The organism is Actinomadura sp. K4S16 (assembly GCF_008327685.1).
Taxonomy (GTDB): Bacteria; Actinomycetota; Actinomycetes; order Streptosporangiales; family Streptosporangiaceae; genus Spirillospora.
Window position 1 is genome coordinate 56,419 of the sequence record NZ_BDDE01000015.1, and the last position, 115,343, is coordinate 171,761.

The following is a 115,343-nucleotide window of genomic DNA, read 5'->3' on the forward strand; positions in this document are numbered from 1 at the left end:
GGCGCAGGATTCTGTCCGCCCGCAGGTCCCACAGTTAGGTTCCCGGTGTCGTTCTCCCCTTCGGCCGTTCGCCGCAACTGGCTGCTCTGCGCGGTGCTGCTCGCGGGCGTCGTGCTGCGCGTGCTCGCCATGGTGGGTTTCCGGGGCGTGCTGTGGTTCAACGACAGCTACGACTATGTCCGGATCGCGGACGACCCGTTCCCGCATCCGCTCAGGCCGTCCGGCTACGGGCTCTTCCTCTGGGCGCTGAAGCCGTTCCACAGCCTGGCGCTGGTGACGGCGTTGCAGCACGCGGCGGTGCTCGGGCTGGCGGTGCTCGGGTACCGGATGCTCGTCCGCGACTTCGACGTGCGGCGGACGTGGGCGGCGCTGGCCGTCACGCCGGTCCTGCTCGACTCCTACCAGCTCACGCTTGAGCACCTCCTGCTGTCCGACACCCTGTTCACCGTTCTGGTGTTCGGGGCGATGCTGCTGCTGGCGAAGCCGGGGGCCGCCGGATGGCGGCGGGCCGCGCTGGTGGGCGCGCTGCTCGGCGTGGCGGCCGTCACGCGGACCGTGGGGGTGCCGCTGTTCCTGATCGCCCTCCTCTACCTGCTGGTCAGGCGGACGCGGTGGCCGGTGTACGTGGCGCTCGCCGTGACGTTCGCGCTGCCCGTCGGGGCGTACGCGACGTGGTTCCAGCGGGAGCACGGCCGGTTCCAGATGACCGGTGTGGACGGCATCTTCCTGTGGGGACGGACCGCCGCGTTCGCCGACTGCGACGCGTTCGCCCCGCCCCCGGATCTGGCGAGCCTGTGCCCGTACGGCGCGAAGGGCGACCGGTCCGCCTCGTCCCACCAGATCTGGGAGGACAACTCGCCGACCGGCTGGTCCAACGGGAAGGCGTTCGACGCGGAGACGAACGCGCGGGCGCAGCGGTTCGCGCTGTGGGCGATCAAGAACCAGCCGCTCGACTACCTGCGCGTCGCCTCCTACGACTTCTTCGTCCGGACGTTCTCGTGGCACCGGTCGCGGTACCCGACCGTCGGGACCGAGGCCAGGTACCACTTCCCCACGCGCCCCACGGCGCGCAAGCCCGGGCTGCCCGTCTACGGCGGCGGTGACCGGCGGTCGGTCGTGTACGAGTACTCCCACGGAACGGGCCGCACGCACGTCGTCGAGCCGTACGCCGGAGTGCTGCGCGGCTACCAGAAGCATGTGAGCGTGCCGGGGACGGTGCTCGGCGCGATCCTGCTCGCGGGCGCGGCGGGGATCGTGTGGCGGCGGTCGCGCGCCCGGACGGCCCTGTTCTGGACGTCCGGTGTCGCCCTCCTGGCGATCCCCCCGATCACGGTCGACTTCGACTACCGCTACATGCTGCCCGCCCTGCCGTTCGCGTGTTTCGCCGCCGCGCTGGCATGGGGCCGCCGCCGTCCCGCCCCGGCCGCGCCGGAGCCCGAGCCGATCGAGGCGCCCCCCGAGGTCCAGCCCGCAGACGCCTGACCTCGGGGCCCGGACGTCGCGGCAGGAATAAGTACGAGAGCGGATGCCGGCGGGGCGCGGCGGTCGGGAGGATCGGGGGCATGCGCCGCTTTGTGATTCCGCTGGTCGTCCTGCTCGCCGCCGGGTGCGGGCAGCTGGGGAGCAGTCCCGAGGACGTGGCCGCCGACGCCGCGCGGAAGGCCGCCGAGCGGGCCGGGGACAGGATCTACGACGCCCGGGTGCGGCCCGCGCAGGACATGGCGCACCGCGCCGCGGACCTCGACGGCGTGGAGGTCATGCGGGTGACCGGCGCCTCGACCGCGGGAGACGGCGTGCGGCTCGTGCTCCGCACGTCCGGGACGGCCCCGGACGGCGGCTGGTTCCCGACCTCGACGGTCACCGTGCAGCGGTGCTTCGAGCTGCGGTTCTCCACCACCACCGAATGGCAGCACTACGGAACCCGCGATGTGGCGTGCCCGGCCAACGGCCCGCTGACGTTCAAACCGTGGCCGAAGACACCGCAGATCCCGTCCGAGCGGCTGCGGAAGGCGCTGCCCCGCGTCCCGGAAGGGGGCAGGGCGGACGAGGCGAAGGTCCGCGCGGCGGTCGCGTCGCTGCGGCTCGACCCGGCGGTCCGGCGCGAGTTCCGGACCGAGGGCGACGTGGTCGGCGTGGCCCTCGTCGCGAAGCCCTACGGGTCGGACCTGTTCGACTGCGTCCTGGCCCGCGTCGCGCCGGGCCGCAACAGCGTGTGGACGCCGCCCCGCATGCAGCGGATGGCCGGCGAGGGCGGCTGCGGAGCGGGCAACGCCGTCCACCCGATGCCGCCGCCCCACTGACCGGCGCGCGGGTCAGCGGATGAAGGGCCGCGGAGGAGGAGGCGGCGGCGGTGGAGGCGGGGGCGGCGGGGGCCCGGGGCGGTTCACCTCGATCTCGGCGCTCATCAGCGGGCGCTCCTTCGCCATCCGCATGCCGGGCACGCCCAGGAGGAGGCCCGGGACGGACAGCGCCGCGCACACGAACAGCCCCCTGAAGATGATCTTCTCCCCCTCCGCGGGGTCGCCGGCGTCCAGCGCGGACACCACGAAGCGGGTGAAGACCACCATCGCGGCGCCGACGATGAGGTACCCGACGATGATCAGAAGTCGGCCGATCCGGTCGCGGGCGCCGCGGCGGCGGGCGCCCCGCCACAGGTAGCGGCCGATCGTCAGCACGATGGTCCCGACGAGGGCGACGGTGACGCCGTTGACCGACGGTTCCAGCTCCCGGCCGGCGTCGCCCGGCCCGAAGGAACCGAGTTCGGAGCGCAGGTCGGGGCCGGCGCCGAGCAGCGCCTGGACCGCGTAGAGGAACCCGAGGACCATCGCCGCGACGCCGACGACGATCAGGATCAGGCCGAACAGTAAAAATAGGACGTTGGGGCGGTGGGCCGCCGGGCGGTAGGGCTGGGTCATGTGATGGTTCCCCCGGTGCGGTCGGGACTCCGGTGCGGCGGTGGCAGCGCGGCTCGGACCCCGGCCCCCGTGGCGCGGGCCCCGCCGGCGCGGTGCCGCCGCCGTCACGGTCGCCGAGTCCGTTTCCGGACGCCATAGCAACGTGTCACTGAGTGACCCGCCAGTGGCTTTCAGTCCGACCGGGTACGACCATGGAAGGCATGGAGGGCGAGGAGAACAGGGACGACCGCACGGTGACCGGGCGCGTCGTCGCCGTGCTCGACGCGGTCGCCGCTCGCGGCGAGCCGGTGGGGCTGGCCGACCTGACGCGCGAGGTCGGCATCCCCAAGCCCACCGTGCGCCGCATCGCCGCGGACCTGGTGGCGCGGCGGATGCTGGAGCGGGGTCCCGACGGGCGCTACCGGCTCGGGCCGCATCTGCTGGACCTCGGGAGCCGCGCGGCCCTCCAGCAGGGCCTGCTCACCGCCGCCACCCCGCACGTGCAGGACCTGTTCGCCCGCACCGGGGAGATCGCGTGGGTCTGCCGGATCAGCGACGGCTCGATCTCGTTCATGGCCATGGCCTTCGGCGCCAACCGGGCTCCCGACGTCCGGCGGGGTGAATGGCCGAACGATCCCCGCAGCCCCGCGCTGCAGGGGTCCGCGCTGGGACGCGTGCTGCTCGCCGAGCGGCCCGACCTGCTGGACGGCCTGCACGGCCGGCCGCCGGCGCCGCAGACCCCGCGCGGCACCACGTCCTGGCCGCGGTTCCTGGACGAGCTCAAGGAGGTGCGCGACACCGCGGTCGCGGTCGAGCACGAGCAGATCCATCTCGGCTTCAGCTGCGTCGCCACGGGGGTGCGCGACCCCGGCGGCGCGCTGATCGGCTGTCTCGGCGTGACCGGGCGCACCGGCAGGCTGTCCACCCGGAGCATGGCGCGGCTCCTGCGGGTCGCGGCGGAGGACATCACCCGCGGCGCCGAGACGCTGCTCGAACCGCCCCGGCCGCCGGAGGGGCGTCAGCCGTCCTGAAGGCCGAGACGGGCGGCGGCGACCTTCTTCGGGACGACCATCCGCCACGCGTCGATGACCAGTTCCTCCATCTCGGCCTCGTCGAGCGCGGCCGTCCACGCGTGGACCCAGTTGAAACGCATGTCGGACTCGCTCGGAAGGTGAAACTTGTCCGGCTCGGATTCGACGAGCGCGAGCCGCTCCTCCTTGGGGAACGCGAAGCCCATGACGGTCTCGTCCCGCGAGAAGGCGATATAGACGATGGAGCCGACCCGGAACTTCACCCGGTCCCTGATCAGGTGCTCGGACGTGCGGGGCAGCGTCATCGCCAGCGCCCGCACCTGCTCGACGGTGATCATCCTGTCCTCCTGTGGCCGCGGCGCTCGGGGCGCGGTCCTCCCAGCAAAGCACCCCACAAGGCATGATCTTGTTAGATTTGCCGGGTGAACGAACTGGTGCGCTGGCAGACCGAGAACGGGACCATCGTCGTGGAGACCGACGACCGGGAGCCGGGGTTCCAGTCGGTGTCCCGCACCGGCGACCTGATCCACGACGCGGCGGGCAAGTTCGAGGACGCGTTCCAGCACGTCCGCGAGGCGGCGCAGGCGGCGCTCGCGTCGCTGCGCGGAGGCGACCTGAACCCCGACGGGGTCGAGCTGGAGTTCGGCGTCAAGCTCAACGCGGCGGCCGGGGCCGTCATCGCGAAGACGACCGTCGAGGGCCACCTGAAGGTCAAGATGACGTGGGGGCAGCAGCCGCGCGCCGCGGAGGAGGCGTAGCCGCATCGTGGACGACTGGCAGTGGCGCGCCTGGGTCGGCCCCCCGTCCGGCGGCAAGCTGGGCGCGGCGTTCCTCGTCACCTCGACCCGGCTGCTGACCTGCGCCCACACCGTCCACGGCCTGGAGGAGGCCCGCGTCGGATTCCCCGGCCTGCTGGAGGACCTGCCCGCCGAGGTCGTGCGGCGCGGCGACTGGCGCCGGGCGGGCGACCCCGGCGACGTCGCCGTCCTCGAACTGCGCGAGCCCGTCGCGCTGACCCCGGCGACGCTGGCCGCCCCGGACGCCCTGCACGACACGGGCCTCGGCGGCCGGACGTTCGGGGTGTGCGGCTTCCCGCGCCGCCGCGACCAGAACGAGCGCCACGCGTCCGTGACCACGTTCCCGCATCGCGGGATGCGGCGCGAGTGGTGGGAGCTGAAGACCGGGCCGGGCGACTGGCTGGAGGAGGGCTACAGCGGGTCCGCCGTGTACGACCCCGTGTCGGGCGAGGTCATCGGCATGGTGACGAACGCCGAACTGCGGGACGGCGACCGGGCCGACCTCGGCTGGATGCTGCCCGTCTCGCACATCCGTACCTACTGGGAAGAGCTGGACGACCTGCTGCCGCTGCGGTGGCTCACCCCCGACGCCCGCCGCGAGCTGCGGGAACTCCTGGACGGCGTGCGCTACACCGACCCGCTCGCCGCCGACCTCGAAAGGATCACCGGTCGGCGGGCGCTCGGCGGCTTCCGGTCGGCGTGGGGCTCGGTGCGCTACGTGGCCGAGGGCTGGGCGGAGGACCGGCTCGTCCGGTACGTCGCGTCGCTCGGACCGCACCTGCCCGAGTCCGCCCGGCAGCGGCTCGCCGCGTGGTCCGCGCGGCACCTGCCCGGCGCCGCGCCCGCCGCGCCCCGCTCGGGCCCCGCGTCGGTGATCGTCCGGCTGGAGCGGGCCACCTTCGACAACGCCTTCGACGTGACCGTGCACACCTGGATCGACGGCGCCGAGGGGCCGGGACGGCCGACCGAGCGCGTGCCGGAGAAGCGGGTGCGGCCGGTGGTGGAGGCGGGGGTGGCAGCGCTCGCGCCCGCGCTGTTCGGCCGCGAGTGGATGATCGAGTTCGCGGTGCCGGAGGGCTGGCTCGGCAAGCCGTTCGAGCAGTGGTACGTCGACCCGCGCAACAGGATCCCCATGCGGGTGTACCCGGTGGTGGTGCGGGACGTGGAGCGGCTCCAGCCCGGGTCGTTCCGCCGCGACCAGGCGCACCACCGCTGGCGGCTGCTGAACCAGCGCGGCCGCAGCGATCCGCGCCCGATCGCGTGCGACGCGCCGCGCAAGGGCAGCGACTTCCAGAACTGGCTGGAGGCGAACATCGACTTCTGCGTCCTCGTGTACGGGTCGCGCCCGGTGAAGGGCTGGCTGACGGCCGCGCTGAACAACGGCATCCCCGTCATGCTGTGGACGCGCACCCGGTGCGACGCGCCGACCCATGAGGACTGCCCGGGCCACCGCGTCCTCGACGAACTGACCACGGCGGTCGGCGAGAAGCATCCGGGCGACCTGCCGCAACTGGCCCTCGCGCTGCGCAAGGCCGCGCTCGTCGCCCCCAAGGGCATCCCGCACTGCGGGCGCGACCTGACACTGCTGTGGGACGATCCGTCCCGGCTTCCCGACCCCCCGCTCGCGATGGAGGTATAGGTGCCCGACTGGCTGCTCTAACCGGGAGCCGACGCACGCACGACGGCATCGACCGGCTGCCTCCGCCGCCGCCGTGGCGCGCGTTCGACGGAGCGCCCGTCCTGGAGCCCCCTCCCGGCGGGTCCGGGAACGAGCACCACGCGACGACGTACCGTCCGTCCGGTGATGCCGTGCAGCAGGTCAACGCCGCCCTGTACCTGCGCCGCCCGCTGCTGGTGACCGGGCCGCCCGGCACCGGAAAGTCGACGCTGGCCTACGCCGTCGCCCACGAACTGGGGCTCGGGCCCGTCCTGCACTGGCCCATCACCAGCCGGACCACCCTCCGCGACGGCCTCTACCAGTACGACCCCCTCACCCGCCTGTACGCGGCGGGACGGCAGGGCGAGGGCGGACGGCACGGCGCGCCGGACGAGGAGGACATCGGCCGCTTCATCCGCCTCGGCCCGCTGGGCACCGCGCTGCTCCCCTACCGGCGGCCCCGCGTCCTGCTGGTCGACGAGATCGACAAGAGCGACATCGACCTGCCCAACGACCTGCTCACCATCTTCGAGAAGGGCGAGTACGAGCTGCCCGAGCTGACCCGCCGGGCCGAGCCGGACGCCGAGGTCATGACCGCCGACGGGCCGGGCGCCCGGGTCACCGTCACCGCCGGGACCGTCCGCTGCCGCGCGTTCCCGCTGGTCGTGATGACCAGCAACGGCGAGCGCGAGTTCCCGCCCGCCTTCCTGCGGCGCTGCGTGACCGTGAAGCTGCGGCAGCCGGCGGACAAGGGCGAGCTGGCGGCGATCGTCCAGGAGCACCTCGGGTCGCTCGCCGCCGAGAGCGACGACCTCGTCCGCCGCTTCTTCCAGCGCTCGGCGTCGGGCACGCTGGCGACCGACCAGCTCCTCAACGCCGTCTACCTGTGCCGCCACGCCGACGCCGAGGACCGCCTCGCCCTGGCCGACCGCATCATGCCCTACCTGACCGGGCCCGGCGATGACGACGAGTAGCCGGGACCGGTAGCCGATGACGATCAACCGGCTCCGCGACGTCCTGTCGGCGATCGGGCCGCCGCCGGACGCCCGCGAACTGAGCGAGATGCTGTGGCTCGCCTGCCACATCTCCCCCACCGAGGAGCAAGGCCCTGCCGTCTCTCCGGCCACCCCGCCGGTCGCGGACGGGCCCGTGGACGCCCCCTCTCCGCCCAAGCCGCCCGAGCCCGCGCCGCCTCGCCCGTCCGAGCCGCTGACCGGGCTCCACCCGCGCCCCGCCGCCGAAGCGGAACCGGTGGGGCGGGCGTCGGAGGTGCTCGTCCCGACCGCGCCGATGCTGGCCGATCCGCTCGGCGTCCAGCGGGCGCTGCGCCCGTTGAAGCGGCGCGTCCCGTCCCGGCACCGCGTCGAACTGGACGAGGAGGCGACCGCCGCGCGCGTCGCCGACACCCGCCTGTGGACGCCCGTCCTCGTCCCGTCGCCCGAGCGCTGGCTCGGCCTCGACCTCGTCATCGACACCGGTCCCACCATGCGGCTCTGGCGCCCCCTCGCCCGCGAGCTGGCCGAGACCCTGCTCCGCCAGGGCGCGTTCCAGGACGTCCACCTCAGCCACCTCGACGGGACGGGCCGCGTCTCCTCCACCCCCGAGGCGCCGCCGCAGGACCCGAGGACGCTCCTGGACGCCTCCGGACGGCGCGCCGTGCTCGTCCTCAGCGACTGCTCGGGCCCGCACTGGTGGAACGGACGCGCCGTCCAGGCCGTGCGGCGCTGGGCGCAGGCCGGGCCGACCGCGATCGTCCAGCCGCTCGCCGAACGCCTCTGGCGCCGCACCGCCGCCCCGCCCTCCCCCGGCCTGGCGGCCCTCCCCCGTCCCGGCGCCCCGAACACCGACCTGCGCTTCACCCCCTACGACGGCGCCGCCGGGGCGGGCGTCCCGGTCCCCGTCCTGGAGATCGCGCCCCGCTGGTTCGGCGCGTGGGCCCGGCTGGTCTCCGGCGCCGACCCGCAGCCGGCCGCCGTCGCGATGCTGCCGGCCCGGCCGTCCGGCACGGCCCCGGTGCGGCGCGAGCAGGAACTGCCGATCGCCGAGCGCGTCCGCCGCTTCCTCGCCACCGCCTCACCGGACGCCGCCGAACTGGCCGCCCACGTCGCCGTCTCCGTCCCGTCCCTGCCGGTGATGCGCCTGATCCAGCACCGGATCCTCGGCGGCTCGGGCCCCGGCCGGCTCGCCGAGGTGCTGCTGAGCGGCCTGCTCCGCCCGGCCGGCGGGGTGCGCTACGAGTTCGTCCCCGGCGCCCGCGAGGCCCTCCTCGACACCCTCCCGCGCCCGGAGGCCCTGCACACGCGGCACGTCCTCGAAGCCGTCTCCGCCGAGATCGAGCGCCGCGCCGGAACGTCCGCCGAGACGTTCCGCGCCCTCCTGCCGGACGACGGCGGACCTGTCGTCCTCACCGCCGACACCGACCACTTCGCCCTCGTGACCCCGGAGGCCCGCTCCCACCTCACCCCTGGGCCGCCCCCACCCGAGATGCCCCGGGCCCTGGACCTGCTGGACCTCTTCGACACCCCGGCCGAGGAGCTTCTCGACGAGTGGGGCGAGGCCCCCCGCGAGATACCCATCGGGGAGGACAGCGGCGGCCCGGTGACGCTGGACGTCCTCCGCACCAATCCGGAACTCCCGCACGGCTTGATCATCGCCCCGCCGCACGACCGCGCCGAGCTGGTGCGGACGACCCTGTTCAGCCTGGCCCTCACCCACTCCCCGGACATCGTCAACCTCGTCTTCGTGGGCTTCCACGGAAGCGGGGGCTTCACCGGTCTGGCCGGCCTTCCTCACGTCGCCTACTACGCCTTCGCCCGTACCCACGATTCCCCGCTGATCAGCATGCAGGTGCCCGCACTCGAAGACGAAAGGATCCGCCGCACCCGGGCACTGGAGAACGCCGGATTCTCCACGTGGGACGAGTACCAGACGGCGATCGTCGAGGGCGCCGACCATGCGCCCCTCCCCGCCCTGGTCATCGTCATCGACGACACCGGCCCGTTGCTGGATGCGCGCCCGGACCTGATCGAGCCGCTCGCCTGGCTCTGTGAGACGGGAGCACCGCTGGGGATGAGGTTCGTCTTCTGCACATCGAAAGACGCGCCCCTGCCGAGCCCCCTCCGCGACCACCTCGGCTGGAACATCGGGATCCCCGGCGAAGGAGTCGCCTTCCTCCACGTCTTCGCGGACCGGGCCCACCCAGCGTTCCAGCCCGCGCACATCTACAGCGACGCCGCCCACCGGCTCATAGAGAAGATGAATCGCCAAGGACGACGCGCCCGCGAACTCCCCTGGCCGGAGGATCCACGGCCGGAGCAACTGGAACTGGACCTGGGGGAACCGGAGCCGTCGTCCGATGGGGACGTCTTCCTGCCCGAAGTGCCCCCTGATGCCGTTCCCCCTGGGATGCTTTCCCGCGAGTTCGACGTGCTGAGCCTCAACGGCGGCGGATCGGACGGGATTCTGCGGGAGACATGGGCGATGTCCGCCGACACGCCCCGCAGCCCGGCGATCGGCTACCGGCCGGGCGGCCATCTCCTCAGCCTCTATCCGCTCGACCGTTCGTCGGGCATCCCGCACGGCCTGATCGTCGGCAGTCCCGCGGCCCGCCAGAGGATCGTCCGCGCCATCACCCTCGCCCTCGCCTCAGGACACTCTCCGGCGGACCTGCAGTTCGTCTTCGCAGGGCTGGGTGAGCATCCGCTCGGCGAGCCCATCGGCCTACCGCACGTCCGCTACTCCGAGGAAGAGCTGCTGGGCTCTCCGAACAGACTCCGGCGGTTCTTCGACTTCCTGTCCGGCGAACTCGAAGCGCGGTCCGCGCCACCGCCGCAGAACGTGCCGCGGGACTCGATTCGCGCCACCGACCCGTGGTCGGTGGACGAACTGTACGAGCGGTTCCGCCAGGACCCTCATTCGGTCGACCGGGTCTGGTGGAACTTCTTCGAGGACTACCAGCCGGGCGAGCGGCCCGCCGTCCCGCCGCCCGAGGCGCCGCCCGAAGCACGGCCGCGCCTGGTGGTGGTCGCCGACGTGTCGCTCACGTTCCCGCTCAGCAGGCCCGAGATCGGTGAGACGCTCCTCTCGCTGGCGCAACGCGGCAGAGCGCTCGACGTCCAGCTGCTGCTCACCTCGTCCACCGTCGAGAACACCACGATCTGGGGCCGCTTCCTGCCCCTCCTCGGCTGGCGCATCGCCGCGAACCGCCTGCCGCCCGACCAGCTCCAGTACGTCCTCGGGCAGGCGAGCCTGGAGTTCCCGGCCGACGAGCCGACGGCCTACCTCCTCGCCGGCGGCGGCGCACCGCAGCGCTTCACCCTGGCCCCGGAGCCTCCACGGGAGACCGTCGACGACTTCGTCCGCCGAACCCGCAAAGCCCTGAAGACCCCGGGAGCGGACAATGCCGCTTCGGTAGAACTCGATGACCTGCTCGCCAACATGGCACCCCTTCACGTTGATGAGATCGTGGACGGGACGCTCCGGGCACTTATCACGCGAGACGCCGATGCCCTGAGGGCTCGCCGCATGCCACGGCAGCTGATCCTCACCGATGCCCACGGACCGACCGCCCGGATGCTCGCGGAGCGGTACGGACAGATCCTCACCGACCTCGGGGTCCTCTCGGACGGCGGGCTGAACGTGATCGACTGGCGCACGGTCGCCCCTAGGCTGGGTAACGCGGTCGAATCGGTCCCTGAGCTGTTCCGGGAGTTCCGCGGCAGAGTATTGTTCATCGAGGATACGCACATGCCGGGCACCACGCCCGACCTCCTCAGCCGGGGCCTCGTCCAAGCACTGATCGCGGTGATGGACGAACAGCCCGACGACCCTCTGGTCATCCTGTCCTGCGACGCCGGACGGGCACCTGACCTCCCTTCGGACCTGCCCGACTTCACGGAACGTTTCACGGTCCTCGACGCGTTGGGCGCTGCACCCGAATACCTTGTGTCCACGCTGTCTGTCATGGACCTACCCGTTATGCCCCAGGGGTGCGCACCAATCGGTCTTCATCCCCGCACGCGCAGACCCGTGTTCGTGGACTTCGCCAGGGATCGCCACCTACTCGTCACCGGACCGGACGCCCCTGAACGGGCGAACCTTCTCCGCGTCCTCATAAAAGTGCTCGTGGACCACGGTGAAGCACGTCCCGCAAATGTCTATGTCCTCGACACCCACGAGATCCTGCGAACGCCCACGGCACGCTTTGACCGCACGAACCCGGTCCCCCGTGGCGTCACCTACATCAACTCATCCGAGAAGTTCGCTCAGCTCATGGCCAAGACCCTCGAAACACCGTCGATCGGCGAGGTGTACTCGGTCGTGATCGATCGTGACCTCAACGACCGCCCCCAGCGGGCGCTCCTGCAGATGCTGCTCGGGAAGCCCCACATCCACCTTGTCCTGGCACGCGAAGCGACCTCCCCCGGTTCTCCGAGTGACCCGCTGGTAATCGACCTGCGCGAGCTCCGTGCTCCGGCAGTGCTGCTGGGGGCCGGCGAGAGCTGGGAGGCGGAGGTGTACGCAGCCGAGCCCCCCGTCGGCCCTCTTCCGTTCGGCAGAGGCGTGTTCGTCCGACGGGATTACCAATGGGACGTTCAGATCGCTGAACTCCACTAGTAGGCATTGGACACCTGAGGCGGTGGCCTCGCGGAACACAGTCCTGGCCCCGGGCGCTCCAGGGCCGTCCTCGCGGCTGGCAGCGTCCGATGATATTGGATCGAGCTGTCCATAACGTGTTACGGTGGCGCTATGGCGCGGCCGAGGAAGTTCGATGAGGGGCGGGCCGTGGAGTCGGCCATGCGGGCCTTCTGGGCGGCCGGGTACGAGGCGACGTCGACGCAGGAGCTGTGCGCGGCGACCGGGCTCGGGCGCAGCAGCATCTACAACACGTTCGCCAGCAAGCGCGACCTGTTCGTCAAGGCCCTGACCCACTACATGGAGGTGCGCACCACCCGGCTCGTCGAGCATCTGCGGGACGGCGAGGGGACGGTGCGCGAGCGCCTCCGGACCGTCCTGGACTGGGCCGCCCTCCCGGACGACGACGACCCGTCCGGATGCCTGGTGGTGAACGCGACGGTGGAACTCGGCCCGCACGATCCCGACATCGCCGGGCGGCTCGAACGGGACCGGCGGCTGCGGTTCGCCACCCTGAAGGCGGCGATCGAGGAGGGCATGCGCACCGGCGAGATCGACGCCGCCAAGGACGCGGGCGCGCTCGCGCACTTCATGATCTCCACCATCAGCGGCATCCAGGTGGCGGCGCGCGGCGGCGCCGACCGCGCAACCCTGAAGTCGATCGCGGACACCGCGATGCTCTCCCTCTGACCCGGGCGGCCGGTGCGCCGCCCTTTTTCACGCCCTTGTTTTGTACTGATCTATCCAATACAGGAGGACACCGATGCCACTGGCCGTCTACGTGCTGGGGCTGGCGATCTTCGCGCAGGGGACCTCAGAGCTCATGCTCGCGGGCCTGCTGCCCGGCATGGCGCACGACCTCGGCGTGTCCGTGCCGGCCGCCGGGCTGCTGATCTCGGCGTTCGCGATCGGGATGCTGGCGGGTGCGCCGGTGCTCGCCCTCCTGACGCTGCGCTGGCCGCGCCGCCGGGCGATGCTGGCGTTCCTCGCGGTGTTCGCGCTGACGCACGCGGTCAGCGCGCTCACGCCCGGCTACTGGACGCTGTTCGCGATGCGGCTCGTCGGCGCGTTCGTCTACGCGGGGTTCTGGGCGGTGGCGGCGGCGACCGCCGTGGACCTCGTGCCGCGGGACGCGCGCGGGAAGGCGATGGGCGTCGTCGCCGGCGGCCTCACGGTCGCGGCGATCGTGGGACTGCCCGCCGGGACGGTGGTCGGGCAGCATCTCGGCTGGCGGGCGGCGTTCTGGGCGGTCGCGGCGATGTCGGCGGCCGCGATGGCGGGGGTGGCCGCGACGATCCCCGCCGCGCGGGCGGACGCCGCACCGCCGCGGGTGCGGGACGAGGTGCGCGCGATGGCCGTGCCCCGCCTCTGGCTGCTGTACGGGACGACGGCCCTGGCCACGAGCGGGCTCCTCGCCACCTTCGGCTACCTCGGCGCGTTCCTGACGGAGACGACGGGGATCGCGGAGGCGTGGGTGCCGGGCGTGCTCGCGCTCTACGGCGTCGGCGCGCTCATCGGGATCACGGTCGGCGGGCGGACGGCCGACAGGTGGGGCGTCCAGACGCTGTACGCGGGATTCGCCGGGCTGACCGTCGTGTCCGTGCTGCTCGCCCTCGCGGCGCGGTCGCCCCTGCCCGTGGTGTTCCTGGTGTTCCTCCTGGGCTTCGTCGGGTTCGGGACGAACCCGACGCTCAACTCCCGGGCGTTCGGGCTGGTGGACGGGGCGTCGACGCTGGTCGCGGCGGGGAACGTCATCGCGTTCAACATCGGCATCACGGCGGGCCCCTGGCTCGGCGGGCTCGCGATCGACGCGGGGAAGGGCTACACGTCCACGGCCTGGATCGGGGCGGCGCTGGGCGCAGCGGCGATCGGCTCCGTGGCGCTCGGCTCATTGATCAACGCGGTGGGCGGCGCACGGGCCCTCGGGCGGAAGCCCCCAGCGGAAGCCGAACCGGCCGAGGCGCGGGTCGGCGCGTGAGAAGTGGGGCGGTGCGAACACTCCCGCCCCGCCCCCTCCCGCACCGCGGTCAGGAGCAGGCGGCCGCGTGGAAGGCCCACAGGGCGCGGCGGCCCGGGTGCTCGGCGAGCGTGAAGACGCGGTGGCGGCCCCGGTAGCAGGACAGGTCCTCCGGGCCCGGGGAGATCGTCCGGGCCCGGACCGGGGCCCAGCCCCCGTCGGTGTAGCGGGTCGAGAAGAGCCGGCCCGGCTTCTCGCCGTGGCTCTGGGTGAACCACCACTGCCCGTGCGCCCTGACCGCGCCCTGGACGCGGTCGACCGGAAGGCTCGCGCCGCCCTCGGGGCGCACGGTCCCCCTGCCGGCCAGCGCCCCCAGCGGCCAGGTCACCACCCGTCCCTGCGCCCAGGCGGGACGGCAGTACTCGCCGGCGATGAGGACGTGCGGCCAGGTGGTGCGGTCGACCGCGGCCCACGACATGCGCAGCGGGCCGGACCCCCTGCACGTGCCGCCGACCTTGCCGCGGGCGAACTCCCAGCTGCCCGTCTGCGCCATCACGTACCGGAACCCGTGGGCGTAGTACTTGCCGCCGTACAGCCCGATCCGGTCGGCATGGTCGGTCGACCCCGCGCCGTTCCCGGCCAGGTCGAAGATCTGCCGCATGTCGAACACGCGCAGCCCGTGCCGGGTGTCGGCGACGTACAGGTTGTCGCCGTACCAGGCGATGCCGCCCGCGTGGATGCCGACGTCGGTGTAGGTGGGCCGCCCTTCCTCCATCACGGGCTCGACGAGCAGGGCGTGCCGGTACGCGCGCCGTTCGGGGTCCACGAACGTGACCCTGACCCGGCCGCCGTTGTGCCAGGACACCAGGATCGGCCTGACGCCGCCCGCCCACCGCTCGCCCGCCGTCGCGTCAGAGACGGACGTGACGCCCTGCGGGACCCAACTGCGCGTGTTGCTGTCCGCCTTGTCGAAGCAGTAGACGAGGGATCCGGCCGGGACCCCGGCCGCCTCGCCGCAGCCGCTTCCCAGCCTGTCGTGGCCGGACGAGCGGAGCAGCGCGCTGACGCCGGCCCTGCGGAGCCTGCCGCCGAGCGCCCGGACCGGCCCGCTCAGGTCGTCGCCGGAACGCAGGTCGAAGTCGCGCGGATTCATGGGGGCGGCCAGGGCCCTGGCGTCCGCCGCGTGCGCGACGCCCGGACCGGCCGCCGGCGCACCGGCCGCGAGGACGCCCGCCACGAGGGCCGCCGCCCCGGGCCGTCGGACCGCTGTCACAATACGTCGCGAGATCATCACAGTCGGTCGCCTACCCCGGCCGGCGCGGCGGACGACCCATAGACGATCTAGGGAAGGGCAAGTCTGGTTACGCGGTCCGTTACTCCGGCCGCTTCACCCCGGGCATCCCGGACATCCGGGACGGGACGGCCTCCACCTCGGGAGACCGTCCCGTCCGGGTTCGGGTCAGTGCAGGGCGCACGTCCCCGAGTCGGACTTCGACGGGTCGCTCTCCGAGGTCCCCGTCAGCCGGAGCAGCGCGTGGCGGTCGGCGCCCGGCTCGGGCTTCGCCCAGACCTCCACCTTCGTGCGGCCCTGCGCCGGGGCGGTGGCGAGCGCGTTCGGCAGCGCCGTCGTCCAGCCGTCACCGGACACGGCGGCCTTCAGGCGGAACACGTCGGAGCCGTGGCGCCCGTCGCCGCCCCGGCCCGTGTTGGTGAGGGTCATCGTGCACTTCGTCCAGCCCGCGGCGGTCCGCTGACCGGGGCCGGAGTCGACCCGCACGCCGCGCCGCTGCGGCCCGGCGCCGTCCAGCGAACTGACCGCGACCGTGTAGGACAGGACGCCCCTGCGGTCGCGCCTGAGGTTCAGGACGTAGAAGTGCAGCCGGTTCGCCTGGTCGACGTACTCGTACTCGCTGCCCGAGTCCGTCCCCGCGTGGTAGAGCGCGTCGGAGAGCTGCCGGTAGTCGCCGATCGTCATCTTCTTCGGCGTGCCGTCCGGCAGGACGAAGTCCACCTTGTCGATGTCCTGCGGGTTGGCGTCCTCGACCCAGATGAAGGGGGCGCGGTCCTGGTCCTTCGTCTTCGCCAGCAGGACGCCGGAGTCGGGCGTGAAGGAGTCCGTGCCCATCCGGTCGACGACTTCGAGGGTGTAGTTGTCGTAACCGCCGCCGTCGCACAGCGGGTCGGTCCCGGTGTCGCACTTCGGGCTCTTGTCGCCGCCCGCGCCGAGCTTGACGTTGATGCCGGTGAGGCCGCCCTTGCCCGGGTCGACCGTCCGAGCGGTCACATTGGCCACGACCATGCCGGACGCGGCGAGCTCGTCCCGGCCGAGCTGGAGCACGTTGTCGGAGTTCACCATGCCGAGCTTCAGCTTGTTGCGGAGCATGTGCTGCGCGCCCATGGACCCGCCGCCCGTCGCGGGGATCGTCCACCGGCTGTGCGGGCCGCCCGGCCCGTTGAACGTGCCGCGGCTGAGCATGTCCCACGGGCCGCTGTAGGAGCGGCGCGGCGGCTCGCCGTAGGGGTTGTTGTAGTTGTCGCCGATGCCGAGGATGTGGCTGAACTCGTGCGCGTACACCGACATGCCGGAGCTCTCGGCCTGCGTCGAGGAGACGCCCGGGATGGCGTTCGGCCAGATCGTCGAGCCGGCCTGCCAGGACGTCCAGGGGATGTACCGGGTCTTCACCCAGTTCGGCAGGCTCGGGTCGCCCGGCCCCCACTCGTTCGGCACCTGCTCCTTGGTGCCGAACTTCATCTCGCCGAACTCCTGCCACGTGGACGACTCGTCCTGCCCGGCGCTGAGGAAGAAGACGAAGTCGAACTTGTTCGCCGCCTCCTCGCCGATGTCGGCGACCCACGCGTCCCGCGCGTCCTTGCGCAGGTCGCGTCCGCAGGTGTCGCCGGTCGGACATCCCGTCCCGCCCTGCATGCCGTCCACGCCGTACTCGTGGTCCTTGGCGGGCATCTTGTAGGCGCCGAAGCCGGTGAGGTTCACCCCGAACCGGCCGCCGGAGTCCTCCATCCAGTACTCGTGGAGGGTGTGGCCGTGGTTCAGATCCTGCGGCTTGTTGAGGAAGTCCTGGTAGAACTTCGCGACCTGCTCGCGCGGGACGTCGCCGACCTTCACCGGGTTGCCGAACACCGACGAGTTCTTCGGCTGGGTGACCTCGAACGGCTGGTTCGGGTAGTCGGTGAGGACGATCGCGACGTTGAAGTTCTTCACCGACCCCTTGCGGGCCGGGTCCGACCACGACGTGCCGGGGATCGAGGTGTAGTCGTCCCAGGTCATCGTGTCGGGAAGCTCGTAGTTCTGGGGGTCGATCGGGCGCGGGGCGCCCGCCGCGAACGTCCGGGCGGACGGCTCGGCCCGCTGCCACGGCTGCGTCTGCGGCCAGTGCCGCATCTGCCAGGGGTTCGCGGTCGGTTTCGGGATCGAGGGTCCCGGCTGCGCGGCGGCCGGCACGGCCGCGAGTCCCACGACGAGCCCCATCGCCGCCACGGGCACCAGCAGTGTCTTCTTGGCGCGCATGTCTCCCCTACCTCGGGTGGGTTGCGGAGAGACGGTAAGGACGGACGCCCGCGCCGGGCTAGGGCCGACTTGCACGATCTTGCGCCGAAACCCTGGCAGCTCACGCCATGCCGCCAGGTCGCATGAGGGGTTCGGGCTTCTCGGAGCGCGGGTCGGGGCCTCTCGGGGCGCGGGCCGGGACTCCTCAGAACGGGAGTTCGCGCTCCGCGACGACGATGCCGTCCTCGTCGCTGTAGAGCCAGTCGCCCGGACGGAACTCGACGCCGCCGAACGTCACCGGGACCTCCGTCTCGCCCGCGCCGTCCTTGGCGCTCTTGCGCGGGTTCGACCCGAGGGCCTTCGCGCCGAGGTCCAGCTCGCGCAGCGCCGCCACGTCCCGCACCGCGCCGTTGATCACGACCCCGGCCCAGCCGTTGGCCACCGCCGCCGCGGCGATCATGTCCCCCATCAGCGCGGACGCCAGCGAGCCCGCGCCGTCCACGACCAGGACCCGGCCCTCGCCCGGCGTGTTGAGCAGCCTCTTCACCAGGCCGTTGTCGCGATGGCAGCGCACGGTCGCGACCGGGCCGGCGAACGCCCTCCGCTTGCCGTACTGCCGGAACTGCGTCTCGCAGCTGCGCAGCTCTTCCCCGAAGTCGTCGATGAGGTCAGCGGTCGCGAAGTCCATGGCGGCAGCCTACTGGCTGGTAACAGCCTCCGGCCGCGACGGCCCGGCGGTGACGGCGGTGACGGCTCAGGCGGTGACGGCTCAGGCCGAAGGCGCGTCGGTCGGGCGGCCGATCAGCCGGGACAGCACGATCGACGTCTTGGTCGCGGTGATGTTGTCCTCCCGGCGCAGCCGCTCGAGGGCCTGCTCCAGGTGCTGGATGTCGCGGGCCCGCACGTGCACGAGCGCGCTGGCGTCGCCGCTGATCGTGTACGCCGCGACGACCTCCGGGTGGCCGCGGACGCTGGAGTAGATCTCCTCGGGGGACGTCGCCCCGGTGCAGAAGATCTCGATGAACGCCTCGGTCGTCCAGCCGAGCGCGGCCGGGTCGACCACCGCGGCGAAGCCGTTGATCACTCCGTCCGCGCGGAGCCGGTCGACGCGGCGCTTCACCGCGGGCGCCGACAACCCGACCCTGTCGCCGATCTGCGCGTACGAGGCCCGCCCGTCCTCCAGCAACCGCGCAACGATTCGCCGGTCCAGCTCGTCAAGACGCAACAAATAACACCCCCTAAGTCGGTTTTCGTCATTGGTCGGAATTCATTTCCGAACATACGCTGGGTACGGACCGGCGGCCACCTGATCCGCCCGGCCTCCTCCCCCTCGGCACCGGCATCGTGCCCGGTGTCCCAGCCATGCCCCGGCCCGACCGGCCGGGCCGAGCCGCGAAGGAGCGTCGTGACGCCGACCGACCAGCTGCGAGCGATGTCCGAGGACCACAGCGCGCACAACTACCACCCCCTTCCCATCGTGGTCTCCGAGGCCGACGGCGTCTGGCTGACCGACGTCGAGGGCCGCCGCTACCTCGACATGCTCGCCGCCTACTCGGCCGTCAACTTCGGGCACCGCAACCCGCGGCTGACCGAGGCCGCGCGGCGGCAGCTCGACCGCGTCACGCTGGTGAGCCGCGCGTTCGACCACGACCAGTTCGGCCCGTTCGCCGCCGAGCTCGCCGAGCTGTGCGGCAAGGACATGGTCCTGCCGATGAACAGCGGCGCCGAGGCCGTCGAGACCGCGCTGAAGACGGCCCGCAAGTGGGGCTACGAGGTCAAGGGCGTCCCGGCCGGGCAGGCGAACATCATCGCCTTCGAGGGCAACTTCCACGGCCGCACGACCACGATCATCAGCTTCTCGACCGACCCCGACGCCCACGACTCCTACGGCCCCTACACGCCGGGCTTCCGGACCGTGCCGTACGGGGACGTCGAGGCGCTCAAGGCCGCGATGGACGGCGACACGGTCGGCGTGCTGATCGAGCCGATCCAGGGCGAGGCCGGCGTGAACGTCCCGCCGAGCGGGTTCCTGCGCGCGGTGCGCGAGCTGTGCACGGCGAACGGCACGCTGATGATCGCCGACGAGATCCAGTCGGGCCTCGGCCGCACCGGCGCCACGTTCGCGGTCGAGCACGAGGACGTCGTGCCCGACGTCTACATCCTCGGCAAGGCCCTCGGCGGCGGCATCATGCCGGTGTCGGCGGTCGTCGCCGACCGGGACGTCCTCGGCGTGTTCAAGCCGGGCCAGCACGGCTCGACGTTCGGCGGCAACCCGCTCGCCTGCGCGATCGGCCGCGAGGTCATCGCGATGCTGAGGACCGGCGAGTACCAGGAGCGCTCGCGGACGCTGGGCGCCCACATGCACGACCGGCTCGGGCGGCTGCCCGGCGACCTCGTCCGCGAGGTGCGGGGCCGCGGCCTGTGGGCGGGCGTGGAGCTGAACGGCAGGGCCCGCCCGGTCAGCGAGCGGCTGATGGAGCTCGGCGTCCTGGCCAAGGAGACCCACGAGACCACGCTGCGCCTCGCCCCGCCGCTGGTCATCGAGCGCGACGAGCTCGACTGGGCGCTCGACCAGCTGGAGATCGCCCTCAAGGGCTGACGGAACGGCCGGCGCGCAGCCGGCGACAGGTCTGGAACGCCGCCGGTCAACGGCGCCCGGCGGCGTTCCTTGCTCACTTCCGGCGACTTTTCGTCAACGCAAACCCGGGTCTCCGCCAAGGCTCGGGCAGCGCCCGCCCGGCGCGACCGCCTCCGCCGCGTTCCGCGGCGAGGGTGGGGGGATGCTGCGGAACAGGAGTCGACGCCGGGTGATCATGGGGTGCGGGGGGCTGGCGGCGGGCCTCCTGCTGCTGCTCGCGGGCGGCCTGTACTTCCTGCAGCGCTTCTACGACGGCGAGATCAAGCGGGTCTCGGGCGCGCTGCCGACCGCCGGGGGCCGCCCGTCCCCGTCCGGGCGCGGCGAGAACTGGCTGCTGATCGGGTCCGACCGGCGCGCGGACATCCCCTCGATGGGCGCCCGCGCCGACACGATCATGCTGGTGCACCTGTCCGGGCGCGGCGACCGGGTGTCGCTGATCTCGATCCCCCGGGACGCCTGGGTGCCCGTCCCCGGGCACGGCCTCACCAAGATCAACGCGGCGTTCGCCCACGGCGGGCCCTCGCTGCTGATCCGGACGGTGGAGCAGCTCACCCGGGTCCGCGTCGACCACTACGCCGCGCTGGACTTCGGCGGGTTCGTGAAGATGACCGACGCCCTCGGCGGCGTGGACGTCACCGTCACCAAGACGACCCACGACCCCATGCACGACCGGACCTGGCAGGCGGGGCGGCACCACCTGAACGGCGCCGAGGCGCTCGACTTCGTCCGGCAGCGGTGGAACCTGCCCGCCGGCGACCTCGACCGGATCAAGCGGCAGCAGGCGTTCCTGCACGCGCTCGCCTCCAGGGCGCTGGACACCCGCAACCCGATCAGGATCGACCGGTTCGTGCGGGCCGCGACCCGCTCGGTGACCGTGGACGACTCCGTCACCTCCGGCACGCTGCGCGGGCTGGCGCACCGGCTGCTGAAGACCTCGCTCGTGGAGTATCTGACGGCCCCGGTCGCGCAGATGGCCGAGCGGGACCGGCAGAGTGTCGTACTGCTGGACGAGGATGGCGTCGGCAAGCTGTTCACCGCCGTCCGGGAGGACCGGGTCGGCGACTACGTGTCCCGCAACGGCGTCGCCAACACCGTGGACGCCGTGCGCTGACCTGGCCGGATATGCCGGATTCAAAAGGAAGATGACGAAAGTCGTCTGACTGGATTAGTCTATGTGGACTAATCGAGATCGACCATAAGGCTGCCGGCATGTCACGACCCCTCACGCCGCTCGCGCTCACCGTGCTGCGCATGCTGTGCGACGGGCCCATGCACCCGTACGAGATGCAGCAGCGCATCCGCGACCACGCCTACGACCAGGCCGTCAAGATCACGCACGGGTCGCTCTACCACTCGGTGGAGCGGCTCGCGGCGGCCGGGCTGATCGAGCCGCTGGAGACCAGCCGGGAGGGCCGCCGCCCCGAGCGCACCGTCTACGCGGTGACCAGCGCGGGGCGGGACGCCGCGCAGTTCCGGCTGGCCGAGCTGCTCGTCCGTCCGGCCGAGGAGTTCCCGCTCTTCGGCACCGCGCTGGCGTTCATCAACCTGCTGCCCGAGGGCGAGGTCGCCCGGCTCCTGGGCAAGCGGACCGTCCTCCTGGAGGCGGCGCTGGCGGGGCACCAGGCCGCGCACGAGTCGCTCCTCAAGCGGGGCATCGAGCGCTACAAGCTGATCGACCAGGAATGGCAGATCGCGCGCGTGCGCTGCGAGCTCGACTACGTGCGCGGGCTCGTCGACGACCTGGAGACCGGACGGCTCACCTTCGACGACACCGAGCCGCGGGCCATCTGCCACCCGCGGCCCCGACCACGACGCGCCGACGAACCAAGGCGCACCGACGAAATGGGGGCCTGATGAAGAGATGGAGCGGCAATCCCTGGGCGATCCTGCTCACGCTCTCCCTCGGATTCTTCATGACACTGCTCGACCTGACGATCGTGAACATCGCGATCCCGAGCATGATCGACAAGCTCGACGCCTCGCTGGACCAGGTGCTGTGGGTGGTCAACGCCTACATCCTGGTGCTGGCGGTGCTGCTCATCACCGCCGGCCGCCTCGGCGACCTGTGGGGCAAGAAGAACCTGTTCATCGCCGGTGTCGCGCTGTTCACGCTGTCCAGCCTGGCGTGCGGGATCTCCCAGGACCCGGCGCAGCTGATCGCGGCCCGCGCCGTGCAGGGGCTCGGCGCCGCGCTGCTGATGCCGCAGACCATGTCCATCATCATCAGCGTGTTCCCGCCGGAGCGGCGCGGCGCCGCGCTCGGCGTCTGGGGCGCGGTGGCGGGCGTGTCCACCATCGCCGGGCCGACGGTCGGCGGGCTGCTGGTCACCAGCCTCGACTGGCGGTGGATCTTCTTCGTGAACCTGCCGATCGGCGTCCTCGTGCTGGCCATGGCCGTCCCGATCCTGCCCGGCCACACCCGAACCGTCCGGCACCGGTTCGACGTCGCGGGCGTGCTGCTGGCGTCCGCCGCCCTGTTCTGCGTCACGTTCGCGCTGACCGAGGGCCAGAAGTACGAGTGGAACGAGGGCATCTGGGGGCTGATCGCCGCCGGGCTCGCGCTCTTCGTGATCTTCGTGGTGCACCAGCGGGGCCGCCAGGACCGCGAGCCGCTCGTGCCGTTCTCGCTGTTCAAGGACCGCAACTTCACGATCCTGAACCTCGTCGGCGCGGCCGTCTCGGTCGGCATGATCGGCATGTTCCTGCCGATGACGATCTACCTGCAGTCGGTGCTCGGCTTCAGCGCCCTCAAGGCGGGCCTCGTCATGGCGCCGTCGTCGCTGGTGTCGATGCTCCTCGCCCCGGTCGCGGGCCGGATGTCCGACCGCATCGGCGGCAAGTTCATCCTGATGGCCGGGCTGACCCTCTACGGCGTCGGCATGGCGTGGATCCTGGTCGTCGCCGAGGTCGGCACGCACTGGACCGCGTTCATCGCCCCGCTCGTGGTGTCAGGGCTCGGCATCGGCGGCGTGTTCGCGCCGATGGCGACCGAGGCGACGCGGAACGTCCCGCCGCGCCTCGCCGGCGCCGCGTCCGGCGTCAACAACATGATCCGGCAGGTCGGGTCGGTGCTCGGCAGCGCCGCGGTCGGCGCCGTCCTGCAGAACCAGCTCGCGTCCTCACTGCGGGACGAGGCGGCCACCCGTTCGGCGGCCCTCCCGCCGGACGTGCGCGGCGGCTTCGTGCAGGGCTTCGCGAACGCCGCCAAGGGCGGCCTGGAGGTCGGCGCGGGGCAGAGCGGGGCGCGGCAGCAGCTGCCGCCCGGCGTCTCTCCGGGCGTCGCGCACCGCATCCAGGAGCTGGCCGGGCAGGTGTTCTCGCACGGCTTCGTCCACGCCATGAAGCCGACGATGTGGCTGCCGATCGCCGTCATCCTGCTCAGCGCCGCCGCCTGCCTCACCCTCAAGGGCCACCAGGCCGGCACGTCGCTGCAGAAGGATCCCGAACCCGCCCCCATGGCTAGCTGAGACGAGGGTCCGCTCCCCTGGGGCGGGCCCTCATTTCCTACCCGCGCTACCGCTGGGTACGGCCCGCCTTGCCGAGCAGCCAGTCGCCCGGCGGGCGGGCCGGCGGGACGAGCATGATCCCGATCACGGCGGCGACCATGCCGCCGATGATGAACACGTACCCGGCCGTCGTCGCCGGGACGACGAGGTCGCCCTCGGGGCGGCGCATCGACAGGACGAACACCACGACGCCCCAGACGATCGCGGGGACCGTCGCGCCGAGGCGCCCGCCCATGCCCTTCCCCGACAGCCACGCCATCGCGAAGACCAGCGCGACCAGGACGAGCGCCGCGAGCGGGACGGGGCCGACGGTCCAGTCCTGCACGAACGAGCCGACCACGCCGAACACGCCGCCGAGGACGCCGAGCGCGGCGTAGGCGGCGCCGGACACGAACGCGTCGCCGGGGCCCTCGCCGCCGTCCGGTTCCAGGGCGGTCGCGCCGGCGTCCGGGCTCCCGTCGCCGGGAGCCTCGGGGGCGCCGGGGGCGTCGGGGGCGCCTGTCTCGGCGACGTCGGCCGGGGCCTCGGCGTCCTTCGCGCCCTCGTCCGCCCGGGGGGCGTTCTTGGCGAGCCGCACCCGGGCCTCGTCGTCCTTGTCCACGGACGCCAGCGTACCGGGGCCGGTCAGTCCGCCGTGCTCGTCAGACCGGCGAACAGGTCCCGCTCGCGGCGGCCGGGGCCGACCGGGCCGAGCTCACCCGCCTGGAGGATGAAGTACTCGGTGCCGAACGCCTGCTGCCCCAGGTTGTTCGAGAGCGCGAAGAACGGCCCGACCTGCTCGGGCGCGACCGTGATCTGGGTGTGGTGGGCGCGCAGCGCGGCCAGCTTGGCGGGCAGGTGGGCGCGGGCGTCCACGACCGTGGTGACCTCCCCGTCCGGGACGCCGGAACCGAGCTCCTCCAGCCCCGCGACGCGGGCGAAGGGCAGCCGGGCCTCGCGCATCACCGCGATCGCGCGGGCGAGGACCGTCCGCGGGGTGGCGTAGGCGTAGACCTTGGCCGCCCGCCACGGCTCGGCGCCGTCCTCGTGGGACGGGTCGGCGGCCAGCTCGAACGCCCGCCACGTGACGCGGTGCGCCTGGATGTGGTCGGGATGGCCGTAGTTGCCGCGCTCGTCATAGGTGACGATCACCTGCGGGCGGACCTCCCGGATGACGCTCACGAGGTCCAGCGCGGCGGTCGTGACGTCCGCCTGCCAGAAGCAGCGCGGGTCGTCGTTCGTGGGTGCGCCCATCATGCCGGAGTCGCGCCAGCGACCGGGACCGCCGAGGAAGCGGTGGTCGCGGACGCCGAGCGCCTGGCAGGCCGCGGCGAGCTCGCCGATCCGGTACTCGCCGAGGGCGTCCTCCTTGTCGGAGGCCAGGTGGCGAAGCTCCTCGGGGATGACTTCGCCCTCCTCGCCCAGCGTGCAGGTGACGAGGCAGACGTGGGCGCCCTCGGCGGCGTATTTGGCCATGCTCGCCCCGGTTCCGATGGACTCGTCGTCCGGATGGGCGTGGACGAACAGGATCCGCGGCTCCTTCATAGTCCCCGAGCCTACTCAGGGCCCGGCACGGCGGCGATGACCGCCCTGCCCCGCACATCCCGGAGGGTCGCCGCGGGGCCGGGTCAGCCGCCTCCGCCGGTGCCGCCGCCGGTGCCGCCCGCTCCCGTGCCGGTGCCGTCACCGCCGCCTCCGCCGGCGCCGCCACCGCCTCCACCGGTGCCCCCGGTGGGGGAGGTGGGCGTGGTGGTCGGCGTGTCGCTGGTCGGCGTCTCGGTGGGGGTCTCGCTGGTCGGCGTCTCCGACGGCGGCTCGGACGTCCGCGGCGGCGGCGTGTTCTCACGCGTCTTGGTACGGGTCGGCGTGGGCGCCTCGGGCTCCTCGGACGTCGGCGACTCCGAGACCGACCCGGAGTCGGTGACGGCCGGGGTGGGCGTGCCGCCGCTGTCGTCCTTGTTGCCCTGGGTCGCCATGAACAGCCCCACGACCAGGGCCAGCACGGCGATCGCCGCGATCGCTCCGAAGATCGGCCACTTGGACTTGCGCTCGGGCTCCCAGTCGTTGTAGCCGCCGCGGGGCGCCCCGGTCGGGGGGCCGCCCGCAGGCGGGAGGGTGCCGGTGTAGTCGCGCGGCGCGACGCCGGGCGCCCCGCGGCCCGGGTGGGTGGCGCCGCCCGCCATCATCCCCGCGCCGGCGAGGCCGCCCGCGGCGAGCGTCGACCCCTCCGCGAGCATCGTGGTGGCCTGGGCCGGGTCGTCCATACGGGTCTGCCCGGCGCCCGGGATGACGCCGGGGCCGCCTCCCGGGCCGCTGCCGATCAGCGCCATCATGATCTGCTGGGCGGTCGGCCGCCGCTCGGGCTCCTTGGCCAGGCAGGCGGCGATCAGCTGGTGCAGGTCGGCGGGCACGCCGTCCAGCGACGGCGGCTCGTGCATCACCCGGTTGATCACCGCGACCACGGTGTCGTCGCCGAACGGCGGGTGCCCGGTCGCGGCGAACACCATCGTGGTGGCCCAGGCCCACACGTCCACGGCCTCGGTGAGCGTCGCGCCCGCCACCTGCTCGGGCGCCATGTAGGACGGGGTGCCGATCGCCTTGGTCGCGTTGGTCTGCCCGGTGTCGAGGGCCCGCGCGATGCCGAAGTCGATGACGCGGGGCCCGTCCGGGGCCATGATCACGTTGTGCGGCTTGAAGTCGCGGTGCACGATCCCGGCCTGGTGGATCGCCACCAGCGCGGTCGCGGTGCCGATCGCCAGCCGGTCCAGCGGCGCCCCGCTGATCGGGCCGGTCTCGGTGACCTGCTTGTACAGCGACGGCCCCGGCACGTACTCGCTCGCGATGTAGGGCTGGTCGCCCGCGACGTCGGCCTCCAGGACCTGCGCGGTGCAGAACCGGGCGACCTGCTTGGCCGCCTGCGCCTCCCGGACGAACCGGTTGCGGGCCATGGTGTCGCCGGCCAGGTCGGCCCGCAGGAGCTTGATCGCAGCGCGGTTCCCGGAGGCGTCGACCCCGCCGTAGACGACGCCCTGGCCGCCCTCACCGAGCCTTTCGACGATCTCGTAGGAACCGAGCCGCCGGGGGTCTCCCGGCTGCAGCTCAGGCATTGACCACTCCTCAGCCCGCGACGATGAAAGTGCTTGGGGAAGCTTTGAGCTTACGCGAGGGCGGACACGGGCACGGGACATTCCCGTCCGCTACGCGACGACCCGTGATCATAGGGGGCAGGAGGCCGCCGTGCGCCGTACTTCCGCACCGCCCTGGCAGACTCGGATGCCATGAGCATCAGCTATCCGCGGCAGAGCACCCGCACGCGACGGTTCAGCCTCGGCGTCCCGCGCGCCTTCCAGATCGCGCCGGACGGGTCGCGCGTCGTCTTCCTGCGCACCCGGGCGGGCGACGACCCGGTGACCTGCCTGTGGACGCTGGACACCGCCACCGGCGAGGAGGAGTGCGTCGCCGACCCGGCCGCGCTGGACGTCCCCGGCGAGGAGAACCTGCCCGCCGAGGAGCGGGCCCGGCGCGAGCGCGCCCGCGAGCAGGCGGGCGGCATCGTCGGGTACGCGACCGACCGCGCCGTGGAGCAGGCCGTCTTCACCCTGGGCGGCCGCCTCTACGCCGTCGACCTCGACACCGCGCTCGTCCGGGAGCTGCCCGCCCGGGCGCCCGTCTTCGACCCGCGCCCCGACCCGGCGGGCCGCCGCGTCGCGTACGTGTCGGGCCGCACGCCGCGGATCATCGAGATGGACGGCGGCGACGACCGCGCGCTCGTCGAGCCCGAGTCCGACCAGGTCTCCTACGGTCTCGCCGAGTTCGTCGCGGCGGAGGAGATGGGCCGGATGCGCGGCCACTGGTGGTCCCCCGACGGGGGGACCCTGCTGGTCGCGCGGGTGGACGAGACGCCCGTGCAGCGCTGGCACATCGCCGACCCCGCCAACCCGGACCGGCCGCCGTCCGAGATCGCCTACCCGGCGGCGGGCACGCCGAACGCCATGGTGTCCCTGGTGCTGCTGAAGGTGGACGGCGGGCGGCTCGCGGTCGCCTGGGACCGCGGCATGTTCCCCTACCTCGTGACCGCCGTGTGGGACCGGCACGGCCTGCTGATCGTCGTGCAGCCGCGCGACCAGCGCTCCCAGCGGGTGCTGAAGGTCGATCCGACCAACGGCGAGACGTCGCTGCTGCACACCGAGCACGACCCCGTCTGGACGGAGATCATCCCCGGTCTGCCCGTCCGGACGCACGGCGGCGCCCTCGTCTGGGCCACCGAGGACGCCGGGACCGACACCCGCCGCATCACCGTCGCCGGCGAGCCCGTCACGCCCGCCGGCCTTCAGCTGCGCTCCGTCCTCGGCGTGGACGGCGAGTCGATCCTGTTCACCGCCTCGGAGGAGCCCACCGAGGTGCACCTCTACTCCTACGAGGGCGGCGAGGTGACCCGGCTGACCGAGGGGCAGGGCGTCTTCTCCGGCACCCGCTCGGGCGGCGTCACCGTGGTCACGGGCGCGCGGCTCGACCGCCCCGGCTCGGAGGCCGAGGTGCGCACCGCGTCCGCGGTCCACCCCGTCGTCTCGTTCGCCGAGACCCCGATGATCACGCCGCGGGTGGAGCTGCTGCGCGCCGGGGACCGCGAGCTGCGCACCGCCGTGCTGCTGCCCACCGGGTGGGAGCCGGACCACGGCCGCCTGCCCGTCCTGATGGACCCCTACGGCGGGCCGCACGCCCAGCGCGTCCTCGCCGTCCAGCGCATGTACTGCGAGGCGCAGTGGCTCGCCGACCAGGGCTTCGCCGTCGTGATCGCGGACGGGCGCGGCACCCCGGCCCGCGGCCCCGCCTGGGAGCGCGCGGTGCGCGGCGACTTCGTCGAGCCCGTCATGGAGGACCAGATCAGCGCGCTGATCGAGGCCGCCCGCAAGCACCCCGCCGCGCTCGACCTCGACCGCGTCGGCATCCGCGGCTGGTCGTTCGGCGGCTGGCTCGCGGCCCTCGCGGTCCTGTACCGCCCGGACGTCTTCCACGCCGGCGTCGCCGGCGCCCCGGTCACCGACTGGCGCCTGTACGACACCCACTACACCGAGCGGTACCTGGGCCACCCCGACGAGGAGCCGGAGAACTACTCCGCCAACTCCCTGCTCGACCGGGCCCCGGACCTGAAGCGCCCGCTGATGATCATCCACGGCCTGGCGGACGACAACGTGGTGGCCGCGCACACCCTGCGCCTGTCGTCGGCGCTACTGGCGGCCGGACGCCCCCACACCGTCCTCCCCCTCTCGGGCGTCACCCACATGACCCCGCAAGAGGTGGTCGCCGAGAACCTCCTCCACATCCAGGTCTCCTTCCTAAAGGAGTCCCTGGCGGGCCAATGACCGGCGAGCGCCGACCTCAGCCCCCACAGCAACCAGGCAACAACCTGAATGGTTGCGATCGCGTCCGAAGGCAGGTTCGAGCGAAGCGAGAACCTGATCGCGCAGCGAGCCGCAAGGCGAGACGGAGCGATGCCAGCGATCGCCCGCCTTTCTCGACGATGGAGGGCCGCCAGGCCCGAAGGAGGAGAGAAAGGCTAGCTCCGCCAGGAGCTCCAAAGCGCAGCGTAGGAGCCCTGGGCGGCCAGGAGGGCGTCGTGGGTGCCCAGTTCGGTGATGCGGCCGTCCTCCACCACGGCCACGCGGTCGGCGTCGTGGGCGGTGTGGAGGCGGTGCGCGATGGCGACGACGGTGCGGCCGTCCAGGACGGCGGCGAGCGAGCGTTCCAGGCGGCGGGCGGCGCGCGGGTCGAGCAGCGACGTCGCCTCGTCCAGGACGAGCGTGTGCGGGTCGGCGAGGACGAGCCGGGCCAGGGCGAGCTGCTGCGCCTGGGCGGGCGACAGGGTCTCGCCGCCCGAGCCGACGGCGGTGTCGAGGGCGGGGCCGTCCCAATCGACGGCTTCGAGGACCTCGCGGATGTCGTCGTCGGTGGCGTCCGGGCGGGCCATCACGAGGTTCTCGCGGAGGGTGCCGCGGAACACGTGGTGCTCCTGGGTGACCAGCGCGACATGGCCGCGCAGGTCGTCCAGGGGCAGCTCGACCAGGGGGACGCCGCCGTCCGCGCCGACGGTGACGGCGCCCGCGCGCGGGCCGTCGACGCCGGCGAGCAGGCGGCCGAGCGTCGACTTGCCCGCGCCGCTGGGCCCGACCATCGCGAGCCGTTCGCCCGGCCGCAGGTCGAGGTCCACGCCGTGCAGGACGTCGTGGCCGGGCCGGTAGGAGTAGTGGACGTCGCGCGCCGTGATCCGCTCGCCGGCGGGCCGCCTGTCGCCGGGCGCGCGGTCGGGCGGGACGGTGCCCACGCCGAGCAGCCGGGCCAGGGAGGCGCCGCCGAGCTGCAACTCGTCCAGCCAGGACATGAGCGCGTCGACCGGTTCGATGAGCTGCTGGGCGTACAGGGTCGCGGTGGTCACCTGCGCGAGCGTCGCCATGCCGTTCATGTAGAGCAGGCCGCCGACGAGCAGCGTCGACACGACGGGCAGGACGAAGCTCATCTCCATCACCGGGAACAGCACCGTGCGCAGGCGCAGCGTGTACCGCTCCACCTTGTAGGACGCCGCGATGTCGGCGTCGCCGCGCTCGTGCCGCCGCTCGGCGAGGCCGAGGGCCTCCACGGTCCGGGCGCCCTGGACGGTCTCGGCCAGCCCGTCGCCGATGCGCGCCCAGGCCGCGTTCTCGCGCAGGTAGCCCTCGTGGGCGCGGGGCAGGTACCAGCGCATCACCGCGACCAGCAGCGGCACGGCGACCAGCGCGGGCAGCGCGACCAGCGGGCCGTTCAGCATCAGCGCGGCGACGGTGAGCCCGCCCACGACGACGGCGACGAGCGTCTCCGGCATCGCGTACCGGACGGAGGTGCTCAGCGTGTCCACGTCGCGGGACGCGCGGGTGACCAGGTCGCCGGTCCCCGCGCGCTCGACCGTGGACAGCGGCAGCGCCAAGACGCGGTCGACGAACTCCTCCCGCAGCTCGGCCAGCACCCGCTCGCCCAGCTTCGCCGACGCCAGGTAGGCGTACCGGATCAGCACGCCCTGGAGGATCACGAACCCGGCGATGGCGAGGCCGGTGGTGTCGATGTCGGCGCGGCCGTCGCGGACGTCCTCGACCAGCGCGCCGAGCAGCCGCGGCGTGACGAGCCCGGTGGCGGCGGCCAGCGCGTGCAGGCCCAGCACCGCGGCGAGGTCGCGGGGATGCCGGAGCACGAGGCGCCGGGCATAGGCCCGCACCTGCGCGGGTGTCGCGACCGGCAGGATCTGGTTGCTCACGTCGTCGCCCTCTCCGCCGCCTCGCCTCTGGTGACGGTCGCCGCGTAGCGCGGCTCGGCGTCCAGCAGTTCCCGGTGTGTTCCCTCCGCGACGACCACGCCGTCCCGGACGAAGGCGACGTGGTCGGCGCGGTCCAGCATCAGCGGGCTCGTCGTGCACACCACGGTGGTGCGGCCCGCGCGCGCTTCGCCGAGCCTTTCGGCGATGCGCGCCTCGGTGTGCGCGTCCACCGCACTGGTCGGCTCCACCAGGACGAGGACGTCGGGGTCGGCGGCGAGCGCCCGCGCAAGGCGGAGGCGCTGCTGCTGGCCGCCGGAGAACTCCCGCCCTGCCTCGGCCACGTGCGCGTCGAGCCCGACAGCGTCGACGACGTCCTCGGCGCAGGCCGCGCGGACCGCGGCCTGAAGCGCGGGCCCGTCGGCGTCCGGCGCGAGGGACTCCGCCAGCGGGCCGGAGAACAGCCGGTCCTCGTTGACCGCGACCAGGATCCGCTTCCGGACGTCCGCGACCGCGCGCAGCGGGACGCCGCCGAAGTCGACCTCGCCGTCGGCGTACCGGCCGAGGCGGTCGGCGATCGCCTGCGCGTCGCGCGGGCCGGCCGCCGCGACCGCGGTGACCCGGCCCGGCCGCACGACCAGCCCGGACGCGATGTCGACCAGCTCGGCGCCGGCCGGCGGCCGGGCCGTCCCGGCGGCGGGCAGCTCGGGGTCGAGCCGCAGCAGCGCGGTGACCCGGCCCGCCGCCACCAGGCCCTTGGTGATCTTGCTGGCGGCCTCGCCGAGGGTCTTCAGCGGGACGATCAGGAACACCGCGTACCCGTAGAAGGCGACCAGCTCCCCGACGCCGATCGCCCCCCGCACGGCGAACCGGGCGCCGGCCCAGGTGACCAGCGCGACCAGGAGGCCGGGCAGGAGCACCTCGGCGCCGTTCATCCGCGTCTCGGCCCGCGCGACCGCCACCCCGGCCGCGCGCACCCGCTGCGACTCGGCGCGGTAGCGGCCGGAGAACAGCGTCTCGCCGCCGATCCCGCGCAGCACCCGCAGGCCCGCGACCAGGTCGGTGGCGTGCGTGGTCAGCTCGCCGACCAGCTCGCGGTGCGCCTGCTCCCGCTCGCGGTAGGGGCGCAGCAGCGGCGCCGCGGCCACCAGGATCAGCGGGACGCCGACCAGCACGATCAGGCCGAGCGGCGGCGACGTCGTCAGCAGGAGGCCGGCCACGACGACGATCGAGACCACGGCGCCCGACCCGCGCGCGATGATGTCGAGGGCCTCCCCGATGTGCGCCACGTCGGACATGCCGACGCTCACCACCTCGCCCGCGGTCAGCCGCTTCGGCAGCGTCGAACCGAGGCGGGTGGTCTGCCGGGTGACGAGCTGGACGGTCCGGTACGCGGCGGCCAGCCAGTTGAACACGGCGAACCGGTGCCGGAGCACGCCCGTCACGGCCTGCGCGACGCCGAGGCCGAGCAGGACGGCCGCCCACGCCACGAGGGCGCGCTCGTCCCGCGCCGCGACGCCGTCGCCGATGGCGCGGCCGAGCGCGGCGGGCATCAGCGCCTGGCTGAGCATCCAGGCCACCCCGAGGAGGGCGCCCGCGGTCACGCTGCGCCACTGGGCGCGCAGCAGCGCGAGCAGGTAGCGCGCCGGGGCACGGCGGTCGGCGCGTGAGGCACTCCAGGGATCGAGGGGGTTCGCTCCCCCTCGGGTGACGTGGTCAGGGCCGCCAGGATTCTTTTCTGGCAACGGCTTCACGCGACGAAGGCTATGCAGCGCGACCCTTGTCGCACGACTGGTTTTTCAGCAGGACGAACAGGTTTCGGACGGTCCGGAAACCCTCGCGAAGCCGGGCTCGGGGGATGCGCCCGGCCGCGGTGACACGCTAAAGTCGTCACCGTACGGAGCGATGCTTCCTCCGCTCCATGAGCCGGGACCCTGGCGGCTAGGCCCATGCCGCTGCCCCGGCGCGGCCCGTACCGCTCCTGCGGCCGCAGGAACAGGCGGGACGACCCGGCCGTTGCCAGTGCCGTCGCCAGCCCGACAGTCCGGAATGACCTGTGAGCACCATCAGTCACCAGACGCATCCCCTCACGCCAGGTACCGAGGACAGGATCGACCTGCTCCTCATCGACGACGACCCCACCGACGTGCTCATGGTGGAGAAGATGCTCGCCGACAGCGGTCTGGACACGGAGATCACCGTGGCGAGCGACCTCGACTCCGCGCGGCGCATGCTGACGCGCCGCACCCAGTGCATCATCGTCGACCTCTCCACGCCCGGCATCGACCGGCTGGAGGGGCTGCACCAGGTGCTCGCGTTCTCCGGCCCGGCCGCCGTCGTCGTGCTGACCGGCCTGGACGACGGCCGGCTCGGCGTCCGGGCGGTCGCCGCGGGCGCCGAGGACTATCTGGTCAAGCAGGAGGTCGACGGGCCGCTGCTGGCCCGCGCGATCCGCTACGCCATCGAGCGCAAGCGCTCGGAGGAGACCGAGCGGCGGCTCGTCGAGGCCCGCATCCTCGGCCGCGAGAACGCCCGGCTGGAGCGCGGCCTGCTGCCGGTCCCGCTGATCGAGGACCCGTCCCTGCGGCACCACACCCGCTACCGGCCGGGCCGGCGGCGGGCGCTGCTCGGCGGCGACTTCTACGACACCGTGCAGACCGAGGGCGGCGCCGTCCACCTGATGATCGGGGACGTCTGCGGGCACGGCCCCGACGAGGCGGCCCTCGGCGTCCAGCTCCGGATGGCGTGGCGGACCCTCGTCCTCGCCGGGCACACCGGCGAGCAGCTCCTCGGCACCCTCGACACCGTCCTCGGCCACGAGCGGCGCAGCGAGGAGATCTTCACCACCCTCTGCATGATCACTATCGCGCCGTCCCGGCGGACCGCCCGGATGCACCTGGCCGGCCATCCCGCGCCGCTGCTGTTCCGCGGGGCGCCGGGCGACGGCGGCGAGGTCGCGGCGCTCCCCGACTACGCGCACGGCCCGGCGCTCGGCCTCGTGCCCGGCGCGGAGTGGCCGACCACCGAGATCGACCTCGGCGAGTCCTGGGGCCTGATGCTCTACACCGACGGCCTGATCGAGGGACGGGTCGGCGACGGCTCCGACCGGCTCGGCACCGAGGGCCTGGTCGACCTCGCCCGCGCCGCGCGCACCCGCGGCGCGGCCGGACGGTCGCTGATCGACGCGCTGGTGGGCGAGGTCGAGCGGCTCAACGGCGACGCCCTCACCGACGACCTCGCCGTCCTCCTGCTGTCGCGGCAGGCCGGCCACGACGGGTCCGGGCGCTGATCGGGAACGCTGATCACAAGCTCCTGACCTCAGTCAATGTCTTCTAGGTCACTCCCCGATGAGGTTCCCGCACCCGCTGTGAAGTCCCTCACCCGGACGATTGTCACGGAACGGCCACAAGGGCCTCGCCGCATGTGTTCATAGCCTGCGGCTATCGCCACAAGTGCGTTCATGACTTGGAACGAATCGCCGAACCGGACATAGCGTGCAGGTCGTGGCTATAGCGATACCTGCGATCTACCGGTCGACCGTCGGCAAGAAGGCCGTCATGGCCGTCACCGGCGGCATCCTCGTGCTGTACCTGGTCCTGCACATGATCGGGAACCTGAAGATCTTCCTCGGCGCGGAGGACTTCAACCACTACGCGCACTGGCTGCGCACGATGGGCGAGCCCGCGGTCCCGTACCGGACCGTACTGACGGTCATCGAGCTCGTGCTCGGCGTGTCGGTCGTCCTGCACATGTGGTCGGCGGTGTCGCTCGCGCGCCGCGCCTCGGCAGCCCGCCCCGTGAAGTACCAGTCGCGCAAGAAGTCCCACGCGCAGGGCTATGCCGCCCGGACGATGCGGTACGGCGGCGTCATCATCGCCGTCTACGTCGTCTGGCACCTGCTGGACCTCACGTTCTTCGCCCTGAACCCCAAGGGCGCCGACGCCACCCCCTACGAGCGGATGGTCGCCGACTTCGACCCGTCCCGCTGGTACATCACCGTCTGGTACGTCGTCGCGGTCCTGCTCGTCGGCCTCCACCTCAACCACGGCATCTGGAGCGCGTTCCAGACGCTCGGAATGCGCGGCCCGCGCAGCCACAACGCCCTGCGGGGCCTCTCCGCGACCGTCGCCGCGCTGGTCACGCTCGGTTTCGTCGCCGTCCCCGTCTCCATCACCTTCGGATGGGTGAGCTGATCACATGGCAGCTGAGGACATGACAAACGGCTTCTACAAGTCCGGCGAGCCGATCGCCGACGCCAAGGCGCCCAAGGGCCCCATCGAGGAGCGCTGGACGACCCGCAAGTTCGAGGCCAAGCAGGTCAACCCCGCCAACAAGCGCAAGAAGAAGATCATCATCATCGGCACGGGGCTGGCCGGCGGCTCGGCCGGCGCCACCCTCGGCGAGGCCGGCTACCACGTCCAGCAGTTCTGCTTCCAGGACTCCCCGCGCCGCGCCCACTCGATCGCCGCGCAGGGCGGCATCAACGCCGCCAAGAACTACCGCAACGACGGCGACAGCGTGTACCGGCTGTTCTACGAAACGGTCAAGGGCGGCGACTTCCGCTCCCGCGAGTCGAACGTCTACCGGCTCGCAGACATCTCCCGGCAGATCATCGACCAGTGCGTCGCGCAGGGCGTCCCGTTCGCCCGCGAGTACGGCGGCCTGCTCGACAACCGCTCCTTCGGCGGCACGCAGGTGTCCCGCACCTTCTACGCGCGCGGCCAGACGGGCCAGCAACTGCTCCTCGGCGCCTACCAGGCGCTGATGCGGCAGGTGGACGCCGGGAACGTGGAGCTGTACCCGCGGCACGAGATGCTCGACCTGATCATGGAGGACGGGCGGGCGCGCGGCGTCGTCGTCCGGAACCTGATCAACGGCGAGGTCAAGCACTACACGGCAGACGCGGTGGTGCTCGCGTCCGGCGGCTACGGCAACGTGTACTTCCTGTCCACCAACGCGATGGGCTCGAACGTCACCGCGTCCTGGCGCGCCCACCGGCACGGCGCCCTGTTCGCCAACCCGTGCTACACCCAGATCCACCCGACGTGCATCCCGGTCAGCGGCGACCACCAGTCGAAGCTGACGCTGATGTCGGAGTCGCTGCGCAACGACGGCCGCGTGTGGGTGCCCAAGAAGGCCGGCGACACGCGCAAGCCGTACGACATCCCCGAGGACGAGCGCGACTACTACCTGGAGCGCATCTACCCCTCGTTCGGCAACCTCGTCCCGCGCGACATCGCGTCCCGCGCGGCGAAGAACGTCTGCGACGAGGGACGCGGCGTCGGCCCCGGCGGGCTCGGCGTCTACCTCGACTTCGCCGACGCGATCGCCCGCCTCGGCCGGGACAAGGTCGAGGCCAAGTACGGCAACCTCTTCGAGATGTACGAGCGCATCACCGGCGAGAACCCCTACGACACGCCGATGCGCATCTACCCCGCCGTCCACTACACGATGGGCGGCCTGTGGGTGGACTACGACCTGGAGTCCACGATCCCGGGCCTGTTCGTCATCGGCGAGGCGAACTTCTCCGACCACGGCGCGAACCGGCTCGGCGCCTCCGCGCTCATGCAGGGCCTCGCGGACGGCTACTTCGTCCTGCCGAACACGATCAACGACTACATCGCCCGCAACGAGCTCCCCCCGGTCGCCGAGACCGCGGTCGGCGAGGCCGAGGAGCGGGTGCGGACGCGGATCGAGCGGCTGCTGTCGATCGACGGGGACCGGTCCGTCGACTCCTTCCACCGCGAGCTCGGCCACATCATGTGGGAGTACTGCGGCATGGAGCGCACGGAGGAGGGGCTGCGCAAGGCGCTGACCCTCATCCCGGCGCTGCGCGAGGAGTTCTGGACGCGCGTCAAGGTCACCGGCAAGGGCGAGGAGCTGAACCAGCAGCTGGAGAAGGCCGGCCGGGTCGCCGACTTCTTCGAGCTGGCCGAGCTGATGGTCGTCGACGCGCTGCACCGCACCGAGTCCTGCGGCGGCCACTTCCGGGCCGAGAGCCAGGACGAGGAGGGCGAGGCCAAGCGCGACGACGACAACTTCGGCTACGTCGCCGCCTGGGAATGGGCCGGGGAGGGCGAGCAGCCCGTCCTCCACAAGGAGGCCCTCAACTTCGAGTACGTCAAGCCGACGCAGAGGTCGTACAAGTAATCATGAAGCTCACACTGCGCGTCTGGCGCCAGGGCGGCCCGCAGGACAAGGGCCGGATGGTCGAGTACAAGCTCGACGACGTCTCCCCGGACGCCTCGTTCCTGGAGATGCTGGACGTCCTCAACGAGAAGCTCATCGCCTCCGGCGAGGAGCCGATCGCGTTCGACCACGACTGCCGCGAGGGCATCTGCGGCATGTGCTCGCTGGTCATCAACGGCACCCCGCACGGCCCGGAGCGCGCCACCACCACGTGCCAGCTCCACATGCGGAAGTTCAAGGACGGCGAGGTCATCGACGTCGAGCCGTGGCGGGCCAAGGCGTTCCCGGTCGTCAAGGACCTGGTCGTCGACCGGTCGGCGTTCGACCGGATGATCCAGGCGGGCGGCTACATCACCGCCCCGACCGGCACCGCGCCGGAGGCGCACTCGACGCCCGTCCCGAAGCCGGACGCCGACCGCGCGTTCGAGGCCGCCGAGTGCATCGGCTGCGGCGCCTGCGTCGCGGCCTGCCCGAACGGCTCGGCCGCCCTGTTCCTCGGCGCCAAGGTCACCCACCTCGGTCTGATGCCGCAGGGCCAGCCCGAGCGCTGGGACCGCGTCGTGTCCATGCTGGAGACCCACGACGAGGAGGGCTTCGGCGGCTGCACCAACACCGGCGAGTGCACCGCCGCCTGCCCGAAGGGCATCCCGCTGGACGTCATCGGCCGGCTGAACCACGACTACCTGAAGGCGACCGCCGGCGGGAAGAAGCGGTAACCGCGCCCCCTGTTCTCGGTCCCGCCCGGAGTACCGGGCGGGACCGTTCTAATGTGGCCGCATGACGATCACTTTGCTGCCCTACCACCAGGACGAACGGCTCCCCGACGCCTCCTTCCCCCTCCCCGGTCACGACGTCGTCGCGGTGGAGCCCGAACTCCCCGACGGCGACGTCTGGCAGCGCGTCGCGGCCCTGTTCGAACCGGTCGCGGCCGAGGTCGCCGGGCAGATCGGCAGGGGCTCGATGCCGCGTGTGGTCTGCCTGACCGCCGAGGCCGTCCTCGCGGGCGTGCAGAAGGCCGGGGTGGACGCCGCCATCGTCTGGTTCGACGCGCACGGCGACGTCCACACCACGGAGAGCTCGACGTCCGGCTACATCGGCGGGATGCCGCTCCGGCAGATCCTCGGCGCCGACACCGCCCTGCTCGCCGACCGGCTCGGCCTGCGCACGCTGGCGGAGGACCGGGCCGTCCTGGTGGACGCCCGCGACCTCGACCCGGCCGAGGCGGAGTTCCTCGCGTCCTCGCAGGTGAGGCGCTGCACGGTCGACGACGTGACGCTGCCTCCCGGGCCGCTGGTGCTGCACATCGACGTGGACGTCATCGACGCCGCCGACCTGCCCGGGCTGAAGTTCCCCGTGGGCGGCGGGCCGTCCTACGACGCGGTCGTCGCGTCCGTCCGGCGGATCATGGCGACCGGCCGCGTGGCCGCGCTGGACATCGCCTGCCCCTGGCATCCGCCTCAGGACGGGGACGGCGACGTCCGCGCCCGATTGCTGAAGGATCTCCTGACCGCCTGACGACGAGCGCGCGCCGGGTCCCCGAACCGCTTCGACATGCGGTGATCTTGCCGTAGCATGCTCACGCACATGCATGAGGGGGTGCATATGCATGGGCTGATGCACTGTGCAAGCGGAGCGGGTCCGGCGGTGCACCGGACGATCCTCTGCCTTGACGTCGAGGGCTACGGGCGCCGCACCAACGGGGACCAGCTCGCCGTCCGGGCGGGCTTATACGGCGCCCTGCGAAGGGCCCTCGCCGACTCCGGCGTGCCCGCGTCCTCCTGCTACTGCGAGGACCGGGGCGACGGAGCCATGATCCTCATCAGGCCGGACGTGCCGAAGGAGCGGGTGGCCGGCCCGTTCCCGGCGCGGCTGGCCGCCCTGATCGAACGGCACAACGGCGGCGCCCCGCCGGGCGCCCGCATCCGGGTGCGCGTCGCCGTGCACGCCGGCGAGGTCCACCACGACGACCACGGCGTGGCCGGCACCGCGATCAACAAGGCGTTCCGGCTGCTGTCGGCGCCCCCGCTCAAGGACGCGCTGCGCACCTCCCCCGGCGTCCTGGCGCTGATCACCTCCGGCTGGTTCTTCGAGGAGGTCGTGCGGCAGAACCCCGCGTGCCTCGCGGCCGCCTTCCGGCCCGCGCACGTCGCCGTCAAGGAGCTCCGCGAGCGGGCCTGGATGCGGCTGCCGGAGACCTGGCCGCATGCGGACACCGACCGGGACCGCCGACTCCTCGCCCTCCACCCCGGCGCGGAGATCTCCGTCCCGGCCGCGGCGGCCCTCCTCGACGTCCCGGACGCCGAGGCGCGCGTCCTGCTCGACGGCCTCGGCCTGGTGGAGCACGCCGAGGGCCGGTACGGCGTGCCCGTCCCCGACGGCGGGCCCGGCCTCGCGCCTGGCGAGCGCTCCGCCGCCGTCCGCCGCGTCCTCGGCTGGTACCTGGGCACCGCCGACAACGCGCGCCGCCTGCTGTGCCCGGACCGCGTCACCGCGGCGCTGGCGCTGCCGGGCGAACCGGGCCGCGCCCTCTCCTTCGCCTCCGCGGACGAGGCCCGGCACTGGTGCGAGACCGAGCGGCACAACCTGGTCGCCGCCGCACGCGCCGCCGCCGACGAGGGCCACCACGACATCGCCTGGCGGCTCCCGCTCGCCCTGTGGACGTTCTTCTTCCTCCGCACCGCCTGGACCGACTGGTACGAGGCGCTCCGCACCGGCCTCGCGTCCGCCCGCGTCCTCGGCGACGACCGCGGCATCGCCTACGCGCTCGGCGGCCTCGGCTACGCCTGCCAGAGCCGCTGGCGGTTCGAGGAGTCCGCGGAGCTGTTCACCGCGGCGTGCAAGGTGTTCTCCCGGCTCGGCGACGTCCGGGGCGAGGCGTGGGCCCTGCACGGGCTCGGCTATGCCTGCCGCCGCCTCCAGCGATACCGCGAGGCCGTCGCCCACCACCGCCGCTCCATGCTGCTGGCCGGCCTGCTGGGCGACCGCCGCAACATGGGGCGCGCGCTGACCGGCCTCGGCTACGCCTATGCCGGGCTCGCCGACTTCGGCTCGTCGCTGGACCACTTCGAGCAGGCCCACGACCTCGCGCTCGACGCCGACGGGCGCACTCTCGGCTGGGCCCTGCACGGGCTCGGCTACGCCCACCACGGCCTGCGCCGCCTGCACACCGCCATCGTCCACTACGAGAAGGCGCTGGAGGTCTTCCGCGAGTTCGGCGACCGACCGGGCCAGGGCGAGACCCTCTACAACCTCGGCCGCGCCCACATGCAGATGTCCCGCCCGGACGCCGCCCGCGACTGCTGGATGCGCGCCCTCGCCATCTTCGAGGACCTCCAGACCCCGCAGACCCGATCAGAGATCATGACGGGATGACCCTCCAGCAGCACATGCGCCGGGCCGCCGAAGACTCCCTGCTCTCGTTCCCCGAGGCCCTCCGCCCCGACATCTACGTCATCTCGCTCCGGATCTCGCACGGCGAGTTCTCGACCGTCCACGGGCTGCCCGACTACCCCTACGACCCGTACATGGCGATCGGCTACAACACCGAGAGCAACGTCCGGCGCAACCTCGAAGGCTCCGCCGACCCGCTGGAGGTGCGCTGGAGCTACGCCTACATGCTGCTGGAGGAGGCGGGCCCGGCCGGCCACCACCCCGCCGACCCGGAGGGCACCGCCCTCTACCTGGACGAGGTGAAGCGCCTCGGCCTCTGGTACGAGCCCGGCGAGGACGCGGAGGACGAGCGGGACGAACGGCTCTGCGCCCACTTCGACGACCTCTGCGTCGGCGCCGCGCGGCACCTGCACTCCAGCGGCCTCGTCCAGAAGGTGCTGGGCCGCGAGGTGCCGATCGTCCTGTTCGACATGTTCCGCATCATCGAACCCGACGCCACCCAGGCCGCCAACCCGCCCCACCTCGTCCCCGCCGACTACCTGACCCTCCAGCAGGGCTGAACCGGAGGGCATGGCGGACGGTTGGCATGGTGGCCGACCGGCTCTGGCTAGGCGCTGACGAGGGTCTCCACGCCGGCGGGGAGGGTGCCGGCGAGGCCGGCTTCCACGAGGAACGTCTGGAGGGTCTCCTGGAACGCGCGGGCGGCGTGGGTGAGTTCGACGTCCTTGCGGTGGGCCAGGGCGATGGTGCGGAGCAGGCCGGGGCCGTGGCGGCCGCGGCGCGCCTCCTCGTCGGCCAGGACGAGCGGGGTCCCGCGCAGACCGGGGCGTCCGGCCAGCACCATGCTGGGGACGACCGCGATGCCGAGCCCGACCTCCACGAAGCGCAGGACGGCGTCCATCTCGCCGCCCTCGACCGCGAACCTCGGCTCGAACCCCGCCGCGCGGCAGGCGCTGATGGTCGCCTCGCGCAGGTCGTACCCGGGACGGAACATCACCAGCGGGCGGTTCTGCAGGTCCTCGATGCGCAGGTACGAGCGGCGCGGGAGCTGCGCGGCCTTCGGGGAGCGCTCCGCCGCGCCCGGCTCGGGGCACGCCGGAGAGGCCACCACCAGGTGCTCGCGCAGGATCGGGATCGTGTCCAGCGGCGGGTCGCCGTGCAGCGGGAGGATGACCAGGGCCATGTCCAGCGAGCCGCGCGTCAGCTCCCGGACGAGGTCGCGTGAGCCGCCCTCCTCGACGATGAGCTGGATCCCCGGATACGCGTCGTGGAAGCGGCGCAGGACGTCCGCCAGCAGGCCCGCGCACAGGGACGGCGTCGCGCCGAGCCGCACCCGCCCGCGTTTGAGGCCCACCAGCTCCTGCACTTCGAGGCGGGCCGTGTCGACGTCGGCCAGTATGCGCTTCGCCAGCGGCAGCAGCGCCTCACCGGCCGGCGTGAGGGTGATGTTCCCCCGGGCGCGGCTGAACAGCGAGACGTTCAGCTCGTTCTCCAGCGCGCGGATCTGCTTGGACAGCGACGGCTGCGCGACGCGCAGCAGCTCGGCGGCCTGTGTGAAGTGGCGTACCTCGGCGACCGCGACGAAATAGGAGAGCTGCTGCAACTGCATCCTGCACAGCGTACGGGTCGCCTCGCGATCCGACCGGCACCGGGGCGCCGCCCGGTGGCCTCAGCGCGCGTGGCGGCGTAAGGCCTGGAGGTCGTGGACGATGAGGCGGCGGCGGCCCGTCTCGATCCAGCCGTGCCGGCGCAGCGTGCGCAGCGCCTTGCTGACCGCCTCGCGGGACGCGCCCACCCAGCCCGCCAGCTCCTCCTGCGACAGGTTCAGCGTGATCCGGACGCTCTCGCCGCCCGCCCCCGCCGCCGCCTGCGTGCCCGTCCGGCGGTCGTAGGGGACCCCGAACCGCTCCGCCAGTTCGACGAGGCGCTGCGCCACCCGTCCCGTCGCGTCGAACATGCCGAACTCGACGCGCTTGCGGTCGGCGTCGCGCCAGCGCTGGCACAGCATCCGCATGATGAGGATGGAGACGCGTCCGTGGGCCTGCAGGAACGCCATGAACTCGTCGGCCGTGACCGCGAGCGCCCGCACCGGTTCGAGCGCCGTGACCGTCGCCGACCGGGGCAGCCCGTCGATCGCGGCGACCTCGCCGAGCAGCGCCCCCGGGCCGCGCACCGCGAGCAGCGTCTCGCCGCCCAGCTCGCGGTAGGAGCACGCCTTGACCCGGCCCTGCAGCAGCACCGCCACCCAGCCGGGCTCCTCCCCCTCGATGAAGAGCGTCTCCCCCCGGTCGAAGTCGCGGACGCGGCCGCGTGCCGCCAGCTCCTCGCGTTCCGCCGGGGTGAGCTCGGCGAGGAACGAGCCCGGTTCGAGGGCGCTCATGCCCACCACGCTAAAGGGCCTGGAGCGTTCCCGCCTCCCGGGAAAGAATCACGGTTCAATCACGCGTTGTGTGCACTTATCCCTACTCGAACGTTCGAGGGTGCGCCAGTGTTGGACACGGCGTGTTCGGCCGGGCGGTCGTCCAGGCGTTCACGGCGTTCACGGGGAACGGCGGAACGGCGGGCGGCGGGCCGGGGGCACGCCGCCCGCCGGGCCACGGGAGCGCCGCACGCCAGAGCGTCGCCCCCGTGACGGGAAGCGGCGGAAAACGCGAACGCCCCCCGTCGCGCGGGGCGGCGGGGGACGTTCGCGAAACTCCCTGCGGACGGCTCTGCGCGATCAGGCGGACGGGGTGTCCTCGCCCTTGCGCACGATGCCGAGCTTGCTGCCGAGCCACACCAGCGGGTCGTACTTGCGGCCGACGACGCGCTCCTTCATCGGGATCAGCGCATTGTCGGTGATCTTGATGTGCTCGGGGCAGACCTCGGTGCAGCACTTGGTGATGTTGCAGAAGCCGAGCCCGTGGTCGTCCTGCGCGATGTTGCGCCGGTCGGCCTGGTCGGCCGGGTGCATCTCCAGCTCCCCGATCCGCATCAGGAAGCGCGGTCCCGCGAACTCGGGCTTGTTCTCCTCGTGGTCACGGATGACGTGGCAGACGTTCTGGCACAGGAAGCACTCGATGCACTTGCGGAACTCCTGCGAGCGCTCGACGTCCACCTGCTGCATGCGCAGCTCGCCCGGCTTGGCGTCGCCCGGGTCGAACGAGGGGATCTCCCGCGCCTTCTCGTAGTTGAACGAGACGTCCGTGACCAGGTCGCGGATCACGGGGAAGGTGCGGACCGGGGTGACCGTGATGGTCTCGTCCGGGTCGAAGGTCGACATCCGGGTCATGCACAGCAGCCGCGGCATGCCGTTGACCTCCGCGGAGCACGAGCCGCACTTGCCGGCCTTGCAGTTCCACCGGACGGCGAGGTCGGGCGCCTGCGTGGCCTGCAGCCGGTGGATGATGTCGAGGACGACCTCGCCCTCGTTCACCTCGACCGTGTAGTCGGTGAGCTCGCCCGCGCCGTCGTCGCCGCGCCAGACCTTGAACTTCGCCTCGTAGCTCATCGGTCGTCCTCCTCGGTCTCCGCGGCGTCGGCGGCGGCGGGAGCCTGCTCGGCGAGGCGCGCCGGCAGCTCCTCGTCGGTCAGGTACTTCTTCAGCTCGTCGTTCTCGAACAGTTCGAGCAGGTCGGGGCGCATCGGCGTGAGCGGCTGGCGCTTCAGCTCGACGTGCGGGGCGGACGGGTCGCCGGCCAGCGAGCAGACCAGGTTGATCTTCCGCCACTCCGGCGACATCACCGGATAGTCGTCGCGGGTGTGGCCGCCGCGGCTCTCCTGGCGCTCCAGCGCCGCCTTCGCGACCGCCTCGGACACCAGCAGCATGTTGCGCAGGTCGAGCGCGAGGTGCCAGCCCGGGTGGTAGCCGCGCCCGTCGCCGACCGCGACGGGGTCGACGCTGACGCTCGCGACCCGCTCGCGGAGCTTGCCGAGCGACTCGATGGCCTGCTCCAGCTCCCCCTCCTTGCGGATGATGCCGACCAGCTCGTTCATCGTCTGCTGCAGCTCGGCGTGGACGGCGTAGGGGTTCTCGCCGCCCTCCCGCTCGAACGGCGCCAGCGCCTCGGACGTCGCCGCCTCGATCTCGTCGTCCGGGACGGCCGGGCGCGCGGGCAGGGCGTCCACGTACTCCGACGCGCCGAGCCCGGCCCGGCGGCCGAACACCAGCAGGTCGGACAGCGAGTTGCCGCCGAGCCGGTTCGAGCCGTGCATGCCGCCGGAGACCTCACCGGCCGCGAACAGCCCGGGGACCTTCGCCGCGCCGGTGTCGGGGTCGACCTCGACCCCGCCCATCACGTAGTGGCAGGTCGGGCCGACCTCCATCGGCTCCTTGGTGATGTCGACGTCCGCCAGCTCCTTGAACTGGTGGTACATCGACGGCAGCCGCTTGACGATCTCGGCGGCGCCGCCCGGCATCCGGTCGACGACGGTGAGGAAGACCCCGCCGTGCGGCGATCCGCGCCCCGCCTTGACCTCGGAGTTGATCGCGCGCGCCACCTCGTCGCGCGGGAGCAGCTCGGGCGGGCGCTTGTTGTTGTCGGGGTCGTCGTACCAGCGGTCGCCCTCCTCCTCGGTGGTGGCGTACTGGTTCTTGAAGACCTCGGGGATGTAGTCGAACATGAACCGCTTGCCCTCGGAGTTGCGCAGGACGCCGCGGTCGCCGCGCACCGACTCCGTCACGAGGATGCCCTTGACGGACGGCGGCCAGACCATCCCGGTGGGGTGGAACTGCACGAACTCCATGTTCAGCAGCGTCCCGCCGGCGAGCAGGGCCAGCGCGTGCCCGTCCCCGGTGTACTCCCAGGAGTTTGACGTGACCTTGAAGGCCTTGCCGATGCCGCCGGTCGCCAGCACCACCGCGGGCGCCTCGAACACGACGAACCTGCCCGTCTCGCGGACGTAGCCGAACGCGCCGCAGATCCTGCCGTCGGCGTCCTTCAGCAGCCGGGTGACCGTGGTCTCGGCCCAGACCTTCAGGTTGGCCTCGTAGTCGCCGTGCTCGGCGTGGTCCTCCTGCTGGAGGGCGACGATCTTCTGCTGGGCGGTGCGGATCAGCTCCAGGCCCGTCCGGTCGCCGACGTGCGCCAGCCGCGGGTACTCGTGCCCGCCGAAGTTGCGCTGGCTGATCTTGCCGTCCTTGGTGCGGTCGAACAGCGCGCCCCACAGCTCCAGCTCCCAGATGCGCTCCGGGGCCTCCTTGGCGTGCAGCTCCGCCATCCGCCAGCTGTTCATGAACTTGCCGCCGCGCATGGTGTCGCGGAAGTGGACCATCCAGTTGTCGTTGGCGTTGACGTTGCCCATCGCGGCGGCGGCGCCGCCCTCGGCCATCACCGTGTGGGCCTTGCCGAACAGCGACTTCGAGATGATCGCGGTCTTCTTGCCCTGGAGGCGCGCCTCGATCGCCGCGCGCAGACCGGCGCCGCCGGCGCCGATCACCACGACGTCGTACGAGTGCCTCTCGATCTCAGTCATGATTCCTTGGCCTCAGTTGAAGATACGCAGGTCGGAGATGGTGCCGCTGGCCACCAGCGCGACGTACAGGTCGGCCACCACCAGCGAGCCCAGGGTGATCAGGGCGTAGTTCCCGTGCTGCTGGTTGATCTTGGACACCCAGCCCCACATCCGGTACCGGAACGGGTGCTTGGAGAAGTTCTTCAGGCGCCCGCCGACGATGTGCCGGCACGAGTGGCACGACAGCGTGTACAGCCAGAGCAGCACCACGTTCGCGACCAGGATGAGCGTGCCGAGCCCGATGCCGAACCCGCCGTCCTTGCCGTGGAAGGCGCGGGCCGCGTCCCAGGTGTTGATGAGGGAGATCAGCACGGCGGCGATCCAGAAGTACCGGTGCAGGTTCTGGCCGATCAGGGGGAAGCGGCGCTCACCGGTGTACTTCGCGTGCGGCTCGCGGACCGCGCACGCGGACGGCGCGGCCCAGAACGAGCGGTAGTAGGCCTTGCGGTAGTAGTAGCACGTCAGCCGGAACAGCAGCAGGAACGGCAGCGAGATCGCCGCGAAGGGGATCCAGCCGCGGGTGCTCGCGGGCAGGAAGGTGCCGAACTCCGCCGCGTCGCCCGTGTGGCCGTCCGCCGTGACGTTGTTGCAGATCTCGTTCAGGCACGGGGAGTAGAACGGCGTCAGGTAGTGGAACTCCGGCACGTAGAACGCGGAGCCCCAGAAGGCCCGGACGGTGGCGTACACCACCCAGGCCGTGAAGATCACGAAGGTCGTGACCGGATACAGGCGCCAGTTGTCCTTGCGGAGGGTGCGTTCCTTGATCTGGGCGCGCGACTTGGCCGGCGCCTCCACAGTGGTCATCGATCGCTCTCCTGAGCTCGGGTCGTCGTGTCCCCGTACCACGGTCCGCGCGCACCATGCGGCCGTCCGCGCCCCGGTCGCCGGTCGGGCGCCCCCGGCCGGGGCCGCGGGCGCGCGGTCGGCGCCGGTGCCGCATGCGGGCGGTGACGCCTTGTGTGCGCTTCCAGCGAAGCGACCCTACGCCACCCGCCGGGATCTGTGACATACATAACAAGCAGACCCGGATGTGAGCCTGACCACAGACTTTAGCCCGCTCAGGACCCTTTCGCGGCCCCCGGGACCCATAACCAGTCGTTATGATCAAACAGAATCGAGACGAGACCGCTCCGGCATGACCGTCCGGTCGTCCGATGTCTCCTTCAGTACCGTTCGGGCGAAGTGCGCCTCGGCCTCGCGCGTGCGGCCGGTCCCGTACACCCGCAGCACCTCGGCGAGGTCGGGAAAGCGGTCGGCGATGAGCGCGGCGGCGGCCTCGATCTCGGCGGCGGACGCCACCTCGCGCAGCAGGGCCTGGACGAGCCGGGCCGGTTCCGCGGCGCCTCGCCCGCCCGCACGCCCCGCCGGTTCCTCGGGACGCGCCGGCCCGGGCCCCGCCGGAACGCGCCCGGAGGCCGCGCCGCGCATCCCCGACGTGGTGGCCGGGGACTCCGCCCTGATCTCCTCCAGCCGTGCCTGGACCTCGGCCGCGGGCAGCGCGTCGAAGGCGGGCCCGGCCACGAGCTCCTCGACCGCCATCAGCCGGTGCAGGACCGCCGGGTTGCTGATCTTGGCGCGCTGGCCCGACATGAGCTGGGAGAGCATCGGCGCGGACAGCCCGAGCACGCCGGCGAGCCCGGACTGCGACATCCCGAGGCGGCCGAGCAGCGGCCGGACGCGGTCGCCGAGCGGCTCGCCGTACCACTCGGTCTGCAGCGCGCGGTTCCGGGCGACCGTGTCCTCGGCGACGCTCACCGCACCCCACCCCCCCCTTGACGATTCGCAAATGCAAACGATAGATTCACGGTCGCACATGACGATGCCGTTCCGGATGCCATGTTGCCACGGGAAACGCGATTTGCATATGTGATGGATCAGGAGGACCGACGATGGGGCCGACACATCGCCTGGCTGCCGCCGCCGCGGCGGCCCTGCTCGCCGTGGGCGGCCTGGCCGGCTGCTCGCTGCCCGGGACGGGGTCGTCCTCGTCCGGCGACGGGAGCGGGGGCGCAGAGGGCTCGGTGGGCAAGGCGAGCTTCGACAACCCAACCAAGCCGGTGGTGCAGGGGACCGTCGACAGCCCCATCGCGCAAGGGGCCAAGGTCGACATCGCCGTCATGGGTCTCAAGGTGAAGGGGAAGCTCGCCAACCTCACCGTGCGGTTCACGCCGCGCGTCCCGGGCAACCCGGGCCGTCTCGACGCCTACGACCTGAACGGCAAGAACGGCCTCGGCACCTCGCTGATCGACCCGGTCAACCTCAAGCGGTACGTCGTGGTGAGGGACTCCGGCGACAAGGAGCTCCAGACCCACGAGATCTTCACGCCGATGCCGAACAACCAGCCCACCCTCTTCTTCTTCTCTTTCGCCGCCCCGCCCGAGAACGTGAAGGCCGTCGACGTGCAGATCGGCTCGTGGCCCGCGTTCCGCGACATCCCGGTCCAGCGGTGAGCCGCGCGCGCCGTCCGGCCGTCCTCGCGGGCGCCCTGGCCCTCGTCCTCGCCGTCCCGTCCGTCGCCGGAGCCGACCCCAGCGTGCCCGACGAGAACCTGGCCCGGAGCGTCCTGTCCCTCAACGCCGGCGCCACCGTGTACGGGATCGACCTGCAGGAAGCGGTGGTCCCCCTGGAGGAGGAAGACGCCGCCGGGAACCAGGTCACCGTCCGCATCTCGGCGGACGTCCTGTTCGATTTCGGCAAGGCGACGCTCACCGACGCCGCCCGCCGCCGCATAGCCGGGCTCGCCCCCCGCCTCCGCGACGCCCGGGGCGCCGTCCAGGTGTCCGGGCATTCCGACTCCGTCGGCGAACCCGCCTACAACCTGGCGCTGTCCGAGCGGCGCGCCGAAGCCGTCAAGGCCGAGCTGGCGAACGCCCTGAAGGGGACGAGCCCGCGGATCGAGGCCAAGGGCTACGGCGAGACCAGGCCCGTCGCCCCGAACGAGCAGGGCGGCAAGGACGACCCCGCCGGGCGCGCCAAGAACCGCCGCGTCGAGATCACCTACCAGAAGGGATGAGCGCCGTGCGAGGCGACGACCGTGCGCATAGGGCCAAACCCGTACGCGGGGCCGAGCTCGCGCGAAGGGCCGACCCCGCGCGAAGGGCCGACCCCGCGCGAAGGGCTGCCTCCACGCAAAGGGCCCTCTCCCCGCAAAGGGCCCGCTCCACGCAGAGGACCGGCTCCGCGCAGAGGGCCCGCTCCGCGCAGAGGGTCGGCCTTGTGCGGCGCGTGTCGCCGGGGCTCGCCGTCTTCCTGGCGGCAGGGCTGTTACTGGCCGGGTGCGGCGGCGGGGAGCCGAAGAAGGCCGGCCCCGGCCGGGCGGCCGGAAGGACGGCGACGCCGACCTCGGCCGCTCCCACCCCGGAGCCGACGAGCTGCCCCCGCGGCGGCGAGCTGATCAAGGCGGTCGAGATCCCGGCCGTGCACAGCGATCCGGTGCGGATCCCGGAGACCGCGGTCGGCGGCCAGAGGATCCCGGCCGTGACGATCCCGGGTGTGGACATCCCCGCGCAGCGCGTCCCGGCCCAGTGCGTCGAGCACAAGCCCGCCCCGGGCGGCTGCCTCGGAGCGATCAGCATTCCGGGGACCTCGATCCCCGGCGTGACGATCCCCGCCGCGCGGATCCCCGGCGTGAAGGCCCCCGGGATCGACGCCCCGGCGGTCGAGCAGGAGGCCGTGTCGAGCGAGGCGGTCACGCAGCCGGCCGTCACGCAGGACGAGGTCTGCCAGAGCAAGCCCTCGGAGGAGGGCGAATACGTCAGCTCCGTGTACCGGGCGTCGCTCTACCGCGCGTCCCTCTACCGTGCTTCGGCGTACCGCGCTTCGCTGTACCGCCCGAGCGCCTGCAACGACAAGAACGAGTGCATACCGTCGGTCACCGTCCCGGGAGTGTCGGTGCCGGGCGTCAGCATCCCGGGCGTCAGCGTCCCCGGGGCGACCCTCAAGTCCTACGTGGCCGGGCCGAGCCAGGTCATCAAGGGCGACGACAGCATCGCCTTCAACATCGAGGCGGACGTCCTCTTCGACTTCGGCAAGGCCGACATCAAGCCCGCCGCGGCGGCCGAGCTGAAGAAGATCGTGGAGTCGCTGGGCAAGGAGGTCCCGGCCGACGCGCCCGTCCAGGTCGACGGCCACACCGACGCCAAGGGCGACACGGCGTCCAACCAGGCCCTCTCCGAGCGCCGCGCCAAGGCGATCGCCGACTGGCTGGCCACCGAGGGCGGCATCGACCGGTCCCGCCTGAAGGCCGCCGGCTACGGCGAGACGAAACCGGCCTTCCCCAACACCAAGCCGGACGGTTCGGACGATCCCGGGGGCCGCGCGAAGAACCGGCGCGTGGTCATCTCGGCCGCCCGGTGACGTCCCTCACCACTGCGCCCTGCCGGACCCCAAGACCCGCACCCCGCGTCCGCAGAAACCGACTCCGAAAGGCCCCCCATGCGCGCTGGAAGGACCGTCACCGCTTTACTCCTCCTGCCGATGGCACTGGCGGGATGCTCCGGCGGCGGTGAGCAGAAGCCGGCGTCGCACCGGACGGCGGCGGAGAAGCCGAAGCCGTACACCGGGCCGATGGCCAAGGACGCCTGGTCGTCGCTGGGCGGCGGGCACTCGCGGATCGAGATGAAGCAGGTGGAGCGGCGCGGCGACCGCTCGGTGCTGCGCTTCTACCTGACGAACCCGGGCAAGGAACCGGAGCACTACTCCTTCGGGACCACGATCGCCGGCTCGGCGTACGGCAACCTGCACTTCATGCTGGTCGACCCCGTAGGCCACAAGGCCTACACGCCGCTGTACGACAACAACGGCACGGGCAAGACCGTCGGGAGCGACCTGTTCATCATGTCCGCCTTCCCGGGCGCGCGTTACGAGACGATTCTGGAGTTCCCGCCGCTCCCCGCGTCGCTGGACCGCATGACCGTCGTCACCCCGACGACCGCCGGCGAGTTCACCGGCGTCCCCGTGGTCGACGGCCAGGGCCCGGTCAAGCCGGCCGCCCCCGTCCCCGACTTCTTCGACAAGCCCAAGCCGGGCAGCCAGGTGGCGTGGCCCGTGCGCGGGCTGGACGCGCCCGCGAAGGGCGGCGCCTACGAGCTCTACGGCATCACCGAGGGCGAGGTGAAGTCCACCACCAGCAGCGCCGCCGAGGAGAAGGTCGGCCTCCGCACCGACGTGCTGTTCGCCTTCGACAAGGCGACGCTCTCCGCCCGGGCCGAGTCGATCCTGGACGAGGTGGCCGCCGAGACCAAGGCGAAGGCCGACCCTTCCAAGCCCCCGATCCTCATCACCGGGCACACGGACGGCAAGGGCGGCCACGACTACAACATGTCCCTCTCCCAGCGACGCGCCGACGCCGTCCTCAAGGAGCTCCAGGCGCGCCTCGGCACCGCCTACCAGTACAAGGCCGAAGGCAAGGGCGAGACCGAGCCAATCGCCAAGGAGGGCGGCCCCGACGACGCGCAGGCCCGCCAGAAGAACCGCCGCGTGGAGATCTCCTACCAGATCAGGCAGCGGACGGCCGGGACCGGCAGCACCACGTCCGGCGGACAGCAGGCCGACCCGGGCGGCGACGCCGGCCCGCCGGCGCCGTTCCGTCCGGACGGCCCGACGGTGGCCAGCCGCTTCGCGTCCTTCGGGCAGGGCGGCGACAAGCGCCGCATCGACGTGAAGCCCTTCTACCGCGACGGCGCGTACCTGGTCGCCGTGTTCGACATCGTCAACCTCGGCCCGGACGCCGGTCCGAACGAGCTGGAGGACTACTCGACGTCCGGCGGAGGGCCCTTCGGCGACTTCAGCGTCTCCGACCCGTCCACGCGGATCGTCTACCGCGGCGTCCGCCTGGGCAAGGACGGCGGCACCTACGTCGACCCCGGCCGGGCCTCCTTCAGGCACGACCCCGGCACCGACAACCGCGGCTTCTTCTACGTGCCCGCTCCCCCTCCGAGCGTCCGGACCGTGACCTTCAACGCGGGCCCCTTCGGGCAGATCCCCAACGTGCCCGTGCGGTGACCGCCCAGGAGTGCGGCGGGTCAGCGGGGCGGCGGGCCCAGGTGGTCGAAGATCTGCAAGGGCTCGCCGTCCAGCGTGCGGACGGGGAAGCGCAGCTCCAGCCCGCACCCGGCCAGCGCCCGGCGCGCCATGTCGGCGTCGGCGGGACGCCGCGCCGGATCGGCCGCGCACAGATGGGCGACGACCGTCCACAGCACGGGCGGCACTCCGGGAGGCGGCGCGCCGATCCGCTGGCGCGGCGCCGGGTCCCCGGCCCCGGTCAGCATCCGCCAGGCGACCATGCCGGCGGCGTACAGGTCCTGGCGCGGGCCCGGCCGGTCCCAGTCGAGCACCTCGGGCGCGAGGTAACCCGGCGTCCCCACCGCGAAGCCGGTGGTGGTGAAGCGCAGGTCGTCCTCCCCCAGCGCGATCCCGAAGTCGGCCAGCCGGACGTGCGGCGCCCCGACCGGACTCGGCTCCAGCAGCAGGTTGGCGGGCTTCACGTCCCGGTGCACGACCCCGGCACCGTGGATGTGGCTGAGCGCGGCCAGCAACTGGTCCAGGACCTCGGCCGCGTACTCGGGCGGCAGCCTGCCGTAGTCCCCGAGCAGCGTCTCCAGCGAACCCCCGCGCACGAGGTCCATGGCGAGGAGCACATCGTCGTACGCCATGCACGAGGCGTAGGGCGTCAGCACATGAGGGTGCGCCAGCCGCAGCGCCCGTTCCCGGACGACGCGCAGCATCGACGTGGGGCCCTTCTGCCGGACGAGCTTGGCCGCGCAGTACCGCGCCTCGGCATGGTCGTACGCGCGCCACACACGGCTCGTCCCGCCCGCTCCGATCCGGTCGAGCATGGTGAACCGACCGCCGATCACCCACCCCGAGTCCACGGCACCGATCGTACGGAAGTCCACCCGGCCCGGGGACGCCGGATTTCCGCATCCTTGTCAACAGAACGGATGTTCTGCGCATCTAACAAAAGGAGGCACAGGCTCCCCGCGGTCGGACACCTCCTTAGACTGGCTGATCACTCTGACCACGTGCCCTCGACAGGGCCCGCCCGGAACGGGACCGATGAGCGACAAAGACCCGCGCCGCGACGACCTCGCGGGTGACGAGGCCGCCCGGAAGGCACCGGCGGCCTCCGAGCCCCGGCGAGGCGGACGGCGGCGCAGGGGACTGCGGTGGGCCGCGGTCGGCGCCGTCGCCGTGCTGCTGGCCGGAGGCGGCGGGGCGGCGTGGCTCTACCACGACCTGGTCGGCGGGATCGAGCAGAAGCGCGTCAGCGACAAACTCGGCGCGAACCGGCCGAAGAAGCTGAACAAGTCGCTCAACATCCTGCTGATCGGGTCCGACACGCGGGAGGGCGAGAACTCCGAGTACGCGGTGCCCGGAATGGCCGGGGCGCGGTCGGACACCACGATCCTGCTGCACCTGTCGCCGAACCGGGACCAGGCCGTCGGGGTCAGCTTCCCCCGGGACTCGATGGTGAAGATCCCGTCCTGCAAGAAGGAGAAGGGCGGCACAGTCCCCGCGCAGTTCGGAATGCTGAACGCGGCGTTCGCGTACGCGGGGCCGACGTGCACCTGGAAGATGCTGGAGTCGCTCACCGGCATCCACATCGACCATTTCGTGCAGGTCGACTTCGCCGGGTTCAAGCGGATGGTGGACGCCCTGGGCGGCGTCGAGATCTGCGTGGACAAGCCCGTGAACGATCCGCGCGCCGAGCTGTTCCTGAAGGCCGGCAAGCAGACCGTGAAGGGCGACGACGCGCTCGGGTACGTCCGGGCTCGCTACTCGCTCGGCGACGGGTCCGACCTGGAGCGGATCGAGCGGCAGCAGAAGTTCATGGCGGCCGTCGTCGACAAGGCCACGAGCGGATCCGTCCTCACCGACCCGGCGAAGACCTACAAGTTCCTCAAGGCCGCCACGAAGTCGATGACGACCGACGACGACCTGGACCTGGCGGGCATGCGCAAGCTGGCGGACGGGCTCAAGGGGATGAGCGCGGGCCAGGTGCGGTTCGTGACCGTCCCGGTGAAGGGGTACGCGCCGGACCCGAACCGCGTCCAGTGGAACGAGGAGCTCGCGAAGCCGCTGTTCGAGGCGATCCGGCACGACGACCGGCTGCCCGCCGAACCCGCGAAGCCCGTCCGGGCGGCGCCGCAACCGCCCGCGCCCGGCAAGGTGCACGTCACCGTCGTCGACGCGGGCGCGCGCGACCCCCTGGTGAAGCGGGTCGTGCGGCAACTGCGGCTGCGGGGCTTCAAGGTGACGGGCAAGGTCGAGAAGGCCGCCGCCGTGCCGGAGAGCCGCATCGTCTACGCCCCGTCCGGCGAGGCGCAGGCGTCGGCACTGGCACGCGACCTCCCCGACGCCCTCCTCACCGCCGACAACGCCGCCCCGGCCGACGGGATCCGCCTCGTCATCGGCAAGAACGGCCTCCGCCTCGCCCCACCCGCCATCAACAAGATCAGCGGCGGCGTCAAAGCCGACCGCAAACTCTGCGGCTGACACCCGGCTCCCGGACCCCGAACGCTCCACCGTCCGGCTCACCGCTCGCCGCGTGCGGCCGCACGCCGAACCTCACCGCAGGAGGAAACGATGGGCCATCTGATCGGAGTCGCCCTCGGGGTCGCGGTCTTCTGCGGCGGCGTCTACGAACTGGTGACGCGGCTGCGCCTGCAAGGCCGGATGGCCCGCGCGGAGGGCGTCTTCGTCGGGCGGGACGACGTGATGGGCCCCGGCGGTCCGAGCACCAGGAGCCGCGTGGGGCGGTTCCGGTTCACCACCCCGCAGGGGCGCCCCGTCGAGGCCTCCAGTTCCCTGCACTCCTTTCCGGGCCCCAAGCCGGGCAAGCCCGTGACGGTGGTCTACGACCCGGCCCGTCCCGAGGACACCGCCGAACGCCTCGGCGTCCACTACCTGCAGCTGTTCGCGATCGGACCGCTGGTCATGGCCATAGGCATCGCCGTAGCCGCAGCGAACGCGACCGGCCTGTGACACCCCGCCCTTCGGGGACGACGCCACCCGCTCTCACCGGCGAATACCTGGAGACCGCCGACCATTCGCCTCAGACCAATGCCCGCCACATCTGCACGGCGAGGAACCCTAAGCCGAGTCCTAACGCCAGCATGAAAACGGCCATCGCCAGCACGTAGGCGACGCCGAACTTCAGGTAGGCGCGCGCGGGCCTTGCGGAGTCGTAGAGGACCTCGACGACCTCGCCGACCTTCCAGGTTTGCGTCGTCTTCTGTTCGAAGGTGTACTCCCGCCCGTCCGCCGCCCGGTAGCGGACCTCGAGAACGGGATTGGACGCGCCGGTCCCGTCATGGTCCAGGACCCGGCTCACCACTCTGCCGCGGGTGCGCTCCGCCCGCCCCAGGAACCTGAGCCTTCCGACCAGGAAGACCGGGACGGAGCAGACGAGCCCCAGCGCAAGCAACGTGATCAGGCACGCGACGACGACGCCCATCCCGTCCCCTCAACCGGCCGCGGCGGCGAAGGCCAGCACCGAGACGAGGGCCCCGGCGAGCATGTAGGGGCCGAACGGGAACTCGCCCTTGCGCGAGCGCCGGACGATCATGATGCCCACGGCCACCACGCCGCCGAGCAGGTAGGTCACCAGCAGGCCGACCACCCACGCGTCCTGCCCGAACCAGCCGAGGTAGAGGCCGAGCACGCCGGACAGCTTGACGTCGCCCAGGCCGATCCCCGACGGGACCAGGAACGCCTGCACGAAGTACAGCGCGAACAGTGCGGCCATGCCGATGAGCGCGTGCTCGAACCGGTGCAGGCCGGCGTCGGTGAACGGCGCCGCCGCGGCGAGCAGCGCCGCCGCGATGCCGTAGGAGGGGAGCGTGAACCGGTCGGGCAGCCGCTTGACGGCCACGTCGATGAAGCCGAGCAGGGCGCCGACGGCCGCGAGGTACAGCAGCGCGGGGAGGACGGGCTCGAAGCCGACCCGCCACCCCAGCAGGCCGTAGAGGACCGCGGTGACCAGCCCCAGGACGACACGGCGGCGGCGCGGGACGTCCCCGACGTACGGCGCCGCCAACGGCGCCGCGAGCAGCCCGACGACCAGCCCGACGGGCACCAGCACCAACGCCGCCATCGATCCTCGCCCCGATCCACCGGATTCCTCGCCCCGGCACGTCCGACCGGACGGGTGCGCGGAACGCCCCCCGCGCCATCCAATCGGCCGCGCCCGCCGCACCACATGGGCCCCAGGGCCCAATTCGGCGAAGCGGACGTCAGGTCGCGGCCACGAACAGCATGACGAGACCGAGGACCGCGAAGACGCAGCCGGCGGCGACCATGCCGACCGATCCGGACAGGGCGCGCCCGGAGGAGGTGTCCATCCGCGCCTCGCGCGGGTTCCGCGGATCGTAGAGCACCGCCACGGGGCGCCCCTTGAGCCGGTTCAACTCGAACGACCCGCCCCTCGTCTGCCCGACGGTCTCGATCTCGGCGCCTTCCATCGTCCGGAACCGCAGCACCGGGAAGAACTCGTAGCTGTCGCTTCTCTCGACCCGGTGGATTCCGGCGACGACCCCCGGGACCCGCTGCGCCGAGGCCATGAACTCGCGGCCCGAGCGGTACCGCTGGATCCCGCCGACGACGAAGGCGACGCCGAACGCCAGGGCCAGGAGCGCGAGGAGCCAGAAGGACATCAGGACATCACCAGTACCCGCCGAGCCCGTCGTTCTTGACGCTGATGACCACGGCCAGCGCCAGCCCCGCGGCCGCGCCGGCCGCACCCTCGGCAACGTACAGCACGGCCGAGAGCGTGTCGCCGCTCCCGCCGATCGGGGCCGCGATCCCGGCGAGGGTCACCACCAGCGGCATCGGGAGGACGCTCGCGAGCCAGCGCGCCTGGTTGGAGCGGTCCCGCTGGACGGCCCCGGCCATCACGACCATCGTCATGCTGATCAGGATCCACGGCAGGTCCAGCCGCAGGATCCGGTCGACGTCGGTGAACGGCTCGCCGCCCGGGGCGCCGGACGCCAGCCGCGCGACGGCCGCGAAGCCGAGCAGCCAGACGAACAGGGACGCGCCCCAGGCACCCACCAGCCTGACCATGTCAGCTCACCTTGATCGAGTCGATGATGCCGTCCACGACGTCGTCCTTGAGCTTGCCGCGCTCCCAGAGGAGGCGCACATCATGGACATGGCCGTTCTTGCCGATCACGCCGACGTCCACTCCCTGGCCCGGAGCGCTCGTCCCGCGGAAACCGGTGAAGGTGTAGTCGATGCGAAGCGCGTCCTTCGCCCCCGCGATCTTGATCGCCTTGGAGCCGGTGCGGTGGTAGCCCTTGGCGTTCATCATCGGTCCGGCCTCGATGGTCGCCTCCAGCATCTCCGGCCGGCCGCGCTCCGCCGCATCCTTGATCACCGACAGGATCGCCGTCTGCCCCGGCGCCTGCATCGACAGGGCCAGGCCGGCCTCCGGCCCGCGCTGCCAGTCCTTCGGATAGGCGATCGACAGCACCTTCGCGTCGCCGCGGACGAAGCCGTCCGGCGTCTCCCCCGACCCGCCGGACTCGCAGCCCGCGACCGTGCCCGCGACCGCCACGGCGGCCGCCGCGGCGGCGGCGATCCTCAGCCTGTTCGCACCCATGTCGGCTCCCTCAGTTCTTCGCGCATTCCGGCCACTGCTGGAAGGTCCGCTGACCATTCTGCGGTGCGCCGAGGTACTGGGAGTCGACGATCTGCTGCTTCTCTCCCTCGTATCCGCCCTCGATGCCGAACTTGAGCTCAGCGGCGATCTCGGCGCCGACCTTGAACTCGTCCACGTCGCCGGCGTAGACGTTCCGGCTGACGAGGCCGCGCTCGTAGAGCAGCTTGTCGAGCGGGTCACCGTTCGGGCCGGGGTCCTTCGACACCACCGAGCCGTTCTCGTCGAACGTGTTGCGGATGGTCTGGAACGGCATCAGGAACGCGTTGTCGTGGATCCACTTCTCGCCGATCGCCCGGTTGGAGTCGTCGAAGTTGATCGTGGTCGCGGTGACCGACACCTGCTTGTCGGTCCCCGTTCCGCCCGCGTTCTTCTTCCCGGGGTTCTTGTACCCCTCGCTGGAGTTCGTCTCCTGCGTGGTCAGCCAGGTGATGCTCTTCAGCCTGCCGTTCTTGTCATACGTGACCCGCGTCTGCCCGATGTAGGACCTCTCCCCGCCGGGCCCGTACCCGAGCGCCTTGGCGCCACCCTTCACCGCGCCCTTCACCTGGAAGGAGTACGTGGTGAGCGGGTAGCCGTCCTTCTCCGATCCGCTCTGGTCCTTGGTGACGAGCACGGCGTCGCCGGCCTTGCCCTCGATCTCCAGGCCCGTCCCGATGTCCTTCACCGACTTCTTGCCCGACGAGTCGCTGGTCAGGTTGCCGAAACCGGCGGCGCCCTTCAGCACGCCCTCCGCGCCGACCTCCCACTGCGTGATCTCGGGGTCGCGGGTCCTGGGCTTCCAGCCGGTGACCTTGTCGAAGACCCAGAGGCCGGGGCTGACCTTCTCGCCCTCCTTGCGGGCGAGGTCCCACTTCACGTCGTCCAGCCAGTCGCCCGCGGCCTTGTCGTCGGGGAAGATCCAGGTGTCGCCGTACTTGAAGTTGACCGACCCCTCGACCTTCGCGCCGAGCTCCCCGCCGAAACTGCCCTTGCCGAACTGGAGCTTGCCGCCGATCTCGGCCTCCGCGCCGAGTTTGTAGTCGGCCGGGACGATCATGATCCGGACCTTGCCGTCCGCGTACTTGATCTTCACGAACTGGAAGTTCTGCCCGACCTTGACGGAGAAGGCGGTCACCGAGTAGCCGACCTTCTTGGAGTCGGAGCCGGTGATGCACGCCGATGCCGGCGGCTTGTAGTTGTACGGCTGCGACGAGCAGTCGGTACCGCCGAAGATCTTGCAGAGCGCGATCTTGACATGCGACCCGACCGGGTTGGGCACCATGAGCAGCAGCGCCACGATCAGCAGCGAGGCGATGACCAGCAGCACCGCATATTCGATCGTCGCGGCCCCGCCGTCGCGCCGCATGCCGGCCCGGCCGAGTCCATTTCGCATGCCGGAAGGTTATTTGCGGACTAATGCCCTCCCCAGGGCCCCCGGACCCATTCCCAGGCCCGAAAAGCCGCCCGTCCACCCGCCCGCCGTCGCGGCACGCGGGGGCCCAACGACCGGGCCCGCGGACCTAGGGATCGAGAACGTCCACGGCCCCGGCCGCGACCCTGTCCCGGACGTCCCCCACGGTCATGACCTGTCCGGAGACACCCCGCACGAGGACCGGCCAGTGCGCCGCGGCGGCCTCCACCAGCTCCGCGGCGAGCGTCTGGGACTCGGCCGTGTCGAACACTTCGAGGGCGACCGAGTTGTACGGCGGCTCTCCGAGCACCTCGCGGTGCAGGCCGATCTTCCCGGGGTCCACGGGCGCCTCCCCGGGGCCGGCCGCCCGAAGCCACACCCGCGCCGCGCCCCGCTCCAGGAGCGCGTCGGTCCGGTCGTCGGGGTCGAGCTGCCCGCCGAGAGACCGGACGAGCCGCGTGACGCCGGCCGGCTCCACCGTCCCCGGGAGGAGCAGCGTCACGTCCACCACCCGGTCGCGCCGCGCCGCCGCGGGGCTCGGGTCGTACCACGCGTCCGGCAGGAAGAAGCCGCTCGGCCGTTTCGCCAGGCGCCTCTGGAACTCCTCGATGCCGACGATCTGCTCGCCGAAGTCGTCCACCGCCACCGGCCAGCGCTCCGCCGCAGCGAGGACGTACTCGGCGGCCAGCCACTCGCTCCCGGGATCGCTGCTCACCTCGACCACGGCCCGCGACCGCGGCGGGCTGCCCAGGACCCGCCCGTAGGCGGCGAGGAGGTCGGGACCGTAGGGCAGCGTGTCGGGCTCGAAGGGGTAGACCAGCATGAGGCCCTCGTCGCGCTCCACGGTGCCGCTCGGCGTCCCGTCGGGGCCGACGTTCTTCTCACCGCCCAGCGCGCCGACGACGTCCAGGAACTCCGCGGGGGTCACCGGCGCGCTCGAGAGCACCATCACGCTGCGCGACATCGGCTCCCCTCAGCACGCACCGGTGCGCCGCAGGTCGTTGACGAGGTGGTCGAGGCTGCCGAACACCTTGACGCCATTTTCCTTGCGGAACCTGGCCCTGTCCAACTCCGAGACGTTCGGGGCCAGGACGTACACCGCGCGCTTGCCGCCGGGGTTGATCTCCGGATGGTTCTTGTACTTCGTCATCTGCTTGCTCTTGCCGTCGAAGTCCGACTTCTCGCCGTTGTAGACCTCGATGATCGCGCCCGGCGTCGCCGCGTCGATCTCGCCGGCGTCGACGCCCCCGGCCGCGGGGAACTTGTAGTTGAACTCGGTCAGGCACTTCTGCAGCCTCTGCCCGAGCTTGCCTTCGAGCTGCTTGTCGGGGTCGGTGCTCTTCAGCGCCTCGTCGAGCTTCTTGCGAACGTCCTCCGGCTTCTGGCAGCTGTTGTGGACGAGGACGTCTTCGGGGCCGGCGGCGACGTAGTAGGTGTGGAGGTCGGCGACGGTGAGGTTGTAGACGCGCTCGACGCGGGTGAAGGGGCGGACCGCGACGACGAGGGCGTCTCCGCCGCGCGCCGTGGCGAGGCGGGCGCCGGGGCGCAGGTCGCCCGCGTCGGTCCAGGTCCGCTCGTCCGGGCGCCAGAACGGGTGGCCCGAGGTGGCCGTGACGGTGGCGGTGGCCCCGCCGCGGACGCCGTCGGGGTCGATGGTGATGTGCACCAGGTGCTTCACGCCGTTCCCGCGGATCAGAGCGGTCACCCGGCGCGGCGCGCTCACCCCGTAGGCGGGGTCACCGGACCACACCGTGTCGCCGACGCGTACGTCCTCGATGGGTGTGGGCGGCCCGTCGCCCATGAGCACTCTTGTCCCCGCCACGAAACTGTTCGGGACCTTGCAGGCCAGTTTCTGGGCGGCCTTCTTCTTGGCGAGGTTCTTCTCCGCCTCTTTGAGGGCGGCGTCCGCGGCCTGCTTCTCCTTCTTGGCGGCGGCGATCGCGTCCCACAGCTTCTTCAGCCGTTTGCCCAGCTTGACGGCGGCGGGGATCTTCTTCAGGAGCTTGAACGCCTTGCCCCACGGCACGACACCGACCAGCGTCCACAGGCACGCCTTGATGTCGCCGTGGATGCATTTCAGCGCATCGTCGATCCCGATCAGCTCGGAGAGGAACTTCAGCAGCTCCTCACCCGCCTGCTTCACCTGTTCGCCGAGGTTGTCGGTGTTCTTGCCGGCCGCATCCGCACGCTTCTTCGCGGCGTCGTAGGCGGCCTGTTCCGGCGAACCGGGCAGTGCGTTGGCGTTCGGGTCGACACCGGGCTGCCCCGGCGCCGTCGTGGGCGTCCCGCCGGGCGTGTCCGACCCGGGCTTGCCCTTGTCGTCGCAGTCCTTGCGGTCGAATATCTGGCAGAGCGCGCCCCGCGTCGAGGTGGAGACCCTGTCCGGGATCGCGAAAAGCGTGACGGCCGTGACGATGGCCCCGACCAGCAAAAGGATCGCACCGTACTCGACGACCGAAGCGCCTCTGTCCCCGCGACGCCAACCCGATCCCAACACGCACCCCTAACACCCCGAATCAGAGTTGTCAGCGCATCACACGGCCTCGGGCGCGGCACAGGGCCCTGGGGCCCAATTCTTCGGGCGATCCAGTGATTAGAGTTCCGGGCATGAAGCGCGAAGTCCCCCTCGCCGTCCTCGTCGCCGCGGGCGTCCTCGCGGCCGGGTGCACGGGCGGCGGTGAGCACAGGAAGGCCGCCTCCCAGTCGCCTCGCCCGACGCCGACGCAGGCGGCGCCGGCCACGGTCGGCCCGGTGACGCTTCCGGAGGATCCGGCGGGGCTCGTGACGACCATCGGGCGGCAGATCAAGGCGGCGCGCGCCTTCCACGTTCAGATGACCTCGATGGGCGAGGACGGCAGTTCCGTCCGGGCCGACGGCGACGTGCGGACCGACACGGCGACCCCCACCGCCCAACTCACCATCAGCGACGAGGGCAGAACGCACGCCGTCCTGCTGGACGGGATCGTCTACGTGCGGAACGAGGGCGAGGAGATCGAGCCGGGCAAGCCCTGGGCCCGTCTCGCCCGGCCGGACATCGGGGCCGCGCGGCCTACCGGGACCCCAGAGCCGCAGTTCAGCAAGCAGGCCGACGACCTCCAGCGGACCCTGAAGACGCTGCTGGACGGCGTCGACGAGGCGTTCCGTGAGATCACCGCCGACACGGGGCTGGCTCTGGTCAGAAACGGCTCCTTCACCGGGAAGCCGGTGAAGGAGCAGGTGAACGGGCAGGAGGCGCAGCGCTACGACGGGAAGACGAGCACCGGCGCGCTGTCCAGCGACCCGGCGCTGAAGGCTCTCGACTCCGGTGGCGTCGACACGCTGCCGTGGTCGCTGTGGGTGGACGGCAAGGGCCTGCCGCAGAAGTTCACCGTCACGATGGCAGGCAAGGCGCGCTGGGAGGCCACCTACACCCGGTGGGGCTCCCCGGTCACCGTGCAGGCGCCGCCCGCGAACCAGGTCAGCGGGATCCAGTAGCTCACGTCTGACGGTCGCGCGGCACGGAACCGAAGTTCGGAGGCGGCCCGGGGCTGCGCTCCGGCGCGCCCTGCGGCCGCGGGGCGGGCGCCTGCGGGGCGGGCGCCTGCGGGGCGGCCGGTCGCCGGTCTGGCGGCCGCAGCTCGCGCGGCTGCTCCGGCGCCGGTGCGGGTTCCCTCAGCGGGGTGGGCACCGGTCGATGTACGGCCGGGCGTCGCGGCCCTTGCCCTTGGGGCGGCCGGAGCTCGGTCACCTCGCCCAGCGGGGCCCTCTGCGCGTCCGCCCGCATCGCCTCGGGTGTGCCCGGTACCTGCTCCGCCGGGGTGTCGGGAGGGAGCGCCTGGTCGTAGAAGCCCTCCCATCCCGGTTCGAGGTCCGGGACGTCCAGGTCCTCCTGGGTGCGGGACAGGCCGCGAGCCATCGCCAGGCCGACGGCCACGCCGAAGAGCGTCTCGATGAAGTGCAGGACGACACCGAGGACGCTCGACGTCCGGGGCACCGCGAATGCGAGCCCGGCGACCGTGGCGACCAGGGGCACCGCGAGGACGGCGAGGATCCTGGGCGGTCCGGTGAGCGCGTTCCGGGTGTATACACCGGCCGCCCAGCCCATCAGGAAGTTCGCCACGACCCACGGGAGGTGGACGCGCAGGACCTGGTCGAGGTCGTCGCCCGTGTCGGCGGGCTCCAGGACGATGAGGGCGCCGAACCCGACGGCGCACACGAGGATCGCCGACGACCACGCACCGTACAGGACTCGCATACGCACAAGGTAGGACCGAAACCGGCCCGGCCCCAGAGTCCCGAGTCCCTTTCACGGGGCCCAGTCGACCCGCCGCGGTTAGGCCCTCTCCTTGGGCCCCCGGTGGCGGCTCCGCCCGTCAGCCGTTGAAACGCATGGCGTACGAGGGCGAGCGAAGCGTGGATATCTTGACCCAGCTCCCCGTCTGTGGCGCTTCTACCATTTTATTATCACCATAATATATGGCGACATGATGGGTCGGATAAGCACCGAAGAAGATCAGGTCTCCCGGCTGGAGCGCACTGGTGGAGACCCTCTGGCCCCGGCTGTCGCTCACCTGCGATCCGGTGAAGTGGCCCAGGGCGATCTTCCCGTGGGACGCCTGGTACACGGCGTACATGGTGAGGCCGCTGCAGTCGAAGCCCAAGGTGTGGGCACCGCTGTAACCACCGGGTGAGCAGCAGATCCCGTAGCTCGGGCCGCTGTAGGTGCCGCCGCCCCACGAGTACGGCGTCCCCTGCCAGCACAGGGCCCAGGCGACCACGCGCGCGCCGAACGAAAGGCTGTCCTCCGGCTTCTTGCCGGTCTTGATGCACTCCGAGACTACGGCGGGGCCACCGCCCGCCGGGCCGCCGAGGCCGTCGGGGAGACCCGTGTACTGGACGGGGTCCTCGCGGTCGACGAGGCGCACCCGGAAGAGCCGCTCGACCTGCTCGCGGTTGCCGTTGGGAAAGGCTTGGACGCCGTTTCCGCAGATCAGCTTTCCGGTCATCGCGCCGCCGGTCGGGTCGGCGGGATTGTCCGGCGGCTGCGGATCGTACTCGTAGTGGCACTCGGGGTAGAAGACCTTGGCGATCGCGGTGGCGGTGCCGAAGCGCCCGATCCCCTTCTTGCCGCCGGTGTCGGTGCACAGGTTCCGGTGGTGCTTGAGGTCGTCCTTCTCCTTGTCCGTCAGCTCTTCCTTGCGTTTGAGCTGGCAGTCGTTGGTCCGCGTCTTGACCTTGGCCGTGTTGCCGAAGAGTCCGGTGAGATGGGCCTCGCCGATGAGTTGGGAGTTGTTCTTGTTCGCGAAGACCTTGGCGTGGTCGCTCGCGGACCCGTCGACCAGCCAGTAGCCGGCGCCGGACGGATCGATTCCCTCCAGCGCCAATCCGACGGCCTGGTCCCGCAACGGCGTGAGAGTGCCGAGCGCGGCCGCGTCCGCACCGGTCTGCGCCTTCGTGCGCAAGTCGTTCGCATGGGCCACGCGGCTGAACAGCAGAAGGCCCGCGACGAGCAGAAGCGCCATTCCCACGATGACCGTGGTCGTGGCGGCGCCCCGGTCCCCGTTCCGGCTCCGCCCGGACATGAGCCGTTGCAGCATTCCCCGTCACACCCCTACGGCGTCGATCACGACTGTCCATTGGGGACCCTAGACGCCGGGGGACTCGGGCAGCCAGGGCCCAGGGGCCCATTAGCGGTACATTCCGTCACCGCCGACGCGCGCGCTTGCGGCTCCCCGGGCCGGTGGCTACGGTCAGCGCCATGTCCTCGGTGAGCGCGGACGGCACGCGCCGTCCCGGAGAACGGCTCGGACGTTACCGTTTGCTGCGCGTCCTCGGCTCCGGCGGAATGGGCACCGTATACCTCGCCGAGGACGAAGAGCGGCGACAGGTCGCGATCAAGGAAATTCATCCGAAGTTGTCGGCACGGCCGGAATTCCGGGAACGGTTCCGGCGCGAGGTGAAGGCCGCCCGCCGGGTGCGGCCGTTCTGCACGGCGCCCGTTCTGGACGCCGACGTGGACGGCGAGCGGCTGTTCGTGGTCACCGAGTACATTCCGGGTCCGACGCTCGAAGAGACGGTGATGGAGAACGGCCCGCTGCGCGGCGCCGACCTCGAGGCGCTCGCCGTCGGGGTGGCGGCCGCGCTCTCGGCCATCCACGGCGCGGGGGTGGTGCACCGCGACCTGAAGCCGGCGAACATCCTGCTCTCCCCCTTCGGGCCGCGCGTCATCGACTTCGGCATCGCGCGGACCCTGGAGACCGACGGGCGGATGACGCAGACCGGCGAGACGATGGGCACGCCGTCCTTCATGGCGCCGGAGGGCCTCATCGGACGGCCGGTCACCACGGCCGCCGACGTGTTCACCTGGGGCTGCGTCGTGGTGTGGGCGGCGACGGGACTCCCGCCGTTCCCAGGCGACAACGTCGGCGAGATCCTGTACCGGACCGTCTACGGGGAGCCGCAACTCGAGGGCCTCGCCCCCGAGATGCGGCGGATCGTCGAGCGCGCCACCGCGAAGGACCCGTCCGAGCGTCCCGACGCCGCCGAACTGCTGCGCATGCTCACCGGCGAGCCCGATCCGGCGAACGCGGCGCGCTTCGTGACCCTGCCGCCCGCCGCGAACCGCCGGTCGGAGCCGATGCGCAGGCGGCGGGGCTGGACGCACGACGGACGAACCCTGCTGACGACGCTGCGGAACTCGGGGCTGTGGCGCACAGCCGCACGGCGGCGCGCCGCCTGGGCCGTCACGGCGCTGTGCGCGGCCGCCGCGGTCGGCGCGACCGCGCTCATGGTGCTGGACGCGGCGGGCGGTCCGCCGGCGGCCGAGCAGCACCTGTTCGACGACGACTTCTCCGACAGGTCCAAGGGCTGGAACGAGGGCGGGATCAGCGACTATTTCCACCGCTACGAGAACGGCGGCTACACGATCTCGCAGAACTCGACCGACGAGTTCGGCGCGCAGGCCGCGCCGGTGTCCGCCCTGCCCCCGCGGCTGCTGATCGGGGCGAAGGTGCGGGTCGTGTCGCAGGAGCCGCGCGACGAGGGCGGCCTGTACTGCCGCGACGACGGAACGGCCCGGTTCGAGGTCGTGCTCGCCCGCGACGGGCACATCGCCATACGCAGGACGTCCGGGCGGAACCATGCCGAGCTCGGCCGTTCGGCGGACGCGGCGGCGAGCCCGGGGGCCGCGGCGGAGATCCGGATGCTGTGCGAGACGTCAGGCGGCGGCACCCGCGTCCGGGCATGGGTCGACGGCCACGAGGTCGCCGAGGGGGCCTCCGCCGAGGGGCCCCTCACCGGCCGGGCCGGGCTCCTCGCCGGCCGTCCCGGCCGCCGCTACGCGGCCCCCGCCAGCGTCGCCTTCTTCGACGACGTGACGATCGACCGGGCCTGACCCCGGCCGCTCCGCCACGACCCCGTCCAGCGGGCGGTCCTTCGCCCTGCGGCCGCCTGCCAGGCTGCCGTGCACGAGCATGATTCCGGTGACCATGAGCACCAGCGGCGTGACGATCATCGCGGTGATCGCGGCGGTCAGCTGCATCGGCACCGCGTGGATCACCACGCCGAGGCCGGGAACGGACGCGACGGACGCCACCCCGGTCCGGCCGATCTCGATGCCGTCCAGCCGGGACGCCGGGACGAGCGCGAGCAGCGGGAACAGCATCGCCTCGTACCAGGGGAAGTAGACGGGCGTCACGACCGTCCAGGCGATCCCGACCGCGAGCGCGACCCGGACCGCGACCGCCTGAGGGTCCGCCTGGCGGCCACTGCCGAAGCCGGGCAGCAGCCCGCGCAGGAACACCGCCGCCACCAGGACGGTGAGGAGCAGCGCACCCCACGACAGCACCCACCCGGGCGGCCGCGCGCCGGTCCCGATCATGATCATCTTCCAGGTGCCGATCCAGGACGGGTCGGCGCCCCGCGCCACCAGTACCCGGATCGCCTCGGGCCCGGTCGCGGCGTAGCCGGGGATCAGCACGGCCACCGTGCCGAGTGCGCCGCCCGCGAGGGCCCGCGGCGAGCGCCGCGCCGCCCACAGCAGACCGAGCCCGAACACCGCGAACGGCGCCTTCACCGCCACCGCGGCGCCGAGCAGCACGCCCGCGGCCGCGCCGAGGCCGAAGCCGCCGAGCCGCGAGGCGGCCCGCCCCGCCCGGAGCCCCGCCCAGAGCGCGGTGACCGCGAGCCCGGCTGCCAGCCCGTCGACGTGCCCGCCCGCGACCAGGTGCCAGAGCAGCAGGGGGTTGAGCGTCCAGAGCAGGTGAGCGCGGGCCCGGCGGGCGGCGTCCGGCCCGGCCATCCGGTCGAGGGCGAGCGCGCCGAGCGCGAACGCGGCCCCGTTCCACACCTTCAGCCAGAAGATCGTCCACGCCATGGACGAGCCGCCGAGGCGGGACGCCGCCCACTCGGTGGCGGTGGCGACCGGACCGTACACCGACGGCGCGTCCTCCCACGACTTCGTCGTGAGCAGGCCGATGGGGTCGCCGAGCCGGCGCAGCTCGATCGGCGTCATCTCATAGGGGCTGTGCCCGAGCGCGCTCATCCGCCCGAACGCCGCGTAGTTGAGCAGGTCGGTGGAGCCCATCGCCGGAAGGGCGACGAACACCGCCGCGATCAGCAGGCCGACGGCCGCCAGCACGCGGGGCCGCGGCCGCCAGCCCCGCCGCAGTGCCGCGAGGCCGGCCGCGGTCCCGCAGGCACCGGCGGTCAGCGCGACCCACAGCGAGATGACGAGCCCCGACGGGGACGGCGGCGAGCCCAGCAGGCAGAGGCAGCGGTCGGTGGTGGCGACCGCGCCGGACGGCCCCCAGAGCCCGGCCGCGGTGATCACGCAGACGCACGCGGCCACCAGCGTGACGGCTAGGGCCCCGAGCCAGCGCACGGGAAATCTCCTCACATCCCCTACTTCCGTACGTAAACGGTCGCGGTCTTGTCCCGGTAGACGCGGCGCCAGTGCGGGCTCAGGTCGAGCACCCGGGTCAGCGGGTGCTCGGTGTGCCACACGATGACCGACACCCCGTGCTCATCGAGCACGGCCTCCCAGTTCGGCCGGACGTTCAGCACGTCCAGGTACTCGAACAGCAGCTTCTTCGGGTACATGTCGTAGCGGTCGTCGATGAAGACCTTCTGCCGCGACGAGTACTCCTTGAGCGTGTAGGCGCCCCACACGTCAGAGGTGAACATCCGCTGCCCCATCAGGCCCTGGTCCCGCAGGACGTGCATGGCCGCGACCGGGTAGTCGTCGAGTTCGTAGTCGGGCTTCGCGGCGAGGTTCCCGAGCCAGACCGAGCCCGCCGTGGCGATGGCCGCGAGCAGGACCCAGTTCGTCCGGCGGCCGGGGTCGGGGCGAGGCCGGGCCAGCAGCCGCGCCGTGATGGGCAGCGTGACGACCGGGACGATGGCGATGTTGCGCAGCGCCCACATCCCGAGCAGCACGAACGGGATCGTGACCAGGACGTCGCGGCGGGACGGCCGGACGGGCGCCAGCGCGAGGACGCCGAGCACCACCGCCGTCCAGGCCGCGAACAGCGCGCCCTGGGGGGCGCGGAAGTCCGGTGACCCCCATTCGGCGACGTTGCTCAGGAAGTCGCTCATCCCCATCAGGTGGAAGGGGAAGGTCACCATCTCGATGCCGTACGGGTTGGCGGCGCAGAGGACGAGGGCGATCAGGGAGCCCTGCAGCAGGCGCAGCTCGCGCCCTCGCCAGGGCGGGGCGCCTTCGAGCCACCGGCCGAGCAGGTGCAGCCCGAGGTAGCCGCCGCCCAGGACCCACGTCCCGTGCACGTTGGCCCAGAGGGCGACGATCAGCGGGATCCAGACGAGGGGCCGCCGGCCGAGACCCGACTCCGGTAGCTCGACCACCCACACGATCAGCAGGAACGCGAGGATGCCGAGGAACAGCGGCCGCTCCCCCCACAGCATCGCCGAGGCGAGCACGGCCGGGACGTTGAGGAAGGCGCCCTTGACGTGGTCGCCCGCGAGCCGCACCACCATCCGGTACGCCAGGTAGGCGACGACTCCGCCGGTGACCGCGCACAGCAGCCGGACCCCGAGGGGGCCCATCGTCCGGTCGAGCCCGGCGTAGAGGACCTCCGCCAACCACGACTGGAGGACCCAGTGAGTCCCGGGCGCGGTGTAGGAGAAGACGTCGCCCCGCGGGAATCCGTGGTCGAGAATCCACTGGCCCGTGCGCAGGTGCCAGAAGTAGGAGTTGTCGCTCAGCCTTCCGAACCCCATCGCACAGCCGAACAAGACCCATGCCGCACCGAAAACGGCGCCCATTCCCGGATGGCGGAGACGCCGACCGGACTCCGCGCTCTCTTCCCCCGCGGCCGCCGCCGCTCCGGTACCGGTCTTTGTTTCGGGGTTGATTTCTTTTTCGGTGCCGGTACCCGTTCCGGCGCCGTCGTCCCCGGACGCGACGGCGTCGTTATCGGCCGTTTCCATCACGCCCTCGTCCGGCGCGTCACCCAGGTCACTCGACCGTCGCTGTGCAAGTGGGCGCATAGTTCTCGACGTTATGCGCGGGCGTTCGCGAATGGCAGGGTCCGCGGACCCAAGCATGGACCCAGTCCCCTGGGCTCGGGGTCCTCAGACGGCCCCGCGGCGGATACCCCGCGGTGCGATCGGCGGAGCGACGCCGGGCCCGAAGGTGAGGGCCGCGGCGGTCCGCGCGCCGGACCGCCGGGCCCTCGTCCTGGGGCTCACTTGATGGTGAGGCCCTTCAGCGGGATCGTCTGCGTGAACCAGGGCAGCTCGACGTCGACGGTCGTGACGCTCGCCGGCACCTTGTAGACGTCGGTGTAGGTGACGCTCTCCTTGGGCTTGAGCTCGCCGCGGGCGCGGTTGGCGAGCTGGGTGCACAGGCAGGAGTCCTCACTGTTGCGCACCGGCCAGTACCGCATCTTCTCCGCGGGGTCGAGCAGGCGGGCGCCGTTGGTCGAGGGCCCCGAGTACTCGAGCGACTGCGGCCTGCCGAGCCCGGCGGCGACCGCCGTCACCTTGTCGGACATGTTCGTGAGCGTCCAGTTCACCGTGACGAGGCCGCCCGCGTCGCGGTGCACCGCGTTGACATCGAACTTCAGGTTGTTCGCCGCCGTGTCCAGTTCCCGCGGAGACTTGATGTTCGGCCTGACCGACGCGACGACGGGCAGCGCGCCCCCGGACGCGGGCGGTGCGCTCGGCGGCGCGGCCGGCGGCGCCGGCTCCGGCGGGCGGGCGAAGGTCACCGCGACGCGGCGGTTCTTGCGGCGGCCCTCCTCGGAGGAGTTGTCCGCCACGGGGTCGGCGGACCCGTGACCCGCCGACCTGAAGTCGACGCCCTGCCGGGTGACCAGGCCCTTCAGCTTGGCCTCGACCGCCTGGGCGCGCCGCTGCGACAGCGGGTTGTTGATGGCGTCGTTGCCCGAGTTGTCGGTGTAGCCGTCGATGGTCACCGTCGGGCCGCGGGAGGCGTCGATCTGCTTGGCCACCTTCTGAAGGGTGGCGTCGGCCTGCGGGGTGAGGTCGGCCTTGTTCAGGGCGAACAGCACGTCGGCCGAGAGCCGCACCCGGGTGTCGTTGCCGTCCTGGTCGATCGCCTCGGCGGCGCCCTCCGACGTGCCGATGAGCGGGCGGACCACCGGCCGGCCGAGCTGCGCGGACCCCGGGTCGAGGGTCTGGCCGGGCGCCGGGCCCGCCGACCCGCTCGGGATCGCGACGTCGGTGAACGGGGGCGCGAGCGGCACCCACACCATGACGTTCTTCACCGGCGGCGCGGGGAAGACGGCGTACAGCTCCTGGGCCTTGCCGGGCTGGACCTCGACGTTGTTCACGTCGCTGCACAGGCAGTGGCCGTCGCCGGCCGTCAGGGGGTGGTACATCTTGTTGCCCGCCCCGTCCACGAGGGCGAGCCCCCCGGAGCCGAGCAGGCCGGCGACCTGGTTCTGCCGCCCGGTGTCGACGAAGATCTGCGAGAGCCTGATCCGCTGGGGGCCGTCGTTGACGATCCTCGCCCGCAGCGTCACGGTGTTGTTCGCGGACGGGGTCAGTGCCAGCAGCTCGGCGTGCGCGGGACCGTCGGCGTGGGCCATGGGCTGCGACTGCAGGACCTTGGCGGACGTCCCGCCCCCGTTCCCGCCGCCCTTGGACGGAGCCGGGCTCGCCTTGCCGCCGTCGTCTCCGCCGCTGCAGCCGGCCAGGGCCAGCCCGAGTGCCGCGCCCCCGGCCACCCAGAGCCGCAGGCTCCGGCCGCGCGCACCGGCGCCGCCCGCCTGCCGCCGCTTCCTGTTTCCCACTGACTGCTCCATTGATCCGTCCGCCACTCGATCGACTGACATGACAAAAACCACAACAACGGCGAAAGGGAAACCGTCGGAAGTAACGGTTTCCCTTCGCCGTGGGCGTGCTCTGCAGGCCGGCCGGATTCCCGCGGACGGGATCCGATCAGGTCGCCGAGCCGTCGAAGATCTTGGTCAGGGCGTTGGTGACGGCCGTGTCGAGCTTGCCGACGATACCAGCCGCGTACAGCGCCGCCACAATGGCGCCGACCAGGACGAGCAGCGCCGCGTACTCGATGAGGCTGGCGCCCTTGTCGGAGTCGTTCCTGACCCGCTCGATCCGGTCGAGGACAAAAGTCTGAAGCGTCACGTACAGGGGGGCGAGGTTCATTTCTTTCCTCCTGGCTCTCTGGTCCCTCCGCGTTGATGACAACATTAGGGAGCCGAGTGCTTTTCCCCCAGGGTCCGGTGGCCCAATCCGGGGCGGAATACGGGCCCAATCCGCATTGGGCCCAGGAGCCCACCCCGTCCGGCGGGCGGCCCGCACCGGCGGCGCCGCGCCCGTCGACCGCCGTCCGGGTCACCGCCCCTCCGGGCCGGCCGTGCCGAGCCAGCGGGCGATCGCCGAGGCGCGCGAGGTCACGCCGAGCTTGGCGTAAATGCGGTTCACGTGGTTCTTCACGGTCTTCTCCGCGAGGAACAGGCGACCCGCGATCTCCCCGTTGGAGTGCCCCTGGACGATCAGGTTCATGACCTCCGCCTCCCGGGCCGACAGGCCGTAGCGGTCGGTGTCGGGAGTCTCGTAGGGGCGCGGCGCCGATCCCGCGGTATCGGACGCCGTGGAGGCCGGCGAAGCCTGGGCGGGGGGCCGCGCCGCGGCCGGGTCGTGTCCGCCGCGGCCGCCGGGCGTGCCCACGAGTGCGGACACGGCGGCCTGCGACAGCGAGTGCACCCCGCTGATCGCCCCGCGCACGGCCGCGGCGAGTTCGTCGGCGGAGAAGGTGCCGTGCACCAGGTAGCCGGTGGCGCCGTTCCCGATGGCCTCCCGGATCACCCGGTCGTCGTCGGTGTAGGTCAGCATGATGACGCGGGTGCTCTCGCTCAGCGTCTTCACCGCCGTCACGCCGTCCATCAGCGGCATCTGCACGTCGAGGAGCACCAGGTCGGGTTCGACCTCGGCCGCCAGGTCGAGCGCGGTCCGGCCGTCGCCGGCCTCGCCCACGACCTCGAAGCCCGAGGCCTCCAGCAGCGAGATCAGGCCGGACCGCACGACGAGGTTGTCGTCGACCACCATGATCCTCGGAACGCTCAACTCAACTCACCTCGGCCAGACGTTGATCAGCAGGTGTGGTGCGGGGCAGCCGCGTGGTCACCGTGGTCCCGCCGCCCGGCTCGGACAGGACCGTCACCGTCCCGCCCACCCGGGCGGCGCGCTCGTGCAGCCCGACCATCCCGTAGTGGCCGTCGCGGGCCAGCACCGGCAGCTCCTTCACCTCGAAGCCCTTGCCGTCGTCGCGGACGGTGACCACGACGTCGGCGCCCTCGGCCGCGAGCCGGACCAGCACCTGCCGGGCTTCGGCGTGCCGGGCGACATTGGTCAGCGTCTCCGACAGGATCGCGACCGCCTCGTAGCGGGCCATGGGCGGCAGGTCGGCGCGCTCGTCGAGTTCGAGGGCGACCTGGACGTCCGCATCCGCAGACCACTGCCGCACGGTCTCCTCGACCGCCTCGCGCAGCGACTGCATGATCGACTCGCTGCGCAGCTCGTCCAGCAGGTTGCGGGCCTCCCGGGAGGCGATCTCCGCCGCGGCCGCGATGCGCTCGGCCTCCGCCATCCCCCGGGCGGGCTCGTTGCGGATCCAGACCGGCAGCGTGGCCGCCGCCAGAGAGATGCCGCGCAGCGTCTTGGCCAGCGAGTCGTGCATCTCCCGGGCGAGCCGGGCCCGCTCCTCCGCGGCCGCCGCCACCACCTCGGCCTGGCGGTGCGCGTCTTCGATCCTGGCCTGCTCGTCGAACAGCCTGCGGAGCGCGGCACCGGCGAACCCGGCCAGGGGGTAGAAGACGGGCTGCCCTATGACGGACTGGAAGGTGTCCAGGACGACGGCCTCGTTCTGCAGCGAGAAGGCCAGCGTCCCGTAGTACAGGATGATCTGGATGACGCTCACGCCCACCACGCCCGGCCACCGGTACAGCAACCCGGCGACGGCGGCGGTGATGACGGTCGACAGGAAGAACGGCCCGGACGTCCCGCCGATGCCGAGGACGGCGAAGGAGACGCAGATGTCGAGGGCGAGCAGGATCGGATGCCGAAGCAGCCAGGGGACGAGCAGCCTCCAGTGATTGGCCGCGAGCCACGACAGCAGCACGATGCAGGTGACGAGGACGAATGCCTGCGGGACGAGCCCGTCCCGCGGGATCAGCAGCAGCGTGATCGCGGCCACGAGCATCCTGACCTGCATCAGCAGCTGGAAGGCCGCGCCGACCCGGTCGGACAGCGTCTCCCGCGCGCCGTCGCGGCGCTCAGTTCCCGAAGAATCCACCAAGGTTCGCTCCCGAGCCGAAGAACATCCCCCCAAGGACGAGCAGCATCACGGCGGGCAGGGTGAGCGCCGTGCTGACGGCGGTGATCTGGGGCGTGGTGCGCTGCGCCTTCCGCTTTGCCCACTGCGACGACTCGCGCCGCATGTCCTTGCTGATGTCCATGAGCGCGGTCTGCAGCGGGGCGCCGAGTTCCTCCGCCTGCAGCAGCGCGGTCACGAACGACGACAGCGCCTCCGAGTTGTTGCGGTTCCGCAGGTCCTCGAACGCCTCCCGTCGGGAGGTCCCCAGTTCCATCTGGCGGAGGGCGACCATGAACTCGTCCGCCAGGGGCCCTGGCATGCTGCCCGCGACCCGGTCGAGCGCCACGCGGAAGCTGAGGCCGGCGGACACGGTCACCGCCAGCACGTCCAGGAAGTCGGGCAGCGTCCGCTGGATGGTGTCCTGCCGGGCGTTCATCCGCCCCCGCAGGACGCCCTCGTTCTGCAGGGCGCCGAGCAGGCAGAGGAGCCCGAAGAACGGCTGGCCGATGGCGATCATCAGCAGTGCCAGCGTGGCGAACATGATGACGTAGCCCGCCGTCGTCCGCGCGTACGACTCGACGGTCATGCCGCCGGGACGCCCCGCCGCGTCGATGCGCTTGCGGATGCTCGCCCGCCACGGGGCGAGCAACTCCATCGCGAGCCCGGTGAACGGCCGCCCGATGATGTCGGCGATCACGTTGAGGATGAAGGCGTCGTTCTTCTTCGCCTTCGTCTTGACCGGCACCGCGGACGGCGCGACCCGCTCGCCCGCGCGCACGAGCGAGAAGCCCCACACCGCCAGGACGACGCAGAGCGCGCCTGCGAGACCGATTCCGAGAACCATCATCGCGACCTCAAATGTCGATCCGGGTGATACGGCGGATGATGAACAGGCTCAGCGTGAAGAAGATCGCGGCGATGCCGAGGATGATCTGCCCGATGATGTGCCCGCTCATGGCGCGCAGCGCGCCGGGCTGGATGAGATTGACCATCACGATCGAGCCGAGGCCGAGGACGCCGATGGCCCAGTTGCTGACCACCGCCTCACCCATGATCGTCTTTACCTCGCGCCGGATCTCCTTGCGCTCCTCCAACGTGGAGGCGATCGTGCGCAGCGCGGTGACCAGCGAGCCGCCCGCCCTGGACGACACCACCAGCGTGCTGACCAGCACCCCCAGCTCGCGGGACGGCAGCCGCTCGGCCAGGTCGCGCAGCGCGTCGTCCAGCGACTGGCCGAGCCGCAGCGCGTCGGCGGTGCGGCCGAGCTCGGTGTGCGCCGGCTCGTCCAGCTCGTCCGCCGCGATCTCGAGTGCGGTGCGCAGCGCCAGCCCCGCGTTGGTGGCGTTCGACAGCACCCGCGCGAGGTCGGGCAACTGCGCGACGAACGCCTCCTTGCGCCGGTCCTCGCGGCGCCGCAGGAAGGCGAAGAAGGACCAGGCGACACCGGCCGCCGCGAGCACCCCGAACAGCGGCGCCATCCACTCGCCGATCAGGAAGATCGCGCCGGCCGCGCCCGCCACCATGAGCAGCAGGAAGGTCGACACCCGGATGCGCAGCCCGGAGGCCGCGATACGGCGGGCGATGGCCTTGCCCAAGTCCGTCCGGCGCAGCGCGAGGTCCAGCCGGTCGCTCAGCCCGCCGAGCGCCTTCTCCTCGGCCAGCGCCGACCGGGCCGCGAGCCGGCGCCGTCGCTCGAAGCCGGTGGCGAGGTCACCGACCGCCCACACGACGAGCGCCAGCGTCACGGCGAGGATCAGCAGGATGGCGGGGAGCGAGAGACTCACGAGACCTCCCGGATATGGTCGGGGTCGTTCCCGACGCCGAAGGCCGGGGGGATGCTCTCCCCGGCGTGGAAGAGCCGGTTGGCGAGCTCCGGCGGGAGCGGGTGGGCCCGGAACTCGCCCCGCACGACCCGGTCCGGGCCGATCGGGGCGGACTCGAACCGCATCACGCTGCGCAGCGCGAACGCCTCCCGGTTGCGGGAGGCCACCACGGCGACCTCGGTGATGCGGCGCGTCCCGTCCGGCCCGCGGCTGAGCTGGACGATCACGTCGACCGCGCTGTTGATCTGGTCGCGGATCGCCTCGAACGGCAGCTTGACGTCGCTCATGCTCGCCAGCGTCTGCAGCCGGTAGATGGTGTCCTCGGTGGAGTTGGCGTGCACGGTCACCAGCGACCCGTCGTGACCGGTGTTCATCGCCTGCAGCATGTCCAGGGTCTCGCCGCCGCGGACCTCGCCGACGATGATGCGGTCCGGGCGCATGCGCAGCGCGTTGCGCACCAGGTCGCGGATGGTGATCTGGCCCTTGCCCTCGATGTTGGGCGGCCTGGACTCCAGCGGGATGACGTGCTCCTGCTTGAGCTGCAGCTCCGCGGAGTCCTCGATGGTGACGATGCGCTCCCAGTCGGGGACGAACGCCGACAGGGCGTTCAGCATCGTCGTCTTCCCGGTGCCGGTACCGCCCGAGATCACCACGTTGAGCCGGGCCCGGACGAACGAGGCCAGCAGCATTCCCGTCGCCGCGTCCATCGACCCCATGCCCGCCAGCTGCTCGATCGTGTAGGCGCGGGGGAAGCGCCGGATCGTCAGGATCGGGCCGATCAGCGACAGCGGCGGGATGATGACGTTGACGCGCTCACCGGTCGGCAACCGCGCGTCCACCATCGGGCTGGACTCGTCCACGCGCCGGTTGACCTGCGCGACGATCCGGTCGATGGTCTGGTAGAGCTGGTCCTCGCTGGCGAAGCCGTTCTCCAGCCGCTGGACCCGGCCGGCCCGCTCCACGAACACGTGGTCGGGACCGTTCACCATGATCTCGGTGACGCTCGGGTCGGCGAGCAGCGGCTCCAGCACGCCGAGGCCGAGCGCCTCGTCCACCACCCGGCGGATCAGGTTGGCCCGCTCTCCGGCGGCGAGCACCGGGCCCTCGCGGGTGATGAGCAGGCCGGTGACCTTCTCCAGCCGGGCCCGCCGCTGCGCCATCGTCAGCGTCGCGAGCTCGTCGAGGTTGATCTCCTCGAGCAGCCGCGCGCGCCAGTGGCCCACGGTGTTGCGGCCGGTCCGCTCCGACGACGACCTGTCCTCTTCGAGTCGATCCTTGAGCGCCATCGGTCACCCCAGCGGCATGGTCACGGTACGGGTGACGCCGAAGTCCAAGGGAATCCCCTTCCAGATCACCGGGACCTGGGCCTTCACCCGGCAGGAGACGGCGTCGCCGTCGTTCACCGTGGTCGGCCCGCCCGAGATCGAGTAGTCGTTCAGCCAGTACGGCATGGCGTCCTGCGCCCACTTCTCGCAGCTTCCGGCGTCCATGCGCTTGCTGGCCTCGCGGGCGCCGGTGCGCGCGGCGTTCTCCACGCGCTCCACCGTCGTAGAGGCCATGTACGCCTGGAACGCCAGAAAGATGATCATCAGGGCCAGCGGCAGGACCGCGGCGAACTCGACCGCGGCGGCGCCGCGGTCGACCCGCCGGGCGCCCCGGCGGCGGTCGGCGTCCCGATGCCCTCTCATGACCTCACCTCCCGTCCCCGTCCCGCTCATTGACGATCTTCGACCTGGTGGAGATGCCGAACGGCGTGCGCCAGCCGGGCAGCACCGCGGGGCAGTCGATCGTGACCTTGGCGTAGCCGTCGGCGACCTGGATGCGCAGGTGCTCGCGGTCGGCCCAGGGGCCCGAGACGCGTGCCACGGCCCGGCGGCGCACCTCCTCGCGGTTCGCGCGCGCCTCCGGCGTGCTGCCCTGGTCGTAGCCGATGACGTCGACGGCGCGGGCGGCCTCGTTGGCGGCGTGGCTGGAGTACATCGACGTGATGCCGATCAGCACGACCTGCCACACCAGCAGCAGGACGGCGCCGACCAGAGGCACGATCGCCGCGAACTCGACCACCGCGGAACCCCGGTCCCTGGCCCGCGCCGGCGCCGGCTGCTGCTGCGGGCCGAGCAGGGACAACTCCGCGGCGACCTTGCCGATCGCCTTGCGGAAGTCCCCGTTCTTGACCGCCATCGGCGACCCGGTGTTCGCCGCGTCCTCCAGCGCCCGGAAGTTCGCCGGGATCGTCGTGCGCAGCAGCGGCGACCCGGCCATCTTGCGCGCGAGGTCCGGCTGGATCTCGTTGCGCTTGTCGTGCCTGGTCAGCAGCACCCAGACGTCCTCCTCCTTGCGGATCTGCAGCCGCGACCACAGCCGGGTCATCCGCTTGCTCCCGCGCATCGAGGGGACGTCCGGCGTCGCCGTGATCACGACCGTGTCGGCGAGCTCGACCGCCATCGCGTTGGCCTCGGTGACCTGGCTGCCGGAGTCGACGATCACGATGTCGTACCGGGACCGGATCACCGTGAGGATCTGCCGGATGGCGCGGGCGGAGATCTCCTCGGCGTCCTCGCCGTGCGGCGGGGACAGCAGCAGGTGCGGGCCGGTCGGGTGCACGAACAGCGCCTCGGCGACGACCGCGCCGTCCAGGCCGTCGGTCGCGGCGGCGAGGTCGGCGACGCTGTGCCGGTGCTGCACGTCGAGGTAGACCGGGATGTCGCCGGCCTGCAGGTCGAGGTCGACCAGGCACACCCGCCGGCCGGCCGTGGACAGCGCGATCGCCAGGTGGATCGCGAGCGTCGTCGTCCCGGTGCCTCCCTTGGCCCCGCAGAGCGTCACCAGCGTGCCGAGCTGCCCGGAGACCGGGGCCGCCTCGGAGCTGCTGTCGAAGTGCCGCCGCATCGTGCGGGACCAGTCGGCGGCCTGGGACACCCTGTTCTGCAACTCCGCGAGGGTCGGCTCACTCGTGATCACGCCGCGCGCGCCGGAGCCCATCGCGGCGGCGAAGGTCTCCGCCGTCGCGTCCTCGGCGATCAGGATGACCGCGAGCTGCGGATGGCGCACGACCAGCTCGCGGATCAGGTCCAGCGCGGGCAGCGGGCCGAGGTTCTGGTGCACCAGCACGACGTCGACGTTGGGGACGGCGCCGACCGCGCTGATGACGTCGCCCGAGACGGACTCCAGCGCGACGATGTCGACGTCCTGCAGCTCGTGGAACTGGCTGCTGAGGGCGGAGGCGACCTCGCGGTCCCCGATTCCGAGCACTACCTGGATCGTCATCTGCATCACTTCGCAGGGATGGTCTGGCAGACAGGAGCCAGCCGGACGTCGTCCGGGGTGAGCCCGGATCCGCCGATCAGCGCCAGCCGGATCTTGTTGGCGAAGCTCTCCTCACGGGTGAGCTTCAGGCTGTCGGCGGCGCTGAGCGCGAACGTGACGGGGACGACCTGGTTCTTGGCCTGCGCGTTCTTGTCGTCGGTCTGCGTGGTGATCGTGCCGATCTGGATCACGCGCGCGGCCTTGACGATGCGGGCGGCGCAGGAGGTCTGCCGGTTGGTCTCCGCGGCCTGGTAGGTCGCGTAGATGTCGACGATCATCCCCTCGTGCACCTTGCCGGCGACCCCGGTCTCGGCGTCGATCATGATGGCGATCTCGCGCTGGCCCGGCTGCAGGTTGGGCGCGGTGACGAGCATCCCCTGCTGGAGGTAGGCGCCCTGCGGCAGGTCGGCGGCCGCGACCTTGCCGTTGAGCTGGGCCATGTCGGTGACCATGGTCTGCGGCGTCCACTTCCGCGGTACCTGGACCCGTTGCAGCATGGACTCGGTCACCTGGGTGTAGGCGGGCACCGGCTGTTTGAGCTGCAGGACGTCCGTCTTGACCCCGACCTCCGCCCGCACATCGCCCACGTATCCGACGATGCCGACGAAGACCACGATCGAGCCGATCGCGGCAAGGATCATCAGCAGGACTCCACGTCGCTGGCGCGGGTTCATGGGACTCCGTTTCTTCTACGACAGCGCGTCGTTACTTTCGGGAGGAGCGGAATGCGACCGTTCCCGGGCGGGAGGGCCAGTCCTCGTCGAGGTCGGTCTGCTCGGCCGCCCGGCCGTTCACCTGCGGCGCGTCGGTCTCGGCCGGCCCACCGGCGGCCGCCGGGCCACCCGGCCGCACGTCTCCGGCGGGCGGGGCGTGGTCCGCCGGAGCGGACGGTGCGGCGGCCTGGTCCTTCCCGAGCGTGATCTGCCCGATCACCCTGCCCGGGGGGACCGGCGCCGGGTGCCGGACGTTGAGCATGTGCGGTCCGGGTTGGCGGCCGTTGGGCCGGTCGCCTCCGGCGTTGCCCGGCTGGGCGCCCGGTGTCCAGCCGTCCGGCATGGGGGTGCGGCGCGTCCGCGGCGCGGATTCCAGAGCGGGCGAGGGGTCGTAGGCGGTCTCCGCGGGAGCGGGAGCGGTGTGCTCGGGAGCGGGCGGGGCGGGAGCCGGGAGCGGTCCGGGTACGGGAGCGGCGAAGACCTCCGGTGGCCTTGCCGGTTCCGGCTCGGGAGGAGGCGCCGGTGCCGCCGGGGCCGAGGGCACCTGTCCCCCGGGCGGTGGCTGGGGGCGCGTCACCGGCGGCCTGCTCTCGGGCGGCCTGGTCTCCGGCGGCCGCACCGGTCCGGGGGGCTGCGGCGATCGCTCGCCCGGCGGACCGCCGTAGGGTTCCCTGCCCGGCGGCGCGGCCGCGGGCGCCCGGGCGGTGGAGCCGTGCGGTGCGGCGACGCCCGGTGCCTCGGGCTGCGTCATCGCGCAGAAGGCGCACCGCGGCAGGGCCGTCGGCTCCCCGCACCACGCGCAGGGCACGCTGACGGTGGCGCTGAGCAGGGCGTGCAGGGCCCTCGGATGACCGCTGAACGCGACGTACTCGGCGTACTTCTTCGTGCCCCAGAACTCCGGGGCGAGCGGCTGCTCGGCGACGGCCGTGACCGACACCGCGCCGAGCGCGGGCTGGAGCCGCTGGCGCAGCCAGTCGAGGTCGCCGTTGGCATGGGTGAGGAGCAGCAGCACCGGGTCGGGCGGCCGCCGGGAGATCTCCTGGACGGGCTGGGAGGCGGTGATGCGGTGAACGCCCTCGTCCGGGGCGGCGGAGACGGAGAAGCCGCCCGGCAGGTAGGAGGCGACGTGCTTGCCGAGCCCGGTCTTGATGTGCTCCAGGTTGGCGACGCTGTTGACCCACGCACCCGCGTAGACGGCGTCCGCCAGCCGCGGCGCCAGGCCGGCGAGCAGACCGGGGCGGACGTGCGGGGACACGAAGGCGAGCTGGTCCGCGACAAGGGAGAGGGCCAGCGGCGGCAGGTCGAGCGGGATCCCGGCGATCCGGTCGGTGACGAGTCCCGCCCGGGCGAGGCGCACCAGGCGCTCACCGTGCGAGGCGCGCCACTCCGGATAGACGACGAGCACCGCGCCGCTGCGCCGCAGCGCCTCCTTCACGAGGTCGATGAAGGCGGACGCGGCGTCCGGTCCGGGCGGGAGGCCGAAGCGGTGGGCCACGCTCGTTTGCAAGATGCCTGTGCTGGGGATGTCCCCGACAAGCACGACTTCAGTCACGGCCACTCCGGGGGGTTCGCAGCCTCACCGGGCCGGTTCCTCCCCGCTTCTCCAGCGCAGGCGAAACCGCCACCACATTGTTATCGTTAAGAGTGTATTGACGATAGCCACCACAGTTGTCAGCGCTCAACCGAGTAACCCTTCCAACTGGTGAACCATGAATAAACCGTGAGTATCGTATTCTCTGACGCAGTGCGAATACCACTGGTTCGCGCTCCCGCCGGTCTTGTTCGGACGATCTCCGCGACAACGCGCTGAGCTGCGATGATGCCCCCGAAGAACGTCGCGCGCAGCAAAGAGCGCACCCTGATTCACATGATCTTCCCCCGTTCGGGGCGGGAACGCCCCAGTCGATCTTCCCAAAGGTCGACAGAGGAGAAGAGGGCCCAGGGGCACGTCCGCTTGCGGCCACAAAATAGTTCCCAGGGCCCTGGACATCCGTGCACTTCTATGCAATGGCGCCGGGAGTCGCTCGCCGCCCGATGTTGATCGGGCGGCCCGCTCAGGTCACGACTTCCAGTAAACGTGAGAATCTTTCACGTCCCTGGTCCGCCAGTGCGGCGCACTCCTGCGGCGCCCGTTCCCCACCAGGCTCCAAGAGGCGAGGCGGCCGGCGGAACGCGGAGCCGCAGGGCTTCGCCTCGACCGGCCGCTCCCCTTCCGGAACGGATCCGCACACGCTCTGTCAAGGCGCGTGCTCCAGAGCGGCAACGAAAATGATCCAACATTCAACCGGAAACTCTTCCGCCGGAATTCTTTTCGGCACGCCTTGGCCGTCACGCCAGTTCGAACGATTCCGCGATCTTCCCGGCCTGCGCCGGCAGGCCGCCCTTCGCCGCCTCGATCTGGAGGAAACAGTATCTGTCGGCGGAGATCGGGACGCGAACAGTCAGCCCGTCGACGGCGGGGCCGCCCTCCTTCGCGGAGGAGTAGGTCGCCTTGTAGGCGGGTTTGCCGCTCACCGTGACATCGGTGATGCGCGAACCGGGCTCCAGCGCCTGCTGCTTCCTCTTCAACTGCTCAAGGGAGGAGCCGGTGATCCCGCCGCTGTCGCAACCTGCGGAAAGATGGGGCGCGAGCCCGGAGGTGACCGACCCGTCGATCGCGTAGACGGTGCCCCGCTGACGTTGTATCGCGATGAGTTGCCTGGTCAGCTCGCCCCGCTCGCCGGTAAGACCGTACGAGTTCCGTACCACTTCGGAGGTGTCGGCCGTGGGGTCGATCTCTTTCCAACCATTCGGAAGTTCGAGCGCGATCCCGCTCGTCCCGCCACCGAGCCGCGACCCCTTATCGGATGCGACGGGAGCGGATGACGCCTTCTCGGTGGGCGGAGCCGAAGGGGACGATGATTTCGCATCCGCTTTGCCGGAATCACCGCCACACCCACTGAGGAAGAGACCCAACACGCAGACAGCGGCCAGTACACGACGATCCATTGGTCCATCCACATGCGATCGGATTTGGCGGGACGGTAGCAGAGCCGCCACTTCGACGCGATCAGGACGCGGGCGGTTCCAGTGGGGATCCGGGGCGCCCGGCGCAGATACTCCTTCCGAAGTGGCGACCTCATCAAGGCCGGATGCGAGGGCGTCCGTTCCGCCGTCGGGGCGGGGGCAGGCTCTAGAGTCTTCCTGTAGGCGCCCCTAACTGGAGACGACGGCGATGACGCACCCTTCGGAACCCGGTCACCCTTCGCGCCCGCAGGCGCCAGGCCCCTACGGTCCCCCACCGGGTGCGCAGCCCCCCGGCCCGGTCCCCGGTCCCCGCCAGCAAGGCCCGGCGGGCCCCGGAGGCCCCGCGACGGGGCCCCGGTACCAGCAGCAGGGCTGGGCCCCTCCCCCGCGCGACCCTGCGGGCAAGGGCGTGTTCGGGGCGCTGTATCTGCGGGTCATCAGGGACAAGAGCTAGACGGGGCCGCTGGTGGACGAGAACGGATCCGGCGGCGGCACCCCGCCGCGGGACACCCGGCGCGACGCCGGGACGACGCGGCGCGAGGCGCGGGTGCCGGAGCCGCGGGATGCGGCGGAGACGCGGCGCGAGGGTGCGGCGCTCGGCGATTCGCTGATGCGGCTGCCGGCGGTGCTCGGCGAGCGGTACGCGGTCGTGGCCGAGCTCCCCGTGCAGGGCGCCGAGTCCGACCTGATGCTCGTGCGGGACGACCGCGGCGCGGAGTTCGTCGCGAAGATCTTCCGCCGCGGGTACCGCGCCGACCGGGAGGTGTGGGCGAAGCTGCCCGCGCTCGACTCGCCGCACGTGCTGAGGATCCTGGAGACGGGGCACGCGGACGGGCGCGACTACGAGGTCGCCGAGTACGCGCCGGAGGGCAACCTGCGGGCGCTGATGGACGGGCCGCTCCCCGAGCAGACGGTCGCGGAGATCGCCGCGCAGCTCGCGGCCGGGCTGTCGGCGCTGCACCAGGCGGGGATCGTGCACCGCGACCTCAAGCCGGAGAACGTCCTGGTGCTGGAGCGCGAGCCGGTGCGGCTCGCGATCGCCGACTTCGGGCTGAGCAAGGTGCTCGACCAGAGCGTGGTGTTCGCCTCGTCGTCGCGGACGCTGGCCTACGCGGCGCCGGAGTCGCTGTCCGGCCAGGTGTCGCCGGCGCGCGACTGGTGGTCGCTCGGCATGATCGTCCGGGAGCTGGCGACGGGCCGGGCGCCGTTCCAGGGGCTGAGCGAGACCGTCGTGGTCGACCACCTCGCGACGCGGCCGGTCGGCGCGGACGACGTCCGCGAACCGGGCCTGCGGCTGCTGTGCCAGGGGCTGCTGACCCGCGATCCGCGCAAGCGGTGGGCGGGCGAGCAGGTACGGCAGTGGCTGGAGGGGGGGTCTCCGCAGGTCGCGGAGGAGAGCGTCCAGGTCGGCGGCGGGCTGCCGTTCCGGGGGCGGCGCTACTCCGACCGGCGCGAGCTGGCGCGCGCGCTCGTCGAGAACTGGGACCACGCCGCCCAGTACTTCTTCGGCCGCGGCGAGTCCGGCGAGGCGTGGCGGAGCCTGCGGGAGTGGCTCGCCGAAGTGCCGGACGACAGCCGCATCGCGCTCGTCGACGGCTACCTGGCGACGGCGCTGCCGCCGGACGTGAAGCTCCTGCACCTGGTGCTGTGGCTTGACCCGTCGATGCCGCCGCACTTCCTCGGCCGCCGCACGGCGTCCGGCGACCTGCCGGGGCTGGCGGCGCTCGCGGGCGACCAGCGCCATCCCGACCACCGCACCGCCTGCCTGATCGGGCGGGCGCTGTGGGAGCACCGCCTGCTGCACGTGCTCGCCGGGTTCGAGGGCGGCGAGGACCTGGCCCGCGTCGACGAGCAGTGGCGCGCCCACGTGGCGGCGTGGAACGACCTGGCGCGCTGGCTGCGCGAGCAGGCGGTCGCGCCGCCGGGCCTCGCGAGGCGTCTGCCCGACGCCGGGGCCGAGGAGCCGCCGACCGTCCTGCTCTCCCTGCTCGCGCTGGCGGCGCGTCCGGCGGAGACCCACCGGCTGGTGGCCGAGGGCGCGGCCCGGGCCCGCGCGTCGGTCGCCGAGCCGGTGCCGTGGTTCACCTGGATGGCGGACGGGGCGGGCGACGACCCGCTGCGGCTGCTCGCGGTGGCGCGGGCCGCGCCCGAGGCCGTCGCGGAGAGCGAGTCGCGGACGCGCGAGCGGCACGCCGCGGCGCAGCGCGAGGAGGCGCTCCGCGCGCGGTGGGCCGACCTCGAACGCCGGCGGCTCGCCGGACGCGGCGCGGCCGTGGCGAAGGCGGTCGCGCTGACGGTGCCGCTGCTGTTGTTCTGGCTCGCGGGCAGCTGGGTCGTCGGGTCGCTGTTCGGCGGGGGCGGCGACGAGGGCACGTCGTCGGTCGGCCTCCACAGCTCTTCTCCCTCCGGCATCTCGTTCGGGGTCCTGGCCGTCATATCGGTGCTGGCGTGGGCGGTGCACTGCGGCGCCGAAGTGATGGTGGCGCGCACGCAGGGCGCGGACTACCTCCCGCACGGGCCGTGGGCGATGTTCTCCGGAATCCTCGGGGCGGGCGGCCGCGGGCTGTCCCAGGCATCCCAGACGATGTCGGGCGCCGCGCGGCGCGGCGGCCGGCGCGGCTGCCAGACAGGTTGCGCGATCGCCCTGCTCGGCGCGACGGTGCCGGTGGTGCTGCTCCTCCTCGTGATCGGGGCGCTGACGTCGATCGCGAGCATGCTGTGGATCCTCGTCATGGTCGCGGTTTCCGCCGCGCACGTGATCGCCGCGGGGGTGCGGCTGCATCACTGGCGGCTGGCGCGGACGAACGGAGGCACCCTTTGAGCAGCGGGATCGACGCCGACATCGCCCTGGACGCGGCGGTCGTGCTCAGTCTCGGCATGAACCGCGTCCTCGGGCGCGGCGCCGGGCTGGCCGGACGCGCGGCCGAGGCGCTGGCGGCGCGCGCCGCCGGACGGGCGGAGGCGCGGGCGGCGGCGCTCGCCGAGGTGGAGACGCACGAGCGGGCGCTGCGCGAGGTGGTGGAGCGCAACGCCCGCATCGCCGCGCTGGCCGAGACCCGCACGAAGATCGGCGCGGACGTGGCGCTGCCCGACCCCCTCGACCCGGCCGAACTGTCCCCCGCGGAGCTGACCGCCTGGTGCTCCGCCACGGACCCCGTCCTGGACGAGGTCGAGCGGCACCTGTCCGAGCATCTCGCCGCGCAGGTCAGCACGCAGATCTTCGCCGTCCCCGCCGAGGGCCTGTCGGCCGACCTCGGGCGGGGCGCCCCGCCGCCCCCGCGGGAGGACGCCGGCGTCCGGGAGAACCTGGAGCGGATCATGGCGCGGCTGCTGCCCGACGCGGACGAGGAGGAGCGGCACGCGGTGGCGGAGGCGGCGCGGCTGCTCGCCGGCGTCGCGACGGCAGACGAGGCGGAGGGCGTCCTGCAGGAGGTGCGGCTGCGCATCCAGGACGCCAACGGCCGCGTCCGGGAGCGGCGCGAGGAGGAGCGGCGCCGCGCGGCCGAGCAGGAGGCGGCCGAGCAGGCCGAGGCCGAGCGCCGGTACGTCCTCGACTCCATCACCGCCGCCTTCGAGGACATGGGGTACGAGGTCCAGGCGGGGTTCGAGACGCTGACCGCCGAGGACGGCACGCTGACGCTGACGAAGGGCGCCTGGCCCGACCACAGCGTCCGGATGCGCGTGGAGGACGCCGCGCACGTGCGGGCGTCGATGGTGCGCGAGCGGCCCGCCGAGAGCGAGGACGACCGGCGGCTGGACGTCGAGCGCGAGCGCGAGTGGTGCGACGCGTTCGAGGCCGCGCGCGAGCGCCTCGCCGACGCGGGGATCCGCTCCGACGTGGGCTGGCGCCTGGACCCGGGCGTCCGTGAGCTGCCGGTTTCGGCGCGGAACCGGCAGACTAGGGGCCGAGTCGGCCAACGCGAACGCTCCCGTGAGCGTCACAAGTGAGATGCGGAGGCGCGGACGGAGCGGAGTGGGGAGCGCGCTAGATGAGCATTGATTCGCCGACCCTCGGGGGGCGGTTGCAGGGTTGGCCGCCGTTCATCCGCGAGTTGGACGCGACCCTCTCGGTGCACTCCCAGTACGTCCTGTCGGGCAACCTGTACGACAGCTTCCTCTCGCCCGCGGCGGACGGCGCGCCCGCACAGCTGCTGCCGCTGCGCGCCCTGCTGTGGGAGACGCTGCGCTCCAGCGGCGCGTCCTTCATGGCCGTGTACGACCCGGTGGACGGGCTGCAGATCGTCCCCGGTCCCGAGGACGCCGCCGGGGCCGAGTCGGCCGCGGCGGCCGAGCGGCTGCTCGGCAAGGTGAAGGCGGACGAGAAGCCGTCGCTGGAGGGGCTGACCCGCTACCTGGCCGCGGTCGCCCGCCCGAAGGAGAACGTCCGCGCCGCGTTCGTGATCGACTCGGCGTCCCGCATCGCCCGCACCCCGACCGACCTGGAGCCTGCCGAGCGCGACTTCTTCCGGTTCTGCGCGAAGCTGTCGCGCAGCGCCCGCCCCGTGCGGGTGACCGGGCCGCGGCCGAAGCCGCTCTACAACCCGGTCGTCTGGCTGGTGGAGCGGCCCGGCGACCTGCCGCCGTGGCTCACCGCAGACAACGAGAACATCCGCGAGATCACGATCCCGCGCCCGCACCTCGGCGACCGGCAGGAGACGGCGCGGCTGCTGGCCCGCGCGTTCGGGGTCGGCGACGTCGCCGCCGACGAGGCCGCGGCGGCGGCCTGCGACGCGTTCGCCGAGCAGGCCGACGGGCTCACCCTCCAGTCGATGATCGAGGTGACCCGGCTGGCGAAGGAGCGCAACGTCGACCTCGCCGACCTGCCGGACGCGGTCCGCACCTACAAGCTCGGCGTGCTCGACAACCCGTGGAGCCGCGGCCACCTGCGGCGCCGGGTGCTGGACGGGGAGAAGCGCGTCCCCGAGCGGGTGATCGGGCAGCCGCAGGCCGTCACCAAGACCCTCGACATCCTCAAGCGGGCGGTGCTCGGCCTGTCGGGCGCGCAGGCGACCCGGTCCGGGAGCCGGCCGCGCGGGGTGCTGTTCTTCGCCGGCCCGACCGGCACCGGCAAGACGGAGCTGGCGAAGGCGATCACCGAGCTGGTCTTCGGGGACGAGTCGGCCTACCTGCGCTTCGACATGAGCGAGTTCTCCGGCGAGGGGTCCGGCGACCGGCTGATCGGGTCGCCGCCCGGGTACGTGGGCCACGAGGCGGGCGGCGAGCTGACCAACGCCGTCCGCGAGGACCCGTTCCGGGTGATCCTCTTCGACGAGATCGAGAAGGCGCACCCCCGGATCCTGGACAAGTTCCTCCAGATCCTGGAGGACGGCCGCCTCACCGACGGCCGCGGCAACACCGTGCACTTCTCCGAGTCGATCCTGATCTTCACCTCGAACCTCGGGATGTACGTCCCGGGCCGCGACCTGACGGCCCGCGACGCCTCCCCGTTCGGATCGCCCGAGCGTGTGCAGAACATCACACCCGGGATGTCCTACGACGAGGTGGAGCAGCGCATCAAGGGCGCCGTGGCCGACCACTTCACCGAGGTGCTGAACCGGCCCGAGCTGCTCAACCGGTTCGGCGACAACATCGTGGTGTTCGACTTCATCTCCGCCGAGGCCGCGCACAAGATCTTCGATCTGCAGTTCGCGAACATCTGCCGCCGGGTCACCGACGAGCACCGGCTCGTCCTGGCCGTGAAGGGCGAGGCGCTCGAGACGCTCCGCCGGTGGTGCACGGAGGAGCTCGACAAGGGCGGGCGCGGCATCGGCATGGCCCTGGAGTCGCACTTCGTCAACCCGCTGGCGCGCGCGCTGTTCGACCGGGAGCTCGTCCCTGACAAGAAGGTCACCGTGACGGGGATCCGGCGCGAGGGCAGCATCGTGCATCTGGACCTCCAGTGAGCACGGGTCGGCCCCCCGCGGCCGGAGACGGCGCCGGCGAGACGCTGCTGCTCGCCAAGGCGCACTACCCGGTGACCACACTCGGCCCCGGGACGCGGGCGGGCATCTGGACGCAGGGCTGCACGCTGCACTGCGACGGCTGCCTCTCCCGCGACACGTGGGACGCCGACCCGGGACGGGCGATCCCCGTCGACGCGGTTCTAGGATGGCTCGCGTCCCTGCCGGAACCGGTCGACGGGGTGACCATCTCGGGCGGTGAGCCCTTCCAGCAGCCGGCCGCGCTGGCGGCCCTGGTGCGGGGGATCCGCGCGTGGCGGGAGAATCGCGGCCGTGAGACGATTGCGTTGGACATATTGGTTTACAGCGGATATGCCTACTCTCGGCTCTCGCGCGCCGCAGTGACGCGCGAGATCGTGGACATGTGCGACGCCGTGATCACGGGGCCGTACGTCGACCGGCTCAATCCGGGGGGGCGACACTCCGGGGACGGCTCTCTACTCTGGAGGGGGTCGGCCAACCAGCGTGTCGTGCCGGTGTCCCAGCTGGGACGCGAGCGGTACGGGGCAGTGGCCGGCGTCGGCGACACTGAAGGAAGAGGGCCCCGAGTACAGGTGTCCGTGGACGAAGGGCCGGAGGGAAGGCGGGTGTACTACATCGGGATCCCGCGACGGGGTGACATGGAGCACCTCACGTCGAGGCTCGACCGCGCCGGGGTGCGCTCGGGGGATGTGTCATGGCGACCTTGAACTGTCCGGTCTGTGACGAGCCTGTCCAGCCGGGCGATCTGCTCTGCATGAGCTGCGGAGCCAACCTGGCGCGCGCCGGCGGCGCGCCCCAGCCGGGCCCGGGCGGGTACGACCAGCGGGTCCCCCCGCCGCCGGGGCCGCAGGGCGGCCAGCCGTACGGCCAGCCCCAGCACGGGCAGCCGCAGTACGGGCAGCCTCAGCACGGGCAGCCGCAGTACGGCCAGCCGCAGCAGAACGACCCGTACCAGCAGCAGGCCCCGCACCAGCCGGGTCCCTCCGCGCAGCCGCAGGACCCGTGGGGCCCGCCGCAGCCGCAGCCGCAGCCGGACGCGTGGGGGCCGCCGCAGCAGCCCCCCGCCGACCAGCAGGGGCAGCACCAGTACGGCCAGCCCCAGCACGGGCAGCCCCAGCACGGGCAGCCTCAGCACGGCGGCCAGCCCCAGCACGGGGGCCAGGCGCCCATTCAGCAGCAGCCGGCCGACCCGTGGGGCATGCCGCAGCAGCAGCCGCCCCAGGATCCGTGGGGCGCGCCGCAGCAGTCCCCGGGGCCCGAGCAGCAGTACCAGTCCCCTCCTCAGGACCAGTACCAGCAGCCCCAGGACCAGTACCAGCAGCCGCAGTACGGCCAGCCGCAGGACCAGTACCAGCCGCAGGACCAGTACGGCGCCCCGCAGCCCGGTCCGGGCGACCACCAGTTCGGCCCGCCGCAGCCGCAGCCCCCGTACGGGCAGCCGCAGCACGGGGGCCAGCCCCAGCACGGCGGCCACCCTCAGCACGGTGGTCCGCCGCAGCACGGGCAGCCCCCGCACGGCCAGCCGCAGCACGGGGGCCAGCCGCCGCTGCCGCCGCACGGCCGTGAGGCGACGCTGCTGCCGCACGAGCACAACCAGGGCCAGCGCCCGCCCGCGCCCGACAGCACGGCGTTCATGTGCCCGTACTGCGAGGCGGTGCTGACCAACCCGGGCGCCGCGCAGTGCGACTCGTGCCTGCGCCCGCTGCCGCAGAAGGGCACGCCCGTCCTGCGCGTCCAGTTCCCGACGGGCGAGCTCAAGGTCTCCGTCGGGCAGCACCTGGTGCTCGGCCGCGACGCGGGCCAGTCGCCGGTGGCGGCCACGTTCACCCAGTACGACAACGTGTCGCGGCGCCACTCGACCGTGTGGCTCGACCCGTCCGGCACGGCGTGGGTGCGCGACGAGGGCTCCACCAACGGGACGTTCGTCAACGGCGAGCGGCTCCCCCGCGGCGTGGAGGCCCCGCTCCGCGACGGCGACCAGCTCCGCCTGGCCGCCGACGTGACGGGAACCGTCCAGCTGAACTGAGCGACACGCGACGAAAAGAGGCGGCCCCGCGGTTCTCCGGAACCGCGGGGCCGCCTCTTTCGCTTACCTGCTCAGCCCGCGCGCTTGGTGCGGGCGCGCGTGCGCTCGCGCTCCTTGGCGTCGAGGACCACCTTGCGGATGCGGACGGCGGTCGGGGTCACCTCGACGCACTCGTCCTCGCGGCAGAACTCCAGGGCCTCCTCCAGCGACAGGAGGCGGGGCGGGGTGAGCCGCTCCAGCTCGTCGCCGGTGGACGACCGCATGTTCGTGAGCTTCTTCTCCTTGGTGATGTTGACGTCCATGTCGTCGGCGCGGGAGTTCTCCCCGACGATCATGCCCTCGTACACCTCGGTGGTGGGGCCGACGAAGAACGTGCCGCGCTCCTGGAGGTTCGTGATCGCGTAGGCGGTCGCGGCGCCGGAGCGGTCGGCGACGAGGGAGCCGGACGGCCGGGTGCGCAGTTCGCCGAACCAGGGCTCGTAGTCCTCGAAGACGTGGTGCGCCATGCCGGTGCCGCGCGTCTCGGTCATGAACTCGGTGCGGAACCCGATCAGGCCGCGGGCGGGGACGAGGAACTCCATCCGGATCCAGCCCGTCCCGTGGTTGGTCATGTGCTCCATGCGGCCCTTGCGGACCGCCATCAGCTGCGTGACCGCGCCGAGGTGCTCCTCGGGGATGTCGACGGTGAGCCGCTCGACCGGCTCGTGCTTCTTGCCGTCGATCTCGCGGGTGACGACCTGCGGCTTGCCGACGGTCAGCTCGTAGCCCTCGCGGCGCATGTTCTCCACCAGGATCGCCAGGGCCAGCTCGCCGCGGCCCTGCACCTCCCAGGCGTCGGGGCGCTCGGTCGGCAGCACCCGGATCGACACGTTGCCGACCAGCTCGCGGTCGAGCCGGTCCTTGACCATCCGAGCGGTGACCTTGGTGCCCTTCTCGCGGCCCGCCATCGGCCCGGTGTTGGTGCCGACCGTCATGGAGATCGCCGGCTCGTCCACCGTGATCAGCGGCAGCGGGCGCGGGTCGTCCGGGTCGGCGATGGTGTCGCCGATCATGATCTCGGGGATGCCCGCGATCGCGATGATGTCGCCGGGCCCGGCCTCGTCCGCGGGCTTGCGGGTGAGCGCCTCCGTCATCAGCAGCTCGGTGATCTTCACCCGCTCGATGCTGCCGTCGTGCCGGCACCAGGCGACCTGCTGGCCCTTCTTGATCATGCCGGCGTGCACCCGGCACAGCGCGATCCGGCCGAGGTAGCTGGAGGCGTCCAGGTTCGTCACGTGCGCCTGGAGCGGGGCGTCCGGGTCGTAGGACGGCGCCGGGATCGTCTCGGTGATGACCTTGAACAGCGGCTCCAGGTCGTCGCTGCCGGGCATGGCGCCGTCGGCGGGCTTGTCGAGCGAGGCCCGCCCGGCGCGACCGGAGGCGTACACGATCGGGAAGTCGATCTGGTCCTCGTCGGCGTCGAGGTCCATGAACAGCTCGTAGGTCTCGTCCACGACCTCGTCGATGCGCGCGTCGGGGCGGTCGGTCTTGTTCACGACCAGGATCACCGGCAGCTTCGCGGCGAGCGCCTTGCGCAGCACGAACCGGGTCTGCGGGAGCGGGCCCTCGCTGGCGTCCACCAGCAGGACGACGCCGTCCACCATGGACAGGCCGCGCTCGACCTCGCCGCCGAAGTCGGCGTGCCCCGGGGTGTCGATGATGTTGATCGTCAGCCCGTTGTGCAGGACGGCGGTGTTCTTCGCGAGGATCGTGATCCCCTTCTCGCGCTCCAGGTCGTTGGAGTCGAGCACGCGGTCGTCGACGTCCTGGTTCTCGCGGAAGGCCCCGGACTGCCAGAGCATGGCGTCGACCAGCGTCGTCTTGCCGTGGTCGACGTGGGCGACGATCGCGACGTTACGGAGGTCGTCGCGCGTGGAGATGGGCATGCGGGTTCGCCTTGCGTGAGAGTTCGGGGATCGCCGCAGACACGCGGCAGTCCCCCATTCTACTTGGCCGTGCGTACCATCCATCCCGAGCCGTTCGTACCGCCGGTCACACCGGGCCCCGATTGGCGAACTTTGCTCGTTCTTTGTAATCTTCCCGAGATCCGGTCGTCCGGAGTCCCCTCCCCGGGACTGCGGCCGGAACGCCGAATCTCCCGAGAAGCGGGAGAACCGGGGACCCACCACCCTCGGGGTGAATCGACACGTGTCGTAGGGCGACTCCTGGCCCGAACCCGTCAGCTAACCCGGTAGGCGTGCGAGGAGAGGAGAACACCGGCTTGGTTCCGGATTCCCGTCGGCGGCGTCGCATCATGCCCACCGCCACAGCCACCCTGCTCCTGATCGGCCTGGGCGCCGCCGCGCCGAACGTCGCCCGCGCCGCGCAGCCGTCCCGGCACGCCGCCGCGCCGTCGGCGCCCAGCCCGACCCCGACGACGGAGAAGGGCCTGCGCAAGAGCCTGGACGCGCTGAACGAAGAGGCCGAGATCCTCACGGAGAAGTTCAACAAGGCCCGCGTGGAGCTCGGCAAGGCCCGCAAGGCCGAGCAGGACGCCACCAAGGAGGCCGCGCGGCTGCGCGCCCTCGCCGAGCCCGCCCGCCAGCGGCTCGGCAGCCTGGCCGCGGCCAACTACATGGCCGGCGGCCCCGACGTCCTCTTCGGCTCCGGCGCGTCCGCCGAGGGGCTGTCCGACCGCGCCTACCTCGCGCAGAGCCAGGCCACCGCCGTCCTCGCGCTGAAGAAGCAGATCGACCAGGCCGACGCCGCGCAGCGCACCGCCCAGGCCAAGAGCGCGCAGCTCAAGAAGGCCTGGGACGACGCCAAGAAGGCGCGCGACGCGGCCAAGTCCAAGGTCGGCGAGGTGATGAAGCGCCTCGACAAGCTGACCACCACCCACGCGCGCGACCCGCGCACCGGGCTCACGGCCACCGTGAAGGGCTCGGACCTGCCCGCCAAGATGGCCCGCAAGGCGCTCACCAAGCTCGGCTCCCCGTACGTGTGGGCCGCCGCCGGACCGAACAGCTTCGACTGCTCCGGCCTCGTCGTCTGGGCCTACACCCAGGTCGGCAAGCCCGGCCTCCCGCACTACACCGGCGACCTGTTCGCCATGGGCACCAAGGTCTCGCGCGGCTCGCTGCGCTCCGGCGACCTGGTCTACTTCGGCAGCAACCTCCACCACATGGGCATCTACCTCGGCGACGGCAAGTACCTGCACGCCCCCCAGACCGGCGACGTGGTCAAGATCTCCAAACTCAGCGAACGCTCCGACTTCGCCGGCGCAAACCGGATCAGCTGAGGCCCTGAGCCGCGAGGAGGTCTATGACCGGGCGGTCGCCGGGGAGCCAGTCGACGTCGTAGAGCTCGGACGGGGTGAGCCAGCGGAGTTCCAGGTGCTCCAGGGCCTGCGGTTCGCCTTCGACGATCTCGGCCGTCCAGACGCGGAGGAGGCTGCGCTCGCTCAGGCGCCAGTCGCCGCCGACGCGGCGGCCGAGGCGGACCTTCACGGCCAGTTCCTCGTGGCACTCGCGCACCAGGGCGTCCTCGTCCGACTCGCCGGGGTCGACCTTGCCGCCGGGCAGTTCCCAGCCGCCCGCCATGTGCGGCGGCTCCGCGCGCTGGGCGGCCAGCAGGCGCCCCTCCGACAGGATCGCCGCACCCACCACCACGAGATCGATCTCGACCAGCTCCTCTCCGTGCTTCTCCCTCAGACCGCGGCGCCGGTCCGTCCGGTTCCGTTGCCCCGGAGGGCGTCGACCAGTCGCGTCGCGTCGCGGACGATCTCCTCCAGGCGGTCGCCGTGCGCGCCGCGCCAGTACAGCTGACCGCAGTCGGCGCAGCGGCCGTAGACGTCGTAGTTGCGTCGCGTGCCCGCCTGCAGCTCGCGCTCGATCTCCTGCTTGTCGACCGGGACGAGCTCGCCGTTGCATGCGGTGCAGCGCGTCCACGGCCGCAGGACGGGCGCGAACCGGTCGAGCAGGTCGCGGAGCTGGTCGTCCGGGCGCGAGCCGCGGACGTAGGCGCCGAACCACAGCGCGCGGCGGCGCAGGAGGCCGCGGTCCTGGGTGAGCAGGACACGGCGCTCCTCGTTGGCCTGGACGACGAGCGCCGGGTCGTCCATGTCGTTGTGGTAGGCGGTGTCGAGGCCGAGCAGGCGCATGCGCCGGGCCAGCGTCCCGAGGTGGACGTCGAGGAGGAAGCGCGGCGCGACCTGGCCCGGGTCCAGCGGGACGGGCTGGGGGCGCGGCACCGCCGCCACCCGGACCTCGGCGCCGACCGCGGGCCGGGTGGCGGGCCCGGCGGGCTCGCCGTCGGCCGTCATCGGGCCCGCCTCGGGCAGCGGCACGCCCAGCGACTCCACGAGGTGCCCCAGCGTGGAGGTCCCGTCGTAGGGCACGCGGGCCGGGGCCACCCGCCGGGTGGCGGGCAGGAACATCAGCAGCTCGTCGGCGACGCGGATCGTTATCTCGGACTCCACGCAGATCAGCATGCCACGTGCGGCCGACGATTCTCCTCGGCTCAGGCCGCCGTCACGCGCGCGGCGGACTCCGTCAGCGACGCCAGCAGGGCGGGGACGTCGTGGCCCGTCAGCACTCCCCCGCGCTTGACCATCCGGCCGCCGACGAGGACGGTGTCGACGTTGCGCGTGTCGGCCGCCAGCACCACGGCCGCGACGGGGTCGTGGGCCGCCGCGACGCCGAGGGTGTCGGTGCGCAGGACGAGGAGGTCGGCCTGCTTGCCCGGGGTCAGCGACCCGGTGGCGTCCGCCAGCCCGGCGGCCTCGGCTCCCTCGATCGTGGCCATCCGGAGGGCGTCGGCGGTGGTGAAGCCGAGGCCGGCGCCGTCCGGGCGGCCCCGTTCGATGACGTAGGCGGCGCGCATGACGCTGAACATGTCGCCGGGTCCGCAGGCGACGGTGTCGGCGCCGAGCGCGGTCGGGACGCCCGCGGCGCGGGCGCGTCCGGTGGGCGGGGCGCCGATGTTCACGGCGGCCTCGATGGCGGGGGCGACGGAGACCGTCCCGCCGCTCCCGGCGATCCGCTTCAGCTCCTCGTCGGTGTAGAAGTTGGCGTGCACGTACATCGCGGGGTGGTCCATCAGCCCGTGGGCGTCCAGGAACGCCAGGCCGCTCGCGGCGCTCTCGGCGCCGTGGCCGCCCATGTGCGCGGTGACCGGCAGCCCGAGGTCGCGGGCCGTCCGCCATTCGGCGAGCGCGCGCTCGGCGCCCGCGATCTCCGGGCCGAGCGCGGCCAGCGCCATCGTGACGGTGCCGCCGGGGCCGCCGAAGTACTCGCGGTGGACGCGGCCGGTCTCGGCGGCGAGCGCGCCGAGGTCTCCGTCGCCGCCGTAGCAGTACCCGAACACCGCCCTGATCCCGGACTCCCGCAGCGCCGCGATGTTCGCCTCGGTGTGGCCGGGGCCGAGCTGGATGTGCGACCAGTCGACCAGCGTGGTGATGCCGGAGTCGAGGCATTCCAGGGAGCCGGCGAGCGTCCCGGCGAACACGTCCTCGGGACGGTACCGGGGTGCCATCTCGCCGAGGACGCGTTGCAGGTAGGCGGGGAGCGTGCCGTCGGCCACGGCCGCGCGGATCCCCGCCTGCCAGGTGTGCCGGTGGGTGTCGACGAAGCCCGGCATGACGATGCGGCCGGTCGCGTCGATGGTCTCGGCGCCCTCCGGCGCGGCGAGCCCCGGGCCGACGGCGGCGATGCGGCCGTCCTCGACGAGCACGTCGGCGGTCCCAAGCACGGTCGGCCGGGGCGCGGTGTCGATGACGAGGCCGTTCGTGAGCAGTAGAGTCGTTGTCATGCTCAAAAGCTTAAGAGTTAGCTTTTTAAAAAGCAACAAGCTGAGCGAGTACGCTCGGGGCGTGCAGGACGAGAGCGTGCGCGGGGACGAGACCGGGTCCCGCCGGGACGAGTTCGACACCCGCAGGGATGAGATCGACACCGTGGCCGACGCGTGGCGGCGGGACGGGCTGTCCGAGCCGCTCATCGCGATGCTGGAGCTGAGCAAGCGCGCCGGGCGCGTCGCCATGCTGGTGCAGCAGGCTCTCCGCGGCCCGCTCGCCGAACTCGGCCTCACCTACGCCGAGTTCGAGGTGCTGACCGTGCTGCGCCGGGAGGGCGAACCCTACCGGCTCCGGCCGAGCGAGCTCACGCGGTCGGCGTTCCTCACTTCGGGCGGCACGAGCAACGTCCTGCAGCGGCTGCAGAAGGCCGGCTACATCGAGCGCGAGGCCAACGCCGGCGACGCCCGCAGCCGCTTCGTCCAGCTGACGGAGGACGGGTTGCGCGTCACCGAGCGGGCCCTGGCCGCGTCCGGCGCGGCGCACGAGGAGGTCATGGCCCTGGTGCCGCCGGAGGACGTCCGGGACGCCGCCGACGCGCTGCGCGAGATCCTGCTCGTCATCGGCCGGCGCCGGTTCCGCTGAGCCCGCCGGGCCGGACCGCGCGCCGGGCGGTCACTGCCGCGCGGCCAGCTCCGACACCTTCTTCTTGAAGTCGGGCCGCGCCAGCGGGCGGGTCACCCCGACCCAGTTCGCCTTCTTGTACGTCTTGACGCCGATCGCGGGCACGCACGACGAGCAGCTCGCCACGATCATCTTGCCGCCGCCGATGACCATCCCGACGTGGCCGGGGTTGTCCGGCGACGTCCCGGGGCCGGAGTTGAAGAACACCAGATCGCCCGGCTGCTCCTTGCCCTTGGGGATCTTCACGCCGAACGGCCACTGCTCGAACGTCGTGCGCGGGAGGTTCAGGCCGACCTGCCGGTACGCGGCCTGGATCAGGCTGGAGCAGTCGTAGGCGTCCGGCCCGTTCGCCCCGAACACGTACGGCTTGCCGCGCTGCGCCATGGCGAACGCGATGATCGTCTTGACGAGGGCGCTGACGTTGGCGGGGAGCTGGTTGTCCTCGCAGTTGATCCCGTTGGCCTGGACGACCTTGAACTCGCCGCCGACGTAGCGCTTCGCCCAGTCCAGGACGAGGTCCACGTAGTCCCACGAGTGGTTGTACTGGAAGATCGCGGTGCGCATCCGGTCCGGGGCGCCGTTGTGCTTGAGGTAGGCCGCGGCCGTCGGGATCGCGTCCGCCGGGTCGTAGCGGTCCTTCTTGCCGTCCTTGTCGCCGTCCACCGCGAACGCCTTGAACGTCGGCTCCAGGAACTGCATGGGGCCGCCCGCGCCCGCGTAGTTCTCCCCGCTGGACACGCCCGGCATCGTCGACCTGCCGTGGTCGGTCTCGACCTTGCCGACGCCCGCCAGGACGTTCCAGGGGATGCCGTACTTCTTTCCCGCCTCCTGGTACAGCTTCAGGTAGTCCGCCGGGACGGCCTTCGCGTCGTTCGCCGCCGCGGGCTGCGCGCCGGCGCCGGCGGTGTCCACGCATCCGCCGCCGCCGCCGATCCCGCCGCCGAACAGGAACTGGCCCGTGCCGAACAGGATCGGGACGAAGATCAGCGCCACGAACATGATCCCGGCGACCGCGATGCCGCCGACGACCAGCAGGATCCGCGTGCTCATCCCGTGTCACCCGCCTGCCCGGCGTCCGCCGGCTCGAACGAGTAGACCTTCATCGAGCCGCCGTTCCTCGTCACGGTGACCGCGTACTGCTTGCTGTCGCTGCTCGTCCGGCCGTTCTTCGTGACCTGCTGGCGGCCGGTCACCAGGAAGATGATCGAGTTGTTCTCGATGTCGCGTACCTCGTCGAGGGACGCGGCCCCCTGCGCGACGAACTGCTCCTTGCGGCGCTCCTCCACCATCGCGGGCGTCGCCATCCCCTGGCCGAGGCGCTGCCCGAGGTCCTCGGTGGCCAGACCGGCGAACTGCGCCACGTAGGCCTGGGGCGTCTCGTCGTAGCGGTACGTCCCGTAGGCGGCGACGAACCGCTGCGCGAGGTCGGCCGCCGTGGCGAACTCCTGCCGGGAGAACGGCAGCAGCCGGTAGACGTCGAAGTCGTTCGGATTCACGGTGCTGTGGATCCCCGGTGGCGGCGACGCGGGCGCCGGCGACACCGTGGCGCTCGGGCGCGCCTGCGCCTCGTCGTCGGACTCACCGGAGGGTGCGGCGACCGTCAGGTAGACGCCGACGGCCGCCAGCAGCACGACGAGACCCGCGAACAGGAGTTTGCGCCGCCGGTCGGTCAGGTTCATCACTCGTCCCGATCCGCCTCACCGGACCGGCGGTCGGCCGGACGCAGCCAGAACGGGATCGGCGGGGAGGCGTCGGAGCCGCTCCTGCCCCACAGCGGCGGGGGCTGCCGCCGCCCGCCCGGCTCGGGACGCGAAGAGCCGCCGCCCGAGCCGCCCGAGCCGCCGGAGCGGCCGCGCTGCCGGGGGACGCCCCCGGACCCGCCGCCGGACCCTCCGCCCGAACCGCCCGAACCACCCGAACCGCCGCCAGAGCCGCCGTTGCCGCCCCCGGAGAACCAGCCGCCGCCACCGGAGCCGCCCGAACGGCCCGAGCCACCGCCCGAACGCCCGCGACCGCGGTCAACGGAGCCGGACGAGCGTCCGCCACCGGAGAACCAGCCACCGCCGCCGCCCGAGCCACCGCCAGAACCGCCGGACGATCCACCGCCGCCCGAGCCGCCGCCCGAGCCGCCGCTGCCGCCACCGCCGGAGACACCGCCGCCGGTTCCGCCCCGCCCCGCCCAGGAGGTCGGGCGGATGGTGCCCTTGCCGGAGCCCGACCCGCCTCCGTCTCCCGCGTCGTCGTCGCCCTTGGCGACGACGACGCCGGGCCGGGCGGCGGCCGCCTTGCCGCCGTCCGTACGGCGGTCGCCGAGCGCGCCCGCCCTGGTCGGCAGGTTCAGCGGGGGAGCACCGCGCTTGGACCGGCCCTGCGCGGTCGCCGCGCCCGCGGCGCCCGCGCCGCGGGGCTTGGCCGCGAGGACCGGGGCGTCCTCGGGCGACTGCTCCGCGCCCGCGCCGGGCGCCGACTTGTCGGCCGAGTTCATCGCGCCGGCCATCGCGCCGGTCGTCGCGCCGCCCGTCACTCCGCCGATGATGGCCGCGGCCACAGCCGGGTCCTCCTTGGCCTTGCGGAACATCTGGTAGGCGGCCACCGGCGGTATCGCCTCGGTGCTCTTGCGGGCCGCCGCGACCGACTTGCCGAATTCCGCCTCGCCCTTCTCCCGGGCCCCGACCGCGGAGTAGCCGACGGCGGAGAACAGGTGCTGGAACGGCTTGCGGTACACGAACGCCGCGAACGTCACCAGCGCGATCAGCAGCACCTGGAGGCCCCAGGGCAGCGTCTCGCCGAGGATCAGGCTGTACGCCCACAGCAGCAGCGAGAGCACACCGATGAGCGCGGCCTGCTTCAGCAGCATGGACAGCAGCAGTTCGAGCCAGCGCATGGCGATGACGCGGCCGACACCCGGATGGATACCGATCCCGAGGAAGATCGGCCCCGCGACGAGGAGCAGCAGGAACGCGATCTTCACGACGATCAGCGCGGTCGAGATGACCAGGATGAGCATGCCCGCGACCAGGGCCGCGAACAGCGCGATGATCGCCACCCCCAGCCGGTTCTGCCAGTCCTTGCCCTGGAACAGGGCGTAGTTCTCGGGATGGTTGTCCTTGATGTCCTTCGTGACGTCCTTGTAGGCGTCACTCTTCTTTCCCAGGTCGACCTTGTTCGTCCCGTACGTCTCCGGAAGGTCGACCGCCTGCGACCAGAGCAGCTTGTCGGCGTTCTGCTTAATGATCTTCGCATTGGGATCGCTGGTGCCGAACTCGCCCTGCAGCCACGGCTTGCAGACCAGCGCCACCCACAGCGCGTTCGCGTTGCGGGACGTCGCGTCGATGCTCTGCGACGTCGCCGGATCGGGCTTGCCGTTGGGGACGGGAACGCACGTCCCGCCCGTGGTATCGCTCGGCGGCAGCGCGGCGCTGAAGGCGGCGCTGGTCGCCTCGGAGACCTTCGTCCCGAGCGTGGTGAAGTCGGCGGGCCGCGCGATCAGCCAGACCAGCGCCACCATCGCGGCGATCATCCAGACGACGCCCTCGGTGACCTTGCTCGCCCGCCTGCGGACGAGGCCCCACCAGGCGAGCCACATCGCGCCGAGGATGACCACCCACGACCAGTAGCGGGCGTTGAAGGTCTTGCCGATGTTGATGATGACCCCGTCGACGGTGTCCTTCAGCCAGCTCAGCATCGACTCCGACGCGGCCGCCTGGTAGACGCTGATCGTCGTCCGGTCGACCGTCCGGACCACGGTGAACAGGGTGTTCGCGATCGCGTTGCCCATCATCGACATCGCGTCCGAGCAGCCCATGTCGACCGCGTACCAGGTCTGCCCGGCGGTGCCGTACCGGTCGTAGTAGGTGAGCCGTTCGACGGGGGTCTTCTGGAGCTTCTCGTCCGGGTAGTCGGGCGGCTTGATCATGCCGTCCGTCCCGGACCCGTATCGCTCGGGCGAGGGATGATCGGCCGGTCTGCACACGTCGTTCAGCGGATTCGACAGGCCCGGAATCGGAGGGGCCGCGGACGCCGGGGACATCGGCCCCACCATGAGCAGCGCCATGATGGTCAGCAGCAGTATCGAGCGGCGGGTGCGCGGCCGCCGGCGGCGGATGGTACGACGGCGGGACCGGCCTAGGGCCTTGCGGTCGAGTCCTTCGCCGGGCGAGCGCTGCAGGCGCGCCGTCCCGTTGCGGGAACCCCTCATCGGGAGACCTCCTCGACCTCGGCCCCCGCGACGGTCAGTTCGGACGTGCCCGGACGGGACCGGGTCGGGTTGGTGTCCAGCCAACGCTGCAGTTCCTCGGAGATCAGGTCGACGCCGATGCGCCCCGCTCGGCCGTCGAGGTCACGGAAGATGCATTCGCCGTTGCCGAGGTTGCGCAGCACGGCCTTGTGCTCGTCGGACGTCTCGACCCCGAGTAGGGACATGACGTTGCCGACCTCGACCCGCTCGGTGGAGCGGAACGAGAACACCGAAGACAGGCAGTTCGTCACCTGTTCGTTCAGCAGGTCGCCCGCGTTCTGGGAGACCAGGATCAGCGCGGTGTTGCGGGAGCGTCCCATGCGCGACACCTCGGGCACGAGCTTGGCGCCCTCCGGCGTCGAGGTGATCGCCCACGCCTCGTCCAGGAAGATGGCCTTCGGCAGCCGCCGGTCGAGGCCGTGCATCAGCCGCCGCGCGAACTGCGACACCAGGTACATCAGCGCGACCGACAGCCGCTGCTCGTAGGAGTAGTCCTCCCGCGGGATCGTGACGTCCGGGAGGGTGAGCCCGCCGAGCGTGAACACGGTCGTCCAGCCGGCGGTGTCGATGCGCTCGCCGCCGGACGGGTCGAAGCACAGCCGCGCGAGCCGCATCTCCGACATCGAGCGGAGCACCGCGCCGAGGTTCTTGGACGCCGGGTCGTCGGCGCCTTCCAGGTAGTCGACGACGCGGCCGAGCGAAGGCCGCTCGGCGTTGGCGACCGCGCCGACCGCCTGGATCATCGCGGACTCGCGCTCCTCCGACATGCGTGGGAGCAGCAGCCGCAGCGTCTCGGTCGCCATCATCTTCTTGGTGGCGAGGTCGTCGCCGAAGGAGAACGGGTCGAGCAGCCCGGGCGCCGCCGAGCCGAGCGGCAGGATGCGCGCCTTCCTGCCGCGCGCCTTGAGCAGCTCCACGAGCGACTCGGCGTCGCCCTTCGGGTCGATCGCCGCGACGGTGACGCCGCGCAGCGACATCTGGTAGATCAGCAGCAGCGCGAGCGTGGTCTTGCCGCCGCCGGGCTCACCGGTGATCGCGACGGCCGTCGGGCGGTTGCGGGCCGCCGCGACGAGCGGGTCGAAGTGCACGATGGCCCGGGCACGGCCGAGCGTCTCGCCGATGTACGGGCCGACCCAGCCCTCGCCCTCGTCGTCGGTTCGGTCGCCGAGGTCGACGGTCGCGACCGGCATCCCGCCCGCGATGGTGCGCAGCGGCTGGCGCTGCGCGTAGGCGTTCAGCCGGATCTGGTCGCCGGGCAGCGACTCCAGGAACAGCGAGAACTGGTCGCCGGTCGAGTTGACGACGTCGATGCCGATGTCGCGGTAGTGCTCGACGACGGCGTCCACGCGCTGCGCGAGCAGGTCCTCGGTCGGCGCGGACACGATCAGCCGGTGCCACCCGTACACGAACGGCAGCCGCTCCTTGGTGATGCCGTGCTCCAGCATCCGGGCCGCGTCGATCTGCTCGGCGAGCGCGATCGGCGCCTCCGCGCCCGCCTCCCGGATGTGCTGGTCCATGTCGCGGGCGTGCGCGAGCTTGCGCGAGACGTCCTTGGACGCCTTCGCCGGCGGGACCAGCTTCATCCGCGCGCTGATCTCGACGGGGAACGGGAGCGCGTCGGCATAGTGGAACCAGGGCTCGCCGTCCGGGAACGGCATCATGTCGGGGAACCGCGCGAACGACAGGTAGGCGACGTAGGAGGCGGCGGTGGCGCCGCCGCCCGCGCCGGTGAAGTTCGGCTGCTCGATCCGCAGGTACGAGCGCCCGTTGTGGATGGCGCCCTCCACCAGCGACTCGATCTCGCCCTTGCCCCACGTCCTGCGCGGGACGGCGGACGGCGGCGGGTCGGCCAGCGAGCCCGTCACCGCGTGCTGGAACAGCCACGCCACCTCGGTGGAGGTGGCGTGCCTCGCGTACAGGGCGGACCCGCCGAGCGCGCGGCCGATCCGCTCGGCCTGCTCCGTCCAGCGCGCGATCTCCTTCTTGTCGACCGCGTCGTCGTGCACGCCGAGGACGTTCTCGCTGCGCTTGTAGGCCTTGAGGAGCTGCGACAGGACGCCGCCCGACAGCTGTGCGCCCATGCCGCGCGGGCCGAGCCGCACCCCGAGGTAGACCTCCTTGGTCCAGAAGTCCTTGGCCCACACGTGGGCATAGGTCTCCTCCAGGTACTCCCGCCACCCGGGACCGCCGTCGGACGTCCGGTCCAGGGCCAGCGCCCACTCCGCCGCCGGATACGTCCGGTGCGCGATCCGCAGGTGGACCTCGGCGTCCTGCATGCGGATGCCGGCGAGCGCGATGGTGATGTTGGTGGCGAGCGCCTCGCGCTCCTCACCGGTCGTGAACTCGTAGGACACCGTGGGCAGCCGGAAGTACGCCCAGGCGGCGCTGTCGGTCAGCAGGACGCGGTCGTCGAAGTACCGCACGGCCAGTCGGCTCGACTTGCTCATGCCGTCCTCCCGACGCCGGTTCCGATCAACGATTCTCTCCTCGCGCGGGCGGCCGCACAGGGCTGCCCGGGAGAGTGTTCGCAATCCGGACGGTCATGAACGTCAGGCGGGTCCGCCAGCAATGCCCGGTTCACTACGGTCTCCGCTCGATGCCCGCGAGGGGCGCTCATCGGGTGGCCTCCTGCTCCTGCTGAAGCTCCTGGTAACGCTCGGGCATGACGGTGAAGCCGCCGGCCACGACGCCGGCGAGGGCAAGATAGGCACGCCGCGTCGGCGTGCGCAACGACTTCAGCTCGTTGCGCGGCGCGCGGTCCATGCTCAGGTGATCGTCCCATGGAATGCGCACCAGGGCCCGGCAGCGCCCGCGCGCCACGGCCTCGGCCTGCTCGACGTCGTCCATGCTGCGGCGGCTCACCCCGTTGATGACCGTCACCGCGCGGGACCGCAGCTCCTCGTAACCGTGGCCGTCCAGCCACTCGAACGTCATCGCGACGGCCCGGGGCGCGTCGGCGCTCGCCGGCGCGACGAGGACGATCTGGTCGGCGTACGGCAGGACGCGCGCGACCACGGCGGCGGCCGCGTCGAGCAGCGTCACCGAGTAGAACTTGTCGAGCGTGCGGATCGCGAGCGCGTAGTCGCGGTCGTCGAGCGCCTGCAGCGGGTTCTTTCCCGCCGCGATGACGTCGAGCCCGGACTTGGCCTGCGAGGTGTACCGGCGCATCGCGGTGAGGCTGGACACCTGGTCGGCGCGCGTGATGAGACCGGTCAGCGTCTCGTTCGTGTCGCTGCGGGTGCGCCGCGCGAGCGCGCCCGGCCCGGGGTTCACGTCGATCGCGACGACCGGCTCGCCGTTGTGCTGCGCGAACGTGTGCCCCAGCATCAGCGCGGTGACGGTCTGCCCCGCCCCGCCGGTGCACCCCAGCACGACGACGTGCCGCGTCCCGTGGAACGGCTGCTGGATCCGCTGCTGGTAGTCGGCGTCGACCTCGCCGTGCCCGCCGCCGACCGCGTGGATGAGCCGCCGCAGCCCGCCGGAGGTCACCTCGTGCTCGGGACCGGGCGGGGTGATCGCCGGACCCGACGGCGGGGGCGCCGGGGGCGGCGGCAGGGGCCGCGGCCGGACGGGCGAGGCGGGCTGCGACCGGACCTCCCGCGGCGGCGCCTCCTCCTCCACCGGACGCGGCGGCTCCGCGACCGCCGGAGGCTCGGCCGGCGGGGGCTCCGGCGCGTCCGGGCGGCCGAGGCCGCCGGGGACCGCGGGCCGCTGCGGCTTGGACAGCCCCTGGGACCAGGGCCTGGGCGGCTCCCGCAGCACCCCGGGCTGCTCCGGCGGCGAGGCGGGCCGCACCATGGGCACCTGCTGGTGCGGCGCGGGCGGCGCACCAGCCTGCTCCGCCGCGGCGGCGGGCGCCTCCGGCCGCTGCCCCGACCATCCAGGACGCCGCTCCGGCGGCACGGGCGGACCCCCAGCCGCGCCGCCACGCTCCGCTTCGGCACCCGCCTCCTCGGTGCCCGACCGCGCAGCGGGCTGCTCGGGCCGCGCGGCGGGACGCCCCGACCACATGACGGGTTGCTCCGGCCGCAGCACAGGCCGCCCCGAAGGCGCGTGAGGCGCCGGCGACTCCGCACCGCCCCCCTCCGAGTCAGCGGCCCGCTCCGCCGCGGCGGGCGACTCCGCCTGCGCCGCCGGGCGCTCCGGCCGCGTCACAGGCGACGCGGGACGCGGAGTGTCCTGCGCGGACGGCGAGGACTCCCCCGCTCGTGCCGCTTCCGGCTCCGGCGTGGCAGGCGACTCCGCTTCTGCGGCGGGCCGCTCCGTCGGCATGGGCGGCTGCGCCGACCGCGCCCGCGCGGCTTCCTGCTCCGACGCGGTGGGCGACTCGGCCTGGGCCGCCGGGTGCTCCGGCCGCGTCACATGCTGCGCAGGCGAGGCGGAAGGCTGCGCCAAGCGCGCGGCGTCCTGTGCGGACGGCGACGAGTTCTCCGACCGGGCGGCTTCCTGCTCTGGCTTGGCGGGCGAGTCTGCCTGGGGTGCTGGGTCTTCCGGCTGCGTCACGTGTTGCGTGGGCGACGCGGGGCGCGGGGTGTCCTGGGTGGACGGCGACGAGTCCTCCGGCCGTGCGGGCTCCTGTTCCGGGGTGGCGGGCGGGGTCGTGTGGGCGGTGGCGTGCCTTGGGGGTTGTGCCGGGCTGGGGTTTTGGGCGCCGAAGGCTCCGGGGACCATCGGGATGTCGGGGCGGGTGGGGGTGGGGCGCTGGGGGGCGGGTGTTCCCTGGGCCCGGATCCGGGTTCCGGCGACCTTCTTGTCGCCGGGCTCGCCGTTGAACGCCCGCGGCGCGCGCACGCGCTCGCCCTCCGCGGCGTGCGCCTGCTCGGGCTCGGCGGGCGGCTGCCGCGTGACGCCGTCGCCCGGCTCGGCGGGGCGCACCCACCGGACGCTCGGCGCCGCGGGTTCGGGGGCGTTCGCGATCTCCTCGGCGGCCTGGCGGGCGTCGGCGCGCGGCAGCTGGGGGACGTCGGGCCTGGTGTCGCCGGCCGGGACGGCCTGCCAGAACTCGGCCGGTTCGCCTGGACGGCGGACGCCGGAGGCCAGGGCGCGCTTGCCGGAGCCCGGGGGCGGGCCGGGTGGGGGCACCTCCAGCCGCGGCGTCGCCGGGGGGCGCTCGACGTCGGCGGCGAACGGGAGGACGTCGTCCTCGTGCGCGATGTCGCGGGTGGTGCGGCGCCAGGCCTTGGGCGGGACGGCGGGGCCGGGGGCGGCGGGCTCGGGCTCGGCGGGACGGGGCACGGAGGGCTCGGGGGCGGAGAACTGGGCGGCGGGGAGCTGGGCGGCGGGGACGGCCTCGCGCTGGGCCGCGTACTCGACCAGGGACGGGGGCGCGGCGGCGGCCGCGGGGCGCGGGACCTGGACCGGGACCGGGGTCGCGGCGGGGGCCGCGGCGGGCTCCGGCTCGGCGGCGCGGCGGCGGCCGCGGCGGCGGGACTTGATCGCGGCACGTTCCATCGCGGCCGCGGGGACCGGGGCGCCGGCGCGGCGCCAGACGCGGGCCACGATGACGACCTCGCGGGGCTCCTGGATGGGGGTCAGGCGGCACCAGGTGCGGGGCTCGGCGAGGTAGCGGCCCTGGGAGAGCAGCAGTTCCGTGAGCCTCTTGCCCTCGATGACGGGGCGGGTCGCCATCCAGGTGAGCACGCCCGGCGGGACGATGTAGAGCACGTGCCAGGGGGACTCGAAGGGGATCCCGACGACCCGGAGCAGCACGATCCACGGCACGAACACGCCGAGGAAGACGCCGATCTGGACCAGCGGCAGCGGCATCGGAAGCCGCAGGTCGTACAGCTTGTAGAGCCGCTTCTCGATGCGCCAGATGTTCGTGTACGTGGGTAGATCCACGCCCCTACTCCCCTAACTGCGCGGGCACCGTGCCGCCTTCGGACCTCCGTCTGGGTCAGGAGACGTCCACGCCGAGGGCCTCGGCGGTCGCCTTGGCCGTGGTCTCGATGTCGTCGGGCACTAGCGGACCACTCCGATTCCGATCGCCGGGCGGATGAATTGACGAAGCGCGTGATCTCGCGGGTGAACGGGAAGGACGGCGCCGCAATGGACGCGGTCGGGAGGAACGGCGGGCCCGAGTTCGCCGGCCGCGGGGTTTTCGTGCGGAATCGGCGCCATGACGTGCTGCGACATCGAATCGGCTACCTTCCCTGGTCGGCGGTCGGGCTGGGGGTTCGTCGTGTTCACTTCGCGGCCTCTCATGATGCGCTCGGTTGCGTGGTGCCGCGAATGTCCTGGACGAGCCAGGTCGTTCCCTTCTTCACCATGGCGATCTGGTAGCTCTGCTCGAGCTCGCCGCCGCCGCCCCCGGCGGGCTGCCACACCACGGTCGCGGTGACGGTGCGCGAGCCCCCGGGCCCCTTCGGCGCGACGACCTCCTTGACCTGGACGAAGGTGACGGAGTTGGCCAGGCCGGCGATGGTCGTCCCGTTGGAGAAGCGGGACAGGGCCGCCTGGTTGCCGGTCGCGTACTCCTGGAAGAAGGTGCCGAGGAAGGGCTGGAGCTCGGTCTCGAGGGCCGTGTCGCGGTCCTGGACGCCGTCCTGGGGAAGCTGCGCCTTGGTCGGAGGGGGGAGCAGGGCGGGACGGGCGGAGACGACCAGCGAGCCGCTCCGGTCGGCGTACACCGGGACGGCGAGGCGGAGCCAGCGGTCGGCGGTGCGGGCCAGGAGCGTCACGGTGGCGTTGTTGGCGTCGCGGGCGTCGACGCCGGCGACCTGGACGGACTGCACCTGCATCTTGCCCACGCCGTTCCACCCGTACTGGGCGTCGGCGCCGTCGGGCAGGAAGGTCTTCAGCTGCGCCTCGCGGGCGGGTGCGGTCTTCTGGTCGTAGTTGAGGTAGACGTTGGCGAACTGGAGGGCGAACGCGCCCGCGGCGCTGCTCGGGAACCCGGCGTTCTTCGGGGGCTTGGACGGGGTGCCCGCGCCGCCGGCCTTCTCGGCGGAGGTGAACCGCTCGAACGGGGCGCGGACGCCGTTGACGAGGATGACGATGATCAGCGCCCACAGCACGGCGCGGCCGACCCAGACCCACCAGCGCCCGCCGGAGCCGCCCCAGCGGCCGCCGCCGCGCGAGCCGCCGCCTCCGGACCCGCGGCCGTGGTCGGGCAGGTCCCACGGGTCGGCGGACGACGCGAGCGCCCGGCCGGGCGCCGCGGTCTCGTCGACGACGGCGGTGTCACGGCCGCGTCCCACGGCCGACCTGCGAGCCATCCTGCCTCCGCTCGCGCCTCGCCCCCGGTCGGCGCGGTCCTGTGTGCTGGTCATGTCCGGTGGCTTTTCTGAACCCACCTCGGGCCCAGGGTAACCACGGGCGTCAATTGTTCCAGCGCATCCCGGCGAAGCACAGCCCCGGCACGCGGTTGTGGATAATGCAATCCACCTCAGCAGGAACGGGGAAGATTGCCAAACGGTGACGTTCCCCTATCCGGGCCTCCGAACGGCGCGCCGGCCCCGGTACCGGACAAGCGCGGCGCCTCGGGGAGTTGCTTGGTCACGGGATGGCGTCGGCGACCGCAATCCGCTTCCCGAAAATATGGGACATAGCGTTATATTTACGACACTCAACGCCAAAACACGCAGCTCACAGAGCACAGGGGCCCGAACGGCCTCGCGTGTCGCCAAAATCACATGGGGCGCCGCCCGACACGGCCGCGCCGGAACCCTGGCCGGCCGCGGCCCCACCGCTCGCCTACGGCATCATCGTCAGACGTTGAAGCGGAACTCCACGACGTCGCCGTCCTGCATGACGTAGTCCTTGCCCTCCATGCGGACCTTGCCGGCCGTACGGGCGGCGGCCATCGAGCCGGCCGCGGTCAGGTCGTCGAAGGAGACGATCTCGGCCTTGATGAAGCCGCGCTGGAAGTCGGTGTGGATGACGCCGGCGGCCTCCGGCGCGGTGGCGCCCTTGCGGATCGTCCAGGCGCGCGCCTCCTTGGGCCCCGCCGTCAGATAGGTCTGGAGGCCGAGGGTCGCGAACCCGATCCGGACGAGCTGCGACAGGCCGGACTCCTCCTGCCCCATCCCCTGCAGCAGTTCGAGCGCCTCGTCGTCGGGCAGCTCGATCAGCTCCGCCTCGATCTTGGCGTCCAGGAAGATCGCCTCGGCGGGGGCGACCAGGGTGCGCAGGCGCTCGCGCAGGGCCTCGTCGGTCAGCTCGCTCTCGTCCAGGTTGAAGACGTAGAGGAACGGCTTGGCGGTGAGCAGGTGCAGCTCGCGCAGGAGGGCGAGGTCGACTCCGGCCTGCTCGGCGCCCGCGAACAGCGTGACGCCGTCGTTCAGGAGCTTCTGCGCGGCGTTGACGGCCTCGACGACGGCGAGCTTGTCCTTGTCCTTCTTGGTCCGGGCCTCCTTGTCGAGGCGCGGCAGCGCCCTCTCGATCGTCTGGAGGTCGGCCAGGATCAGCTCGGTGTTGATCGTCTCGATGTCGCGGGACGGGACGACGTCGCCGTCCACGTGCGTGACGTCCGGGTCCTCGAACGCCCGGATGACCTGGCAGATCGCGTTGGTCTCCCGGATGTTGGCGAGGAACTTGTTGCCGAGCCCCTGCCCCTCGGACGCGCCCTTGACGATGCCCGCGATGTCGACGAACTCCATCGTCGCCGGAATGATCTTCTGCGAGCCGAACACCTCGGCGAGCACGGTCAGCCGGTGGTCGGGCACGCCGACCACGCCGACGTTGGGGTCGATGGTCGCGAACGGGTAGTTGGCGGCCAGCGCGTCGTTCTTGGTCAGCGCGTTGAAGAGGGTCGACTTGCCGACGTTGGGCAGCCCGACGATTCCGATGGAGAGGCTCACGGCGGTCAAGTTTATGGCGCGCGCGGACCCCTCGGGCTGCCCGGAACCTCCGCACGGCCTCCCCTTGGTGAACACTGGGCCAAATGTCCGGTGACGCGGGGCATCCCGGCGCGTCGCGGTCGCCGATCGCGGGCGCGCTGCCACGATGAACGGATGGACCTCGCGCTGTTCGCCGGACTCCTCGTCGGCGCCGTCTTCGGCGCCGTCGCCGGGTACGCGCTCGCGACGGGCCGGCAGGGCGCGCTGATCGCGCGGGCGCGGGCGGCCGAGGAGAAGCTCGCCTACGCCGAGGAGCGGATGGCCGAGCACTTCGAGAACCTGTCGGCGAAGGCCCTGGACGCCAGCAACCAGCGGTTCCTGGAGCTGGCTGACGCGCGGCTCAAGGCGGCGGGCGTCGAGGCCGCCGGGGAGCTGCAGCGGCGGCAGCAGGCCGTCGAGCACCTGGTCGCGCCGCTCAAGGAGACGCTCGCCAAGGTGGAGGAGCAGCTCCGCGAGGTGGAGACGGGCCGCCGCGAGTCGCACGCCATGCTGGCCAAGCAGGTCGACTTCGTCCGGCAGAGCTCCGACCAGCTCCGGCGCGAGACGCAGTCGCTCGTCCGGGCGCTGCAGCGGCCCGAGGCCAGGGGGCGCTGGGGCGAGCTCCAGCTCCGCCGCGTCGTGGAGCTGGCCGGGATGACGCACCACTGCGACTTCGACGAGCAGGCCAGTTCGGTGACGGCCGACGGCACGGTCCGCCCCGACATGGTCGTGCGGCTGGTCGGCGGCAAGAACATCGTTGTCGACTCCAAGGTCTCGCTGGCCGCCTACCTGCAGGCCGCCGAGAGCGGCGACCCCGTACGGCTGGACGCGCACGCGCGGCACCTGCGCGACCATGTCGACCGCCTGTCGGCGAAGTCGTACTGGCAGGCGTTCAGCCCGGCGCCGGAGTTCGTCGTGCTGTTCATCCCGGGCGAGGCGTTCCTGGCGCCCGCCCTGGAGCGCGACCCCGGCCTGCTGGAGTACGCGATGAGGCGGCGGGTGCACATCGCCACGCCGACCACGCTCGTCACGATGCTGCGGACGGCGTCCTATGCCTGGCAGCAGGCGGCCCTCTCGCGCAACGCCCGCGCCGTCTTCGAGCTGGGCAAGGAGCTGTACGAGCGGCTGGGGACGATGGGGCAGCACGTCGACGAGCTCGGCCGCGCGCTGACCGGGGCGATCAAGTCCTACAACCGGACGGTCGGGTCCCTGGAGACGCGCGTCCTGGTCAGCGCGCGCAAGCTGAACGAGCTCGGAGTGGTGGACGACGGCCTGGAAAGCCCCCATCCTGTCGAGGAGAGCCCCCGCGCCCTCTCCGCGGCCGAACTGACCGCATACGACGAACTTTTCGACGACGAGGACCATCTGCCTGATCGGGAGCAGACCCTGCGCGGTCCCGCCGCGGGAGCGGCGGGCCTCGGCGGGCACGTCCCCGAGCAGGGCGATCCGCGGAACGTCCGTGACCGGAGCGGGCCGGGGCGTGTGGGGGGTCCGCCTCCCACGGGGAAGAGGTGGCGATGAGTTCATCGACGGTACGCGACGCGCCGGGCGGCGCCTCGCCGTCCCCGGAGCGTCCGGCGCGGCGGCGGCGCGGCGGTCCGCCCCGGTCGGACTCGCCGGGCCCGGTCACGCTCACCGGGCGCGGCGGCATCGTGGTCATGTTCGCCGCCGGGGTGCTGTGCGGGCTGCTGTCGCGGTGGTTCGACGTGCCGCTGCTCGCCGGCGCCGGGTTCGCGATCGGCTGCGCGCTCGCCGCGTTCGCGACGCGTCCCGCCGACCTGCTCACGCTCGTCGTCAGCCCGCCGCTGGTGTTCCTCGCCGCCACGCTCACGGTCGTGTTCACCACCGCCCTCGGCGGCGGCTCGCTGCTGCGCGCCGTCACCGTGGGCGTGTTCACCGCGCTCGCCGCCACCGCGCCGTGGCTGTTCTTCGGGACGCTGCTCGTGGTCGTGATCTGCCTGGCCCGCGGCGTCATGACGAACGCGCGGGAGCTGCACGACAAGCTGGTCGGGGTCCGGCTCTTCGAGAAGGAGGAGAACGAGAACCCCGTCCGGTGGGACGAGACCCCCGCCCCGGACCGGGACCGGCGCCGCCTCCCCCACGACGAGGACGACTGACCCGGCCGGCCGGGCCGCGGCTGAGAAGAGTTCCGCAACGCCCAGTGCCGTGACCTGGCTTGACGAACTCAATACGTTCGTACATATTGCTCAACATGGCCAGACCATCGAACAAGGAGCAGATCCTCGACGCGGGTCTCGAGGTGGTCCGGCGGCGCGGGTTCACGGCCGCCGGCGTCCGGGAGATCACCTCCGCGGCCTCGGTGCCGCAGGGGTCGTTCACGAACCACTTCGCCTCCAAGGAGGCGTTCGGCCTGGAGATCCTCGACCGCTACTTCGCGGACGTGCGGTCGCTCACCGCCGAGACGCTCGGCGCCGAGCGGGACCCGGTCGAGCGGCTCCGCGGCTACTTCGACGCGATCATCGACCGGCTGGAGGCCCGGGGATGGCGGCACGGCTGCCTGGTCGGGAACCTGAGCCTGGAGTCGGCCGAGCACAGCGAGGCCATCCGGACGCGGCTCGCCGAGATCTTCGCCGAGTGGCGGGCGCCGTTCGTCCACTGCCTCGAAGAGGCGGCGGCGCAGGGGCGGATCACCCTCACGGTCCCCGCCCCGGACCTGGCCGACTTCCTGCTGGCCTCATGGCAGGGCGCGATCCTGCGCATGAAGGTCGAGCGCACCCCCGAACCGCTGCACCGCTTCAAGGACGTCGTCTTCACGACGGTCCTGAGATGACCAGGAGAACCCCGTGCCCATGACACCCGTGCTCGGCACCGAAATGCACCACACCGAATCCGGCTCCGGCGACCCCGTCGTCTTCCTGCACGGCAACCCGACCTCGTCCTATCTGTGGCGGAACGTCATCCCCCACGTGTCGGACCTCGGCCGGTGCCTCGCGCCCGACCTCGTCGGCATGGGGCGCTCAGGCCCGGCGCCCGCGTACCGCTTCACCGACCACGCGCGCCATCTGGACGCCTGGTTCGACGCCATGGGGCTGACCACGGACGTCACCCTCGTCCTGCACGACTGGGGATCGGCGCTCGGCTTCCACTGGGCCGCCCGCAACCCCGGCCGGGTCAAGGCCATCGCCTACATGGAGGCCATCGTCCAGCCGCGCCTGTGGACGGACTTCCCGCCGGGCCGGGAGGAGCTGTTCCGCGCCATGCGGTCCGAGCGGGGCGAGAAGCTGGTGCTCGAGGAGAACTTCTTCGTCGAGACGGTGCTGCCCCGCAGCGTCGTGCGCGTCCTGACCGAGGAGGAGATGGACGCCTACCGCGCCCCGTTCCGCACGCCCGAGTCGCGCCTTCCCACGCTGGCCTTCGCCCGCGAGCTCCCGATCGACGGCACTCCGGAGGACGTGGCCGAGATCGTGGAGGCCTACGGCCGCTGGCTCGCCGAAACTCCCGTTCCCAAGCTGTTCGTCGCGGCCGAACCCGGCGCCCTGCTCGTCGGCCGGGCGGCCGAGTTCGCCCGTACCTTCCCCAACCAGCGGGAAGTGACCGTCAAGGGCGTCCACTACCTGCAGGAGGACTCGCCGGACGAGATCGGCGAGGCGCTCAGGAGCTTCCTGCTCGACCTTCCGGCGCCGGACTCCGGCCGCTGACGCCCGCGGGCCCGGCGGGACGTCCCGCCGGGCGCTCGTCCCGGCGGGACTAGACGGGCGTGATGCGCAGGTCCTTGCGGAGCTCCTTCGGCAGGGAGAAGCGCATGTGCTCCGGAACGGACTCGATCTCCTCGGCCTCGCCGTAGCCGCGCTCGGCGAGCCACGCCAGGACCCCCTGGACCAGCTCGTCCGGGACGGACGCGCCGCTCGTGACGCCCACGGTGGTGACGCCCTCCAGCCAGGCCGGGTCGATGTGCTCGGCGTAGTCGACGAGGTAGGCGGCGTCGGCGCCGTGCTCCTTGGCGACCTCGACCAGCCGGACGGAGTTGGAGGAGTTGGTCGACCCCACCACGATGACGAGGTCGGCCTGCGCCGCCATCTCCTTGACCGCGACCTGCCGGTTCTGGGTGGCGTAGCAGATGTCGTCGGACGGCGGGTCCATCAGCTTGGGGAACCGCTCGCGGAGCTTCTCGACGGTGGCGACGGTCTCGTCCACCGACAGCGTGGTCTGCGACAGCCACGCGACCTTCTCGGGGTCGCGAACGCGCACGTTGGCGACGTCGCCGGGGCCGTCGACGAGGTGGATGTGGTCGGGGGCCTCGCCGGTGGTGCCGATGACCTCCTCGTGGCCCTCGTGGCCGATCAGCAGGATGTCGTAGTCCTGGGCGGCGAAGCGGACCGCCTCCTTGTGGACCTTGGTCACCAGCGGGCAGGTCGCGTCGATGGTGCGCAGGTTCAGGCCCGCGGCCTCCTGGTGCACGACGGGCGCCACGCCGTGGGCGGAGAACACCACGATGGAGCCCTCGGGGACCTCCTCGGTCTCGTCCACGAAGATCGCGCCACGCTCCTCCAGCGTCTTCACGACGTGCACGTTGTGGACGATCTGCTTGCGGACGTAGATCGGGGCCCCGTACTTCTCCAGGGCGATCTCGACCGTCTGCACGGCCCGGTCGACGCCCGCGCAGTAACCACGCGGCTTGGCGAGCAGGACACGGCGCTGGGTGGAGGTCATGGCTCCATCGTACGAGGGGCGGGGCTGTGACCGACTCCACGGCACGCTTTGCCAGAATTCCATTCACCCCGCGTGACCAGGGTTGCACCGATGGGGCAGAGTGAGTGGGGACGGAGACGAGGCAGGAAGAGGAACATCCGATGAGGAAATCGCCGCGCCGCCTCAGTGAGCAGGTCCGCGACAACCTGGGGGAACAGGTCCGGGATCTCCCGCTGCACGCCGTCCGGCTGGCCATGTTCGGCGTCGGCCGGGCGCTGCTGCTCACCGACCGGGTGACCAGGGACTACAAGGAGATCACCGAGGGCGGCGGTGTGAAGCCGGTGATCGGCCGGCTCCGCGACGACGTCCAGCACACGGCCGGGAAGGTCGTCGGGCTGGTCGCCGAGCGCGTCCGCGGTGAGGAGCCCGAGGCCGAGCCCGAGCCGGTGCCCGCACGCCGCACCAGGACGGCCGCCTCACGCACGGCCGCCACGAGCACGGCCGCCGGGGGCACCGCCACCGAGGAGATCTCGGTCGGCAAGCCCGGCGGCGGGACGCGCCACACGCCGAAG

Annotated in this window: 95 protein-coding genes, 1 pseudogene and 1 riboswitch (1 of these 97 running past the window's edge); of the genes and pseudogenes, 41 read left to right on the forward strand and 55 right to left on the reverse strand. The window is 72.3% G+C overall.

All coding sequences use genetic code 11. From position 1 onward, the window contains the following. Positions 1-45: 45 nt before the first annotated feature. Together K4S16_RS21525 and K4S16_RS21530 are read left to right on the forward strand one after the other, a co-directional pair. On the forward strand, positions 46-1,482 hold the full coding sequence (locus K4S16_RS21525; protein WP_149260816.1) for a hypothetical protein: 1,437 nt from the start codon (positions 46-48) through the stop codon (positions 1,480-1,482). A gap of 80 nt (positions 1,483-1,562) precedes the next feature. Next, positions 1,563-2,300: a translation initiation factor IF-2 gene (locus tag K4S16_RS21530; RefSeq protein ID WP_149260817.1), complete on the forward strand. Its 738-nt coding sequence runs from the start codon at positions 1,563-1,565 to the stop codon at positions 2,298-2,300. A gap of 12 nt (positions 2,301-2,312) precedes the next feature. Here K4S16_RS21530 and K4S16_RS21535 read toward each other — a convergent pair whose 3' ends face one another. Further along, complete coding sequence (locus K4S16_RS21535) at positions 2,313-2,915, reverse strand: hypothetical protein (protein ID WP_149260818.1); 603 nt, start codon at positions 2,913-2,915, stop codon at positions 2,313-2,315. 200 nt (positions 2,916-3,115) lie between these two features. Here K4S16_RS21535 and K4S16_RS21540 point away from each other — a divergent pair, with 200 nt between their 5' ends. Further along, on the forward strand, positions 3,116-3,925 hold the full coding sequence (locus K4S16_RS21540) for an IclR family transcriptional regulator (protein ID WP_160160980.1): 810 nt from the start codon (positions 3,116-3,118) through the stop codon (positions 3,923-3,925). Here K4S16_RS21540 and K4S16_RS21545 read toward each other — a convergent pair. After that, on the reverse strand, positions 3,913-4,263 hold the full coding sequence (locus K4S16_RS21545; protein ID WP_149260820.1) for an MmcQ/YjbR family DNA-binding protein: 351 nt from the start codon (positions 4,261-4,263) through the stop codon (positions 3,913-3,915). The two genes, K4S16_RS21540 and K4S16_RS21545, sit on opposite strands and share 13 nt — an antisense overlap. Before the next feature lie 84 nt (positions 4,264-4,347). Here K4S16_RS21545 and K4S16_RS21550 point away from each other — a divergent pair, with 84 nt between their 5' ends. The 6 genes from K4S16_RS21550 to K4S16_RS21575 all read left to right on the forward strand — a co-directional run bounded on the left by K4S16_RS21550 (position 4,348) and on the right by K4S16_RS21575 (position 13,991). Next, positions 4,348-4,683: a CU044_2847 family protein gene (locus K4S16_RS21550; RefSeq protein ID WP_149260821.1), complete on the forward strand. Its 336-nt coding sequence runs from the start codon at positions 4,348-4,350 to the stop codon at positions 4,681-4,683. 7 nt (positions 4,684-4,690) lie between these two features. Further along, a complete protein-coding gene (locus tag K4S16_RS21555) occupies positions 4,691-6,361 on the forward strand; it encodes a trypsin-like peptidase domain-containing protein (protein WP_149260822.1) in 1,671 nt (556 codons plus the stop codon). Between the two features lie 170 nt (positions 6,362-6,531). After that, positions 6,532-7,353, forward strand: coding sequence for a MoxR family ATPase (locus tag K4S16_RS21560; protein WP_235036973.1), 822 nt, complete (start codon positions 6,532-6,534; stop codon positions 7,351-7,353). A 16-nt stretch (positions 7,354-7,369) separates the two neighbouring features. Next, a complete protein-coding gene (locus K4S16_RS21565; RefSeq protein WP_149260823.1) occupies positions 7,370-11,995 on the forward strand; it encodes an SAV_2336 N-terminal domain-related protein in 4,626 nt (1,541 codons plus the stop codon). A 132-nt stretch (positions 11,996-12,127) separates the two neighbouring features. Further along, positions 12,128-12,703: a TetR/AcrR family transcriptional regulator gene (locus tag K4S16_RS21570; RefSeq protein WP_149260824.1), complete on the forward strand. Its 576-nt coding sequence runs from the start codon at positions 12,128-12,130 to the stop codon at positions 12,701-12,703. A gap of 73 nt (positions 12,704-12,776) precedes the next feature. Continuing rightward, positions 12,777-13,991 (forward strand): Cmx/CmrA family chloramphenicol efflux MFS transporter, encoded by a 1,215-nt coding sequence (locus tag K4S16_RS21575; RefSeq protein WP_149260825.1) that lies wholly within the window; start codon positions 12,777-12,779, stop codon positions 13,989-13,991. 49 nt (positions 13,992-14,040) lie between these two features. On the opposite strand, the gene K4S16_RS21580 is transcribed toward K4S16_RS21575, so the two are convergent. The 4 genes from K4S16_RS21580 to K4S16_RS21595 form a co-directional block, all read right to left on the reverse strand. Continuing rightward, positions 14,041-15,243 carry a hypothetical protein gene (locus K4S16_RS21580; protein WP_149260826.1) on the reverse strand — a complete coding sequence of 401 codons (1,203 nt, stop codon included), beginning with the start codon at positions 15,241-15,243 and terminating at the stop codon, positions 14,041-14,043. Positions 15,244-15,429: 186 nt separating this feature from the next. Next, positions 15,430-17,496, reverse strand: a complete 2,067-nt coding sequence (locus K4S16_RS21585; protein WP_235036974.1) for a M6 family metalloprotease domain-containing protein — start codon at positions 17,494-17,496, stop codon at positions 15,430-15,432. Between the two features lie 184 nt (positions 17,497-17,680). Next, on the reverse strand, positions 17,681-18,163 hold the full coding sequence (gene rraA, locus K4S16_RS21590) for a ribonuclease E activity regulator RraA (protein ID WP_149260827.1): 483 nt from the start codon (positions 18,161-18,163) through the stop codon (positions 17,681-17,683). Between the two features lie 81 nt (positions 18,164-18,244). Beyond that, complete coding sequence (locus K4S16_RS21595; RefSeq protein WP_149260828.1) at positions 18,245-18,700, reverse strand: Lrp/AsnC family transcriptional regulator; 456 nt, start codon at positions 18,698-18,700, stop codon at positions 18,245-18,247. A gap of 207 nt (positions 18,701-18,907) precedes the next feature. Here K4S16_RS21595 and rocD point away from each other — a divergent pair, with 207 nt between their 5' ends. The 4 genes from rocD to K4S16_RS21615 all read left to right on the forward strand — a co-directional run bounded on the left by rocD (position 18,908) and on the right by K4S16_RS21615 (position 23,580). After that, positions 18,908-20,074 (forward strand): ornithine--oxo-acid transaminase, encoded by a 1,167-nt coding sequence (gene rocD, locus K4S16_RS21600; protein ID WP_200842053.1) that lies wholly within the window; start codon positions 18,908-18,910, stop codon positions 20,072-20,074. Positions 20,075-20,255: 181 nt separating this feature from the next. Then, positions 20,256-21,224: an LCP family protein gene (locus K4S16_RS21605; protein WP_149260830.1), complete on the forward strand. Its 969-nt coding sequence runs from the start codon at positions 20,256-20,258 to the stop codon at positions 21,222-21,224. 98 nt (positions 21,225-21,322) lie between these two features. Further along, on the forward strand, positions 21,323-21,967 hold the full coding sequence (locus K4S16_RS21610; RefSeq protein WP_149260831.1) for a PadR family transcriptional regulator: 645 nt from the start codon (positions 21,323-21,325) through the stop codon (positions 21,965-21,967). Further along, entirely contained in the window at positions 21,967-23,580 is a 1,614-nt protein-coding gene (locus K4S16_RS21615) for a DHA2 family efflux MFS transporter permease subunit (protein WP_149260832.1), read from the forward strand. Before K4S16_RS21610 ends, K4S16_RS21615 begins: the two co-directional genes overlap by 1 nt. 46 nt (positions 23,581-23,626) lie before the next feature. Here the strand turns inward: K4S16_RS21615 and K4S16_RS21620 are convergent, their stop codons facing one another. The 3 genes from K4S16_RS21620 to K4S16_RS21630 form a co-directional block, all read right to left on the reverse strand. Further along, positions 23,627-24,220 (reverse strand): DUF6113 family protein, encoded by a 594-nt coding sequence (locus K4S16_RS21620; protein WP_149260833.1) that lies wholly within the window; start codon positions 24,218-24,220, stop codon positions 23,627-23,629. A 23-nt stretch (positions 24,221-24,243) separates the two neighbouring features. Continuing rightward, positions 24,244-25,143, reverse strand: coding sequence for an N-acetyl-1-D-myo-inositol-2-amino-2-deoxy-alpha-D-glucopyranoside deacetylase (gene mshB / locus K4S16_RS21625; protein ID WP_149260834.1), 900 nt, complete (start codon positions 25,141-25,143; stop codon positions 24,244-24,246). Between the two features lie 83 nt (positions 25,144-25,226). After that, a complete protein-coding gene (locus K4S16_RS21630; RefSeq protein ID WP_149260835.1) occupies positions 25,227-26,705 on the reverse strand; it encodes a serine/threonine-protein kinase in 1,479 nt (492 codons plus the stop codon). A gap of 171 nt (positions 26,706-26,876) precedes the next feature. Between K4S16_RS21630 and K4S16_RS21635 the strand changes: the two genes are divergently transcribed. Further along, complete coding sequence (locus K4S16_RS21635; protein ID WP_149260836.1) at positions 26,877-28,961, forward strand: S9 family peptidase; 2,085 nt, start codon at positions 26,877-26,879, stop codon at positions 28,959-28,961. Positions 28,962-29,155: 194 nt separating this feature from the next. Here K4S16_RS21635 and K4S16_RS21640 read toward each other — a convergent pair whose 3' ends face one another. Both K4S16_RS21640 and K4S16_RS21645 read right to left on the reverse strand, forming a co-directional pair. After that, the gene (locus tag K4S16_RS21640) at positions 29,156-30,880 is read right to left on the reverse strand and encodes an ABC transporter ATP-binding protein (RefSeq protein ID WP_149260837.1); all 1,725 of its coding nucleotides are present in this window, start codon (positions 30,878-30,880) and stop codon (positions 29,156-29,158) included. Further along, positions 30,877-32,631: an ABC transporter ATP-binding protein gene (locus K4S16_RS21645; RefSeq protein WP_308800806.1), complete on the reverse strand. Its 1,755-nt coding sequence runs from the start codon at positions 32,629-32,631 to the stop codon at positions 30,877-30,879. Before K4S16_RS21645 ends, K4S16_RS21640 begins: the two co-directional genes overlap by 4 nt. 302 nt (positions 32,632-32,933) lie before the next feature. Between K4S16_RS21645 and K4S16_RS21650 the strand changes: the two genes are divergently transcribed. The 7 genes from K4S16_RS21650 (at position 32,934) to K4S16_RS21680 (ending at position 41,016) form a co-directional block, all read left to right on the forward strand. After that, the gene (locus K4S16_RS21650) at positions 32,934-34,166 is read left to right on the forward strand and encodes a PP2C family protein-serine/threonine phosphatase (RefSeq protein WP_149260838.1); all 1,233 of its coding nucleotides are present in this window, start codon (positions 32,934-32,936) and stop codon (positions 34,164-34,166) included. A 214-nt stretch (positions 34,167-34,380) separates the two neighbouring features. Continuing rightward, the gene (locus K4S16_RS21655; protein WP_149260839.1) at positions 34,381-35,070 is read left to right on the forward strand and encodes a succinate dehydrogenase cytochrome b subunit; all 690 of its coding nucleotides are present in this window, start codon (positions 34,381-34,383) and stop codon (positions 35,068-35,070) included. A gap of 19 nt (positions 35,071-35,089) precedes the next feature. Further along, entirely contained in the window at positions 35,090-37,027 is a 1,938-nt protein-coding gene (locus K4S16_RS21660) for a fumarate reductase/succinate dehydrogenase flavoprotein subunit (RefSeq protein ID WP_149261221.1), read from the forward strand. A 2-nt stretch (positions 37,028-37,029) separates the two neighbouring features. Then, positions 37,030-37,782, forward strand: a complete 753-nt coding sequence (locus K4S16_RS21665) for a succinate dehydrogenase/fumarate reductase iron-sulfur subunit (RefSeq protein WP_149260840.1) — start codon at positions 37,030-37,032, stop codon at positions 37,780-37,782. Between the two features lie 61 nt (positions 37,783-37,843). Further along, a complete protein-coding gene (locus K4S16_RS21670) occupies positions 37,844-38,581 on the forward strand; it encodes an arginase family protein (protein WP_235036975.1) in 738 nt (245 codons plus the stop codon). A gap of 129 nt (positions 38,582-38,710) precedes the next feature. Next, a complete protein-coding gene (locus K4S16_RS21675; protein ID WP_149260841.1) occupies positions 38,711-40,438 on the forward strand; it encodes a tetratricopeptide repeat protein in 1,728 nt (575 codons plus the stop codon). Further along, on the forward strand, positions 40,435-41,016 hold the full coding sequence (locus tag K4S16_RS21680) for a hypothetical protein (protein WP_149260842.1): 582 nt from the start codon (positions 40,435-40,437) through the stop codon (positions 41,014-41,016). The genes K4S16_RS21675 and K4S16_RS21680 overlap by 4 nt, the downstream gene beginning before the upstream one ends. Before the next feature lie 47 nt (positions 41,017-41,063). Here the strand turns inward: K4S16_RS21680 and K4S16_RS21685 are convergent, their stop codons facing one another. The 6 genes from K4S16_RS21685 to K4S16_RS21710 all read right to left on the reverse strand — a co-directional run bounded on the left by K4S16_RS21685 (position 41,064) and on the right by K4S16_RS21710 (position 47,704). Beyond that, positions 41,064-42,065 (reverse strand): LysR family transcriptional regulator, encoded by a 1,002-nt coding sequence (locus K4S16_RS21685; protein ID WP_149260843.1) that lies wholly within the window; start codon positions 42,063-42,065, stop codon positions 41,064-41,066. Positions 42,066-42,125: 60 nt separating this feature from the next. Next, on the reverse strand, positions 42,126-42,836 hold the full coding sequence (locus K4S16_RS21690) for a Crp/Fnr family transcriptional regulator (protein WP_149260844.1): 711 nt from the start codon (positions 42,834-42,836) through the stop codon (positions 42,126-42,128). Positions 42,837-43,175: 339 nt separating this feature from the next. Beyond that, a complete protein-coding gene (locus tag K4S16_RS21695; protein WP_149260845.1) occupies positions 43,176-43,946 on the reverse strand; it encodes a succinate dehydrogenase/fumarate reductase iron-sulfur subunit in 771 nt (256 codons plus the stop codon). Continuing rightward, a complete protein-coding gene (locus K4S16_RS21700; protein ID WP_149260846.1) occupies positions 43,943-45,910 on the reverse strand; it encodes a fumarate reductase/succinate dehydrogenase flavoprotein subunit in 1,968 nt (655 codons plus the stop codon). Before K4S16_RS21700 ends, K4S16_RS21695 begins: the two co-directional genes overlap by 4 nt. Before the next feature lie 12 nt (positions 45,911-45,922). Next, a complete protein-coding gene (locus K4S16_RS21705; protein ID WP_149260847.1) occupies positions 45,923-46,753 on the reverse strand; it encodes a hypothetical protein in 831 nt (276 codons plus the stop codon). A gap of 300 nt (positions 46,754-47,053) precedes the next feature. Beyond that, positions 47,054-47,704: a helix-turn-helix domain-containing protein gene (locus tag K4S16_RS21710; RefSeq protein WP_200842028.1), complete on the reverse strand. Its 651-nt coding sequence runs from the start codon at positions 47,702-47,704 to the stop codon at positions 47,054-47,056. Between the two features lie 134 nt (positions 47,705-47,838). On the opposite strand from K4S16_RS21710, the gene K4S16_RS21715 reads away from it, so the two are divergent. The 4 genes from K4S16_RS21715 (at position 47,839) to K4S16_RS21730 (ending at position 51,952) form a co-directional block, all read left to right on the forward strand. Beyond that, entirely contained in the window at positions 47,839-48,399 is a 561-nt protein-coding gene (locus K4S16_RS21715; RefSeq protein ID WP_149260848.1) for a hypothetical protein, read from the forward strand. Then, the gene (locus tag K4S16_RS21720; RefSeq protein WP_149260849.1) at positions 48,396-48,962 is read left to right on the forward strand and encodes an OmpA family protein; all 567 of its coding nucleotides are present in this window, start codon (positions 48,396-48,398) and stop codon (positions 48,960-48,962) included. Before K4S16_RS21715 ends, K4S16_RS21720 begins: the two co-directional genes overlap by 4 nt. A gap of 203 nt (positions 48,963-49,165) precedes the next feature. Next, positions 49,166-50,305 (forward strand): OmpA family protein, encoded by a 1,140-nt coding sequence (locus tag K4S16_RS21725; RefSeq protein ID WP_160160981.1) that lies wholly within the window; start codon positions 49,166-49,168, stop codon positions 50,303-50,305. A gap of 120 nt (positions 50,306-50,425) precedes the next feature. Continuing rightward, complete coding sequence (locus tag K4S16_RS21730) at positions 50,426-51,952, forward strand: OmpA family protein (protein WP_160160982.1); 1,527 nt, start codon at positions 50,426-50,428, stop codon at positions 51,950-51,952. Positions 51,953-51,972: 20 nt separating this feature from the next. Here K4S16_RS21730 and K4S16_RS21735 read toward each other — a convergent pair whose 3' ends face one another. Further along, positions 51,973-52,821 carry a serine/threonine-protein kinase gene (locus K4S16_RS21735; RefSeq protein ID WP_149260852.1) on the reverse strand — a complete coding sequence of 283 codons (849 nt, stop codon included), beginning with the start codon at positions 52,819-52,821 and terminating at the stop codon, positions 51,973-51,975. Between the two features lie 184 nt (positions 52,822-53,005). On the opposite strand from K4S16_RS21735, the gene K4S16_RS21740 reads away from it, so the two are divergent. Together K4S16_RS21740 and K4S16_RS21745 are read left to right on the forward strand one after the other, a co-directional pair. After that, a complete protein-coding gene (locus K4S16_RS21740; protein ID WP_149260853.1) occupies positions 53,006-54,445 on the forward strand; it encodes an LCP family protein in 1,440 nt (479 codons plus the stop codon). 90 nt (positions 54,446-54,535) lie between these two features. Beyond that, positions 54,536-54,934: a DUF3592 domain-containing protein gene (locus tag K4S16_RS21745; RefSeq protein WP_149260854.1), complete on the forward strand. Its 399-nt coding sequence runs from the start codon at positions 54,536-54,538 to the stop codon at positions 54,932-54,934. A gap of 70 nt (positions 54,935-55,004) precedes the next feature. Here K4S16_RS21745 and K4S16_RS21750 read toward each other — a convergent pair whose 3' ends face one another. The 8 genes from K4S16_RS21750 to K4S16_RS21785 form a co-directional block, all read right to left on the reverse strand. Beyond that, on the reverse strand, positions 55,005-55,406 hold the full coding sequence (locus K4S16_RS21750) for a DUF3592 domain-containing protein (protein WP_149260855.1): 402 nt from the start codon (positions 55,404-55,406) through the stop codon (positions 55,005-55,007). Between the two features lie 9 nt (positions 55,407-55,415). After that, positions 55,416-56,045: an A24 family peptidase gene (locus tag K4S16_RS21755; protein WP_149260856.1), complete on the reverse strand. Its 630-nt coding sequence runs from the start codon at positions 56,043-56,045 to the stop codon at positions 55,416-55,418. 139 nt (positions 56,046-56,184) lie between these two features. After that, on the reverse strand, positions 56,185-56,604 hold the full coding sequence (locus K4S16_RS21760) for a DUF3592 domain-containing protein (RefSeq protein ID WP_149260857.1): 420 nt from the start codon (positions 56,602-56,604) through the stop codon (positions 56,185-56,187). A gap of 7 nt (positions 56,605-56,611) precedes the next feature. Next, positions 56,612-57,013 (reverse strand): hypothetical protein, encoded by a 402-nt coding sequence (locus K4S16_RS21765; protein ID WP_149260858.1) that lies wholly within the window; start codon positions 57,011-57,013, stop codon positions 56,612-56,614. A gap of 1 nt (position 57,014) precedes the next feature. Further along, positions 57,015-57,551, reverse strand: a complete 537-nt coding sequence (locus tag K4S16_RS21770; RefSeq protein ID WP_149260859.1) for a hypothetical protein — start codon at positions 57,549-57,551, stop codon at positions 57,015-57,017. Positions 57,552-57,561: 10 nt separating this feature from the next. Further along, a complete protein-coding gene (locus K4S16_RS21775) occupies positions 57,562-58,983 on the reverse strand; it encodes a hypothetical protein (RefSeq protein WP_149260860.1) in 1,422 nt (473 codons plus the stop codon). Between the two features lie 127 nt (positions 58,984-59,110). Continuing rightward, positions 59,111-59,965, reverse strand: a complete 855-nt coding sequence (locus tag K4S16_RS21780) for a hypothetical protein (protein WP_149260861.1) — start codon at positions 59,963-59,965, stop codon at positions 59,111-59,113. 9 nt (positions 59,966-59,974) lie between these two features. Then, positions 59,975-61,432, reverse strand: a complete 1,458-nt coding sequence (locus tag K4S16_RS21785) for a Hint domain-containing protein (protein ID WP_149260862.1) — start codon at positions 61,430-61,432, stop codon at positions 59,975-59,977. A 176-nt stretch (positions 61,433-61,608) separates the two neighbouring features. Between K4S16_RS21785 and K4S16_RS21790 the strand changes: the two genes are divergently transcribed. After that, positions 61,609-62,475, forward strand: coding sequence for a hypothetical protein (locus K4S16_RS21790; protein ID WP_149260863.1), 867 nt, complete (start codon positions 61,609-61,611; stop codon positions 62,473-62,475). Between the two features lies 1 nt (position 62,476). On the opposite strand, the gene K4S16_RS21795 is transcribed toward K4S16_RS21790, so the two are convergent. Then, positions 62,477-63,235: a hypothetical protein gene (locus K4S16_RS21795; protein WP_149260864.1), complete on the reverse strand. Its 759-nt coding sequence runs from the start codon at positions 63,233-63,235 to the stop codon at positions 62,477-62,479. 118 nt (positions 63,236-63,353) lie between these two features. Further along, complete coding sequence (locus K4S16_RS21800) at positions 63,354-64,577, reverse strand: C40 family peptidase (RefSeq protein ID WP_308800807.1); 1,224 nt, start codon at positions 64,575-64,577, stop codon at positions 63,354-63,356. Between the two features lie 161 nt (positions 64,578-64,738). Here K4S16_RS21800 and K4S16_RS45820 point away from each other — a divergent pair, with 161 nt between their 5' ends. After that, positions 64,739-66,373 (forward strand): serine/threonine-protein kinase, encoded by a 1,635-nt coding sequence (locus K4S16_RS45820; protein ID WP_149260865.1) that lies wholly within the window; start codon positions 64,739-64,741, stop codon positions 66,371-66,373. Positions 66,374-67,033: 660 nt separating this feature from the next. On the opposite strand, the pseudogene mptB reads toward K4S16_RS45820, so the two are convergent. From mptB to K4S16_RS21870, 14 genes and pseudogenes are all read right to left on the reverse strand, one after another. Next, positions 67,034-67,564: pseudogene (mptB, locus tag K4S16_RS45825) on the reverse strand (polyprenol phosphomannose-dependent alpha 1,6 mannosyltransferase MptB); the annotation flags it as partial. Positions 67,565-67,881: 317 nt separating this feature from the next. After that, complete coding sequence (locus tag K4S16_RS21810; protein WP_149260866.1) at positions 67,882-69,216, reverse strand: hypothetical protein; 1,335 nt, start codon at positions 69,214-69,216, stop codon at positions 67,882-67,884. 467 nt (positions 69,217-69,683) lie between these two features. Continuing rightward, positions 69,684-71,255, reverse strand: a complete 1,572-nt coding sequence (locus K4S16_RS21815; RefSeq protein ID WP_235036976.1) for an OmpA family protein — start codon at positions 71,253-71,255, stop codon at positions 69,684-69,686. Positions 71,256-71,403: 148 nt separating this feature from the next. Next, positions 71,404-71,628, reverse strand: a complete 225-nt coding sequence (locus tag K4S16_RS21820) for a hypothetical protein (protein WP_149260867.1) — start codon at positions 71,626-71,628, stop codon at positions 71,404-71,406. A 189-nt stretch (positions 71,629-71,817) separates the two neighbouring features. Beyond that, complete coding sequence (locus K4S16_RS21825; protein ID WP_149260868.1) at positions 71,818-72,549, reverse strand: response regulator transcription factor; 732 nt, start codon at positions 72,547-72,549, stop codon at positions 71,818-71,820. A gap of 1 nt (position 72,550) precedes the next feature. Continuing rightward, a complete protein-coding gene (locus K4S16_RS21830) occupies positions 72,551-73,777 on the reverse strand; it encodes a sensor histidine kinase (protein ID WP_149260869.1) in 1,227 nt (408 codons plus the stop codon). Continuing rightward, on the reverse strand, positions 73,758-74,645 hold the full coding sequence (locus K4S16_RS21835; RefSeq protein ID WP_149260870.1) for a type II secretion system F family protein: 888 nt from the start codon (positions 74,643-74,645) through the stop codon (positions 73,758-73,760). The genes K4S16_RS21830 and K4S16_RS21835 overlap by 20 nt, the downstream gene beginning before the upstream one ends. A gap of 7 nt (positions 74,646-74,652) precedes the next feature. After that, complete coding sequence (locus K4S16_RS21840) at positions 74,653-75,582, reverse strand: type II secretion system F family protein (protein ID WP_149260871.1); 930 nt, start codon at positions 75,580-75,582, stop codon at positions 74,653-74,655. Beyond that, positions 75,579-76,907 carry a CpaF family protein gene (locus K4S16_RS21845; RefSeq protein ID WP_149260872.1) on the reverse strand — a complete coding sequence of 443 codons (1,329 nt, stop codon included), beginning with the start codon at positions 76,905-76,907 and terminating at the stop codon, positions 75,579-75,581. The genes K4S16_RS21840 and K4S16_RS21845 overlap by 4 nt, the downstream gene beginning before the upstream one ends. A gap of 3 nt (positions 76,908-76,910) precedes the next feature. Continuing rightward, complete coding sequence (locus tag K4S16_RS21850) at positions 76,911-77,309, reverse strand: TadE/TadG family type IV pilus assembly protein (RefSeq protein WP_160160983.1); 399 nt, start codon at positions 77,307-77,309, stop codon at positions 76,911-76,913. A 4-nt stretch (positions 77,310-77,313) separates the two neighbouring features. Beyond that, positions 77,314-78,888: an AAA family ATPase gene (locus K4S16_RS21855; protein WP_160160984.1), complete on the reverse strand. Its 1,575-nt coding sequence runs from the start codon at positions 78,886-78,888 to the stop codon at positions 77,314-77,316. A 5-nt stretch (positions 78,889-78,893) separates the two neighbouring features. After that, complete coding sequence (gene cpaB, locus K4S16_RS21860) at positions 78,894-79,568, reverse strand: Flp pilus assembly protein CpaB (RefSeq protein WP_160160985.1); 675 nt, start codon at positions 79,566-79,568, stop codon at positions 78,894-78,896. A 64-nt stretch (positions 79,569-79,632) separates the two neighbouring features. Next, complete coding sequence (locus K4S16_RS21865; RefSeq protein WP_149260876.1) at positions 79,633-81,147, reverse strand: hypothetical protein; 1,515 nt, start codon at positions 81,145-81,147, stop codon at positions 79,633-79,635. 821 nt (positions 81,148-81,968) lie between these two features. Next, positions 81,969-82,628: a hypothetical protein gene (locus tag K4S16_RS21870; protein WP_149260877.1), complete on the reverse strand. Its 660-nt coding sequence runs from the start codon at positions 82,626-82,628 to the stop codon at positions 81,969-81,971. A 484-nt stretch (positions 82,629-83,112) separates the two neighbouring features. Here K4S16_RS21870 and K4S16_RS21875 point away from each other — a divergent pair, with 484 nt between their 5' ends. Genes K4S16_RS21875 through K4S16_RS21890 form a run of 4 tightly spaced genes read left to right on the forward strand, consistent with a single transcriptional unit; the run spans position 83,113 to position 89,295 of the window. Next, positions 83,113-85,467 (forward strand): serine/threonine-protein kinase, encoded by a 2,355-nt coding sequence (locus K4S16_RS21875; protein ID WP_149260878.1) that lies wholly within the window; start codon positions 83,113-83,115, stop codon positions 85,465-85,467. After that, positions 85,464-86,594 (forward strand): response regulator receiver protein, encoded by a 1,131-nt coding sequence (locus K4S16_RS21880; RefSeq protein WP_149260879.1) that lies wholly within the window; start codon positions 85,464-85,466, stop codon positions 86,592-86,594. The genes K4S16_RS21875 and K4S16_RS21880 overlap by 4 nt, the downstream gene beginning before the upstream one ends. A 41-nt stretch (positions 86,595-86,635) precedes the next feature. Next, complete coding sequence (locus tag K4S16_RS21885; RefSeq protein WP_149260880.1) at positions 86,636-88,549, forward strand: AAA family ATPase; 1,914 nt, start codon at positions 86,636-86,638, stop codon at positions 88,547-88,549. Then, positions 88,546-89,295, forward strand: coding sequence for a 4Fe-4S single cluster domain-containing protein (locus tag K4S16_RS21890; RefSeq protein ID WP_149260881.1), 750 nt, complete (start codon positions 88,546-88,548; stop codon positions 89,293-89,295). The genes K4S16_RS21885 and K4S16_RS21890 overlap by 4 nt, the downstream gene beginning before the upstream one ends. Here the strand turns inward: K4S16_RS21890 and K4S16_RS21895 are convergent. Then, positions 89,199-90,173, reverse strand: coding sequence for a hypothetical protein (locus K4S16_RS21895; RefSeq protein ID WP_149260882.1), 975 nt, complete (start codon positions 90,171-90,173; stop codon positions 89,199-89,201). The two genes, K4S16_RS21890 and K4S16_RS21895, sit on opposite strands and share 97 nt — an antisense overlap. Positions 90,174-90,221: 48 nt before the next feature. Here K4S16_RS21895 and K4S16_RS21900 point away from each other — a divergent pair, with 48 nt between their 5' ends. Continuing rightward, positions 90,222-90,614, forward strand: coding sequence for an FHA domain-containing protein (locus K4S16_RS21900; RefSeq protein WP_149260883.1), 393 nt, complete (start codon positions 90,222-90,224; stop codon positions 90,612-90,614). Between the two features lie 71 nt (positions 90,615-90,685). On the opposite strand, the gene typA is transcribed toward K4S16_RS21900, so the two are convergent. Further along, complete coding sequence (gene typA / locus K4S16_RS21905; protein WP_149260884.1) at positions 90,686-92,539, reverse strand: translational GTPase TypA; 1,854 nt, start codon at positions 92,537-92,539, stop codon at positions 90,686-90,688. A gap of 191 nt (positions 92,540-92,730) precedes the next feature. Further along, positions 92,731-92,867, forward strand: a riboswitch (cyclic di-AMP (ydaO/yuaA leader). 40 nt (positions 92,868-92,907) lie between these two features. Between typA and K4S16_RS21910 the strand changes: the two genes are divergently transcribed. Beyond that, positions 92,908-93,891 carry a C40 family peptidase gene (locus tag K4S16_RS21910; RefSeq protein WP_149260885.1) on the forward strand — a complete coding sequence of 328 codons (984 nt, stop codon included), beginning with the start codon at positions 92,908-92,910 and terminating at the stop codon, positions 93,889-93,891. On the opposite strand, the gene K4S16_RS21915 is transcribed toward K4S16_RS21910, so the two are convergent. From K4S16_RS21915 to K4S16_RS21925, 3 genes are read right to left on the reverse strand one after another with little or no spacing between them, the layout of a single operon-like run. Further along, a complete protein-coding gene (locus K4S16_RS21915) occupies positions 93,884-94,270 on the reverse strand; it encodes a (deoxy)nucleoside triphosphate pyrophosphohydrolase (protein WP_149261225.1) in 387 nt (128 codons plus the stop codon). The two genes, K4S16_RS21910 and K4S16_RS21915, sit on opposite strands and share 8 nt — an antisense overlap. Before the next feature lie 29 nt (positions 94,271-94,299). Beyond that, on the reverse strand, positions 94,300-95,082 hold the full coding sequence (locus K4S16_RS21920; RefSeq protein WP_149260886.1) for a Mut7-C RNAse domain-containing protein: 783 nt from the start codon (positions 95,080-95,082) through the stop codon (positions 94,300-94,302). A gap of 29 nt (positions 95,083-95,111) precedes the next feature. Continuing rightward, the gene (locus K4S16_RS21925; protein WP_160160986.1) at positions 95,112-96,401 is read right to left on the reverse strand and encodes an amidohydrolase family protein; all 1,290 of its coding nucleotides are present in this window, start codon (positions 96,399-96,401) and stop codon (positions 95,112-95,114) included. Here K4S16_RS21925 and K4S16_RS21930 point away from each other — a divergent pair. Next, positions 96,400-97,026, forward strand: coding sequence for a MarR family winged helix-turn-helix transcriptional regulator (locus tag K4S16_RS21930; RefSeq protein WP_160160987.1), 627 nt, complete (start codon positions 96,400-96,402; stop codon positions 97,024-97,026). The genes K4S16_RS21925 and K4S16_RS21930 overlap by 2 nt on opposite strands. Before the next feature lie 30 nt (positions 97,027-97,056). On the opposite strand, the gene K4S16_RS21935 is transcribed toward K4S16_RS21930, so the two are convergent. The 7 genes from K4S16_RS21935 to ychF form a co-directional block, all read right to left on the reverse strand. Further along, a complete protein-coding gene (locus K4S16_RS21935) occupies positions 97,057-98,115 on the reverse strand; it encodes a bifunctional lytic transglycosylase/C40 family peptidase (RefSeq protein WP_149260889.1) in 1,059 nt (352 codons plus the stop codon). Then, a complete protein-coding gene (locus K4S16_RS21940) occupies positions 98,112-98,744 on the reverse strand; it encodes a hypothetical protein (protein ID WP_149260890.1) in 633 nt (210 codons plus the stop codon). The genes K4S16_RS21935 and K4S16_RS21940 overlap by 4 nt, the downstream gene beginning before the upstream one ends. Further along, a complete protein-coding gene (locus K4S16_RS21945) occupies positions 98,744-101,263 on the reverse strand; it encodes a type IV secretion system protein (RefSeq protein ID WP_149260891.1) in 2,520 nt (839 codons plus the stop codon). The genes K4S16_RS21940 and K4S16_RS21945 overlap by 1 nt, the downstream gene beginning before the upstream one ends. Continuing rightward, positions 101,260-103,749, reverse strand: a complete 2,490-nt coding sequence (locus K4S16_RS21950; RefSeq protein WP_149260892.1) for an ATP-binding protein — start codon at positions 103,747-103,749, stop codon at positions 101,260-101,262. The genes K4S16_RS21945 and K4S16_RS21950 overlap by 4 nt, the downstream gene beginning before the upstream one ends. 166 nt (positions 103,750-103,915) lie before the next feature. Then, positions 103,916-107,143, reverse strand: coding sequence for a TcpE family conjugal transfer membrane protein (locus tag K4S16_RS21955; RefSeq protein WP_149260893.1), 3,228 nt, complete (start codon positions 107,141-107,143; stop codon positions 103,916-103,918). Positions 107,144-107,502: 359 nt separating this feature from the next. Further along, entirely contained in the window at positions 107,503-108,519 is a 1,017-nt protein-coding gene (locus tag K4S16_RS21960; protein WP_235036977.1) for a conjugal transfer protein, read from the reverse strand. A 492-nt stretch (positions 108,520-109,011) separates the two neighbouring features. Beyond that, positions 109,012-110,103, reverse strand: a complete 1,092-nt coding sequence (gene ychF, locus K4S16_RS21965; protein WP_149260894.1) for a redox-regulated ATPase YchF — start codon at positions 110,101-110,103, stop codon at positions 109,012-109,014. A 153-nt stretch (positions 110,104-110,256) separates the two neighbouring features. Between ychF and rmuC the strand changes: the two genes are divergently transcribed. From rmuC to K4S16_RS21985, 4 genes are all read left to right on the forward strand, one after another. Further along, positions 110,257-111,642, forward strand: a complete 1,386-nt coding sequence (gene rmuC, locus K4S16_RS21970) for a DNA recombination protein RmuC (protein ID WP_235036978.1) — start codon at positions 110,257-110,259, stop codon at positions 111,640-111,642. Further along, complete coding sequence (locus tag K4S16_RS21975; RefSeq protein WP_149260895.1) at positions 111,639-112,238, forward strand: DUF6542 domain-containing protein; 600 nt, start codon at positions 111,639-111,641, stop codon at positions 112,236-112,238. The genes rmuC and K4S16_RS21975 overlap by 4 nt, the downstream gene beginning before the upstream one ends. Positions 112,239-112,333: 95 nt before the next feature. Further along, the gene (locus K4S16_RS21980; RefSeq protein WP_149260896.1) at positions 112,334-112,912 is read left to right on the forward strand and encodes a TetR/AcrR family transcriptional regulator; all 579 of its coding nucleotides are present in this window, start codon (positions 112,334-112,336) and stop codon (positions 112,910-112,912) included. 19 nt (positions 112,913-112,931) lie between these two features. Beyond that, a complete protein-coding gene (locus K4S16_RS21985; protein ID WP_149261227.1) occupies positions 112,932-113,780 on the forward strand; it encodes a haloalkane dehalogenase in 849 nt (282 codons plus the stop codon). Between the two features lie 49 nt (positions 113,781-113,829). Here K4S16_RS21985 and K4S16_RS21990 read toward each other — a convergent pair whose 3' ends face one another. Further along, the gene (locus K4S16_RS21990) at positions 113,830-114,792 is read right to left on the reverse strand and encodes a 4-hydroxy-3-methylbut-2-enyl diphosphate reductase (RefSeq protein WP_149260897.1); all 963 of its coding nucleotides are present in this window, start codon (positions 114,790-114,792) and stop codon (positions 113,830-113,832) included. A gap of 140 nt (positions 114,793-114,932) precedes the next feature. Between K4S16_RS21990 and K4S16_RS21995 the strand changes: the two genes are divergently transcribed. Further along, positions 114,933-115,343: the start of a hypothetical protein gene (locus tag K4S16_RS21995; RefSeq protein WP_149260898.1), read on the forward strand. It continues 513 nt past the right edge of the window; 411 of the gene's 924 nt are visible here — the first part of the coding sequence; it begins with the start codon at positions 114,933-114,935; its stop codon lies beyond the right edge, outside the window.

Bases quoted from the DNA above. Each gene is read 5' to 3' on its own strand.
- K4S16_RS21530 (WP_149260817.1), top strand. From the start codon at position 1,563: ATGCGCCGCTTTGTGATTCCGCTGGTCGTCCTGCTCGCCGCCGGGTGC.
- K4S16_RS21535 (WP_149260818.1), bottom strand. From the start codon at position 2,915: ATGACCCAGCCCTACCGCCCGGCGGCCCACCGCCCCAACGTCCTATTT.
- K4S16_RS21540 (WP_160160980.1), top strand. From the start codon at position 3,116: ATGGAGGGCGAGGAGAACAGGGACGACCGCACGGTGACCGGGCGCGTC.
- K4S16_RS21545 (WP_149260820.1), bottom strand. From the start codon at position 4,263: ATGATCACCGTCGAGCAGGTGCGGGCGCTGGCGATGACGCTGCCCCGC.
- K4S16_RS21565 (WP_149260823.1), top strand. From the start codon at position 7,370: ATGACGATCAACCGGCTCCGCGACGTCCTGTCGGCGATCGGGCCGCCG.
- K4S16_RS21570 (WP_149260824.1), top strand. From the start codon at position 12,128: ATGGCGCGGCCGAGGAAGTTCGATGAGGGGCGGGCCGTGGAGTCGGCC.
- K4S16_RS21575 (WP_149260825.1), top strand. From the start codon at position 12,777: ATGCCACTGGCCGTCTACGTGCTGGGGCTGGCGATCTTCGCGCAGGGG.
- K4S16_RS21585 (WP_235036974.1), bottom strand. From the start codon at position 17,496: ATGCGCGCCAAGAAGACACTGCTGGTGCCCGTGGCGGCGATGGGGCTC.
- rraA (WP_149260827.1), bottom strand. From the start codon at position 18,163: ATGGACTTCGCGACCGCTGACCTCATCGACGACTTCGGGGAAGAGCTG.
- rocD (WP_200842053.1), top strand. From the start codon at position 18,908: ATGTCCGAGGACCACAGCGCGCACAACTACCACCCCCTTCCCATCGTG.
- K4S16_RS21605 (WP_149260830.1), top strand. From the start codon at position 20,256: ATGCTGCGGAACAGGAGTCGACGCCGGGTGATCATGGGGTGCGGGGGG.
- K4S16_RS21610 (WP_149260831.1), top strand. From the start codon at position 21,323: ATGTCACGACCCCTCACGCCGCTCGCGCTCACCGTGCTGCGCATGCTG.
- K4S16_RS21615 (WP_149260832.1), top strand. From the start codon at position 21,967: ATGAAGAGATGGAGCGGCAATCCCTGGGCGATCCTGCTCACGCTCTCC.
- mshB (WP_149260834.1), bottom strand. From the start codon at position 25,143: ATGAAGGAGCCGCGGATCCTGTTCGTCCACGCCCATCCGGACGACGAG.
- K4S16_RS21630 (WP_149260835.1), bottom strand. From the start codon at position 26,705: ATGCCTGAGCTGCAGCCGGGAGACCCCCGGCGGCTCGGTTCCTACGAG.
- K4S16_RS21635 (WP_149260836.1), top strand. From the start codon at position 26,877: ATGAGCATCAGCTATCCGCGGCAGAGCACCCGCACGCGACGGTTCAGC.
- K4S16_RS21660 (WP_149261221.1), top strand. From the start codon at position 35,090: ATGACAAACGGCTTCTACAAGTCCGGCGAGCCGATCGCCGACGCCAAG.
- K4S16_RS21665 (WP_149260840.1), top strand. From the start codon at position 37,030: ATGAAGCTCACACTGCGCGTCTGGCGCCAGGGCGGCCCGCAGGACAAG.
- K4S16_RS21670 (WP_235036975.1), top strand. From the start codon at position 37,844: ATGACGATCACTTTGCTGCCCTACCACCAGGACGAACGGCTCCCCGAC.
- K4S16_RS21680 (WP_149260842.1), top strand. From the start codon at position 40,435: ATGACCCTCCAGCAGCACATGCGCCGGGCCGCCGAAGACTCCCTGCTC.
- K4S16_RS21685 (WP_149260843.1), bottom strand. From the start codon at position 42,065: ATGCAGTTGCAGCAGCTCTCCTATTTCGTCGCGGTCGCCGAGGTACGC.
- K4S16_RS21690 (WP_149260844.1), bottom strand. From the start codon at position 42,836: ATGAGCGCCCTCGAACCGGGCTCGTTCCTCGCCGAGCTCACCCCGGCG.
- K4S16_RS21695 (WP_149260845.1), bottom strand. From the start codon at position 43,946: ATGAGCTACGAGGCGAAGTTCAAGGTCTGGCGCGGCGACGACGGCGCG.
- K4S16_RS21700 (WP_149260846.1), bottom strand. From the start codon at position 45,910: ATGACTGAGATCGAGAGGCACTCGTACGACGTCGTGGTGATCGGCGCC.
- K4S16_RS21705 (WP_149260847.1), bottom strand. From the start codon at position 46,753: ATGACCACTGTGGAGGCGCCGGCCAAGTCGCGCGCCCAGATCAAGGAA.
- K4S16_RS21715 (WP_149260848.1), top strand. From the start codon at position 47,839: ATGGGGCCGACACATCGCCTGGCTGCCGCCGCCGCGGCGGCCCTGCTC.
- K4S16_RS21730 (WP_160160982.1), top strand. From the start codon at position 50,426: ATGGCACTGGCGGGATGCTCCGGCGGCGGTGAGCAGAAGCCGGCGTCG.
- K4S16_RS21740 (WP_149260853.1), top strand. From the start codon at position 53,006: ATGAGCGACAAAGACCCGCGCCGCGACGACCTCGCGGGTGACGAGGCC.
- K4S16_RS21745 (WP_149260854.1), top strand. From the start codon at position 54,536: ATGGGCCATCTGATCGGAGTCGCCCTCGGGGTCGCGGTCTTCTGCGGC.
- K4S16_RS21750 (WP_149260855.1), bottom strand. From the start codon at position 55,406: ATGGGCGTCGTCGTCGCGTGCCTGATCACGTTGCTTGCGCTGGGGCTC.
- K4S16_RS21755 (WP_149260856.1), bottom strand. From the start codon at position 56,045: ATGGCGGCGTTGGTGCTGGTGCCCGTCGGGCTGGTCGTCGGGCTGCTC.
- K4S16_RS21760 (WP_149260857.1), bottom strand. From the start codon at position 56,604: ATGTCCTTCTGGCTCCTCGCGCTCCTGGCCCTGGCGTTCGGCGTCGCC.
- K4S16_RS21765 (WP_149260858.1), bottom strand. From the start codon at position 57,013: ATGGTCAGGCTGGTGGGTGCCTGGGGCGCGTCCCTGTTCGTCTGGCTG.
- K4S16_RS21770 (WP_149260859.1), bottom strand. From the start codon at position 57,551: ATGGGTGCGAACAGGCTGAGGATCGCCGCCGCCGCGGCGGCCGCCGTG.
- K4S16_RS21775 (WP_149260860.1), bottom strand. From the start codon at position 58,983: ATGCGAAATGGACTCGGCCGGGCCGGCATGCGGCGCGACGGCGGGGCC.
- K4S16_RS21780 (WP_149260861.1), bottom strand. From the start codon at position 59,965: ATGTCGCGCAGCGTGATGGTGCTCTCGAGCGCGCCGGTGACCCCCGCG.
- K4S16_RS21790 (WP_149260863.1), top strand. From the start codon at position 61,609: ATGAAGCGCGAAGTCCCCCTCGCCGTCCTCGTCGCCGCGGGCGTCCTC.
- K4S16_RS21795 (WP_149260864.1), bottom strand. From the start codon at position 63,235: ATGCGAGTCCTGTACGGTGCGTGGTCGTCGGCGATCCTCGTGTGCGCC.
- K4S16_RS21800 (WP_308800807.1), bottom strand. From the start codon at position 64,577: ATGCTGCAACGGCTCATGTCCGGGCGGAGCCGGAACGGGGACCGGGGC.
- K4S16_RS45820 (WP_149260865.1), top strand. From the start codon at position 64,739: ATGTCCTCGGTGAGCGCGGACGGCACGCGCCGTCCCGGAGAACGGCTC.
- K4S16_RS21810 (WP_149260866.1), bottom strand. From the start codon at position 69,216: ATGGGGTTCGGAAGGCTGAGCGACAACTCCTACTTCTGGCACCTGCGC.
- K4S16_RS21820 (WP_149260867.1), bottom strand. From the start codon at position 71,628: ATGAACCTCGCCCCCCTGTACGTGACGCTTCAGACTTTTGTCCTCGAC.
- K4S16_RS21835 (WP_149260870.1), bottom strand. From the start codon at position 74,645: ATGATGGTTCTCGGAATCGGTCTCGCAGGCGCGCTCTGCGTCGTCCTG.
- K4S16_RS21845 (WP_149260872.1), bottom strand. From the start codon at position 76,907: ATGGCGCTCAAGGATCGACTCGAAGAGGACAGGTCGTCGTCGGAGCGG.
- K4S16_RS21850 (WP_160160983.1), bottom strand. From the start codon at position 77,309: ATGAGAGGGCATCGGGACGCCGACCGCCGCCGGGGCGCCCGGCGGGTC.
- K4S16_RS21855 (WP_160160984.1), bottom strand. From the start codon at position 78,888: ATGACGATCCAGGTAGTGCTCGGAATCGGGGACCGCGAGGTCGCCTCC.
- cpaB (WP_160160985.1), bottom strand. From the start codon at position 79,568: ATGATCCTTGCCGCGATCGGCTCGATCGTGGTCTTCGTCGGCATCGTC.
- K4S16_RS21870 (WP_149260877.1), bottom strand. From the start codon at position 82,628: ATGGATCGTCGTGTACTGGCCGCTGTCTGCGTGTTGGGTCTCTTCCTC.
- K4S16_RS21885 (WP_149260880.1), top strand. From the start codon at position 86,636: ATGAGCATTGATTCGCCGACCCTCGGGGGGCGGTTGCAGGGTTGGCCG.
- K4S16_RS21900 (WP_149260883.1), top strand. From the start codon at position 90,222: ATGTGCCCGTACTGCGAGGCGGTGCTGACCAACCCGGGCGCCGCGCAG.
- typA (WP_149260884.1), bottom strand. From the start codon at position 92,539: ATGCCCATCTCCACGCGCGACGACCTCCGTAACGTCGCGATCGTCGCC.
- K4S16_RS21910 (WP_149260885.1), top strand. From the start codon at position 92,908: ATGCCCACCGCCACAGCCACCCTGCTCCTGATCGGCCTGGGCGCCGCC.
- K4S16_RS21920 (WP_149260886.1), bottom strand. From the start codon at position 95,082: ATGCTGATCTGCGTGGAGTCCGAGATAACGATCCGCGTCGCCGACGAG.
- K4S16_RS21930 (WP_160160987.1), top strand. From the start codon at position 96,400: ATGCTCAAAAGCTTAAGAGTTAGCTTTTTAAAAAGCAACAAGCTGAGC.
- K4S16_RS21925 (WP_160160986.1), bottom strand. From the start codon at position 96,401: ATGACAACGACTCTACTGCTCACGAACGGCCTCGTCATCGACACCGCG.
- K4S16_RS21935 (WP_149260889.1), bottom strand. From the start codon at position 98,115: ATGAGCACGCGGATCCTGCTGGTCGTCGGCGGCATCGCGGTCGCCGGG.
- K4S16_RS21940 (WP_149260890.1), bottom strand. From the start codon at position 98,744: ATGAACCTGACCGACCGGCGGCGCAAACTCCTGTTCGCGGGTCTCGTC.
- K4S16_RS21945 (WP_149260891.1), bottom strand. From the start codon at position 101,263: ATGAGGGGTTCCCGCAACGGGACGGCGCGCCTGCAGCGCTCGCCCGGC.
- K4S16_RS21950 (WP_149260892.1), bottom strand. From the start codon at position 103,749: ATGAGCAAGTCGAGCCGACTGGCCGTGCGGTACTTCGACGACCGCGTC.
- K4S16_RS21960 (WP_235036977.1), bottom strand. From the start codon at position 108,519: ATGGCTCGCAGGTCGGCCGTGGGACGCGGCCGTGACACCGCCGTCGTC.
- rmuC (WP_235036978.1), top strand. From the start codon at position 110,257: ATGGACCTCGCGCTGTTCGCCGGACTCCTCGTCGGCGCCGTCTTCGGC.
- K4S16_RS21975 (WP_149260895.1), top strand. From the start codon at position 111,639: ATGAGTTCATCGACGGTACGCGACGCGCCGGGCGGCGCCTCGCCGTCC.
- K4S16_RS21980 (WP_149260896.1), top strand. From the start codon at position 112,334: ATGGCCAGACCATCGAACAAGGAGCAGATCCTCGACGCGGGTCTCGAG.
- K4S16_RS21985 (WP_149261227.1), top strand. From the start codon at position 112,932: ATGACACCCGTGCTCGGCACCGAAATGCACCACACCGAATCCGGCTCC.
- K4S16_RS21990 (WP_149260897.1), bottom strand. From the start codon at position 114,792: ATGACCTCCACCCAGCGCCGTGTCCTGCTCGCCAAGCCGCGTGGTTAC.